The organism is Colwellia sp. E150_009 (assembly GCF_053543955.1).
Map to the genome: position 1 here is coordinate 1 of NZ_JBHFOM010000015.1, position 89045 is coordinate 89045.

General features: G+C 35.6%; 71 protein-coding genes. 23 read left to right on the top strand and 48 right to left on the bottom strand.

Translation table 11 applies throughout. The features are described from left to right. The first annotated feature begins 139 nt into the window (after positions 1–139). From ACE1OF_RS08700 to ACE1OF_RS08720, 5 genes are all read left to right on the top strand, one after another. Positions 140–1927, top strand: coding sequence for an ABCB family ABC transporter ATP-binding protein/permease (locus ACE1OF_RS08700; protein WP_448893913.1), 1788 nt, complete (start codon positions 140–142; stop codon positions 1925–1927). Between the two features lie 18 nt (positions 1928–1945). Further along, positions 1946–2521: a DUF1415 domain-containing protein gene (locus tag ACE1OF_RS08705; protein ID WP_448893914.1), complete on the top strand. Its 576-nt coding sequence runs from the start codon at positions 1946–1948 to the stop codon at positions 2519–2521. Positions 2522–2550: 29 nt separating this feature from the next. After that, positions 2551–3240 (top strand): LysE family translocator, encoded by a 690-nt coding sequence (locus ACE1OF_RS08710; RefSeq protein ID WP_448893916.1) that lies wholly within the window; start codon positions 2551–2553, stop codon positions 3238–3240. A 125-nt stretch (positions 3241–3365) separates the two neighbouring features. Next, entirely contained in the window at positions 3366–4199 is an 834-nt protein-coding gene (locus ACE1OF_RS08715; RefSeq protein ID WP_448893917.1) for a hypothetical protein, read from the top strand. A gap of 23 nt (positions 4200–4222) precedes the next feature. Beyond that, entirely contained in the window at positions 4223–5083 is an 861-nt protein-coding gene (locus ACE1OF_RS08720) for a glucosaminidase domain-containing protein (protein ID WP_448893919.1), read from the top strand. Between the two features lie 69 nt (positions 5084–5152). On the opposite strand, the gene ttcA is transcribed toward ACE1OF_RS08720, so the two are convergent. The 12 genes from ttcA to ACE1OF_RS08780 all read right to left on the bottom strand — a co-directional run bounded on the left by ttcA (position 5153) and on the right by ACE1OF_RS08780 (position 16606). After that, positions 5153–6064: a tRNA 2-thiocytidine(32) synthetase TtcA gene (gene ttcA / locus ACE1OF_RS08725; protein WP_448893920.1), complete on the bottom strand. Its 912-nt coding sequence runs from the start codon at positions 6062–6064 to the stop codon at positions 5153–5155. A gap of 184 nt (positions 6065–6248) precedes the next feature. After that, positions 6249–7187, bottom strand: coding sequence for a universal stress protein UspE (gene uspE / locus ACE1OF_RS08730; RefSeq protein WP_448893921.1), 939 nt, complete (start codon positions 7185–7187; stop codon positions 6249–6251). Between the two features lie 138 nt (positions 7188–7325). Further along, a complete protein-coding gene (gene fnr, locus ACE1OF_RS08735) occupies positions 7326–8045 on the bottom strand; it encodes a fumarate/nitrate reduction transcriptional regulator Fnr (protein ID WP_448893922.1) in 720 nt (239 codons plus the stop codon). 96 nt (positions 8046–8141) lie between these two features. Continuing rightward, positions 8142–8870, bottom strand: a complete 729-nt coding sequence (locus ACE1OF_RS08740) for a sulfite exporter TauE/SafE family protein (RefSeq protein ID WP_448893923.1) — start codon at positions 8868–8870, stop codon at positions 8142–8144. Then, on the bottom strand, positions 8867–9091 hold the full coding sequence (ccoS, locus tag ACE1OF_RS08745) for a cbb3-type cytochrome oxidase assembly protein CcoS (RefSeq protein WP_448893924.1): 225 nt from the start codon (positions 9089–9091) through the stop codon (positions 8867–8869). The genes ACE1OF_RS08740 and ccoS overlap by 4 nt, the downstream gene beginning before the upstream one ends. A 10-nt stretch (positions 9092–9101) precedes the next feature. Then, positions 9102–11582, bottom strand: coding sequence for a heavy metal translocating P-type ATPase (locus ACE1OF_RS08750; RefSeq protein WP_448893925.1), 2481 nt, complete (start codon positions 11580–11582; stop codon positions 9102–9104). A 3-nt stretch (positions 11583–11585) separates the two neighbouring features. Next, complete coding sequence (locus ACE1OF_RS08755) at positions 11586–12092, bottom strand: FixH family protein (RefSeq protein ID WP_448893926.1); 507 nt, start codon at positions 12090–12092, stop codon at positions 11586–11588. Between the two features lie 180 nt (positions 12093–12272). Further along, positions 12273–13244: a cytochrome-c oxidase, cbb3-type subunit III gene (ccoP, locus tag ACE1OF_RS08760; RefSeq protein ID WP_448893928.1), complete on the bottom strand. Its 972-nt coding sequence runs from the start codon at positions 13242–13244 to the stop codon at positions 12273–12275. Next, entirely contained in the window at positions 13237–13461 is a 225-nt protein-coding gene (locus tag ACE1OF_RS08765) for a cbb3-type cytochrome oxidase subunit 3 (RefSeq protein ID WP_448893929.1), read from the bottom strand. The genes ccoP and ACE1OF_RS08765 overlap by 8 nt, the downstream gene beginning before the upstream one ends. A gap of 10 nt (positions 13462–13471) precedes the next feature. After that, positions 13472–14116 (bottom strand): cytochrome-c oxidase, cbb3-type subunit II, encoded by a 645-nt coding sequence (gene ccoO / locus ACE1OF_RS08770; protein ID WP_448893931.1) that lies wholly within the window; start codon positions 14114–14116, stop codon positions 13472–13474. An 11-nt stretch (positions 14117–14127) separates the two neighbouring features. Next, a complete protein-coding gene (gene ccoN / locus ACE1OF_RS08775) occupies positions 14128–15552 on the bottom strand; it encodes a cytochrome-c oxidase, cbb3-type subunit I (protein ID WP_448893932.1) in 1425 nt (474 codons plus the stop codon). A gap of 394 nt (positions 15553–15946) precedes the next feature. Continuing rightward, positions 15947–16606, bottom strand: a complete 660-nt coding sequence (locus ACE1OF_RS08780) for a Crp/Fnr family transcriptional regulator (RefSeq protein WP_448893933.1) — start codon at positions 16604–16606, stop codon at positions 15947–15949. 227 nt (positions 16607–16833) lie between these two features. On the opposite strand from ACE1OF_RS08780, the gene ACE1OF_RS08785 reads away from it, so the two are divergent. Next, a complete protein-coding gene (locus ACE1OF_RS08785; protein ID WP_448893934.1) occupies positions 16834–17325 on the top strand; it encodes a hypothetical protein in 492 nt (163 codons plus the stop codon). A gap of 84 nt (positions 17326–17409) precedes the next feature. On the opposite strand, the gene ACE1OF_RS08790 is transcribed toward ACE1OF_RS08785, so the two are convergent. Beyond that, positions 17410–19056 (bottom strand): LysM peptidoglycan-binding domain-containing protein, encoded by a 1647-nt coding sequence (locus ACE1OF_RS08790; RefSeq protein WP_448893935.1) that lies wholly within the window; start codon positions 19054–19056, stop codon positions 17410–17412. 102 nt (positions 19057–19158) lie between these two features. After that, on the bottom strand, positions 19159–20001 hold the full coding sequence (gloB, locus tag ACE1OF_RS08795) for a hydroxyacylglutathione hydrolase (RefSeq protein ID WP_448893936.1): 843 nt from the start codon (positions 19999–20001) through the stop codon (positions 19159–19161). An 87-nt stretch (positions 20002–20088) separates the two neighbouring features. Between gloB and ACE1OF_RS08800 the strand changes: the two genes are divergently transcribed. The 5 genes from ACE1OF_RS08800 to ACE1OF_RS08820 all read left to right on the top strand — a co-directional run bounded on the left by ACE1OF_RS08800 (position 20089) and on the right by ACE1OF_RS08820 (position 24088). Further along, positions 20089–20877 carry a class I SAM-dependent methyltransferase gene (locus ACE1OF_RS08800; RefSeq protein WP_448893937.1) on the top strand — a complete coding sequence of 263 codons (789 nt, stop codon included), beginning with the start codon at positions 20089–20091 and terminating at the stop codon, positions 20875–20877. A gap of 35 nt (positions 20878–20912) precedes the next feature. Beyond that, on the top strand, positions 20913–21671 hold the full coding sequence (locus tag ACE1OF_RS08805) for a Nif3-like dinuclear metal center hexameric protein (protein ID WP_448893938.1): 759 nt from the start codon (positions 20913–20915) through the stop codon (positions 21669–21671). A gap of 169 nt (positions 21672–21840) precedes the next feature. After that, positions 21841–22506 carry a hexitol phosphatase HxpB gene (hxpB, locus tag ACE1OF_RS08810; RefSeq protein ID WP_448893939.1) on the top strand — a complete coding sequence of 222 codons (666 nt, stop codon included), beginning with the start codon at positions 21841–21843 and terminating at the stop codon, positions 22504–22506. A 450-nt stretch (positions 22507–22956) separates the two neighbouring features. Continuing rightward, the gene (locus tag ACE1OF_RS08815) at positions 22957–23613 is read left to right on the top strand and encodes a LysE family translocator (RefSeq protein WP_448893940.1); all 657 of its coding nucleotides are present in this window, start codon (positions 22957–22959) and stop codon (positions 23611–23613) included. 31 nt (positions 23614–23644) lie between these two features. Beyond that, positions 23645–24088 (top strand): hypothetical protein, encoded by a 444-nt coding sequence (locus tag ACE1OF_RS08820; RefSeq protein ID WP_448893941.1) that lies wholly within the window; start codon positions 23645–23647, stop codon positions 24086–24088. A gap of 25 nt (positions 24089–24113) precedes the next feature. Here the strand turns inward: ACE1OF_RS08820 and ACE1OF_RS08825 are convergent, their stop codons facing one another. The 7 genes from ACE1OF_RS08825 to pip all read right to left on the bottom strand — a co-directional run bounded on the left by ACE1OF_RS08825 (position 24114) and on the right by pip (position 30268). Continuing rightward, on the bottom strand, positions 24114–25571 hold the full coding sequence (locus ACE1OF_RS08825; RefSeq protein ID WP_448893942.1) for an insulinase family protein: 1458 nt from the start codon (positions 25569–25571) through the stop codon (positions 24114–24116). Positions 25572–25605: 34 nt separating this feature from the next. Beyond that, positions 25606–26784 carry a pyrroloquinoline quinone biosynthesis protein PqqE gene (pqqE, locus tag ACE1OF_RS08830; RefSeq protein ID WP_448893943.1) on the bottom strand — a complete coding sequence of 393 codons (1179 nt, stop codon included), beginning with the start codon at positions 26782–26784 and terminating at the stop codon, positions 25606–25608. Beyond that, positions 26777–27070, bottom strand: coding sequence for a pyrroloquinoline quinone biosynthesis peptide chaperone PqqD (pqqD, locus tag ACE1OF_RS08835; RefSeq protein ID WP_448893944.1), 294 nt, complete (start codon positions 27068–27070; stop codon positions 26777–26779). The genes pqqE and pqqD overlap by 8 nt, the downstream gene beginning before the upstream one ends. Further along, positions 27070–27843, bottom strand: a complete 774-nt coding sequence (gene pqqC, locus ACE1OF_RS08840; protein WP_448894003.1) for a pyrroloquinoline-quinone synthase PqqC — start codon at positions 27841–27843, stop codon at positions 27070–27072. The genes pqqD and pqqC overlap by 1 nt, the downstream gene beginning before the upstream one ends. 17 nt (positions 27844–27860) lie before the next feature. After that, a complete protein-coding gene (pqqB, locus tag ACE1OF_RS08845; protein ID WP_448893945.1) occupies positions 27861–28778 on the bottom strand; it encodes a pyrroloquinoline quinone biosynthesis protein PqqB in 918 nt (305 codons plus the stop codon). A 131-nt stretch (positions 28779–28909) separates the two neighbouring features. Then, a complete protein-coding gene (gene pqqA / locus ACE1OF_RS08850) occupies positions 28910–28981 on the bottom strand; it encodes a pyrroloquinoline quinone precursor peptide PqqA (protein WP_081154332.1) in 72 nt (23 codons plus the stop codon). Positions 28982–29263: 282 nt separating this feature from the next. Next, on the bottom strand, positions 29264–30268 hold the full coding sequence (pip, locus tag ACE1OF_RS08855; RefSeq protein WP_448893946.1) for a prolyl aminopeptidase: 1005 nt from the start codon (positions 30266–30268) through the stop codon (positions 29264–29266). A 424-nt stretch (positions 30269–30692) separates the two neighbouring features. Here pip and ACE1OF_RS08860 point away from each other — a divergent pair, with 424 nt between their 5' ends. Further along, positions 30693–31229, top strand: coding sequence for a peroxiredoxin family protein (locus ACE1OF_RS08860; RefSeq protein ID WP_448893947.1), 537 nt, complete (start codon positions 30693–30695; stop codon positions 31227–31229). Positions 31230–31248: 19 nt separating this feature from the next. On the opposite strand, the gene ACE1OF_RS08865 is transcribed toward ACE1OF_RS08860, so the two are convergent. The 5 genes from ACE1OF_RS08865 to ACE1OF_RS08885 form a co-directional block, all read right to left on the bottom strand. Then, entirely contained in the window at positions 31249–31851 is a 603-nt protein-coding gene (locus tag ACE1OF_RS08865; RefSeq protein WP_448893948.1) for a DUF938 domain-containing protein, read from the bottom strand. A 24-nt stretch (positions 31852–31875) separates the two neighbouring features. Beyond that, positions 31876–32985, bottom strand: a complete 1110-nt coding sequence (locus tag ACE1OF_RS08870) for a GNAT family N-acetyltransferase (protein WP_448893949.1) — start codon at positions 32983–32985, stop codon at positions 31876–31878. Between the two features lie 338 nt (positions 32986–33323). Beyond that, entirely contained in the window at positions 33324–34280 is a 957-nt protein-coding gene (locus ACE1OF_RS08875) for a carbohydrate kinase family protein (RefSeq protein ID WP_448893950.1), read from the bottom strand. Between the two features lie 83 nt (positions 34281–34363). Continuing rightward, positions 34364–36787: a TonB-dependent receptor domain-containing protein gene (locus ACE1OF_RS08880; protein WP_448893952.1), complete on the bottom strand. Its 2424-nt coding sequence runs from the start codon at positions 36785–36787 to the stop codon at positions 34364–34366. A 268-nt stretch (positions 36788–37055) separates the two neighbouring features. Continuing rightward, a complete protein-coding gene (locus ACE1OF_RS08885) occupies positions 37056–38444 on the bottom strand; it encodes an MFS transporter (protein ID WP_448893953.1) in 1389 nt (462 codons plus the stop codon). A gap of 220 nt (positions 38445–38664) precedes the next feature. On the opposite strand from ACE1OF_RS08885, the gene gtfA reads away from it, so the two are divergent. Next, a complete protein-coding gene (gene gtfA / locus ACE1OF_RS08890; protein ID WP_448893955.1) occupies positions 38665–40167 on the top strand; it encodes a sucrose phosphorylase in 1503 nt (500 codons plus the stop codon). 30 nt (positions 40168–40197) lie between these two features. Then, positions 40198–41229, top strand: coding sequence for a LacI family DNA-binding transcriptional regulator (locus ACE1OF_RS08895; protein ID WP_448893956.1), 1032 nt, complete (start codon positions 40198–40200; stop codon positions 41227–41229). A gap of 328 nt (positions 41230–41557) precedes the next feature. On the opposite strand, the gene ACE1OF_RS08900 is transcribed toward ACE1OF_RS08895, so the two are convergent. Together ACE1OF_RS08900 and ACE1OF_RS08905 are read right to left on the bottom strand one after the other, a co-directional pair. Then, complete coding sequence (locus tag ACE1OF_RS08900; RefSeq protein WP_448893957.1) at positions 41558–42796, bottom strand: oligosaccharide MFS transporter; 1239 nt, start codon at positions 42794–42796, stop codon at positions 41558–41560. 17 nt (positions 42797–42813) lie between these two features. Beyond that, entirely contained in the window at positions 42814–43827 is a 1014-nt protein-coding gene (locus ACE1OF_RS08905; protein ID WP_448893958.1) for a LacI family DNA-binding transcriptional regulator, read from the bottom strand. 197 nt (positions 43828–44024) lie between these two features. On the opposite strand from ACE1OF_RS08905, the gene ACE1OF_RS08910 reads away from it, so the two are divergent. Next, entirely contained in the window at positions 44025–45446 is a 1422-nt protein-coding gene (locus tag ACE1OF_RS08910) for a glycoside hydrolase family 32 protein (protein ID WP_448893960.1), read from the top strand. Positions 45447–45559: 113 nt separating this feature from the next. On the opposite strand, the gene ACE1OF_RS08915 is transcribed toward ACE1OF_RS08910, so the two are convergent. The 3 genes from ACE1OF_RS08915 to ACE1OF_RS08925 all read right to left on the bottom strand — a co-directional run bounded on the left by ACE1OF_RS08915 (position 45560) and on the right by ACE1OF_RS08925 (position 52029). Next, complete coding sequence (locus ACE1OF_RS08915; protein WP_448893962.1) at positions 45560–47938, bottom strand: GH32 C-terminal domain-containing protein; 2379 nt, start codon at positions 47936–47938, stop codon at positions 45560–45562. A gap of 143 nt (positions 47939–48081) precedes the next feature. Further along, positions 48082–50823, bottom strand: a complete 2742-nt coding sequence (locus ACE1OF_RS08920; protein WP_448893964.1) for a TonB-dependent receptor domain-containing protein — start codon at positions 50821–50823, stop codon at positions 48082–48084. Between the two features lie 213 nt (positions 50824–51036). Beyond that, positions 51037–52029 carry a LacI family DNA-binding transcriptional regulator gene (locus tag ACE1OF_RS08925; protein ID WP_448893965.1) on the bottom strand — a complete coding sequence of 331 codons (993 nt, stop codon included), beginning with the start codon at positions 52027–52029 and terminating at the stop codon, positions 51037–51039. 197 nt (positions 52030–52226) lie between these two features. Between ACE1OF_RS08925 and pgi the strand changes: the two genes are divergently transcribed. Continuing rightward, entirely contained in the window at positions 52227–53885 is a 1659-nt protein-coding gene (gene pgi / locus ACE1OF_RS08930; RefSeq protein WP_448893967.1) for a glucose-6-phosphate isomerase, read from the top strand. 172 nt (positions 53886–54057) lie between these two features. Here the strand turns inward: pgi and ACE1OF_RS08935 are convergent, their stop codons facing one another. From ACE1OF_RS08935 to ACE1OF_RS08960, 6 genes are all read right to left on the bottom strand, one after another. Next, positions 54058–58167 (bottom strand): cobaltochelatase subunit CobN, encoded by a 4110-nt coding sequence (locus ACE1OF_RS08935; RefSeq protein WP_448893969.1) that lies wholly within the window; start codon positions 58165–58167, stop codon positions 54058–54060. A 60-nt stretch (positions 58168–58227) separates the two neighbouring features. Next, a complete protein-coding gene (locus ACE1OF_RS08940; protein ID WP_448893970.1) occupies positions 58228–58533 on the bottom strand; it encodes a DUF2149 domain-containing protein in 306 nt (101 codons plus the stop codon). Then, positions 58520–59116, bottom strand: a complete 597-nt coding sequence (locus tag ACE1OF_RS08945; protein WP_448893972.1) for a MotA/TolQ/ExbB proton channel family protein — start codon at positions 59114–59116, stop codon at positions 58520–58522. Before ACE1OF_RS08945 ends, ACE1OF_RS08940 begins: the two co-directional genes overlap by 14 nt. Before the next feature lie 120 nt (positions 59117–59236). Further along, positions 59237–60346 carry an HmuY family protein gene (locus ACE1OF_RS08950; RefSeq protein ID WP_448893974.1) on the bottom strand — a complete coding sequence of 370 codons (1110 nt, stop codon included), beginning with the start codon at positions 60344–60346 and terminating at the stop codon, positions 59237–59239. Positions 60347–60408: 62 nt separating this feature from the next. Beyond that, on the bottom strand, positions 60409–62442 hold the full coding sequence (locus ACE1OF_RS08955) for a TonB-dependent receptor plug domain-containing protein (RefSeq protein WP_448893976.1): 2034 nt from the start codon (positions 62440–62442) through the stop codon (positions 60409–60411). Between the two features lie 220 nt (positions 62443–62662). Next, a complete protein-coding gene (locus tag ACE1OF_RS08960) occupies positions 62663–63679 on the bottom strand; it encodes a helix-turn-helix domain-containing protein (protein WP_448893978.1) in 1017 nt (338 codons plus the stop codon). Positions 63680–63920: 241 nt separating this feature from the next. Between ACE1OF_RS08960 and ACE1OF_RS08965 the strand changes: the two genes are divergently transcribed. The 4 genes from ACE1OF_RS08965 to ACE1OF_RS08980 all read left to right on the top strand — a co-directional run bounded on the left by ACE1OF_RS08965 (position 63921) and on the right by ACE1OF_RS08980 (position 69903). Beyond that, positions 63921–66212 (top strand): TonB-dependent receptor, encoded by a 2292-nt coding sequence (locus ACE1OF_RS08965; RefSeq protein WP_448893980.1) that lies wholly within the window; start codon positions 63921–63923, stop codon positions 66210–66212. Positions 66213–66271: 59 nt separating this feature from the next. Then, complete coding sequence (locus ACE1OF_RS08970; protein WP_448893981.1) at positions 66272–67495, top strand: S28 family serine protease; 1224 nt, start codon at positions 66272–66274, stop codon at positions 67493–67495. 85 nt (positions 67496–67580) lie between these two features. Next, positions 67581–69242: an amidohydrolase family protein gene (locus tag ACE1OF_RS08975; RefSeq protein WP_448893983.1), complete on the top strand. Its 1662-nt coding sequence runs from the start codon at positions 67581–67583 to the stop codon at positions 69240–69242. A gap of 10 nt (positions 69243–69252) precedes the next feature. Beyond that, positions 69253–69903 carry a peptidylprolyl isomerase gene (locus ACE1OF_RS08980; protein ID WP_448893985.1) on the top strand — a complete coding sequence of 217 codons (651 nt, stop codon included), beginning with the start codon at positions 69253–69255 and terminating at the stop codon, positions 69901–69903. Positions 69904–70283: 380 nt separating this feature from the next. On the opposite strand, the gene lipA is transcribed toward ACE1OF_RS08980, so the two are convergent. Both lipA and ACE1OF_RS08990 read right to left on the bottom strand, forming a co-directional pair. Further along, positions 70284–71294: a lipoyl synthase gene (gene lipA / locus ACE1OF_RS08985; protein WP_448893986.1), complete on the bottom strand. Its 1011-nt coding sequence runs from the start codon at positions 71292–71294 to the stop codon at positions 70284–70286. 107 nt (positions 71295–71401) lie between these two features. Next, entirely contained in the window at positions 71402–73552 is a 2151-nt protein-coding gene (locus ACE1OF_RS08990) for a TonB-dependent receptor (protein WP_448893987.1), read from the bottom strand. A gap of 1112 nt (positions 73553–74664) precedes the next feature. Here ACE1OF_RS08990 and ACE1OF_RS08995 point away from each other — a divergent pair. Beyond that, positions 74665–75837, top strand: a complete 1173-nt coding sequence (locus tag ACE1OF_RS08995; RefSeq protein WP_448893989.1) for a porin — start codon at positions 74665–74667, stop codon at positions 75835–75837. A 131-nt stretch (positions 75838–75968) separates the two neighbouring features. Here ACE1OF_RS08995 and ACE1OF_RS09000 read toward each other — a convergent pair whose 3' ends face one another. The 8 genes from ACE1OF_RS09000 to ACE1OF_RS09035 all read right to left on the bottom strand — a co-directional run bounded on the left by ACE1OF_RS09000 (position 75969) and on the right by ACE1OF_RS09035 (position 83972). Further along, a complete protein-coding gene (locus ACE1OF_RS09000) occupies positions 75969–77933 on the bottom strand; it encodes a sigma-54-dependent Fis family transcriptional regulator (RefSeq protein ID WP_448893990.1) in 1965 nt (654 codons plus the stop codon). 96 nt (positions 77934–78029) lie between these two features. After that, a complete protein-coding gene (locus ACE1OF_RS09005; RefSeq protein WP_448893992.1) occupies positions 78030–78755 on the bottom strand; it encodes a lipoyl protein ligase domain-containing protein in 726 nt (241 codons plus the stop codon). After that, positions 78748–79443 (bottom strand): 2-oxo acid dehydrogenase subunit E2, encoded by a 696-nt coding sequence (locus tag ACE1OF_RS09010; protein WP_448893993.1) that lies wholly within the window; start codon positions 79441–79443, stop codon positions 78748–78750. The genes ACE1OF_RS09005 and ACE1OF_RS09010 overlap by 8 nt, the downstream gene beginning before the upstream one ends. Next, the gene (locus ACE1OF_RS09015) at positions 79444–79677 is read right to left on the bottom strand and encodes a lipoyl domain-containing protein (protein ID WP_448893994.1); all 234 of its coding nucleotides are present in this window, start codon (positions 79675–79677) and stop codon (positions 79444–79446) included. Then, entirely contained in the window at positions 79678–80694 is a 1017-nt protein-coding gene (locus ACE1OF_RS09020; RefSeq protein WP_448893995.1) for an alpha-ketoacid dehydrogenase subunit beta, read from the bottom strand. 27 nt (positions 80695–80721) lie between these two features. Further along, the gene (locus ACE1OF_RS09025; RefSeq protein WP_448893996.1) at positions 80722–81708 is read right to left on the bottom strand and encodes a thiamine pyrophosphate-dependent dehydrogenase E1 component subunit alpha; all 987 of its coding nucleotides are present in this window, start codon (positions 81706–81708) and stop codon (positions 80722–80724) included. A gap of 89 nt (positions 81709–81797) precedes the next feature. Beyond that, the gene (locus tag ACE1OF_RS09030) at positions 81798–83387 is read right to left on the bottom strand and encodes a GMC family oxidoreductase (RefSeq protein ID WP_448893997.1); all 1590 of its coding nucleotides are present in this window, start codon (positions 83385–83387) and stop codon (positions 81798–81800) included. 54 nt (positions 83388–83441) lie between these two features. Then, positions 83442–83972, bottom strand: coding sequence for a transcriptional initiation protein Tat (locus tag ACE1OF_RS09035; protein ID WP_448893998.1), 531 nt, complete (start codon positions 83970–83972; stop codon positions 83442–83444). Positions 83973–84589: 617 nt separating this feature from the next. On the opposite strand from ACE1OF_RS09035, the gene ACE1OF_RS09040 reads away from it, so the two are divergent. Continuing rightward, a complete protein-coding gene (locus tag ACE1OF_RS09040) occupies positions 84590–86593 on the top strand; it encodes an outer membrane protein assembly factor BamB family protein (protein WP_448893999.1) in 2004 nt (667 codons plus the stop codon). A gap of 57 nt (positions 86594–86650) precedes the next feature. After that, positions 86651–87013 carry a c-type cytochrome gene (locus ACE1OF_RS09045; protein WP_448894000.1) on the top strand — a complete coding sequence of 121 codons (363 nt, stop codon included), beginning with the start codon at positions 86651–86653 and terminating at the stop codon, positions 87011–87013. A 1009-nt stretch (positions 87014–88022) separates the two neighbouring features. Here the strand turns inward: ACE1OF_RS09045 and ACE1OF_RS09050 are convergent. Beyond that, positions 88023–88607 (bottom strand): VOC family protein, encoded by a 585-nt coding sequence (locus ACE1OF_RS09050; protein ID WP_448894001.1) that lies wholly within the window; start codon positions 88605–88607, stop codon positions 88023–88025. Positions 88608–89045: the final 438 nt, after the last annotated feature.

Sequence of the window (89045 nt, forward strand, 5' to 3'; positions counted from 1 at the left end):
TTCAATCAATGCCTTGCCTACATGGATGTAGGTACTTAGGTTATGTTTGGAACGTATAACCTGTGCCTCTAAGCCTTTTAATTCTCGCTGAGTGGGAAAGAACTTAATCAACTTGGTATTATTTATAAATAAGGTAAATATGCGTCGTTCAAGTTATTCTGAACAAGAAGTTTCCACTATTAATTGGCAAGCGTTTAAATTAATTTTACCTTATCTTTTTGAGTTTAAAAAACGTATCACGTTTGCTTTTTTCTGTTTGATACTCACTAAAATAGCCAGTGTATACTTACCTTTCATTTTAAAAGATATTGTTGATACCTTAGATGCGAAAGCGCCTGAGAATTTGAATACGTTTGTAGTACCTTTTGGTTTAGTACTCGCTTATGGTGCTGTACGTTTATCTATTGTGGTGTTTGCAGAAATTCGTGATACGTTATTCGGTCGGGTAACTGAGCGAGCAATACGTCGTATTGGCTTAAAAGTATTTCGTCATTTACATCAATTAGATCTTGATTTTCACTTAAACCGACAAACAGGTGGTTTATCTCGTGATATAGACCGAGGCACTTCGGGCATTAGTTTTTTAATGCGCTTTATGGTGTTTAATATTGTTCCCACATTATTTGAAATTGTAATGGTTGTTACGATTTTATTTGTAAACTATGGTATTTGGTTTGCCTTAATTACCTTAGGATCAATTCTTACCTATATAGCCTATTCTGTCTACGCTACCGACTTAAGAACACGTTATGTTCGCGAAGCCAATCGAGCGGATTCTTCAAGTAATACTCGGGCGATTGATAGCTTACTTAATTACGAAACAGTTAAATATTTTACTAATGAAGATTATGAAGCACAGGCATACGACAAACAACTGAGTATGTGGGAACAAGCCAAAATTAAAAATCGTTTATCATTATTTGCATTAAATGGCGGACAAGCACTTATTATTGCCATAGCAATGACCTCAATGTTAGCACTTGCAGCTGTTAATGTTAGTGAAGGCAAGATGACATTAGGTGATTTTGTATTAATCAATGCCTTTATGATGCAGTTATTTATGCCACTTAACTTTTTAGGTTTTGTTTATCGTGAAATCAAAGGCTCATTGGCAAACATCGAAAATTTATTTGGTTTATTAGATAAAACACCTACAGTGCAAGATATTGATAACGCCACTGAGTTATCAATAAGCCAAGCGAGTATTAGTTTTAACAATGTACACTTTTCGTATAATAAAAAACGTCCTATCATCAAGGGGGTTTCTTTTAAGGTCAATGGTGGGAAAAAGGTTGCGGTTGTTGGTGAAAGTGGTTCAGGTAAATCAACGTTAGTTAAATTATTATTTCGTTTTTATGATGTTAGTTCAGGTGCTATTAGTATCGATGCTCAAGATATAAATCATGTTACGCAAAACTCACTGCGACAGCACATAGGCATTGTGCCACAAGACACAGTTCTCTTTAACGATACTTTGTTTGCTAATGTTAATTATGGCAACCCAGAAGCAAATGCTCAACAAGTGATGAAAGCTATTGAACTTGCGCACCTAACAAAGTTTGTTAATAGTCTTCCAGAAGGTGTTGAAACAATGGTAGGCGAACGTGGATTAAAATTGTCTGGTGGTGAGAAACAACGGGTTGCTATCGCGAGAACAATATTAAAAAACCCCCATATTCTTGTGTTTGATGAAGCAACTTCTTCGTTAGATAGTCATTCTGAGCAAGCCATTTTAGCCGCAATTAATGAGGTAGCAAAAACCCGCACGAGTTTGGTCATTGCACACCGATTATCTACTATTACAGATAGCGATAGTATTATTGTGATGAATGACGGTGAAATAGTTGAGCAAGGTAATCATAAAGAATTATTAGCCTTGCAAGGAAAATACAGTAAAATGTGGCAATTACAGCAATCAACAAACTAATATGTGAAGCATAGCTTAATGACTAGTAGTAAAAATAAAACTGAAACTAATGCAATTTTAGCCATAAAACAATGGCTTGAAGAAGTGATTATTGATCTTAATTTTTGCCCTTTTGCAAAAAAAGAATTTGTAAATAACACTATTTATTATCATGAATCTACAGAGGATCAAGTAAAACCAGCATTACATGAATTAATTGGACAATGTCGCTACTTACAAGCTCATAATGAACTTGAAACCACGTTGATCATATACCGAGATGGATTCAGAGGGTTTGAACGTTATTTAGATTTAGTTGAATATGGTAATGATTTACTCGTTAACTCTGGCTTCGAAGGTATTTTTCAACTTGCTAGTATGCATCCTGAGTACTGTTTTGATGGCGAAGATTATGACGATAGTAGTAACTTTACTAATCGATCTCCTTATCCTGTTATACATATTATTCGTGAGGCAAGTATGGCAAAGGTATTATCTGTGTATAATGAACCCGAAAAAATTCCAGAAAACAATATTGCGTTAGCAAATAAAAAAGGTACGCTTTTTTTTCAACAAATACTGACCAATATTCACCATAAATACCCATTACAATAATCCCCTTTACATTAATAATAGAATCATTCATGTCATATTTAGAACAATTTTTTCTTATTGCAGTAGTGCATTTACTTGCTGTAGCCAGCCCCGGGCCTGATTTTGCTATTATATTGAAACAAAGTATTCGTTATGATCGCCGTACTGCAATATTTACCAGCTTTGGTATAGCAACGGGGATTTTATTGCACGTTACCTACTCTTTAGTTGGGGTGGGGTTGATTATTGCAAGTGATGAAAGGTTATTTACTGCGTTAAAATATATAGCCGCAAGTTATTTTTGCTATATAGCTTGGCACGGTTTACGTGCGAAAAAACCTAATGATACTGAAGCGTTGCAAACTTTGAGTGGTGAAGAAAATAAGAACCGTGATGACTACCGAGTGTTAACCACCGTAGCGAATAAAGAAACACTTCCTTCAGCGAAAAGAGCATTTTTTACGGGATTTTTAATTAATGGATTAAACGTAAAGGCAACATTGTTTTTTGTTAGTTTGTACTCTGTCGTCATTGCACCTGACACACCTTTTGTAATAAAGCTGAGTTATGGATTGTATATGACAGTAGCAACAGGGGGTTGGTTTGTTTGTTTATCATACTTACTAACGCATCCTCGCATTAGATATTTTTTACAAATTAAAGGTTATCTTCTTGATAGAATAATGGGGGGCGTTTTATTAGCCTTAGCTGTTCAGTTAGTGCTTAGTGACTTGAATTAGACCATAGTCGTCAACACTTAATTTTATATTCGGGTATAATGCCGTTTTTATTTTATTCTTCTCGCTAGATTTACTTTTAACTAATTATTTTGATCAATTAGTAAAAACTTATAAGGATTACTGTTTTGCCAGAAAAAATAACGATCGTACAAGTTGGTGGTAATATTGAAAGTGCGCTTAAGGGCGACTACCAAATTGATGTTAAAACTATCTTAACTGAAGCGTGGGAACAAACATTAAAGTCTAGGTTAGCTATTAATTTAGGTTTGTTATTTTCTTTGTTGCTTGGCATGTTAGTTTCTTTTATTGTCAGTAATTACCTTGGTGGTATTGAAGTTGTTATTGCTGATCCAAAAGCTAGTATGATACTAAACCTTATTGTTACTGTAGCGGTATGGCCTTTTGTTGGTGGTATTGAAATGATGGGAGTTCAGCATGCTATTGGTATGCAAACACATGCCAAAATGATATTTTCTTTTTTATCTCGGGCGAGCTGGGTAGTATTATGCGCATTATTTACCTCAATATTAATTAGCATTGGTTTTCAATTGTTTGTGCTGCCAGGCATCTTTTTAGCCGTAACGTTATCATTAACCATACCTCTTGTTATTGAAAAAAAAATGACGCCTATGAAAGCGATCATCTTATCTATTCAAACATTACGATTTAAGTTTTTTGCTATTCTTTATTTGTACTTCATTTTACTGCTATCACTTGTTGTTTTATTTATGCCATTGGCTTTTTTACTTGAATCGAGTTTTGCTCCGTTAGGCGTGATGATTTTGTTAATTGGCGTGTCGTTTCTTGCCCCTTTATTTTATAATGTCAAAGGTATTTTATATCGTGAAATTTTTGGTATTAGTTTAGCTACCAATAAGCCTATTGACATTACTTTGTTAACAAATAGCGCAAAATCAGATAAAAATTCATCAGACAGTGATGATACCTTTTCTGCATAAACCGACTTATTTATGGAATTCTTATGAAAAACTCAATACTAATTAAGGTTGAATTGTTTTTGTTCGCTATTTTTTTGATTGCCCCTTTTACTTTTTTGAAACCCACGGTAATGAATAAAACGATTGAATCAACACCAATTGAAATAAAAGCCAAAACACAAGCCCAAGTAACTGCGGATGAAAAATCTGAAAAAATAATTAAAAAAACAGTTGAAAAACCTTTACATAATGTGGAATTGCCAGATTTTGCTGCAATAGATGACATAAAAACCAAAAAGAAAAAGTTTTTTAACTTTATAAAACCTGTTGTGGTTAAACAAAATAGAAAACTATTAGAAACTAGAGCAAAGCTTAATACTTGGATTGAAAAAGTATCACTAGAATTACCTTTATCTGAACAAGAACATCAAGAATTAAACCGTTTAGCAAAGCAATATCAAGTAAATAAAAATGCGTCAACATTAACAAAATTAAATGCTCTGTTATCACGTGTTGACATTATTCCTATTCCATTAGTTTTGGTTCAGGCAGCAAATGAGTCGGCTTGGGGAACCTCTCGGTTCTCTCGTATCGGCCTGAACTTTTTTGGTATTTGGTGCTATCAACAAGGATGTGGCATGGTGCCAAGTGGAAGAAGCACTGGTGAAATACATGAAGTGGCTGCTTTTCAGAGTCTAGAAGAAGCGGTTGTACGGTATTATAAAAACATTAATACTAACAATGCATATAATGTGTTTAGAACCATACGGGCTGAATTACGGTCACAAGAACAAAATCTTAACCCTACAGTACTTGCAACAGGCCTATTACCGTATTCTGAACGTGGTGTAGATTACGTCATTGATATCACTAATATGCTAAGACATAATCAACAGTACTTTTAGCTATAAGGATAGTTGGGGAGTATGAAGTGAAATCAATATATAAGTTATTGTATTATAAAATGTATGGTATTATTTCACTTCAATCACATTTAACTCATTATTATGCTTAGTTGTATTACTAAAATTGTTATCTATTTCAGCTTCATCAAATGCTAGATCACCACCATTGATTACACCTGATGTACTATCAATATTTTTGAAATTGAATAAATTACCGTCACAAAGGTGAGAAGGTACAATGTTTCGCATGGCTGTGAACATTGACTCTATTCTGCCTGGTGATTGCTCGTTCCAGTCGTTTAACATGCGTTTAATATTTTGTCGTTGCATATTGGGTTGAGAGCCACATAAGTTACACGGAATAATTGGAAACTGCTTTAGCTCGCCGTATTGAATTAATTCGCTTTCTTTGCAAAATGCTAAAGGGCGAATAACAACATGCTCACTATTGTCTGAAACCAATTTGGCTGGCATAGCTTTCATTTTTCCACCATAGAACATATTTAGCATCAAGGTTTCAATCATGTCATCACGATGATGTCCTAAGGCAATTTTAGTTGCGCCTAAGTTTTTGGCTGTTTTATAAAGTACAGCACGGCGCAGTCTTGAGCATAAACTACAGGTGGTTTTTCCTTCAGGAATTTTATCTTTTACTATGGTGTAGGTATCTTCTTCTATTACATGGTACTCAATACCTAAGCTGTCTAAGTATTGAGGCAGAATATGTTCAGGGAAACCAGGTTGTTTTTGATCTAAATTTACCGCGATTAATTCAAAATTAATTGGCGCGGATTCTTTTAATTTCATTAGAATACTAAGTAAGGCATAACTGTCCTTACCGCCTGATAAACACACCATGATTTTATCGCCATCTTCAATCATATTGTATTCAGCTATGGCTTGACCAACATTATGACGTAGGCGTTTTTCTAATTTTGATAGTTGAGATTTTTGCACGGCTGTTAAGCGGGTAGAGTTCATGTTGCAGATTCTTTAGTACGCAGAATGTAAAGTGATAGATTTTACGCCATCGATTTTGCGGCGCATTATTTTTCGAGGTATTATAGGACTTTTATACTTTTAAAGCTAGTTGATACTATAGGGGATATTGTCATAAGGGGCCTGTAGTCAGCCCCTTGCTATGATATGTTTTTTTGGATAATAATTATTCTAGCGGTGAAACATAGCCATCAGGTTTTAGTGCTAATACATCACAGTCAAGTTGATCAATAACGTGTTCAGCGGTGTTACCTATTAAAGCTGCTGATATACCTGTTCTACCTATGGTGCCCAATATTACTAGCTCAGCATCAATTTTTGTTGCTACGTGCTCGATGACTGTTTCGGGCAAACCTTCTTCAACATGTGTGTTATCAATACTAATATCAAACTTATTTGCATGAGTGATCATAGCTTGTTCGTGATGCTTAAGCATGGTGTCGTTATATTCAGTTGAATTAAACTCAGGTATTTCAATAGCAATATTAACAGGCGTACCAGGAAATGAATTAACTAAATGGACATTACCTTTTATAAGTTGTGCTAATTGTTTGGCTTCTTGTGTTATTTTTAGATTGAGTGAGTGGTGTTCTGCTTCATCACTGCCAACATTAACTGCAGCGAGAATATTACCATTGCTTGGCCATTCATGCTCTTTTACAAGTAGTACTGGGCAGGGGCATTTTCGTAATATGTGCCAATCAGTAGGTGTAAATACAACGGATTTTAGTTTGTCATGTTGATGAGTGCCTTTAATTACAAGATCGTATTTTTCTTGAATAACACGCTCAACAATGGCTTCAAAGGGGCGGTTATGCCAAACAACTTGGCTCGTTATTTTAATCTCAGGATTTAAATCACTAATGATGTCAGTAAGCCAAAGTTCTTTATCTTTGATTACTGATTGGCGCATTACATCACGTTCATCACTTGAGAGAATTGTGGTCATTTCATAAGAGAAGTCGAAAATACTTAAAAAGGCCGTAACATTAACCTTATTACCACTCGCGTCGATGCTGATGGCTAAATCAATTGCTCTTTTTAATGCTTTTTGATCGTTAGTTGTTGGGTCAATAACAACCAAAATGTTTTGATAGGTATTCATGATAACTCTCACCTTTGCTATAAATTAAGTAAAGCCTACCTATGTTTATAGCAAAAATGAAGAATTAATGCTTGTTTTAAATCAATTTTTTTAATATTTTAATAGTAGCTTAACTATAAGTTTATCGCTAAAAGTATTTTATAGCTCAGAGCAATCTATTAATTCATCAATGTCGAGTATGGTAATAAGCTTACCATCAACTTTTATTAAACCATTTTTATGGAAGCGGTTTAATAAACGACTGATTGTTTCAACGGTTAAACCAATATAATTGCCAATATCACTGCGTGTCATGGTTAAACGGAATTCAGAAGAGGATAGACCTCTAGCATGATACCTGTCACTTAAACTAACTAAAAAAGTAGCAACTCGTTGTTCAGCATTTTTTCTGTTTAATAAAGTTAGCATTTCTTGATCAGTGCGAATTTCATTACTCATTAAACGCAAAACTTGTTTTTTAAGTTTAGGCATAGTGTTTGATAACTTGTCTAAACTATTATACGGAATTTCACAGATCATTGATGTTTCTAGTGCTTGGGCAAAACTTTTATGTTCTGAATCAGCAATTCCATCAAAGCCGAGTAAATCACCTGCTAAATGAAAACCTGTGATTTGTTCTTCACCTTGCTCATTTACAGTGAAGGTTTTAAATGTACCGGAACGTATAGCATAAAGTGCGTGCATTTCTTGACCATCAGTAAACACTTTATCACCTTTATGAAATGGACGTTTACGATCAATTATTTCATCAAGGCTATCTAGCTCTTGATTATTTAGCGTGAAAGGGAGACAAAGTTCACTAATGCTACAGTTTTGACACTTAATATGCTGTGTACCAGGGCAACTATTCTTTGGCATAGATTACTCATTAATATTAGAGAAATAGATTGTTTTTAAATACCCTTACTACAGCATAAGGGTATTTGCTCTAATTCCTTGGACTAGACTATGGTATTAGAACATTTGTTGATATGCAACAATAAAACTGTAAATACCGTAGGATATTAGAATTAATGCCATTGTTTGTCTTACAAGTGGCTTGATTAGGTGCTTTTTCATACTAGTCATGCCAATAGAAAGGGTTAACAGGGCAGGTAATGTTCCTAGACCAAAAAAAAGCATAATGCTTGCCCCTGAAACTATACTACCACTTGCTAAAGCCCAAGTCAGCGTTGAATAAACTAACCCACAAGGTAACCAGCCCCAAATAACACCTAGTGATAAAGCTTTGGCAGGTGAATTGACTGGAATGGCCTTACTGGCTAATGGGGAGATATATTGCCATAAGTACTTCCCTAACGCTTCAATGCGGTTTAGCCACATTAGCCATTGTCCGAGGTATAAACCAAGTAAGATCATGAAAACTGCAGAAATTATGCGTAAGGCGGCAAGAGGGGCTCCAAGATTTTTTGCTGCAATAGAGCCAGTAAAGCCAACAATGGCACCGATAAATGCGTAAGAAGTAATTCGGCCTAAATTATAACAAATAACTAAAATGGTTTTGTTGTAAGCTTTACAGGGATTTTCTTGATTATTAACGGGAATTTGTTGATTTTCATATTTATGTGGGACTGGTGTTGGTAGAGCAGAGGTAAGCATAGAAGTAATGCCGCCACACATCGCAATACAATGACCAGAGCCAAGTAAACCAATCACAAAAGCGGAGAGCAAATCAAGATTCATTTATCTATTCGCTGATTATTAACTGTTTCTTGCTGTTTATCGGTGTTATGTGTAACTTGCGACTTATTGTTGCTTTCATCTTTAGCATCATCAAACAGAATACTCATGCCTTGTTTCTCTAAATCTTCAAACTGTTCAGTTTTTACAGCCCAAAAAAAGAGATAAATACCAAGAGCAGTGAGTAATACGGCAATTGGAATTAATATATAAATAATACTCATATCTTTACTCTTAGTGTGGTTTAGTATTGAAAGCTGATGCACTGTTTTTTAGTAATCGTAATGAATTACTTATGACTAAAATTGAACTGACAGACATGCCAATAACAGCCATATAAGGAGTAATAAAACCACATACCGCTAAGGGGAGTACAATGGCATTATAACCAAAAGCCCATAAGTAATTTTGAAAAATAACACGTTTGGTTTTTATTGAAACATGGTTCAATATATTAATACTTGATAACTTATTATTTAACAAAATTACATCAGCACCGCTTTTGGCTATATCTGTACCACAACCCATTGCCATAGACACATGAGCCGCGCCAAATACAGGTGAGTCATTCACGCCATCGCCTATCATCGCTATATTGATATTTTTATCTTCTTGATTTTTAATAATAGCCATTTTATCAGTTGCACTTAAATTTCCATAGCATTGAGATATTGATAATTTTTGGCCTATTTTATCACACGCATCTTGATTATCACCAGAAAGCATTAGTGTTTTATGGTTCATATTAAGACAATCAATTACTGGTTTAGCATCGTCTCTTATTTTATCTTTCAGATAAAATGCCGCAATAAGTTTGTTATCAGAAACTAATACGCAAGACGCATTGATTAAGTCTTGGTGTTCTTGCTTTGATGTTGATAATAACCAGCTTGCTTTACCTATTTTGTAAGACGTTCCGTTGACCTCTCCACTCACACCTTGCCCAGATAAAACCTCAATGTTATTTGCTTTTATGTTGTAATCTCTGTGTTCTACAAACGGTTTTGCAAGCGGGTGCTCTGAGTGTGACTCAAGTGCAGCGGCTATTGCTAAGATATCTTTTTCTAAATATTGAGTATTCTTAATGATAATTTTATCAATGGTAAATTCGCCCGTGGTTAGCGTTCCAGTTTTATCAAAAGCAAAGTAATCAATATTAGGCATTGTTTCCATAACGTGGGCTGATTTAATCATAATACCATCACGATTTAATCGAGTGGTAGCACAAGTTAATGCGGTAGGTGTTGCTAACGATAAGGCGCAAGGGCAAGTGGCGACTAACACAGATAAAGTAATCCAAAAAGCCTCTTCGGGTAAATGTTGCTGCCAATATAAAGCAGTGCCTATTGCGGTAAGTAAAATAATTGCCACAAAATATTGTGCCACTTTGTCAGAAAAACGCGCTAATTTAGGTTTATGTGCTTGAGACTGTTCACTTAAACGAATTAATTGACTCAAAAAAGATTGGTTACTGGGCTGTTTTACTTCTATGGTTAGGTTACCGTCACTATTAATAGTGCCAGCAAAAACTTGGTCATTAACTGTTTTGGTAACAGGTAATTGTTCTCCAGATAACATAGCTTCATTTACTTGACTATTACCACTGATGATAATGCCATCAGCAGGAATAACTTCGCCTGGCTTTATGAGCACTACATCACCTTTAATTAACTGCTTAGCAGCTACAAGCTCTTCAATATATTTATTGGTGTCTTCAAAATTTGTTATTGATAATTCATCAATGTTATTTGCTTTACCGATTCTGATTGCTGTCATAGGCATAAGTTTTAACAAATTGGCAGAGACTTGTGCAGCATAAGACCGAGCTCGGAATTCTAAAAATTTGCCAATTAACAATAAAAAGGTAAACATTGAAACTGATTCAAAATAAACCTCGCCTTGCTGAGTTATGGTTGCCCATGCACTTGCACAAAAAGCTAATATGATCGCAATAGACACAGGTACATCCATTGACAAACGTTTCATTTTTAGCGCATTTATTGCACCAGTATAAAAAGGAAAAGCACCATAAGATACAATAGGAACAGCTAAAAGAAAGCTAACCCAACGCATGTATATTTTATTGTGCTCAGCCATGTCAGAAAATGCACCAAAATACAAACCCACAGCTATCATCATGATTTGCATCATTAAAATTCCACTTATACCTAAGCGTTTAATGAAAATTTTACTTGTGGCTTTGTTTCGTTGTTCAATCTCATTGGCTTTAAAGGGCAATGCCTGATAACCAATATGCTCAATGGCATCAAGAATATCACTGAGTTGTAAAATGCTGTCTTGCCAAACTATAGTGGCTCGTTGAGTTGTGGCATTAACGCTGATCTTGATAATACCCTCAAGTTTGGTTAACTGCATTTCAATTAACCATGCGCAAGCTGCGCAACTGATACCTTCAATGGTTAAAATAGCTTCTTTTGAATCTTTATTTTGATAAATAAACTCACTTTGTAGTATTTCTTTATCAAGTAATTTATTTTTTTGTTGCTGTTGAAACTTAAGTTCTTCAGGAATTAAATTTGCACCTTTTTGAGCTGGTTCGGTTCTAAATTGATAATATTGCGTGAGATCATTATCAACAATAGTTTGGGCAACTGCTTGGCAACCAATACAGCACATAGGCTGTTTTACTTTGTTAATGGTAACGTAAAGATTAATGCCTTTTGGAATAGGCTCATCACAATGAAAACAAGACATAGCTTACTGTGCTTTTGTTGGATCTGGAATTATATCAATAAAGTCATTTTGAGGAAGGCTAATGGTGTCTTGAATTTTCCAACTAGTATCAGAGATGTTATTAAATGGGGAAATGGTTACTTTCCATTTACCAGATATTTGTTTATCAAAATTATGCCTAAAATATCCATTACCATCCGGTGTTAAGGATAAATTAAAATCTTCGTTTTCTAAGGTTGGATGAAAAAAACTAATGTTAAGCATAGGAAAGTTTTTTTCAATGCCTGTAGGTTTTACAACAAGCTCATTATTAGATAATTGTAAGGCAAAACGTACGCCTAACTTCTGTGCTCGTTTTACTTTGGCGACTTGTAAATTAATCGCTTTACCTGTTTTATAATAATCACCAACAACTAATGAATCTGGTTCACTATTTGCAATTATGTAAGTAGAAATCCCTGCAACAACCGCAGTAAAAGGAAGAATAAAAACTAACCAAGCCCACGGTTCACGATACCAAGATGTATTCATAGTGTTTAACAATATTCAGCAGTATAAATTGTGCTACATTATAACTTTTTTTTATTTGTTGGGCTAGTTTTCTTTAGGATATTTAAACAATAAAAAACCCTATTTAACAATGTGTTAAATAGAGTTTTGAAATATTAACTTACAAATTCAAGGATAACTAAGTATATTGTTTTTTGCTACTTAATCTAGCGAAAGAGAATAAATATAAGCACTAACTAAGTGTACTTTTTCCTCGCCTAGAATATCTTTCCAAGGAGGCATTATCCCAGCACGGCCATTACGAATAGACTCTTCAATTGCTCGTTGAGAACCACCGTATAACCATGTGTTATCTGATAAGTTTGGTGCACCCATTGGTAAGCCTAATGCTAAACTACCTTGACCTTCAGGTCCGTGACAACCAGCACAAATTCCAAATTTAGCTTTACCTGCATTGGCAAGATCAGCATTAACAGAACGTCCACTTAAACTAATAACATAAGCAGCAACTTCTTTAACGCCTTCTTCACCACCAAGAGCACCAGCCCAAGCCATCATACCTACCGCTTTACGGCCATGCATTATGGTTTCTTTAATTTTTTCTGGTGTTCCGCCATATAACCAATCTTTATCTGCTAGGTTAGGAAATCCTGTCGTACCGTGCGCGTCTGATCCATGACACTGTGAACAGTTTTGAATAAATAAACGTTGGCCTACTTTTAGTGCTTCACTGTCTGTTGCTAAATCTTCGATAGTACGAGCAGCGTAAGCTTCAAAGATAGGTCCGTATTTCTCATCTGCTTGAGCAACTTCACGGTCATACTGAACTAATACACCAGAATCAGCGGCTAAATACTCTGCTGTTTTCGCTTTTGATTCAGCTAGGTTCATAATCCCTTGGTTTGAACTCTTCCAGCCTAATAAACCGGTCCAGTTACCTAAGCCGTACATAGCAATATAGCCAAAAGCCCAAATAATAGTTAATAAGAAAAACGTGCTCCACCACTTAGGTAAAGGGTGGTTTAATTCTTCAATTCCATCAAAAGAGTGACCTAATGATTCACCTTCTTTTACACCTGCAAAGTTCTTTAAGCACCAACGTAGTAATAAATACATACCTACTAATGTGCCAAGGGTAAGAACCCAAACCCATATATTCCAGAAGCTAGACATTATTATTAGTCTCCTGTTTGCTATCTGTATCAAGGTGGCTGTTTTTATTTTGCTTTGTCGTTTGTTCTTTTAAGACTCCGTCGTCTTCTTCAAAAATAGAGTTAGCCACTTCATCAAATGAAGACTTACGTTTTTTTGAATAAGACCAAACTACAATAATAATAAATAAAGCCAATATTAGGAGGGCAAAAAACCCTCTAAGCGTTCCGTAATCCATAATAATCAGCTTACTTCAATGCATGCCCAAGTGATTGCAAATAAGCAACCAAGGCTTCCATTTCAGTTTTACCTTTTACTGCTTCAGCAGCGCCATCGATTTCAGCCTGAGAATAGAGTGGTATAGCTTTACCATTTTCATCTTTGTGGCTGCGATTACGCGTTAACCAATTAAAGGTTTCAAGCTTTTTACTTGTCAGCTCACCATCAAGGGTATTTGTATTTAACCACTTGAAAGAAGGCATATTTGATTCTGGCACTACCGAACGAGGATCAATTAAATGAGCAATATGCCAATCATCACTATAACGTCCACCAACACGTGCTAGATCAGGGCCTGTACGCTTAGATCCCCATAAAAATGGATGTTCCCAAACATGTTCACCAGCAACACTGTAATGGCCATAGCGTTCAGTTTCAGCTCTAAACGGACGAATCATTTGACTATGACAGTTACTACAGCCTTCACGAATATAAATATCGCGACCTTCCATTTGTAGGGCAGTGTAAGGTTTTAAATTGTCAACAGGCGTTGTCATTTCTTTTTGGAAAAACAATGGTGTGATTTCTACTAAGCCACCAACACTAATCGCTAATACTGCAAAAAGGAAAAACAAACCGACATTCTTTTCTACTTTTTCATGTTTATTTTGCATGGTTGTTCTCCTTAAACTGCTTCAATAGGCTTAAGACTTCCATCTTTAGCGCCAATAGTTTTAAACATGTTGTAAGCCATTAAAATAAAGCCTGATACAACGAGAACACCACCTAAGAAGCGAATAAAATAGAATGGGTATGATGCTGTTAAGCTTTCTACAAAGCTATAAGTTAGCGTACCGTCAGTATTTACTGCGCGCCACATTAACCCTTGCATTACGCCTGAAATCCACATAGCTACAATATAAAGTACGATACCAGTTGTATGCATCCAAAAGTGAACATTGATCAAACGAATGCTAAACATACGACCTTGGTTAAATAACACGGGAATTAAGTGGTATAAAGCACCAATTGAAACCATAGCAACCCAACCTAAAGCACCTGAATGCACATGGCCAACAGTCCAGTCAGTGTAATGAGATAAAGCATTTACTGATTTAATGGCCATCATAGGCCCTTCAAAGGTAGACATACCGTAGAAAGAAAGTGAAACAATTAAGAAACGTAGAATAGGATCGGTACGTAGCTTATGCCAAGCTCCAGAAAGCGTCATAATACCGTTAATCATCCCACCCCAAGAAGGGAGGAATAATACAACTGACATCACCATACCCACTGATTGAGCCCAATCAGGTAATGCAGTGTAATGTAAATGATGAGGGCCAGCCCATATATATAATGAGATTAATGCCCAAAAATGTACTATAGATAAACGATAAGAATACACAGGGCGTTCTGCTTGTTTAGGAACAAAGTAGTACATCATTCCTAAGAAACCAGCAGTGAGTAAGAAACCAACGGCATTATGTCCGTACCACCATTGCATCATGGCATCAATGGCACCAGGATAGATAGAGTAAGATTTCATCAGAGAAATAGGAACTACCATTGAGTTACCAAGGTGTAATACCGCAACAGTTACTATAAAACCACCAAAGAACCAATTGGCCACATAGATATGTGATGTTTTACGTTTAACTAGGGTACCAAAAAAAACAATGGCATAAGAAACCCATACGATAGTGATAAGTATATCGATTGGCCACTCTAATTCTGCGTATTCTTTTGTTGAGGTATAACCCAAAGGCAAAGATATAGCCGCAGATAAAATAACCGCTTGCCAACCCCAAAAAGTAAAAGCAGCTAATTTGCCACCAAATAATCGAGTTTGACAAGTACGTTGCACAACGTAATAAGATGTAGCAAATAGAGCACTTGTTCCAAAAGCGAAGATTACCGCATTGGTATGAAGTGGACGAAGACGGGAGTAGGTTAACCAAGGTGTATCAAAGTTTAACGCTGGCCAAATTAATTGTGCCGCGATAAGTACACCTACCAGTGTACCTACGATCCCCCAGATTACAGTCATTACAGTAAATTGACGAACAACATTGAGGTTGTAGTCTACTGCTGACGTATTACTTTGAGTCATGTTTTGTATTCCGCAGTGTTATTATTAATGAGAATAGCTTTATTGACTTATAACCATCAAAAATACTTTTTAAGGGTATTTTTAGATTAAAAAACAAAAAAGCGAACGATATTTATACTATTTTTGTACGGTTTTTTTTTAGCTGACAAATGGCGTTGATATATGTCACAAAATGCAGCTAAATGCATTGTATGCAAGGTAATTTTACCCCTTGCGGGTGATATAAATCAACCGAATCGATTAGTTAAATTTGTTCTAGGTCAAACTTTACTTTATTAACCATAAAAGTTGTATGGATATTTGGTTGGTAATTGAAGTTTGAATTCAAAGTATAGCTTTGAGAATAAGAGAGCAAATTTTAAAAAATACACTACCTAATAAGATAGACTACTTTTTAATTAACAGCTAGTTTACAAAGCTTTTCTCGTTCAAGTAGATGAATTTTCTTACTTTCTACTTTTATCAATGCTTCTTTTTGAAATTTAGAAAAGACTCGACTTAGGGTTTCTCTTCGTAGCCCTAAAAAGTTAGCAACGTCATTTCGACTGATGGGTAAGTCTATGCAATCGCTCTCGCCAGTATAACTGGCATTTCTTTCGATAATATTTAATAAAAATGATGCAAGTAAACTATCGGCTGACTTTTTACCAATATAGGCTTGAAAGTTTTTTTGTCTGACATAACTTTGTCTACTGAGTAATTCAATAAAGTTTTGTTTAATTTCAGGAATTAATTTACCGCAAGAAGTGACTTGATCTACAGAAACTTTACATACAGAACTTTCACCCACCGCAATAGCTGTGTAATTATATTCTTTTAGATACAAGGCATCTTCACCAACGAGTTCTCCAGGAAAACGTAAACCGATAATATTTTCTTCATCATCATCAGTTTTTTGGCTTAATTTATAAGCACCAGACGTAACAGCGTAAATATCACTAAGTGGTTCGAATTGTTGAAAGAGCGTTTTTTTAACAATTCTTTTATGAAGATAACTATCAGATATATCAATCGATTGATTTACCGTTGTAACCGGCTGGCATATTGTATTCATGGAACAGTCGTCACATTGAACATAATTGGTTTGACTATTTTTTGACTTTGGTAGACTAGGCACAGTTATCACTTCTTTGGTAGCATAGAGAGCATAAATATACACAAGTTAACTCAAAATACACTGTTCAGTTTGTTGATTCAGTTATATTGATGATTGTGTATTCACTCGTATAGTTTAAGGGAGTCAAGTAGTAATAACAATTACTTGCACTTATAAAATTTAAAATGATTAAAGTTTTTATTGTAATATTGTTGTTTTTCAATTTGTTATCATGTGGACCAGTTTCAAAAGCAACTAAGGTAAATAAGGCTGATAAGCTGCTATCCTTTGTTTGTTTAACAAGTCAAAGTGAATGTGAGGTTAATACAAAACACGGTAGATTTACCATTCAATTTTCAGGAGAACCGTCACAAGCGTATATAAAAACTGAATTACCTTTTTATGTAAAATTGAAATTTGATGCAAAGAATGCAAGCGATCAATTGAAAAGTATTTCAAGTTATCTTGAAGGAAAGAATATGTTTATGGGTAAAATACCTGTTTTTTTTGAAAATGAGGCAAAGCAAGAACATAACTTGATGATGGCAGAAAGTTTACTTGCAAGCTGCTCTGAAGAGATAATGACGTGGTTATTCTGGTTTAATATAGAAATACTTGTTGATGGTGTTGTTCAGCAGCAAGACTTTTTAATTGAATTTGACAGTGAACGTTTATAAAGCATAGCGAGTAGTTAGCAACGCACGGTGAAATGTGTTTGTTATTTCACCGTGCGTTAATATATTGTAAATATTGAATGTAGCTTATATATTGTTCATTATGTCGACAGATATTTTTAATTTCTGGCCTGGCTGTAAGTAGTTGTTTCGGCTTAAACTATTCCAGCGTTCAATATCACCAATACTCACGTTGAATTTATTTGCTATGCGGGCAAACGAATCACCACTGCGTACTTTATAGGTAATATTTCGCATAATGGCTTGTTCTATACCTGCGTTTATTCTTGCGGTTTCAGTACGCTTTGTTGATACAGATTGTTTTTGCCAAATCACTAGTTTTTGTCCAAGCTTTAATGTGTCTCGAGGGGCAAATCCATTCCATTTAGCGATATTTCTCCCTGTGACTTTGTAACGTTGACCTATATCCCAAAGGTTATCTCCTGATACAACAGTATGGATTAGTTTAACTCCTTGATATGCTTTTTGTTGTTTTTTAGCAATGCGTTGCTCTTGAGAAAGTATATAACTGTCGAGTGATTTTGCCGCAACAGGAATAAGTAAATGTTTTCCCGCTCTTATTTGGTTGCCTTTAATACCATTTACTTGGCGAATTAAATCAATACCAGTATGAAATTTATTAGCAATATATCCTAAATTATCGCCTTTTCTGATTTTATATCGCTGCCATGCTAAGCGTTCATTTTTATCCAATTTTGCTAGGTTTTTTTCAAAATTTTCTACTTTATGTTTAGGTAAAACTAAGCGATGCGGACCTGCAGGGTCGGTTGACCAACGGTTGAAGCCAGGGTTTAGACGTTGTAGTTCAGTTAATGATAAGCCAGCCAAACTGGCGGCTTTGGCTAAATCAAGTTGGGAGTGAATATCAACTAAGCTTATTACTTCATTATTCGCTATTTCATAAATACTTAAGTTGAATTGCTCTGGACGTTTAATAATATCAGCAAGGGCGAGTAATTTTGGCACATAAGCTCTAGTTTCTCTTGGCAAATCTAACGCCCAAAAATCTGTGTTTTTACCTTGTATTTTGTTCTTTTTAACGGCGCGTTTTACGCGGCCCTCACCTGAATTATATGCAGCAAGTGCAAGTAGCCAATCGCCATCAAAAAACTTGTGCAAATACTTCATATATTTTATTGCACCCTGTGTTGAGGCTATAACATCGCGGCGACCGTCATACCACCAGTTTTGCTTCATGCCAAAACGTGTACCCGTATCAGGCACAAACTGCCACATACCAGACGCTCTGCCATGAGAATAAGCAAAAGGATCAAATGCGCTTTCAACTATAGGTAGTAAAGCTAGCTCAACGGGTACATTATTTTTTTCTAATTCTTCAACAATGTAATATAAAAAAGGTTCGGCACGTTTAGCGACTCTGTCAAGATAGTTAGGGTGTTTTACAAACCAATCACGTTGCACTGTAATTCGTTTGTTTTCGGGCACATCAAAAGTTAGGTTTGCTCGAATTCGTTGCCAAACATCATTATTGTTTTGTGTTGCTGTTTCCTTTGACGACATTGAAAAAGCAACATCATCCACGGGGTGTATCACATTAATATTTTCATCAATGAGTAATGCTTGGTTAATATCTGCAGAAGATGCTAAATATTCTACTTGAGTGTTGTGCTCTTTAACGTCACTATTTTGTGATGTTGAAGTACTTTGACAGCCAGCGAGTAGGATAAAAGCTGGGAATAAAAAATATTTCATGAATTACCAATGATAAATAGTCAGGGTAAATAATCTTAAGGTACGCTTTATTATCATAATGAATGCGCCAAGGATTATACTAAGAACTTTAAGGTTATCATGTTAAAATTGGTCTTTCCAGCGTCTAATCGTGGTAAATGTGTCAAGACTATTAGCTTGTGTACTACTATTAAATGCAACAGCACTGTTTTGTATTGTGGGTAGATGGCTTCTTAAAAAGGGGTTAATCATTTTTTCCACTTTAATAGAGGTAGGAATAGTGGCTTGGTTTGCTTCACGTAGTTTATTCACTTTTTCATTATAATTAATTAAATCTTTATTATTAGGTTCTACAACCAATGCAAAATTTAGGTTGGCTTGGGTGTATTCATGAGCACAATAAACTTTTGTATGTTCAGGTAAGTTTTTTAGTTTGGTTAACGAAGTTAGCATTTGCTTTGCGGTTCCTTCAAAAAGTCGACCGCACCCGCCAGAAAAGAGAGTGTCTCCACAAAACAATAATGGGTTGTTCTCATCATCTTTAAAATAAGCAATATGTCCTAAAGTATGACCAGGCAGATCAATAACCCTGAAAGCTATGCCTAAACTAGGCAAGTTTACGCAATCATTTTCAACTAACTTACTGTCACAATAAGGAATTTTTTCATTTGCTGGCCCATAGATAGTGATTGGCCATTGCTTTTGTTTACAATAAGCTAATAGTTGTTTTATACCACCAGTATGATCTGCATGATGATGAGTAATTAATATTGTGTTAAGTATTTTTTGATGAGTTTCCAAATAGTGAATACATACCTCAGCATCGCCAGGGTCGACTATCGCCACTTGTGTGTTATTCTCAATAGACCAAATATAATTATCAGTAAAAGCGTTTAAGGCCCTAACGTTCAAATCAGTTACATTTTCTGGAGGAACGGTTGCATTGTTTATTTTAATTTCGCTCATCTAAAATTTCCAACTTGCTTCTTGCTTAAGATATAGAGTTAATTATACTGAGTTTATCAGTAATACCAATTGAAATAACTTAGCTATATGAAGCCAGCCTTAGCATTTAGACAACCCAATTACCCTCAATCATGGCAAGACTTACCTAATGGCAATATTATTTTGTCGGCAATTGATGAGGTGTTAAAACCTTGGTGGCAACGATTTTTTGGTTATCACTTACTTAAAATTGGTGCATTAAGTCATGAAATATCGTGTCAATCAAGTCCAATAAAGCACCAAGTAAGTTGTTTTAACCCTTTAATCGCTGACTCTGTAACCGACTATAAAGCTAACATTGTAGGTGAGCTAGATGATTTACCACTGCTTGAACACAGCGTGGATGTTTGTTTATTAAGCCATGTTTTAGAGTTTTCACTTGATCCCCATCACGTGATTCGAGAGGCAAACCGGGCGCTTATCCCCAATGGCTACCTTATTATTACAGGATTTAATCCTTTGTCTTTGGCTGGGCTCAACAGGGTGATACCTTATAGAAAAAAACAAAGCCCATGGAATGAACACTTTTTTTCGCCTATGCGCGTTAAAGATTGGCTGCATTTAATGGGGTTTGAAATTTTGACTGATGAACGTTGTTTACATAGCAGTTTAACAGGTAAAATGAATAAAAAAGGAAGCACAAGTTTTTGGCATAAGTTTGCCAGTAACTATTTAACTAGTTTTGGTTCCGTGTATATTATTATTGCTAAAAAAAGGGTATTACCATTAACCCCGATAAAACCTAAATGGCAAATTAGAGCACGATTTAATCCCGTTAAAGTGCCTACAATGAACGTTCATTCAAGTACTAAAAATAGAAATAAAACGGCTTTGTAAAGTAATCTCTATAAACAATTAAAAAGATTAAAACAATGAATAGAAACAAGCTTGAACAATATTTAAATAATTTATTATCTCCAGCACGAATTAAAGATTACGCCCCGAATGGACTACAAATACAAGGTAAAAATGAAATAACAAAAATAGTGACAGGTGTTACGGCGTCACAAGCATTAATTAATCGAGCGATTGATGAAAAAGCTGATGCATTATTAGTGCACCATGGTTATTTTTGGAAAAACGAGTCTTATGTTATTCGTGGCATGAAACATACACGCATTAAGTCTTTGCTTGAGCATAACATTAACTTATTTGCTTATCATTTACCTCTTGATATTCACCCAATATTAGGTAATAACGCACAATTAGCTAAATTGTTAAATATAGAAATAACAGGGCCACTTGAATTAGGGAATGAATTAAGTGTGGCAATACAAGGTAAACTAGCTAGCCCGAGTTCAGGTGAACAATTGTCACAGATAATTAGTGAAAAACTTAACCGAACTTGTTTACATATTGCCCCTCCGTCTAATAAAAAAATTAAAACGGTTGCTTGGTGTACTGGCGGAGGTCAAGATTATATTGAATTAGCGGCAGAACTTGGTATAGACGCCTTTATTTCAGGTGAAGTGTCTGAAAAAACGACGCATATTGCCCATGAAATGGACATTCATTTCTTTGCAGCAGGTCATCATGCTACCGAACGTTATGGCGTTAAAGCTTTGGGCGAATACATAGCAAAAGAGCAGGGTATTGAGGTTGTGTTTGTGGATATAGATAACCCAGTTTAAAACCTGTTGGCGGATTTTAAGTATGCAATACCTAAAAACTTAGCAAGAAAAATAACAGTCAAAACCTAGTAAAGATAAGTCTCAATGATTAATTCAAGTGACTTTTATTATGGTAAAGCAACAAAAAACTATGTGTCGCATAAATACTAAAGGGGTAAATGGAATCAATATGATGCAAGCCGTAATTTTTGACATGGATGGGACATTGATCAATTCAGAGCCGATGTGGAAAGAAGCTGAAAAACAAGTTTTTTCATCTGTTGGAGTTGAAGTGACTAAAGAACTTTCGTCTAAAACAGCCTCAATGACTACACGAGAAGTAACTGAATTTTGGTATGATCTTTTTCCTTGGTCAGGTAAAAGTTTAGAGCAAGTTGAAAGTGAAGTTGTAGATCATGTTGCAAAACTTATTTCTACCAAAGGTACACCAATGGAAGGAGTTAAGGATGTTTTAGATTTTTTTTATGAAAAAAAATTTAAAATAGGTTTATCAACTAATGCTCCTTCTAGATTAATTCCTATAGTTTTAGAAAAACTTGATATTGCTCATTATTTTCATGCTATTTCTTCTTCGGAGGATGAAATTAATGGAAAGCCTGATCCCGCAGTATATTTATCTACAGCAAAAAAGCTAAAAGTTGAACCTTCAAAGTGCATTGCATTTGAAGATTCTATTTCAGGAGTTATTTCAGCGATTAAAGCAAATATGAAAACGATTGTCGTTCCACCCGCTTTCGAATTTTCCGATAAAAAATATGAAATGTCTTATATTAAACTTAGACGCTTATCAGAATTTTCTGATCTACATTTAGATAAAATAAAAAATACTAGGTAACAGTGTAGGGCAAGAGTATTATAAATTGAACTTTTAAGTAACATTGTGATCAGATCGGGAAACTTATCAGGTTATTTAGAATGGATGTCCGATGATTTCTTTTCGTTTGCTTAAGCACATCTTTGTTCTAAATCGGGTGACCAATAATCACGCGATGACCTCGCTGCATTAGGGCAATACTCCTATTTTTCTTGGCTATCGTTGTTAGTTGTAACCCTCAGTTCGTGTGATACTATAGTGATACGTTTTTCCCGTTAGCAAGTTACTAGATTGAGCTGTTAATTTGGCCACTCGAGTAGAAGTTTTGTTGTATAAGTAATTTAAAAAATAATGAACAATAGGTTTACTCTCTACCGTCATTTATTTTAACTAACAATTTTTATTATCTTAATAGGGTGATAAAGTAGAATTTTTCTATACACTTCAAGTATTTATTAAAAGGTGATTCATATGGACGTAAACTTACTTGGTATTTTTGTTACCGTTGCAATAGCTCATTTTTTTGCTTTGCTAAGCCCCGGGCCTGATTTTGTCCTTGTGGTAAAAAGTGCGATTAAAAACAAAGGTAAAAATGCTATTGGTGTGGCACTAGGTATTGCATCAGCTAATGCGGTGTATATTGGCTTATGTTTAATTGGTGTAGGTTCAATTTTGGCCGCTTCTGTGCCTGTAATGATTGCGTTAAAAATTATCGGTGGATTCTTCTTGATTTATCTTGCTGTACAAGCTTTACGTGCTCGTAAAAGTTCATATGATAATCTAGATATTGTAGAGTCTCAAAATAATATAGTTAGTAAATCGACCTTTTTAAAGGAGTTTATTACAGGATTTATGTCTGGAATATTAAATCCCAAAAATTTACTCTTTTACCTAAGTCTTTTCACGGTAGTACTTACTCCAGAGGTAGGCTTTGCTTTTAAATTAGGCTTGGGAATTTGGATGACCATTATTGTATTCTTATGGGATTTATCAATTATTTTTTTGCTTTCAACTCGAAAAATACGAACTAAATTTACTAAAGCGGCTTATTATATTGATAAGGTTACGGGGGCAATATTAGGACTTATTGGTTTTGCCATAGTAAAATCAGCATTGGTAAAACAGTAAAAATCAACATATAAACAAGGATGTAATTTCAATGAAGTATTTAATATTATTATCAATTTTAGTTTTATCTGCATGTACAGCAGTACCAAAACTAGCTTCAAGTTCAGTATCAACTGATGTTATGCAATTAATTGAACAAACAGAAGAAAATGCGCCTAGAGGTGTAAAGGGGACCTTTCAATTTTCAATAAAAGCCGCAGCTATAGAGAAGGGGATTGTTTATTTAAACACTGAGTTAGATTACAGAGATAGAAGAAGTATTACGGTAGCACTTCACCCTAAAACTATTACAGCATTTAGAAAAAAGTATGGTGCCTCACCTGAAGTATTCTTCATTAATAAAAATATTGAAGTTATTGGGGAAGCTAAACAAGTTAAAATTTGGTTTTTGTCTAATGGTAAGAAAACTGATAAGTATTATTTTCAAACTCATATTAGAGTTAATTCAACAAAACAAATTAAAGTGTTGAATTGAACATTCCCAACAAATCTGTCTATGGCTATTTTAAGTTTTTATTGATTAGGGTTTGTAAGTAAACAGATATATCGGAAACAGTTATATTCATTACGTGGCTATTATTAACTTGGTAAGCTTGGCGGTATTTAATTTTAGCTAGTGCTAAACTCATGCTAATAAAACTATCATCTTGGCTTAATCTTAATAAACAATGAGGAAGTGCTTTTAGCTGGTAATTAGGATCCACATTAAAAGCACTATATATAACGAAATAAGACGATTTTTCAATTGTTAATGCTTGAGTTGCATAGCAAAGACCTTGACAGCGAGGTGCTAAGAAATATGGGGATGCACTAATAATGTAGCTAGTAATATTAGCGATTACTTCATCAGTAGCCTTTATATTTGTTAGCCATAACGCATTACGCTGGTCAGTTGCATACCCATGACTAATATTATTAGATATATTACTAGTTAAGGATGCCTTAGCTTGTTGACATAATGTGGTAAATAAGTTGGGAAGTGATGGTGGCTCTGTTGATATTTTGAGATAAAGCGTATTTGTATCTATGTTCTTCGCTAGCTTTGTAGACAAGTTTATTAAAGCAGGAATTAAATCACGTTGAGTATTTACTAGTAAACTCTCTTTGTTGGTAGTTAATTGTTTTTTAATATGCTTAATTTTTTTACAGTAAGGGTTTTCTAACCAAAAATAATAAACACGAATAAGTTTGTTGATTGCTGAAGAATACTTCTTTTGATGGGGGTCATTATTTTCACTTTCTTGAATCCTCCTGGACGTATGATTTTTTGCGTTATTTGGTTCTCTATTTAGTGACTGTTTTTTTTGTGTCTCTATTTCTATTTTCACCTGTGTAGGTAGTTCAGTTTGCTTGGGTAATAAGTCAATTAAGTGTGCTATTTGTTCAACATTAGCATTGGCGGTTACTAATATGATATTACTTGCTCGATAATAATGTTGATGAAAAGCTATTAAGTCGTTAAGTGATAATTTACCAATTGATGTGCTAATACCACCGTAACTAAATTGATTAGCATCACTTTTGTGTGTACTCTGATTTTTTTCATTATTCGCTTGTTCTTTACCAATTAATTCTTGATAAATAACACCTTTATTATCCCCGTCGTGAATTTCACAACGTAAATCTTCAGTATCAAAAATAGGATCAAATAAGCCATTAAGTAAGTAATTAACAGCCAGCATAAACGTATGATAACATTGACTTTGACAATGAAAATAAGTTTTATTAGCAAATGTTGATGCATTAATTTTAGCGTCTGTGAGTGATGTTAGTTGAAATAAAGTTTCTGGTTGTGGAAAAGCAGTGCTGCGACGAAAAACCATATGTTCAACGCCATGAGCGACACCACTGTTATCAAATATAGGTGTGTTAACCACAAAAAGGGCACTAAAACCTCCATCATCAACAAGATTAATGTGTTTTAAACCATTTTCATGGCAATAAATATTTTCTGTCATTTGCTCTGTGTTATCAATGCTGAAGCCGACATTATTATACTTTTATACGTGCGATATTTAACTGTGTATTTTTAGCATGCTGTATCGCTTTTTGATTAACTCGCTTAATTATTGGTTTTGAGGGTTGAATTGCACTTTCAATAGCTTGCTGAATTAAATGGTGATCTTCAGATTTGCTGCAAACAGGATCCGTTTTATGCATGTCGCCAGTCATCATAAAGGCCTGACAGCGACAACCACCAAAATCTTTTTCTTTTTCATCACAACTTTTACACGGTTGTGGCATCCAATGATCACCGCGAAAATAATCAAAAGAAAAATCTTGTTGCCATATATTGGCAATAGATTTGTCTTTCACATTGGGGAAAGTCAGTGGTAACATCTTTGCGCTATGACAAGGTAAAGCCGAGCCATCTGGTGTTACCGTTAAAAAGGTTGATCCCCAGCCATTCATACACGCTTTGGGGCGGGTTTCAAAATAATCTGGTGTAACAAAAATAAAATTCGGTCCTTTGCCTTGTTGTTGCTCTCTAAATTCATTAACAAGGCGCTCCGCCTCAACTAACTGTTCTCGTGACGGCAATAAATGATCACGATTTTCATAGGCCCAACCATAATATTGTGCGGTTGCTAACTCAACATAATCGGCTTCTAGCTCACAACTTAGGCGCATAATATCTGTAATTTGTTCAAGGTTTTGTTTGGACAAAACAAAGTTAAGTACCATAGGATAACCTTGCGCTTTAACTGATTTAGCCATATTATATTTTTGTTGGTACGCATCCCCTCTACCTGCAATGGCATCATTTAATTCAGGATCAGCGCCCTGAAAGCTTATTTGAATATGATCTAATCCCGCTTTTTTTAATTTACCTAAACGCTTTTCGGTGAGACCAATGCCCGAGGTTATTAAGTTAGTATAAAAACCGAGCTCTCTGGAGTATTTCACCAGTTCTTCTAAATCTTTACGTAACAAAGGCTCTCCACCAGAAAAACCTAGCTGTACTGCCCCTAACTCTCTTGCTTGACTAAATACTTTGTACCACTGTTGTGTCGTTAACTCATGTTTTGTTTCAGTTAATTGTAGCGGGTTTGAACAATAAGGGCAGTGTAACGGACAGTCGTAAGTTAATTCTGCGAGTAACCAAAGCGGTGGCCCAACAATAGCGGGTGGATTTTGTTTTTTTTTGTCGATCACTGATGGATTAGTCATGATAAATCCACTTTTTTTCAATAGCGTTAGCGATAAATTCATTTACATCTGGCGCCAAATCAGCAGCGTCAGGAAATTTACTATGCAGTGTGTCAATAATTTTTTGTACGCTTTGTTTACCATCAATAAGTTGCATAATTTCACCTGCACCACCATTGAGTTTAACCATACCTTCTGGAAATAATAATACAAAGCAATCTTGCGCTTTTTCCCATTGAAAGCGAAACAAAGGGTTAAGTGAGGGTATCATTGTGGGGCTAATTTTTTTTGAAGTTATTGCTGTCATCACTTGAATACTCCTTTATGGTAAATAGGATTATTAACAACGCTTTGACCTAATATCGTCTGATAAGGAGCTCTACCTTGTTGATAAGCTAGGGTCATTGAATCTAACATGCTCCATAAAATATCTAGCTTAAACTGCAAAATATTTAACGCTTCTTCTTGTGCTTGCTGGCTAGTAAAATGATTTAATGTTATTTCTAAACCATGATTTACATCACGACGCGCTTGAGACAAACGCATTTGAAAGTAACTCAATCCTTCAGGCTTTATCCACGGATAATTTTGTGGCCAACTATCAAGACGACTTTGGTGTATTTCAGGTGCAAACATTTCGGTTAACGATGAACAAGCTGCTTGCTGCCAGTTAGCTCTGCGAGCAAAGTTAACATAAGCGTCTACCGCAAAACGGACACCAGGAAGTACAAACTTTTCATCTAATAAATCTTGTCTATCTAAACCGACCGCTTCACCTAAACGTAACCAAGCTTCAATACCACCTAATGTTTCATCACCAACACAACCATCGTGATCTAAAATACGTTGAACCCATAAACGCCTAGTCTCCATATCACGACAATTAGCCATTATGGCAGCGTCTTTAATTGGTATATTCAGTTGGTAATAAAAGCGATTTGCAACCCAACCTTGAATTTCTTCTTTACTACATTCACCTTGATGCATTGCAATGTGGAAAGGGTGATGGATATGGTATAGCTGACCTTTGTCTTTAAGTTTTTGTTCAAACTGTTCTCTAGTCCAAGCTTGCATAAAAATGCATCCTATAATTGATATTAAATTGTTATTTCCATGCCATCGGTGGCAATCTCTACACCATTGTCTAAAACAAATTGATGTTGAGGAGACTCTTCATTTAAAATAGGGTTAGTGTTATTGATGTGTATGAGAATTTTTCTATCAATCGTAAATTTATTCAATAGCGCGACTGTACCATAGTCACCATTGACTGGCATATGCCCCATTTCTGAGCCTAATTTAGTGCCAACACCTTGAGTAATCATTTCATCGTCTAACCATAAGGTACCGTCAATAAGTACACAACTTGCTTCAGATAATATGCGTTCTACTTCTAGCGTGCTTTCAACAATGCCTGGTAAATAAAATAAATACTTACCCGTACTTTTATCTATTATTTTTAAACCGATATTATTACCTGCGACTACTTTATCGCGATAACGTGAATAGGGAGGGGCATTAGATTCAATAATAACAGGGACAAATCCGATACCATCAACTCCCTTCACGCTAAATTCTTGTCGTTGTTCGGTATCAATTTTGTTAAAGTTCAGTCCGCCGTGCCAGTGTTCTAGCAAATTGAATAAGGGAAAAACCGTTGATAAATCTTCATAGACAACGTCACTGCAATACACATCAAGCGGCAGTCCTTCACGTAGGGTTAATAGCCCTGTGGTGTGATCTATCTGGCTGTCAGTTAAAATTGCCGCACGAATATTAGTACCGCGACTCTCTTGCTCGGGCCAAAGTTGTGCCGATTTATTTATTTGTTCACGAATATCGGGAGAGGCATTGATTAATACCCAGTCTTTTCCATTTGAGCTAACGGCAATAGATGATTGAGTACGTGCTGTTGCTTTAATAGTACCGTCACGTAAACCTTTACAGTTTGCACAGTGACAATTCCATTGAGGAAATCCACCACCTGCAGCTGAGCCTAGAACTAAAATCTTCATATGTGCCTCGAGATCAAGACAAAGGGAAAGTAGGAAATTAATGAGCTGTAACTAATTACCTCAGTATTTAAAAATTTGTAATAACTGAGGTAATTTATTCTTATTAATTTATTCTGATTTTTTTTCAAAAATTAACGATTACTGATGTATAACGTTACTTCAAATCCTAAACGCATTTCTTCAAAGTTTGGTTTGATCCACATAAGGTATTCCTCGCTGATTAATAGTAGTGATTCTAGTATTACTTATTTTTTAACAAGTACCCTTTTACTATATTTAAATCTTATTTATTAAACATTATACTTTAGGTGGAAATAGAGGGGTCTTCAGGCCCCCTTAGCAATAAGACTATTAGGGAAACTCAATTTTTAGGTATTTAGAGGCTACTTATTAAATGATGCGGCGAGCACTAGAAAAACACTGATTACTAAAAATATCTCCTGTAAATAATATAACTTATTGATATGGCTGTTTAATATTGTTTACTAACGTTTTGCAAAAGCGTTTGTTGCCTTTATTAACGCATCAGTAATTTTAGGTTCATCGGCAACATGTCCGGCCATCTCAATAATTAATAATTGGGCTTCAGGCCAATGTTTTTTTAATTGCCATGCTTGTTCAAGAGGACACACCATATCGTAGCGACCATGAATGATTGTTGTTGGTATATGTCGAATATTATAGATACACTCAAGCAGAGGTGTTGTTGCTATAAAGCATTCATTCATTGAATAATGGAGCTGAATAATAGCAGGGATTTTGTCTTGTACCGTTGTTGCTAACTGTTTCACATTGGTTTGCGCTAAGTTAAACTCTTCTATGCTAACTAGCTCCTGCCAATAGATAAGACTTGCTTCCCAGTATTGTAATTTATTAAATATAGTGTTTGATAACTTAGTATCACCACTAGTAAGTTGTTGATAGACTTCAGCTAGGGGCTGAGCTTGTTGTAAACAAGGTAAATCGGCAACTAGGTGACTCCAAGCTTCAGGAAAAATTTTTGCTGCGCCATTTTCGCTATAAACCCAATCAATATCTTGTTTACGGGCAAGAAATACTCCACGTAATAATAAGCCAGATACCTGCTCAGGAAATTGATGTGCATAACATAAAGCTAATGTTGCCCCCCAAGACCCTCCAAAGACTAACCACTTGTCAATACCAATATGTTGTCGTATTAACTCCATATCGTCAATAATGTGTGCGGTTGTATTTTGCGCTAAAGAGCCATAAGGACGAGAACGTCCGCAGCCTCGTTGATCAAATAAAATGATATGATACAGCGCAGGATCAAAATAACACCGGTGCTTTGGTTGACAACCTGAACCAGGACCACCATGCAAAAACACCACAGGAATTCCTAAGGGATTTCCACATTGTTCAATGTAAATTTGATGTTTTCCCGCAGGTTCTTCACTTGCAGTGGCATCATTCGTCACGTTTAAATGATAATGATTAAAAGGCTCTATGGCTGGATAGAGTGATAACATTTATTTATACCTACTATTAGCTATTTATCTTTGTTAATTAAACTTTGAGATAAAAGGTTTTATAAAATTAAAAAGGTATCTTGTACAAAGATAAATTGCATATACGTCAACTATTTTGATTTATCTTGAGCCATGAATTGAACTAATTTTAATAAATTTTAGCACAAAGGTTGGTATGTATTTCTGTAACCCAAGCAGTACATGATAATCAAAGTCCTTAAAGAGAGACATACCCATGGCTAGTGTATTTTAATCCTAGATTATAACAGGGTTAAGCGATATTTATCGTTTAGCTCTACCATTTTTACCTTCTCACTAGTTTTATGTCTATAGTACTTATTTGCGTTGTTTTAGGTAAATTGGTTCAAATAATGTATATTGAATCAAGACAATAAATATTTTTAGTTATTTAAAGGTAACTCAAATGAAAAAAATGACTACATTGGCATGTACTCTATTTGCAGTATTTAGCTGTTTTAGTGTATTGGCAACAGATTTGAAAATAGGTGAGCAAGCGCCAAACTTTAATTTACAAGCTACCACAGGCGATTATTATCAATTAAGCGATTACAAAGGTAAGCAAGTAGTTATTTTAGCTTGGTATCCTATGGCTAATACCCGTGGTTGCACATTTGAGTGTAAATCACTGGTAGAGAAAGGACACTTGATCAGAAAGTATAATGCAAGCTATTTTATGGCCAGTGTTGACCCCCTTGATGACAACCGAGATTTTGCCAAAAAAACAGGCGCAGATTTTCCGATGCTTAGTGATCCCACCAAAGAAACAGCGAAAGCATACGATGTGTTGAACTTTATGGGTGTTGCAAGCCGAGTGACTTTTTATATTTCAAAAGAAGGGAAAATATTGAAAATAGATGATGACATTAACCCGAAAACGGCAGCTGAAGATATTGCTAATAATTTAAAAGCGTTGAATGCTGAATTAGCACTAGCAAAATAGATCAGCAGAATATTTATACTTATTTTTTTGTAAATACCAGAAGACGGTTATTGGCTGGCATAGCGTAATCGTCAACTAAATAAAGCCTAGCGTCGTTGGCGAGTGATATAATGTCTTCGATATTACGAATCCCACTGTTTACATCTCTTTCTTTAAGCCACACATCAAAATTAGCATTGCTTTCGCTAGTAAATTTTCCATGATAGTTAAACGGGCCATATATACAAATTGTTGCCGATGAGGGTAAATTATCTTTTATCGCTTGAAAAAATTTAATCACTAATGGCCAGCTAATAATATGCAGCGTATTGGCTGTGTATAAACCATCAAGGGGCAAATTCTTTTGAGAAATATGCCATGGTTTATTTAAATCAATAACAATAGGCCTGAGTACATTAGGGCAGTTTGCTTCATCTAACCATAAGTTAATACCTTGATGGTTTTCTAATAAATCACTGGTTTGCCATATTAGGTTTGGTAGGTGCTGACCAAAATAACTGGCGTGCTGGCCAGTGCCTGACCCTATTTCCAATACCTGTTTTTTGTTAGCAAAAATGTTGGCTAAATAGCTTAAAATTGGACGTTTATTATTTTCACATGCTTGCGAGAAAGGTTTATTCATTTTTTTTTCTTATGGTGATAGGCGTTACTTTTTGAAAGGTAATAACTGCTGACATTGTTGTTGATACGTTAACATATGCATTTGCTCTTGTTGACAAAAATTTTTAATCGCTTCTTTAAAATCAGGGTGTTTGATCCAATGATATGAATGTGTTAAAACGGGTTCGAAGCCTCGTTTTATTTTATGTTCACCTTGAGTGCCGGGATTAAATGTACTTATCTTATTGTTAATACAGAACTCTATGCCTTGATAATAGCAAAGCTCGAAGTGTAAATTGCTATACGCTTTAGTGCAGCCCCAGTAACGACCATAAAGGTGAGAGCTGTTGTACAAAAACAAAGCACAGGCAACATCTTCTTGTTCATCACTGGCAATGATTAATAAAATATTTTCTGACATGGTATTAAAAATTTGTTTAAAAAAATCAAAGTTCAAATGGGGTTGATGACCTCGTTTTAAATAAGTAAGTTGGTAGGTTAAATAAAAAAAATCTATGTCTTTAAGAGTTACTTCATCTCCTTTTAATTGGCGAATTTTTATTCCTTGTTGGCTGATTGATAGTCTTTCTTTTCGGGTGTTTTTCCGTTTACGTGAGGTAAAAGTGTCAAGAAAATCGTTGAATGATTGGTAACCACGATTAAACCAGTGAAATTGTACTGTATTGCGCTGGTAAACATCGTTAGGTAAAGCCGCTTTGACTTCATTGCAGTACAAAATATGCCAGCTATTAATATCTTTTTGTTGGCAATGTTTAATTAAGTGGGAAAATAAATCATCAATATGCAGTGTTGAAGAAAACACTTTATCGCTACTAACTGGTGTAAACGGAATAGTCGCCACTAGTTTAGGATAGTAATTAATATTATAGCGCTGAAAAGCATCGGCCCAATCCCAATCAAAGACATACTCGCCCCAAGAATGATTTTTTAAATACAACGGCATAAATGCGATTATTTCTTCATTAACTGATGCTACTAAATGATGCGGTTCCCATCCTTGCTGAATACTCACAGACTGACTTGCTTCAAGGGCGCTAAAAAAATCATAAAGAAGGAAAGGGCAAGTTGATTGGTTTAAGTTGTGCCATTGCGCAACAGGTATCTGCTCAATACTATGTAAATAATCAATTTTCATGTGGGCATTCAATCGTTATTTTCCCGATATAATGATGGTTTAACAATCATTATATCGTAAGTTATACCATTAGTTTCATTAATTAGGTGACCTACTTTATACGTAGGAAAAACAGCCAAATACAAGGTGCTTATTTTAATAACTAGTTGTTCTACTTATTAAATAAATAACGCAGTAGTTGGTTGTTTTAACCAGTAGAAATGATCACATAGTTAGTGAGATTGGTATTATCTACTTTATTTAAAGAGATCAATAAAATAAACGCATTGTGCAATTTGCACAATGCTGAAGTTGAATAAGTACATATATTGTATTTTTTAATAATTTTTTAACGTGAATTACAAGTCAGTTATGTAAGGTAGTGCTGTAAAGGCTCCTTTTTTCTGACAAGTAAAAGCACCGCATTTAGCCCCAAATAAAACAGCCGTAGTTACATGGTGAGGTTGTTCAATAGCATCAAATAATGTTGCTGGCTGTATATTATCATTAATTGATTGAGTTAATGAAAACAGAAAGCCTGAAATGAAACTATCGCCTGCGCCTGTTGTATCAAGTGCTGATACTTTAGGAACATTAAGCTTTTCGGAAAAGTGGGTGCTGGTTACGTTAACTGCATTTTCTCCATCTGTAATAATGATGAGCTTGGCTCCTAGTGATAATAAATAATTTACATAATCTTCAATAGTTACTTTTTTAATATTAGCTAAATATTTAGCTTCATCTTTACTTAACTTTACTACATCACTTTTTTGTATGCAGGCTTCAACATACTCAGGTAGTAATGCTAAGTTATGCCAGAGTTGTTGGCGTAAATTAACATCAAAACTGACTAAAGCATTGTTACTTTTTGCATTTTGTATGGCGTAGAGTGTATCAAGATACATTGATTCATTTGTGAGTGTGTTTGAACAATAATGAAAAATACCAACATTTTGCCAATCGATGTTATCTATTTGTGTTTTTCCGTAATAGGTGTCAGCTGTATTATGGCGATAAAAGTTGAATGTTCGCTCACCATATTGGTCTAAGCTGACTAGCACTAACGCAGTATTAGCATCAGGTATTCTTTTGACAAAAGTAGTATTAACCCCTTCATGTTCTAGTTGTTGTATTAGCATATTACCAAAATTATCTTTGCTAATTCCCCCTGCAAAATAGCCTATTCCACCTAATTTTGCATAGGCAACTGCAACATTTGCAGGCGCACCTCCTGCTAATGGAATGTAACTAGGATTGTTATTAGTTGTTGGTAAAAAATCTACCAACACTTCACCATAACTGAGTAAAGAAATCATAAATATACCTTTTAAAAAAAGCCCATATAAAATGGGCTTGTTTATTACTTACCTTACTTTCTGTAAAGTTTTAAATTTAATGCTTAAAAATCGTATTTAAGCGTTAAACTTGTGGAACGTCCTTGTATTGAGCGTGCACGAATAATTGTTTTATTAGTTGCGGCTGTAGCTTCTTCTGCTTCGGTGATGCCCACTGTTTCAAATAAGTTATTAACATTTAAAGATACACTGAATGAGTCTGAAAGATTATATTGAGCAAATGCATTCACTTGTGCGTAGGCATCTAACATCAGTGCATCAGGATCGGTTTGGTCAAAGTTATCTTGCGCAAATGAATCTGTGGTACCGATTACGTTCAGTCCAACAGAGCCTTGGTCAAAGTTATAGCGACCAGTTATTGAGTAAACAATATCTGCTTGTCTTCTTGGTGTATTACCAACAACAGAAGGGTTAAGTGCATCTTTTGTTATTTCAGAATCAGTCCACGTTAAGTTAGCTCGTACATCAAAATCACCAATATAGTAAGTTGATTCTATTTCAATACCCTTTGACTCATATTCACGGTCAAAAAATCTTTGACTGGTTGCTTCAAAGTTTTGTTCTTGAGTTTGCGCAAAGAACGCAGTCGCAAATACAGATAGTTCATCTTGACGGAATTTAACACCAAGCTCTAACTGGTCAACTTCATCATAGATATCCTCATCCTTTGCAACACCAGCACCATCAATTTTACCAAAGGCTAAACGATCAGCATTAGCAGTAGCGCCTTTACTGATACGACCAAAGGCAGCTAAATCGTCATTAATTTTAACGTTAGCGCCCAAAGAATATGAAACGTAGCTCCAATCATAATTTACATTGTTAGCAGCAGCATTGTTTACATTTGAAACACTTGATTCTATTTGATGTATAGTACCGTCACCGTTCATGTCAACAGTTGATTGAGCTGCACCTGAGAAAGAACCCGTTGCAGTACCGCTATCAAAGCGAACACTACCGTCAATATTTATGTTATCAAAACTTGTACTAAACGATGCGTATGGAGCTGTGATTGAATAGGCTAAGTCATAATTACGTGTGCAACAATTACCCCACGCAGGAACACCATAAGCAATAACACCATTATCAGAAAATGCTGTGCCATCAGCGGCAGTTACATCAACAAGTGCCGCATCTTGACCCTTAACCTCGTAAAGGTAAGAGTTCCAAAGCCAAGATTGTTCGATATTTTGTGTAGAATTGTACATACCGAATGTATAACTAGTATCATTTATCGTTTTAGTTACTTTGAAGTCGTTAACCATAAAATCTAAGTCAGTCATTTCAACATCAAATGAATGAATACGCATGAGGTTGGCAGCTGTATAAGCATTACCGGCTTCTGGGCCATTTGCGTAAGTTAATGTAGCACCTGCACCCGCTATACTTTCCGCAAGGCCTTGGCTACTTTGAATACTTTCAGGAAATGGACCCGTGAAGCTACCTTTTGTGCGAGAAATCCTCATTCTGTTTTCAACAGACCAGTCATTGCCTAAATCAAACACGGCTTCAAAACCAAGCGCATCAACTTTCGGGCTCATACCATTTCGCATGTCAGAAAGACGTCCGTTACCAGCACCATCCGTTGTAATCATCGAGGTGTGGTATGGCGTATGTGGAGTTCCAGTAGATGCGTCAAACCCTGCTACTGAAGAACCATCGGCATGTACAGGCATAGGTAAATAAGCAGTTGTCGTATCATCTAGGTGTTTAAAATATAGTCTAACATATCCATCGCTAAATTCTTTGGTGATATTTGCTTTTATTTGACCTCCTTTATTACCCGTATAACCTGTATCACGTACACCTTCACCTTGGCGGTAGAAGCCGCCAACATGAAAATAGGTAGAGTCATTAATTTCACCGCCAAATTGAAAATCTGTGCGAGTAGAGTCGTAATCTAAGCCAATGGTTGTTGCAATACTTCCTTCATCACCTTCACCTGTTTTGCTTACAATATTAATTATGCCGCCTGGTGCGTTTGTAGCAAGAGTTGATGCAGAACCACCACGAATGGCATCAATAGAGTCCATTGTTGAATCAATACGCAAGAAAATATCGGTGTTACCAAAAGCAATATCACCAAATTGTAGTATGGGTAAGCCATCTTCTTGAATCTGCATGAATTTTGCACCACCAGCTGCTACAGGAAGTCCACGTACTGCAAGGTTAGCGTTACCGTCACCTCCTGATGCTTCTGCTCGAACACCTGGGATATTTCTAAATGCTTCTGCACTACTTCGTGGTGTGGCTATTTCAATTTGATCTGCTGATATGCTACTTACAGAGACACTTGATTCCATCACTGTTGTTCCACGCCCCACCGAGCCAGTAACAACAATTTTTTCAAAATCAATTCCTTTGGCTTTTATTTCTTCTGTCTTATTAGTTTCTGCTGCACTTAAGCTCGAACAGACAGCTATGGCTAATGTACTTAATATTAATTTTTTATATGTAACTTTGTTCATGTTCTCACCCCATGTTTTTAAAGTATATGTTTATAATCTGAAAAAGCTCTCGTTATATTTTTAACTTAATCGATTAAGTTTAATGGTAGTTTGAATTATGGTGATCTTGCAAGTGTTTTTTATATTTCATTTGATTTTTTTACTAATAGTTTGATAAATAGAATAATTTAGTTTTAACGTTCTGTTGTTTGAAGTGGTTGTTACAGTAAACTGTATAGGTATAACGTCAACGGATGTTATGCCGAGACGTTAATCAATAGACTTGTTATTAATGATGCTCAGGTTGTGTGCGGCGTTTAGCTAGTTCATGTTCAATCTGTTTTAATTGATTACTATCTATCTTATAGAAAAGAATTAATACAGCCCCAAGTAGGAAGAAAATAGCAGGTAAAATGTTAAACATATAACGTATACCTTCGATTGATTCTGGCGTTTGGTGTTGATTAGCAATAAAACCAAATGCGGCAAGGATAAAGCCAGGCAATGCTCCGCCAACAGCTGAACCAAATTTCAATGAAAACATTGATGCTGATACAGTTAAACCTGCGCTATTGTTACCAGTTTTCCATTCACCGTACTCCACGCAATCAGTATACATGGTGAATAACAATGTAATTGCAATACCGAAAGTGGTTATGCCTAAAGTATGAATTATGATTGTTAGTGCAAGATTATCGGACGAAATAGTAAAACCGAAGAATAATAATATTGCATGGAATAAATTGATGGTAAACATTAATCTATGCTTCTCAAAGCGTGCTACCAATATGGGGGTAACCAGTGCGCCACAGAGTTGACCTAACAAGCCGCATGAAATAATAAGCGTGGTTTGATCCATCCACAATAAAATATTTGTGCCATCATCCCCCATATAATATTTGGTGTAATAAGTAATTGATGCAAAACGAGCAACCAAACCAATTACAACGAAAATACCCGTACATACCAGTATCAACCATGACTTATTGGCTAATAAATTAGCCATATCTTCCTTAATACTTACCTTATGCTTTTTAGGCATTATTCTTTCTTTTGTTACTGCAAATGTATACCAAAACACAATAACTGAAAGTACAGCAAATAAAATGATAGTTAGGCGAAAACCGAGTAGCTCATCACCACCGCCTAAAAACTCAACTAAAGGCTTAGCTGAAGCACCAACAACCAATGAACCAATTGAAGCAAAAATAAACCTAAATTGAGCTGCTTTGGTACGTTCACCTGATTCTGGATGAATAACCGCCATTAAACCAGAATAAGGAACATTAATCGCTGTATAAGCTAGCATCACTAATGAATATGAAACATAAGCAAAAATTAGTTTGCCTGTGTTACCAAATTCAGGACCTAAAAATAATAGATAGCCGAGCAATGCATAAGGAATGGCCATCCAAAGTAAATAAGGGCGATACTTACCCCACTTAGTGAATGTGCGATCGGTTAGTAAACCCATGGCAGGATCACTAATGGCATCAATAAATTTGGTTACTAATAACATAGTTGCAGCTGCCGCTGCAGAAATACCGTATACATCAGTGTAATAATAAAGAAGAAACAGCGCAAAGAACCCCATATAAAAGTTAGATGCCATATCTCCCATTCCATAACCAACTTTTTCTTTAAAAGATAACGGTGCAGTATTAGATGTTATTGTCATTTTTATGATCCCCTTGTTAGATTCTAAATGATACAGAAAAAATTAGTTTGGACTTTGTAATATTTATAGTGACTAATTTCAGTACAATTTATTTTTTATTATGAGTAGGTAATACCGAGAGTAACTTAAAAATTTGAAATTATTCTTGCTTAAAGTTACATAGTATATAAAGATAGAGCTTAATCGATTAAGATGCAACTTTAAATTTAATGGTAGACTTATGAAAAACAATGTTCAGCTAATCACCTACATCGATAGGATAACAGGGGCAGATACCCAGGCCTTAAATAAACTTTTAAATAACCAACTTGCCGATTTGTTTTCAGGTGTTCATTTATTGCCGTTTTATTATCCTATTGATGGCAGTGATGCGGGCTTTGATCCTATAGATCATACTCAAGTTGATGGTCGATTAGGCAATTGGAGTGATATAAAAGCATTAGGGGAAGGGCATGAGTTGATGGCTGATCTTATTGTTAACCATATGTCTGCTAAGTCTAATGAATTCAAAGATGTATTAGCTAACGGTAAGAATTCTGCTTTTTGGGATTTATTTTTAACCAAAGATAAAGTGTTTCCTTATGGTTTAACAGAAGAAGATAGAAAGAAAATTTATCGTCCAAGACCAGGTAGTTGCTTTACTAATTTTGCATTACCAAATAATGAAACTGTCGACTTTTGGACAACATTCACAGATAACCAAATTGATATTGATATTACCTCAACAATAGGACAAGACTACTTAAACCGTATTTTAAAAACATTTGCAGACAATAATATTAAAATGATCCGCTTAGATGCGGCAGGTTACGCACTTAAAAAGGCAGGAACAAGTTGTTTTATGCTTGATAAAACATTTGAATTTATTGATGAATTAAGTAAAAAAGCTAATAACTTAGGCATTGAAACCCTTGTAGAAATTCATGCTTACTATAAAACTCAAATAGATATTGCAAAGCGAGTTGACCGAGTTTATGATTTTGCCTTACCCCCTTTAATATTGCATAGCCTTTTTAGTAAAGATTTTACAGCACTCACTAAATGGTTAGAAATATCACCAAAAAATTGTATTACAGTATTAGATACACATGATGGTATTGGCATTATTGATGTTGGTCCAATGAATGGTAAACCTGGATTACTCACTGAAAGTGATATTGATGATTTAGTGAATAAAATTCATGAAAATAGTGCGGGTGAAAGCCAAAAAGCAACGGGTGCTGCAGCAAGTAACGTTGATTTATATCAGGTAAACTGTACCTATTATGATGCACTTGGGCAAAATGATTTTGAATATTTACTTGCTAGAGCCATTCAGTTCTTTTCTCCAGGTGTACCACAAGTTTATTATGCGGGTTTGTTAGGTGAAAAAAATGCCATGGCATTATTGTCAAAAACTAATATTGGCCGCGATATTAACCGCCCATATCTTGATAGTGAAGATATTAAGCAAGCATTACAAAAACCGTTTACTAAGGCAATGATTAGTCTTATTCAATTACGTAATCGATGTGACGCATTTAATGGGGAATTTACCATTAAAAATCAAGGGGCAATTTTGGAAATGAACTGGAAAAACAATGAGCAATGTGCAACGCTTACTGTTGACTTAGTTGATAGGAATGCTCAAATAGAGATTACAGAAAATAATGACTTATATACAGTTAGTCTACATAATCTATTAGATTCTTTTCCTATTGATATGAAATATAACTGTGTTTAATTTCGGTTTAGCTGAACAAATAAGGTAACCATGACGAAAAAGAAAGTGTGGACACTGAAAAGCATTGCTAATGAAATTGGTGTGTCGAATGCGACGGTTTCAAATGCATTCAATCGACCAGACCAACTCTCTAAACAACGTAGAGAAGAAATTCTCGCATCATGCGCAAAACTAGGTTACTCAGGTCCTAATAAAGCTGCACAATCGTTAAGAAACGGTAAGTTTAATATTGTTGCGTTGGTGCTACCAGACAGCGTTGAATACATGATAACAGACCCTGTTGCTAATGATTTTGTTAAAGGTGTTTCTTCAGTTCTCGAAAAGAACAAAGTTAACTTGTTATTATTTTCAGGTATTTCAGACAATATTAATTCTGTTGCTGACTTTGTTGATGGTTTTATTTGTTATGGTAGTCCAAGAAACCCTGAGCTTATTGAACAATTACGAACCACTGCTAAAAAAGTTGTAACAGCCGATTTTGATATTCATCGTAAGGCCTCAGTAGGTATAGATAATGAAAGGGCTGCTTACGAAATTGCGAAATTGGCTATCAAATCAAAAGATGATGATGTAGCAATCCTTGGTTTAAGATTGATCGATTCAAATTTAACTTGTCGTGTATATGAATTACCGTCATCAAATTTTGATTGTTCTATTTCGCATCAGCGTTTGAATGGTTATAAAAAAGCAATAGCAGAGTTGAACGTTAATTTAAGGTCGGATCGGATATGGAATATTCCTAAGAGTAATCATCATTATGCGTTGATTGCTGCCAGAGAAGCGCTTACTTCAACACCTCGGCCAAATGTTTTACTTTGTATGAGTGATCTTATTGCATTAGCTGCGATTAATGAAATTCATTCAATGGATTTAAAAATCCCTGAAGATATTAGCGTAGTAGGATTTGATGGTATTGAAGAAGCTTTACGATCGTCACCACCGTTAACGACGGTACATCAAAACAGTGAAGAAAAAGGAATAAAAGCAGCAGAGCTTTTTATTGATAGAGCAACGGACTCGATAAAAATTCCTTTTCATATTGAACATGGTAGTAGTTGCTGATCATATCAATATTTTTACTAAGACAAGTTTAAATTATTTTAAGTTGATGTTAAAAATCACTAAAAAGGTGAGCGTTATGCTCACCTTTTTAGTTTCTTAGCCTTACAAGCTCCTGTAGGGATAATACTTAATATAAAAGTCAAATGCTGAGTTGCCACATTGTTGGTTTTTCTAAGGATGCTATATAGATGTAGTTTATTTAAATACTACAGGAGAAGATTTTCCTACATTAGTTTTTTTAATCAATATCTCACCTCTAAATCTTTAAATTATTGCTGAGCCGAAAATAACTTAATGGGTTTAGTATTACCATTAATGTGTAATAATTTTATGTATTAGGCTGTAATGATGTTTGTTTAGTATGATTGAAATTACCTAGTGAAAAGTAAGAAATCACCACAAAAACACTGACAATAATTCCCAATATTTTATATGTTTCAGGAAAACCAATAGTGTCGTACATTGCACCCACAATAATGGAAAGAGCACTAGCTATTACTTGCGACATAAATTGAAAGCCTACAATATATATGGTTGCTGAATACTTGTTGTCGAATGTGATTGATATGTACTTAAAAATTGCGACAAGCATAATAGGCAACTCTGCTGCATGAAGTAGTTTCATTATTGAAATAGTAACGGTGTCGTCGGCAAAGCCCGAACCTACTATTCTAATGGCCATAATTATCCCGCTTAGCAGTAAACCATTTTTAGCACCTATTTTGTTTACTATAAATGGAGCTAAAAACATTCCTGCGGCTTCAAGAAACACTTGCAACGAGTTTAAATACCCGTACATGGCATTTCCTTCTTCTTTTGTTGGAAAAAGAGACGAAAAGTAAACAGGAAATTGTTGATCATAAACACCGTAAACACATGATACACCCATGATAAAAGTTGCAAATCCCCAAAACTCTTTTAGGGTAAGAATTTTTATAGCATCTTTAAAGTTTACTTCGTTATCTTTTGGTGTTGGTAAGTTATTGTTATTAGTGGTGTTTACTTTTAATAATGCGATAGAAAGTAAGAATATACAAGCAGATATACTGGCTAAAATAAAATTATATTGCGGGTTTATATTAAATAAAACACCAGCAAACAATGTTGCCGCCGCCCAGCCTAGAGACCCCCACATTCTTGCTTTTCCATATTCAAAACCTGAAGTTCTACTGACTCTTTCCACGTAGGTTTCTACTGCGCCAACACCAGCTGAAAATGCGGCACTAAAAAATATTGCCCCTAATACTGCTCCCAAATAAAAGTTGCTGATGAGTAATGGGCCATAGACAAAAATAAAGAAGGGACCAGACAAAAATAGCAATACACCAACAGTAATTAATAACCCTTTACCTAAGCCTAATTTATCTTGAATATATCCATAACAAGGCATTACCGCTAACGCAGCTAATGCACTAATACTGAATATAATGCCTGTTTGTTCACCCGTAAGCCCTATTGTTTGGCTTAACCAAATAGGAAACAATGAAAAACCAAAAGACCATGTTAGGAAAAATGAAAAAAGAGAGCAGCTTAAAAGCCAGTATTTATTATTAGTAGAAGTATTCATTTTCCCTCGATTATGTATTAAGTTTTTTTATTTAAAACGGATAGTCGCTCAACAAATTTGCCACTAACCTGATGTACTTTTGCTGAATGTTCTTTGGATATTGCTAATGTCGCTGCTAATTGGCCCATGCTGAAATAGGGTAGTGTAACCGTACTTAATTGTGGTACTAAATTTTCGGCGATCATTTGATAGTTATCGTATCCAACAATTGAAATTTGCTCAGGTATTTTGTATCCCATCACACCTCTAATAAGCATAAATACGCGCATTGCCATTTTATCGTTACCACACATAATTGCGGTTGGTGGATTAGGTAAAGCTAATAATTCTCTCAAAACAATTTCTAAATCAACAAACTCATCATTTTCATTTTTAAAAACTCCTCGACGAATTAAATGATTATCTACGGGAATTTTATAGTGCTTATGCGCTGCTTTATAACCTCGCAAACGTAAATTTGTTGCTACCATTTCTTCAAAAAGTGTTAGTGAAGCAATCCTTTTATGTCCTTTTTCGATCAAGTGAGAAGTCGCATCGAATGCACCTTTTTCATCATCAGGCAAAATAGTAGGATGAATAGTTTCCTTCTCAAAACAGTTAACTAAAATAAGAGGACATTGTTTGAATGCTTGCGTTATTTTTACTTCTTTGTGATATACAGTAGCGAGAATAATCGCTTGCGATCTTTGTCTTCTAAAGTCATCAACAAGCTTGGAAAAATTATCCATGCTGCCACCTGTTTCACCAATCATTAATAATAACCCTTGTTTTTCACAAACGTCTTGTATCCCAGCAACAATGCCATATGAATAGGGGGTTGTGGTTAAGTTATCAGTAATTAGGCTAACAATACCAGCTCCAACTCCTTTTAAAGCTTGGGCGGCTGCAGAAGGATAATATTCCAATTCCTTCATTGCTTTATTTACTTTCTCTACCGTTTTAGGACTGACTCCTTTATAACCATTTAAAATGCGAGAGACTGTCTTAACTGAAACGCCTGCATGTGCTGCTACATCTTTGATTGAATTCATATCTTTCTTAATTTTTATGTGATGTTTATGCAAGTATATCAAGGTAAATAATTCTTTCAGTGATTATTTATATTAAGCCGTTTGTACAAATATCTATTGACATAGACTAGCAAATACAACTTGTAATGTCCAACGTTAGACATAAGTAAGTTTTTAAGGTAAATTACCTCATAAATAATTTACCTTTCTGGAGATATATGAAAATCGTAGACAATATAATTACCAAGCAATGGCGTCCATTTCTTCATTTTACGCCTGAAAAGCATTGGTTAAATGATCCAAACGGGATGGTGTATTTTAACGGCATATATCATTTGTTTTATCAGTACAATCCTGTTGGAGATAAGCATGCGAATATGCATTGGGGTCATGCTAAATCAACAGATTTAGTTAATTGGCAGCATCATGGTATTGGTTTATATGCGACGCCTGACGGACTGGGGTATGTTTTTTCAGGCGGAGCTGTTGTGGATATTAATAATAGTAGCGGCTTAGGTAATGGAAAGTTACCCCCCTTAGTCGCCACATTTACGCACCACTCAAAAGATGAAGTACAAGTTCAGAGTTTAGCGTATAGCCAAGATGGCGGTGATACTTGGTTAGAATATGCTAATAACCCTGTGATCACTAACCCAAATTTAAAAGATTTTCGGGATCCTAAGGTTATTTGGGATGAACAAAGAAACCAGTGGATTATGGTATTAGCTGTAGGACAAGAAATTTATTTTTATCATTCAAAAAATCTTATTGATTGGAACTTGTTGCATACTTTTGGTGATGCGCACGGTGCGCACGGAGGTGTTTGGGAGTGCCCTGATTTATTTCCATTAACCACACAATGCGGTATCACCAAATGGGTCTTATTGGTAAGTTTAAACCCTGGCGGTCCAAATAAAGGTTCTGCAACACAGTATTTTATTGGTGATTTTGATGGTAAGCAGTTTACTTCTGACCACAAAGAAACTCGTTGGTTAGATTATGGCCCTGATAATTATGCTGGTGTTACTTGGGATGGCTTACAAGCAACAAGCAACAAGCGTATATTTATCGCTTGGATGTCTAATTGGGACTATGCTAACGACTTACCTACACACCCATGGAGGGGAGGAATGACTTTACCAAGAGAGCTAACATTGGTAAATTTTTCAGATGGTTTATTGTTAGCCAATTTGCCGATTAATGATATTTTAAATTTAAGAACTGAATTTAATTTGAATGCAGCTAATGAGTTAAGTGATGTAAATGTTTTACCTAATTTATGTGCATATGAAATAGTGTGGAAGTTTGATAAATCACTTGGCGATAGCAGTATTACATTTATAAATACATTGAATGAAAAGTTAGTATTAAGTTATGTTGCAAGTAGTAATGATATTTTACTTGATAGAACTGAGTCTGGCTGGAATGATAAAGGTTTTGGTAGAGTGGCTAAGGCACCATTAAAGATGACTAATGAAAAAGATATTGAGTTGTCTATCATTATTGACCAGTCAACAGTGGAAGTTTTTGCCGAAAAAGGCTTAACAACTTTAACTTCAAATATTTTTCCACAAATTCCATACAGTGAAATCGAAGTGAATAGTCATAGTAAACTTAAATGCTTTACGTTAAAAAAGTAATAAATTAAACAACTAAGTGGTCAAGTAAGTTAATTACTTAGTTGTTTATAATAAAGTGTGGTTGCTTAAATTTTAGCTTATACAAATTAACATGAAAGTTTCATTAATTTAAATTAGTTTAGTGCTTCGCTATTTTCGATCACATTGCCAATTTCTGGTTGTTTTTGAATTAAATGATTAACGGCCATGTCTGTACGGAAACGTTTAACTTTGCTGGCTGAATTTAATTGATAAACATCAACTTGAGAGAACTTAGTACTGGCTCCCTTTGAGTATAAGTACAAACCAGTACTATCGGTTCTACTTGGGTAAATACGATTTGCAAAAACTGCGCTATCATTAATGAATACAGAAATCACAGAGTGGTCGATAAAAACATGAAATTTTTCAGGTTTACCAAAGGCTTTCTCATCATAAATACCATGATAAATATCATTTTCTTCGAAGCCTGATGTTAAGGTAGATTTTGATTTATCAATAACCATATTTTCACCATCATAATATATTTTGGTTAACTCTTCTTTGTTGGGTGATGTGGCTATATAAAAACCATATTCACTTGCTTGAGTATTACTATCGAGAGTTAATATTATTTCGGTTTGGTTACCACTTGCGGATAGTTTATGTTCACCATAAACTAAAATATTGCTTAATGTCGATGAGTCAGTAGTTTTACGCAATGAGGTTAGCGCTTGTGTAGGTTGTTGTCCTATAGTTTGCCCATCGTCTAATAAACGCAGAATGCGAGGTAAACTATAAGTGTGGGCCCAGCCAGTGTCATTTTGAAACTGTGCATTAGTTCGTTCATCAACAATCCCAATGGCCACAAGTTCCTTATTGGTATTACGAACCAGTGTTGGAGATATATGTCCGTGAATCACATCTAAATTCTTAGGGGTAGTGTAGTCTGGTGTAAATTGACCTGTGATGCCCTTCGCTGATTTTGTCCATGTTCCTGTCCAGTAAACACTTCTTACGTAAGGTGCTTGGTTCTTTTTCATAGCACCGCCAATAGGGCTAACAATGAGCACATATTTTTTTTGTCCATTGAACTTACCCAAATATTCAAATACTGGCATTTCCCAAATTGCTGAACCAATATCCATGTCAGTAAAAGACACGGTAGAAAAACTCTTGGCGGCACGCTGCCATTTGCCTGAGTTGATGTCTGTTGTGGTGTAATACTCAATACCGCCATTATTGGCCATAGCACTACCAATGATCATATGCCAGCTATTATTTTCCTGCCATAAATAAGGATCTCTAAAATCAGAAATAGCACCAGCGTTTGGACTGTTTTTATCAATAATACCACCGTGTTGTGTCCACTTTTCTAGTAAAATATCAGTACTGGTTGCCCATGCAATACCTGGGTTATAACGACCATTAAAATTAACGGTAGTATAAAAGGCATGAGCTTTACCACGGTTATCAACCACAACATCACCAGACCAAATACCTTTAGACCCTAGGCCAGTTTTACTGCTACTATTTAGACGAGGATAAAAAGCATCTTTTAAGTGTTGCCAATTAATTAAGTCATCACTAATCATATTTCCCCAGTGCATCATCCATTTATAGGGGCCATTTGCGGTACGTTGATAAAACATATGATAATTACCGTTATATGCGACTAACCCGTGGGGTTCATTAGTCCAATTAGCGGGTGGCATAGCATGATATTGTGGGCGTAAATGATCATCAGCAAAACGATTTTTGGGGACGGCTATTGATTCCTGCCATGGAGTATCTTTATGGTTGTTATAAACGGTTAACAAGTCATTTAAACTCTTAGCACTACTATCGATCTTAGTTTCGTCGTAGGCTGCATTAATAGCGTTCACTTCAAATATACCCTGTGAAATCTGAGGTTTATATGCTCTTCCAATAATAAAGGGAGCATCAGGGGCAAATTGAATATCACCCGCAACTGTCATTTTCTCACTAACAACTTTGCCATTTATTAATAAACATACTAATCCATTATTAACGGTGAAAGCAACATGTGTCCAGTTATAAAGTGGAAAATTCTGTGGCGCATTAATACGAAAATTTTGTTTATTAATATTAATATCTAACCACCATTGGCCGTATGTATTTATGCCGAGGTTGAAGCCGTTATTACTGGTTTTTTGATGAAGTAAAGAAGACTCTTGAAGGTTTGTTTCCTCAGTTGAAGGAAAGCTTTCTAATGCGATCCAAGTTTCTAAGGTCATGGCATTTAAGTTAGCTGAATTGAATGTACCAGCTAGCCAAGTTGAATAACCGTTTGTACGAAATGCATTGCCTGTTACTCCTGGTACACGTTCTGGTGGTAAGGTGGTGTGATGAACGGAAAAAATTGCCTTATTAACCGTATCTATCGTGTTGATAGCGCCATTTTTTTCATTATAAGTTAGATGAAGTAAGGGGGCTGCATTTACTGGAAGTTCACTTAAAATGGTTAAAAGTAAACTGATTTTTAACCAATGAAGTTTGCGTTTTATAAACATTTTATACTCTTTATTTTAGTATTTTAGTATTTTAGTATTTTAGTATTGCCTTTATAAGTTGATAAGTGGTCACAAAATATAAAAAAAGCCGCTAAGAAAAATACATAGCGGCTAAGTAGGGTGAGACCTATCTAAAAAGTGTTTTAAAAGCTGTAAGTTATTGAGGCTTTCATTGCGCGACCTAAAAGAGGTCTTGCTACACCATGATAACTTCCGTCTGAGAATGATAATCCACTTTCAACCGAAGTACCTTCGGTAAAAGAGTCTGCATCATTTAGGTTGCTAATATGAAATTGAAGCTCTAAGTCATCTGATACTGAATAAATAGCACCAAGGTTAATTTGTGTATAAGCAGGGTAAATAGTTACATTAGTATTGCTATCAGATGAGAATCTTTCACTGTAGTACATTGCTTGGCCGTATACTGTTAAGGGCATAGAACTAAAATCATATGATGGTCTGATATTCACTAACCATTGAGATTGTCTTCTTGGACGTCGGCTATCTCCTGTAGAAATGTCATAAATTCGAGAGTCATTGATATTGTCATTATTTGTGTCAATTTCTGAAATACCATTTCGAATTGGATTGTCTTGGCTTTGTTCAGGATCTTGCCAAACAATACTACCTTGTAAGGTAAAACCTTCTAAATAAGTAGGCGAATATGAACCTTCTATTTCAACACCAACGGTTTCTAAACTTGTTCTATAACTATCCCTAATTTTAGCGCAGTTTGCAGGGGCGGGTATTGTAGCGCAACTAAGGTTTCCATCACCTGAGGTACTTAAATCATCAAGTGTTGGTCCTAAAGTCTCCTTGGCTGCAAAGTCGATATAAAAAGTGCTAACAGCTAAGGTTAGATTATCATCACTGAATCTAAATCCACCTTCAATTTGTGATATTTCTTCAACTAAGTCGCCACGAGATATTTCACCCGTTGAAGGGTTAGTTGCTGGACCACCAAAAATGTAATCTTCAAAACCAGGTAAACGGAAAGATTCAGAAATGCTTAAATACACTGAATATTCATTTGTTAGTTTATAATTTCCGCCAAGCGACCAACCAAAACCATCATACTCTTCAGAAGCAAATTTAGGTGTGCCATCAGGTACATTAACAAAGTTGTCGGATAATGTGTCATTAGTTGAACCTACAACAACATCAGCAGGTGTGAAATCATTTGAAGTATTACCTGCATCAAATGAGTTCGTTGTAACTCTATCAACAGAAAGTTCTTGCCACCTGAAACCTACATCAATTTGTAAGTCATCATCTAACAGTGAAATATGGTCAAGTACATATAATGCATTTGTACGCATAGTTGAATCAGCGCCCAAACCAAATAATGCAGGCTGGTCAACACCACCACTAGTGATAGATGGGCCGACTTGTTGTTCATTGTCATCGACGGCGTAAAGATCAACAAGCCTAGCATTTTCACTTATATCGCTCCAAGCACTGGCAAACACAGATGTAACTTCATAAGTATAATGACTTGTATACAGTCCTAGAGTGAAATCATGGTAGCTGTTACTTAATTCTAGTGATTTAGTTATTTGAAAGTCTACTGTGTTGCTAGTAGCATCAACTTTACCGTAAACGGGGATGTTATGAGCTAAAATACTTGGTGCTTCTACAGCACTCGATAAGTCAGTGCCCGTGACTGTGTCATTATAATAAGCCTTTACACCAGTTGCGTTAGCGTATGAATCTTCTAAAATTCCACCAAGGCTCTGTATTCGACTAAATTGCTCTGATGTTAATGCTGATGTTTCTTTAGATGGATCGTTAAACAAGGCATTAAACCCATTAGTGCCAGAGGTTGATCTAACTGAGGCTTTAAAGCTCCAATCATTACTAAAATCTTGTATAAATTCAGTAGTGAAAATATTGAATTTAGGATTAATTCCGTCAGTTATGTCTAAATTAAGTTGACTGCCATCATTATTAAATAGGTTGTAATTACTTGTTTGATAGGACATTGGCGTACCATCACCAAAGTCAATACCTAAACTGTTTACATTACTAGGATCTACTTCAAAGGGATCATCAGCTGTACCTGGACCTCTTGTATTATCAATAGAATAAGGAATGTTTTGATAAAAATTTGTTTTATCATTAATGGTATGTGCATAGACTGTAAATTGAGTTGTGCCGTCATCACTTATGTATTGTAAATTACCTCGTAATTGTCCACCGTTATTGCCTGTATAACCAGGGTCTCTTTTACCGTCAGCTACCCGATAAACGCCACCGAGAGCGTAGGTTAAGTTGTCATTTATAGGACCTGCAATAAAGAAATCATTTCTAACGTGTCCCCAGTCACCTATTTCAAACTTATAAGCGCCTTCAAAGTCTTGTGTGCCTGTTCTAGTAACGTAGTTAACAGCAGCGCCAAGTGCATTTGAATATAAAATACCACCAGGACCACCTTTGACTGCTTCAACAGCAACAGTCATTAAATCGGTTTTTATGAACACATCATTATTCATAAAAGGAGCTTCGGGTTCTTCAAAAGCAGGTAAACCATCAATAAGGTTAGGTACATAGCGGTAGCCACCTGCTTGAGGTAGTCCTCTGACTAATACATTGTTATGAGATTCTCCAGCAGTTCCCCCTTCTGGGAAAAAACCTGGAATATTTCCGAGTAATTCAGCTGTGCCATCGGGACTTATTTTTTTCATATCATCAAGACTAATTGTGTTGATAGAAAAAGTAGCGTCCATTTTTGTTGTATCTTTAGCTACACCCGTAACAATGATGACTTCTGTATTTCTTTTTTCTATTGCTTGTTCAACATCTTTATTTGCTTGTTCTTGTGCATAAACAGCACTAGAACCTGATAATAAAGACATGATAGCTAAATAATGTATGGTTTTATTCATCCTTATCCCCTGATTTATTTGTATTTTATAATTTTTAAACAATAGATAGTATAGTTTTAAATCCCAAATGTCTAACGATGGACATTCTAGGGTAAAAAAAATACTGCTCTATCAATATTGAATTTTATTTTGTTAGAATCGCTTGTCTAACGTTGGTCATTTATCCATTTATCGTGAATAAAGTCAAGCATTATTTTAAGTGAAATTTGTCTCTTAAAATGACTCCCTTTCAATTAATTTGAATTTTTCTTTTTGACACGTTAGCGATTGTTCTCCTGTTAAGAGGTAATTCATTGCCCATTTACCCATTTCGTAATGGGGTAATGCCATTGTTGATAGCATAGGGCGTAATAAGGAAGGGATTGGCTCCCAATTATCAAAACTTGCAATACCTATATCTTCTTTTACTTTCAGGCCCATAGCTTGGAGAGTGAAATATACTTCAGCGGCCATAGGATCATGCCCGCAAATGATAGCATCAGGTTTAAAAGTGTTAATTATTCGCTTAGTTGCTTCTCTTGTTATTGACTTGTCACCATCAATTGTTTCTATCACGACAGATTCTATATATAAATTATCCATTGGTATTTTGTTATTTTTGAAGGCGTTTATCACGCCTTGTTTTCTACCTTGAGCAGCTAGAATATTTTTTTTCAAATTTAAAAGGGCAATACGTTTATAACCTTTGGATATTAGTTGGTTAGTCAACACTTCAGCCGCATTGATTTCATCAGGTATCACGGAGGGTAAGTCATTATTAACTGAACTACAGTTTACTAATATTGTTGGAATATTAATGAGTTCTGATGGGGGATCTATTTTTCGATGAAACATTGAAGCATAAATTATACCCTCTACACGGTGTTCAAAAAGGTGTTCCACCGCTTTTTCACTTGCATAACGCTTTTCATTGACGTTAAGCACCATTAATTCTTTATTGTGTTTCCAGGCTAAGTCTTGTGCTCCGCGTATAATATCGAATGTGTAAGGTGTACTAAGTAATTCATCAGCAATCAACCCAAATATGCCAGATTGTTTTTTTCTTGTTAAACTGGCTGCTCTATTTGGCCGATAGCCAAGAATTTTTATAGATTGCTCTATTTTTTCTTGATTGGCTTTTTTAACCGTAGGGTCTTTGTTAACAACTCTTGACACGGTTTTAAAAGAAACCCCTGCGTGTGCCGCAACTTGTTTAATTGTTACCACTTGATTACCCTCATTTATCTTAAATTTAAATTTTTGTTCTTCATATTGTTATTATTTTCTGAACATACATTTATACACTAAATGTATAGGTAAAACTAAACATCTTATGAATGTTAAGTAGAAATTTCTTGTAGTATTAAAAGCAATATAGTTTAATTAAAGACAACGTTGTTTTTTTTGGTTGGGATATCGCTTGTATGTTATTAAACACACCTGAGTGGAAGTCACTCGTTAATCATTATAATAAAAATGTTCATATTCAAATGCGAGATTTATTTTCGCTTGAAAAAGAGCGTTTTAAAAATCTTTCACTTTCAGCGGTTGGTATAACACTTGATTATTCTAAAAACCGTATCACTGATGAAACGATGTACTTGCTGATGAATTTAGCGAAATCATCTGATTTAGTAAATAAACGCGATAGTATGTTTAATGGGTCATCGATAAATACTACTGAAAATCGTCCTGTTTTGCATACAGCATTAAGAAATTTTTCAAATAACCCCGTGTATGTTGATGGTCATGATGTGATGCCACAAATACAAGAAACACTTGTTAAAATTGAAAACTTTGTCAAGGATGTATCGTTAGGTCATAAAGTTGGTTATACAGGCAAAGCTTTTACTGACATAGTTAGTATAGGTATTGGTGGTTCCTTTCTTGGCCCTAAAATAATGTCGGAAGCATTGAAACCTTTTCATCAGCCTCAATTAAAAGTGCATTTTATTGCGAATGTTGATGGTTGTCACATTCAAAATATTTTAGATAAAGTTAATCCTGAAACTACACTTTTTATTACTTCTTCAAAAACATTAACAACACAAGAAACACTGCGAAATACACTTACTGCTAGAGATTGGTTTGTTAATACAGCAACATCAAAAAGTATTAAATATCATTTTGCTTGTGTTTCTTCTAATGTAGAGGCTGCTCAAAAACTAGGGATAGACAAAGAGAATATTTTTCCAATGTGGGACTGGGTTGGTGGTCGTTATTCAGTATGGTCTGCCATTGGCTTACCTTTGGCGTTAGCCATAGGCTTTGATAATTATCAAGATTTTTTAAAAGGTGCGTTTGAAATGGATGAGCACTTTACAAAAGCACCATTAGAAAACAACATACCTGTTATTCTTGCATTATTGGGTATTTGGTATCGAAATTTTTATGGTGCTCAATCACAAGTATTATTACCTTATTATCATTATTTACGGGGTTTACCTGCATATATTCAACAACTAGATATGGAGAGTAACGGTAAGTCAGTTTCAATTACAAACGAGCCGTTAGCTTATGATACTGGTCCTATTATTTGGGGGAGTGAAGGTACTAATGGGCAACACTCGTTTCATCAATTAATTCATCAAAGTAAAACACCCATCCCCGTTGATTTTTTAATGCCATTAATTCCCCATTATGATGTTGAAAACCATCATGATATGTTGGCCTCTAATTGTTTTGGCCAAAGTCAGGCTTTAATGGCAGGGCAAACTTTACAAGAAGTTAAGTCAGCAATGATCAAAGCTAAGTGTGATATGACGGAAATAGAAAACTTGTCAACCCATAAAGTTATGGAAGGTAATAAACCAAGTAATACTATTTTATTTGAAAAATTAACGCCTAAGGTACTTGGTAGTTTAATTTCGATGTATGAGCATAAAGTATTTGTTCAGGGCGTGATATGGAATATTAATTCTTTTGATCAGTGGGGAGTGGAATTAGGAAAATCACTTGGTAACAAGGTGTTGAGTAAAATAACTGATTCTTCTGAGGAGTTAAATATGGATGATTCAACCAATGAATTAATTAAACTGTACAGAAATCGCTTTAATTGTAATAGTTCTCATGAACGGTCATAAATTAAATTCCTTCATTATAATATAGTTAATGACACTGTAAAAATATGAGGAGTTCATCTATGTACCCGCAAGCAATAAAGCGCTTGCGGATACATGAGTTATTTATTTTATAGTGTATTAAATACTACAATTAAATAACAAAGGAGATGCTATTTTATTTGTGACCCGTTATCTATTTTTTGAAATGCTGTCGCATAGCACCTAAAAGCATAATTATCAGCATTATTGATATCGCTTGCCAAATAAAGTAATTAGATTCAGTTGTTTGTTTTTTACTTTGTTTTTCAAGTTTTTGGCCTTCAACCTGTTTATTTTCCTTATTTTGTTCAGCTTTAATTATTTGTTGCTGGTTTTGCTCCTTTTGTTTATTTGTTTGCTTGGCCATATCTTTGAGTGTGGGTTGTTGTAATAGGGCGGCTAAACCAAAACCTGTCGCAAGTTCGTTAACATTTTCACGTAATGCATCGTTTTGTACAATTAAATCGTAGCGATTTACTATGTCAATATACCTTTCAACTAGTTGCTTTAAGCGCTGAGGATCTGCTTGCCAATAGTCTTTACGTTCAGCTTCTAGCATTCTTGTCATTATACGGGCAACGGCCGCTGGGTTGATGTTTTCAAACCACTTATCTAATTCAATATTAAGTTTGTCGTTAACATAAATATCGAAGTATTCATCCCATTGATCATTTCTAACTAGGTTAGGATCTACCACTTGCCAACCAAAAAAGTTGTCCATTTTTGATGCCAATGACACAGCACCAGCGTAGCCTTCTTTTTGCATTTCTTTTATCCAACGAGGATGAAACATGCGCGTTCTAAGTTCTTTTGCCATAAATAAAGCGGCATCTTCTGGTTTAGCGTTGGTAGCATTGCGTAAATTTGAAATCATCATATCAGGACTTTTCCCATCAATATTACGTACAGCTAAACTAATACCACCAAAGTACTCAAACGGATCATCTGAACTTAACATGCCGAATAAGTTTGATGAACGTGAGAATGAGGCTATATCTGTACCTGATAATTGTTTCGCGTAAAGTTGAATGTCTTTTCCTTGTGAATCTTTTGCTTTTTCTCCCCAACGTGCGCTGTCGCTACCAAAGAAAAATCCCATTTTACCTAAATAATTATCTGATATTTTCTTATCAGTCTCCCAGGTATCACTTGCCCACGCTGGGCCATCAACACCCGAGCCATAGTCACCTGAAGCATTAGAAAATACGCGAATAGTTGACAAATACTGGGCTTCGTCAGCGTCAATGCCTTGTTCTGTTAATTCGTTTTGAATACGTTGGCTATTTAAGGCCACATGATTTTCAAATTTATTATCCCATATTGAGTCGCTGTCTTTTTTTAATTCAGCGACTTGTTTAACGGCGTTTGCTAGCAATTGAATGACACCTGGAAAAGCATCGCGATATAAGCCAGTAGCAGACAATATAACGTCTATGCGGGGGCGTTTTAATTCGCTGTAAGGAATAATGTCTGTACCGATTATGCGTCCACTAGCGCTCCATTTTGGCGTAACTCCCATGGCATACAATACCTGTGATTCTAATACACCGTAATGGCGCATGGTTTCTATTGACCATAATGAAAATGCCATTTTGTCAGGAAATTTACCATTTTTTTTCTGATAGTTATGAATCATTTCATCTACTAATTCTTTACCTTGTTCAAACGCTGCCTTGGTAGGTACTTTTGATGGGTCAAAGCCATACAAGTTGTAGCCAGTAGATAATGATTCAGGGTGACGAATAGGATCGCCACCTGTTTTAACGGGAATATATTTATTTGCTAAAAAATCACTCATGGCTTCTAATTCATGAATGCCAGTCATTGCGTGGTAAAGGTTTTTACCACGTTTAACAAAGGTTGATAATTCTTCACTAAGTGCTTTTGGGGCAATAGGTTGAGAGTGTTTGTGATCGTTCTGGTTAGTCTTTGAATTAACAATATAGTCTTTTACAAAATTAAAACCAGCTAATTGGGTAATGTCTACTTCATCTTGTATATCATTTGTTTTTTCATGGTGACTTTCATCTGAATTGTCTAAATGATTATAGTATTTATGTTCAAATTTACTGGCGTGCTGAGTAAACTCCTTTCCTAACATTTGAATTAAGGTAGTTATTAGTAATTCTTGTTCGGCAAGTTGACCAAAAGTATGTAAGCCTAATGGTTGATTGGCACTAGCGAGCGCTTCTAAATGATTATGCAGGTCGTCAAAAAAAGTATCGTAGTCTTTATCTATTTTGTCTTTTTCCCAAGCAATATCTTTGCAAATATTGCTGCTGAAACATAATTCTACAACTTTCTTAGCTGTTTTTTGTTTTACCCCGCCTTGATCTAATGATTTATATTGATGCATTAAATCATGTAAATCACTCATGTCACCGTGCAAACCCGCGGCAGCAAAAGGAGGTGTCATGTGCGAAATAACGGTTGCGCGTCCACGGCGTTTAGTTTGCATGGCTTCACCCACATCATCAACAATAAACGGATACACAACAGGTGTATCCCATACCGCTAGATTACCTTGATCATAAATAGATAAACCACGCTCTTTACCTCCTAAATACTCTTGTGAACCATGTGTTCCTAAATGCACTATCGCATCACTTTGCCAGTATTCACGGGCGTAAAAATAAGCCGCTAAATAAAAATGATTCATAGGCACAGTTCCTTGATGGTAAACAGCCGTTTCATCATTTTTTTTGTCGGTGCGCGGTGGTTGACGCATTATGAGTATATTACCATCGCGAATGCGCGGTAGAATGAAATAATATTCCCCGTCTTGCTCTACAGCCATAAAGTGATCTTTAGGATCTCCCCAATAATCACTAATGGGGGTTGATACTTCTGCAGGTAGACTGTTAAACCAAGCAAGATATCGCTTCATTGGCATTAGTTCAGCTAGATCATCATTAAGTAATTGGGTTAATTGATAATCGCGATAGAAGGGGTCTAAAATACGGTTAACATTGTTGGTAATGTATTCTTGAGTTTGTTGGCCTGTCACGTAACCTTTTTTAGCCAAATGTTGTTTAATAGACGTTAAACTTGCAGGCACATTCATAAAAGAAGCCCCAACATCTTGATCGCCCCAAATAAATACAGTTAGTTTTTTATTTTGATTAGCTTTATATTTTAGTTTGGCTAGGTTTATTGCTTTATTGACTAAATGCGTTAATTGATAGTCGATAACTTTAGCTGTTTGTGTTTTAGTATCCATAGCCGCAACGACCATAGGGTCAACCACACCGGCACTTTCTGGTAATACTAAGGTAAATGCCATCATACCAGCAGAAACACCTTGTTTGTCTTCTTCCCACGCTTTTTGATCGCCAGAATAATAAGTCATGGCTTGTATAATAGGCACGCCAAATGTTTCAAATTCAACTCTACGTTTATTTGCCCAATGGATATTTCTAAAGCTAATAATTAAGTCAATTTCACTGGTTTGTTTTTTACCGCTTGCTATCTCATCTTCTAGCAATAATAAATGTTGATAATTTCCACTTGTTCGGTTCAATTCAAAGAAAAAAGGCACGACATAGACGCCTTTTTCTTCTAGTTGTTTAATAGTGGCATCAATTACTTGTGTTTGTTCGCTTTCAATTAGGGCTCTTTGTAACAATAGGGCAATGCGTGGTTGATCTTTTTTAGGGGCTGACCAACGTTGGTAGGCATTTAAGTTATCGCTGATTAGGTTAGGTTGATTAGGATGATAAATACCTTGTAGGGGGAAAATAATTGGCGCTTGAGCAATATCTTGCTTGTTTCGCTTAAGAATATCAACGGCAAGGTAGGTTAATAAATTTGTTAAGTTTTTTCGCCCTGCATTGTTCCAATAATCGGAAATGATTTGCAATTGTGGAACGCTAAAACCTTGATGAGCTTTAGGGTTTTCTAACCAACTTATACTGATGAATTTTGTTTGGTTCGTTTGGTTGACCAAGGGTAAAAATTTAGCAAAAGTTTTTGACGATTCGTTAACTGATACCGCGTCAAACACAATAATATCTTGCTGATTAAAGAGTGTTTTTGCTAGCGTTAGGTCGCCCATACTACGTGCTGACTTGTAAGTGATTTCCCAATGATTATTGGTATTTTTATTGGCTATTTCATTTAATAAGGTTACTTTTGCTTTATTTGAGTGCGCAGAACCTACAAAGAGTAACTTTGTAGTTGAACTTTCATTAGCTTGTGTAATACAACTAATACATAAGCTTGTTAATAAAATAAACAAGCTCGTTATTTTTTGAATAATTTTCATTGTTTGCTCTAAATATAATTATTATTGAATTTAAAGGGGGATAGCATTACTTTACGAATACTATTCACTAACATAGATGATAGAACCATCTGCCATTTCGTAAGCCGTTCCAGCTTTTTTACCTGTACCAGCACCTGTTTTTCCTTGGCTTTTAAACGATTCAATTTTATTGCCTTTTTTTACAATAATTTCCATATTATCTTTGCCTGAATTTTTGATAACAGTGACATCTTCAGATAAAAAAGGATTTAAAGGGTTTTGTGCAATAGCAATTAATAGAGCAGCAATTAATACTAAAAATACATCCACTAAGTTAACTACAGATAAAGCTGGATTTATTCCCTCGTCTTCGTCAAGCAGCCTCATTTTTTTTATCCTCTATTGGCGTTGTTGAATGTAATGATGATAGAGAGGTATGATGTAATAGCGGCGTTAACGCTACTAGTTCTTGTGCTAACCATCGTTTTTTAACTGAGGCGATCCAAAAGGTAATAGATGCGATAACTAAGCCGAAAATAACAGAAGAAAATGCCACGATTAAATTTTCACTAATTCCTTGAATGTTGCCGTCAGCTAAACTTTTTAATGCTGGCCCCATAGGAACCATAGTGGCGATTAAACCTAGCATAGGCGCTAAACGGCTTACATTTCTTACACCTTCAAGATCACAAAGTGCAGCAACATCAAGTTGATCTTTACTGATGTTAGGTTGTTTATTTGCTAATTTCGATAAGGTATAACCTGCCAAAGAAAGTTGCTTGTTTTCACCTAATTTACTTGATATTAATTGTAGAAAATTTACTTTATTTTGTTTGCGTTGAATACTTTGGGTAAAAAATTGCCCTGTAGCGAATAATGCATATACAAAAAGTAAACTAATAAGTAATAGTACCGGAGCCATAAAAAAATCTGACAACTGATACATGGTTTGTTCTATGTAGCTGATCATAAAAATTACCTAACAGTGATAACATTTTTAATTGTGTTATCACTTGGATTAAATACAACATGAGTCACTTAATTTTTAATCGTTAGTCACTCATTAAAATTATGGTTATTTGAACAATATTTAAAGTGCTTCAACACGCAATGAATAGTTACCTGAATTACCGTCAGTATCGTAATAGCTGGTTAATTGCAGTTTAAAAACACCATTTACATTTTTTAGTAAATATACGCCGTACTGAGACCAAAGCTTATGACCGCCTTCAAGGTTGTACTGATACCAAGGGTTTTCTTTGAAAGCGACAACGGAGTATTCATTTGGTTGAAAACTATAATAGGGAATATTTGACTCAGGTATGCCGTTGTAACTGTTAGTAAAATCTTGTATGGCTGTGGCGTCATCTGCGAGGGTTAATGTAAAATCTGCCGCGGTGTCTGTTTCACTAGCTAAACAAGGTATTTTTATATCCCAAGCATCGCCATTGGTTACGATAGCATTAACATCAAAATCGATATAAATTGCATCATCGTTACTACACTCTAATGTAGCATCAATCACGAGTTCAGTTGTTTGTGTGTCAAATTCAGTTGCGCCTGTTAATTGGTTTGCGTAGCTAATTGTTAAGTTAGTCATACCATAGCCAACTTGTGTTAATTCAGTTACTCTAAATTTAGTAACGGTTGTGTCTGAATAAGCGATAAAGTAATGATCATCTGCTGCTGTTATTTGATGAGTTTCTGAATCATAATTGTAAAAGCCGTCTAGAATACTTTCTACTACATCTGTTTTGAATGCGTCATCAGTAGGTATGTTGTCGTTAGTAATGGCTATAAAATCAGCTAAATTATCTTCAGCGGTAGCGTTAATAAACTTGTCAACAACAGGGTCACCATTTTCATCATAAAAGTCACTGTTATTATTGGTAAAGTAAAGGCTAACAGGGTGTTCACTATCATTTGTATTTAGGTAAACACTGCTACCTTTAAAAGCAATATCCCATGTAGTGTCAGTAGCTGCTTGTTCTTCTGTCAATTCGACGAGTGATAATGTATCAACATCAAAATAGGCAAATGTTCTCTCTTGTACTGTGCCTGTGCTAAATGGTCCATAAATTAGGCCTACTTCAGGTGTTGGATCTGGAGTGGTGTTTTCTGTACTGTCTGAGCTACTTCCACACGCAGTTAACCCTAAAGCGACGAACATGCCAGTGATTAAGTTAAGTTTTCTATTCATTTTTTTCTCCAAGGGTTCATGTTTTAAAATAATGAGTGTTTAATTCTTTGATTGTTAACGTATTAAAATTGATATTTGATGCCTAATGACAAGTTTCTGTTTGATACAGGTCGAGAGTCAAAAGCATTTAAACTACTGGCGTTAGCGGCTTTATGCTCGTTAAAAATATTGTCAATACCAAAACTCCAAGAAAGTTGTTGGTTAATATTTTGGTTTATATTTATATTGGCGCTGAGCCAGTGATTATTTATTACGTTGGTATAAGTACTGTCGTACGCTTCACCTGATTGATAAACAACAAAAAACAAAACATCTATTTCATGTTGGTAATTATGATACCCAAGGTTAGTTTTTATTTGATGATAAGGCCGTTCAGCTAAACGTTGTCCTTCTTCATCGCGTGCATCAAGGTAACTGTAATTTAATTGCCCAGACCATTCGTTAAACGTAAGGTCTATACTGAAATCGATACCTTGAATTGTGGCTTGAGAAACATTTTGATACACAGAAACATCTAATTTTGTTTCCGCTGATTTTTCAGGATGGTAAACCGCTTCAATAAAGTTTTTGGTTTTAGAAAAATGCGCGTTAAATTCTGTTTTTAACTGTGCCTTGTTTAATAATTCTGAACTTTTAAAGACTTCAGTGCTATAGCTTAATGTTGTATTTATTGTATTTGATTCTTCTGGTTTAAGATCAGACGATCCCAATACCATGTAACCTAAGTTACTATGATCAAATAAATAAAAACGTTCTTTAAGGCTAGGAACTCGATAGCCTTGACCAAAACCATTACGCCATTGCCATTGACTTTCTTTATCACCAAAATTATTCATGCTGCTTATTCTAAACGCAGAATGAAAACCAAAATCAGAGTCATATTGAGTTCGCAATCCTGCAAGCACTTGGTATGTAGATTGAATCCAGTTTGCTTGAGCAAATGCATCAATACTGTGGCGAGACTCATCATCAATTTCAACAGTTTGTGTGTCAGGCTTTATTTGATTGAGGTTATCGAAATGGATCACACCACCTGAGACTATTTCTAGGTTGTCGGTTGAATAAACGTATTGTCCGTTAATCTCAGCTAAGTCAATCTCCGTATCTCGAATACCGCTTGTTTGGCCACTCACTTCTTGGTGATTAATATAACGACCATTGAGTTGCCAACTACCTTGTTGAATTTTATGTTGTTCGTCATTAAATACATTGGTATTTAATGACAGGTCGAATTGATTTTGTTCTACTTCTGAAAGGTATTTAATGATTGAATCTTGCCCTGGTACTCTTGCTGTTGGGCGTGATTTGTCTTCCGTTAAATACTGATATTTAATTTCTGCATTAACTTCATCATTACCAAATAGATTAAATGATTTTGTTTTACTTGATAGATTAATGAATGATTTCTTCATGCCATTGGCATCTTGGCTTATTGTTGCTGGATCATAGTCAAACCCTGTATTGTCAATATGTAACAAGCTTACTTTATAATCCCAGTCTTTCACCGTAAGGTTAGCATTAACTCTAGTAGTGTATGAAATTGGGTCATCTTCTAAAGCATCAGTGTATTGGCTTGCTTGCAAACTGATTTTGAGTTTGTTTTCATCAACCTCTTTGGTAATGATGTTAATTACACCACCCATTGCTGAGCTGCCGTACATTACCGATGCCGCACCGCGTAGTACTTCTATTTGTTCAATATCATTTGCATTAATTTGATCTAAATCTGCCGCTGAACCAGCAGGTGAAATTAATGGTTGGCTATTAACTAGTACCAGTACATGGTCACCATCAAAACCTTGCATTTGTATGTTGTAGCCATCTTTTACATTACGAGTAACGACTAACCCAGGAATATAATTAAGTGCGTTAGCTAATGTTCCCTGAGTTAATATTTGGATTGTTTCTTGATCTATAACTTGAATTGACACGGGAGAATTAGAGAGTAACTTTGGGGTTCGAGTGCCAGATATAACTATATGTTCAAGATGGTTTTCATCAACTGTTTTATAATCATCTGAAAAACTAAAAACGCTAAAACATAAACAAAAGAGTGGAAATGGTTTTTTTATAAGAGCAGAGGAATAAATATTCATTAATTAAATCTAAGTGAGAATTATTATTATTGGTAAATAGGTTATCATTAGATTTATTTTCACGCAAATAAAAATGATTTGTATTATTGTTTATGATTTAATTAAAATATCATTTTTTATGCGGTTTAAAAGTGATGGAGATATACGGTATTAAAGTTATTTAGTGACTAGTCGCCAAGACAATTGAAAATATAAGTAACCATAACCGTTCTATTTTAGGTTACTTAGGTCGTTCTTCATTAGGAGGATAATTGAAGAAACGTTTGTAGGCTCTTCCAAAACTAGATTGATCATCATAGCCAATTTCTAACGCCACTTCTAATACAGTATATTTACCCGTTTTCAATAATTGCTGAGCTTTATTCATGCGTTTTTGAAATACATAGTCAGATATTGTCATTCCGTAACTTGCCTTAAATGTACTTGTCATTGAACTACGACTTATTGCTAACTGTTTAGCTAGTTGCTCTAAACATGGTGGCGAACTAGATTGCTCTTCTAAAATTTGTAGTAGCTTTTTCATTACATTCGATTTTTGACGAGACAGTTGGTTATTCTCTTGAAAAGTTAACTCTGGTGAAAACATACTTAATATTGTATGGCAAAGTAATTCTGTCATTTTTGCTTGCAAGTATTGGTTTAACAATGCGCCAGTGAAAGGGGGAGAGAGCATTTCACTTACTATCACTTTAATTTGGCTTGTCATTGGGATTATGGCTGTAATATCTTGTTCTAAATTTAACATTGATTTGAAATTTAGTGGCAATTGTTCCATATCTAAATCAAAGGTTTGCTTAAGGTAGTCAGGGGTTATCCAAAAACCAATACTTTTGATGTACTCACCTTTTTTATAAAACCGAGTTTGTTGCCCATTGTTGCAATGGCTTGATATATAAATCTTTGGCATACCGTTAGCATTAATACTTTTTTGGCCCAATTGCATGTCTGAGCCGCCAATCAGTAAATACTCTAAACTTAATGTTTTTTTTAAGGGGGATATTGTTGTAAGGTCTTGTTTTATTTTTAAATCTCGTAAACCAACAGCAAATTCATCGTTGAAATACCAAAAATTATAATTACCTTCAATCCAGTCTTCTTGATTGGGAGAAAGTAAATCGTAAACAGAAACTATCGAAGCGGCGTCTAAATTCTGATGGCACCGACTAAATAACTCTTCTGGAGAGAAAGAAAATATATGTTCGTCATCTATTTCGGTCAGTGTGGTTGATTCTGCCATCAGTTTATTCACTTCTATTTATTTGTAATTCATCTTAATACAGGCGTGTGAATGCCGCAATCTATCGCCTGTCTATATTCAATATTTGGTGTTTGTGTAGAAAATCATGGCATTTCAGCAGGGAGTGCGGCGTTTAAACAACGTAGTCTAGTTTGATAAATGGGCATAGAGACATAGTCATAGTTTCTGAATAAAGTCTGTTAATAATAAAAATAACTATCAACAAGATCGAGGGTGAAGAATGAATATATCAACAATAAGTAGAGTTTCCTCTATTTCCTTATTGGCAAGTGCAATTTGTATGTCAACGCAAATATCCGCACAAGATAAAAATAAATTAACCAACAATGGCGATATAGAAGTCATAATGGTTTCTGCACAAAAACGTTTGCAAAGTGTACAAGAAGTCCCCATTTCTATGTCAGCTTTTAGTGGAGATATGATTAAACAAATTGGTGCTACTGATTTTAAAGGCCTTACTGATGTTACCCCAGGTTTTAGTGTTGTTGGGGGAAGTGATGCATTTCCACGATCTTATATTCGTGGTGTTGGCTCGAATGATACAGGTGTTGGTGTAGATCCTAGTGTTGGTATTTATATTGATGGTATATATGCGTCCAGAAATGGGGGCGCACTTACCGATTTGATGGATATTGAAAGAATAGAAATTTTAAAAGGCCCACAAGGTACGTTATTTGGTCGTAACTCTATTGGTGGGGCTATTAGCATAGTAACGGCAAAACCTACCGAGGATTTATCTGGCGAAATAGCGTTAGAGCTTGGTAACTATAACTCTCAAGTTGTAAAGGGGTTAATTAATATACCTTTAATCGATGATTCATTATACGTGCGTGCGTCGGGTGTTGTACGCAAACGAGATGGGTGGCAAGAAAACAAGTTAAGTTCAGTGAAAGGGAACTCTAGAGATCGTGCATCGGGTCGCCTTAAATTTACTTGGTATCCTCATGATGATATTGAAGTAAACCAGTCTAATGGTTGGAGTCGTTTCGATGAGGTGTCTACTAATTTAGAGAATTATTCATCTGTTTATCCTATTGATGAATTAGCTCAAGTACATGATGATAAAAAAATGGTTAATGGAGGTTTAGATTTTTGGGGAAATTCAAATAATGATCAAGCCCCTTTAGTACCAATATTAGACCGTCGGGTACGCGACCATTCTTTATCAGTTGATTGGTTTGTGAATGATGATATCACTTTTACTTCGCTTTCAGCTTATAGAACTTTTACTACTTTTAATACTTCTGATTATGACGGTACGGAATATTATTTTGGTGAAAATGAAGGTTCTAAAGAACATAACGAAACAATAAGCCAAGAATTTCGATTATCTGGAGCAAGTGATAGTTTGGATTGGTTTATTGGCACGAGTTATTCACACGAACGAAATAAAATGGACTTTTTAATTGGATTATTTGATTTTGGTCCATTAATAGGTAGTAACCTTAATAATGGTGCACCTTTTCTTGAAGATAGCCAAGTTCGTACTGTTACTGATAGTTTTGCCGTTTACGGTGATGCTACTTGGCATGTTAACGATAAATTAAATCTCACCGTAGGAGCTCGTTATTCGAGTGATGATAAAAGTATTCATTACAATAATCCCATTCAAACACAAGGTGCAGTTAATTTGGGAGGGTTAGGTTTTGTTATGCCAATAGCATCACAGTTTGTTGATGAAAATGGTATTCCTAATCCAGCTTATCAACACTTAGATGATGATTGGGATGATTTTTCTCCGCGTTTTGTTGTGGATTATAAATTATCTGATGACGCCATGATTTACGGTAGTGTGACGATGGGATATAAGTCAGGAGGTTTTAATACTTATCCTTCGCCAGCAACGGATTCTGGCTTTATTGTTACGCCAGATGCTACAGCCAGTGTTGATCCTGAATTAGCGACAAGTTATGAATTAGGGTTAAAATCTACATGGCTAGATGATGATTTAACCTTGAATGCATCATTGTTTGTATTGGATTATGAAGATTTACAAGTAAGAGAAATTGTAGGCACTGTTGTGCAATTAGCCAATGCGGGTAAAGCAACAAATCAAGGATTAGAATTTGACATGAATTATCAAGTCACTTCTGATTTAGCCGTAGTTCTCAATGGTACTTGGATGGACGCCGAATATGATGAATACATCAGTGGTGGTGTAGACTTAGCGGGCACACCTTTATTGTACTCCCCAAACTTTGAGGGAAGTGTAGCGTTAGATTATTTTAAAGAAATTGAAGGGGCTGGTGAGCTGCGTGGCTTTATCAGCATGGCTTACAAAGGTGATCATCAGATTCATGAAACATTAGAGCAAGAGGCATATACGACCGTAAGTGCTAGGTTATCATTATTAACGCAAAGTGATTGGGAATTTGCTATTTTTGGTAGTAATTTAACTGATAAAGTGTTTTTAAACTCTTACACAGGTCAAATGAATACATTTGGTCTTGTTGCGGTTACTCGTAATGAACCGCGTACCTTCGGTGTATCAGCAACATATAGCTTTTATTAAATCCCCCTTAGTTCAGGCTGGATAATTTATTATTCAGCCTTTTTCTTAGAGTAATCATTATGTTATTTACCCCATACCTAATTGCGTGTATTGCTGTCTTTATTTTACCAGCGCTAAGCTTTGCTTCTGAGCTTAATGTATCTATTGAAGAACGCAGCTTTACTCAACCAGTAAACCCATTGAATCCCAATGGCCAGCAATTTCAACAACAATTTTTTGTTTTAACACCGATAGGTGTGAAAAATGATGCCACAGTTTATTTTATTTTGGGAAACGAAACTGATTCAACAAAGGATAAATTGACTAAAATATTTAAAGCTTATGGTAGTCCCACCGATATGATTTTTATTTTATCAGAGCATAGAGGATATGGACAAAGTTTAACTAATACCCCTCAAACTGTGCCTGAATATGTCAGAGTAGAGCATGCATTGTCTGATTATCATCGTTTAATTACAGCATTGCAGAAAACATATACAGGAAAGTGGATTGCTGGTGGGTATAGTTATAGTGGCGCATTAGTGATCAACTTTGCACATAAGTATCCAAGAGTTGTTAATGCTATTTTGGCTTCAAGCGCACCAATTAACTGGCCTTTTATAATTCCCCAATATAGTAACAAAGTACGAGAAAATTTAGGTGATGAGTTTGTAGAACGTATTCATCAACATATCAGTAATATTGACATCATTACACCATATGACGAAGGGTGGCAAAACCGTGAGCGATATGTTGTGTTAACTTCATTGTTAACACAACGGGCCGAAATGCAGGATATTAAAACGTATATTTCTATTTTGAGTTACTTACCAACCAGCATGTTTTCTTGGTTTATTGAGAAATTACTGCCACTGGAAGCGGATGATTGGATTAAAAAGCGCACCCCTAAAAAACTGTTAGTTGAGCAGGCTAAAGAAGGACGATTTAATTGGTACACATGGAAATATCAGCAATGCACTCAGCTAGGTACATTTTTTAGTGGTAAACCGTTTAATTATCGTTTTGAAGAGCATGTTGCCGATTGTAAAGCCACTTTTGGCACTATGCCAGAATACTTGACCGCTAAGCCTTGGAATATCGCGAGTATGATTTCTGAAATTGTTATTCCACAAGTCGTTGTGTCTGGGGGAAAAGACCCATGGATAGAGCTGGGTGTTAATCCTGAACATACATATCGCAATATTGATTTCTTTTATGTATCTGAAGGATTTCACTGCCCCGATCTAGACGATGTGCAATTAGGGCGAACTATTTTGGCTAGATTACGAAGTCATATAAATTAAAAAAATCAACAATATCAATTTATTAGTGGTCAATTCTTATCGTTGATTGGCCTCTAATAATCGAGTACTAATTTTAGGAGAATTTATGAAGTATGTAAGAAAAACACAATGTTTGATTTCATTATTATTTTGTATCCATGCAAGTGTATCTGCTACAGAAGGTTTAAATTCTTCTGCAGCGGTTGAAGCTGGAGAAGAGATAATTTCACAAGTAATTGGCTTAGGTTTTCCAGCCCCAAAGCCTGCATTACCAAGTGGTAAAGAGAAAAAAGGCCCTTATAAAAGGCTTGTTATTGAAAATGCTAACATAATTGATGGCACTGGTGCGCCAACTCAGGGGCCTGTGACTATTGTTATTGAGAATAATGTCATTAAGGAAATTAATGGTGGTGGTACAGGTTCAGTTCATTTAAAGGGTAAAGCTTACGGAAAAGATACACGTGTTATAGATGCAAAAGGTAAATATGTTCTCCCTGGGCTGATAGATGTTCACTCTCATCTGGGAACCCCAAGTCATGCTTTTGGTGGTGCTTTGACTGACCCAAATTATGTTTTTAAATTACTTCTTGCTCATGGTATTACCACAGTGCGAGATGTTGGCTCATTTATGGGACTTGATTACACTCTTTCACATAAGAAACGCAGTGAACAAGGCGAAATTTCAGCTCCACGAATTAAAGCATATGCCTTGTTTCCAGAGAAAATGGTATCGACCGAAGCTGCTAGAAAATGGGTTAAATCTGTTAATAAACGTGGTGCCGATGGTGTGAAATTTATCGGGGCGGCACCTGATATTATTAAGGCTGCACTTGATGAAACCAATCAATTAAATATGGGATCAGCTTTTCATCTTTCACAGGTTTCCGTCACTCGAACAGATGCATTAGATGCAGCAAGAATGGGAGTAAAAAGCATAGAACATTGGTATGGTTTACCTGAAGCTATGTTTGAAAATAAGCGTATTCAAAATTATCCTCATGACTATAACTATAATAATGAACAAGATAGATTTAGCCAAGCAGGACGTTTATGGCAACAAACAGCGACACCTGATTCAACCATATGGAAAAACACCATTTCTGAGCTGATTAATTTAGATATTACGTTAAATCCTACTTTTACTATTTATGAAGCAGCGCGTGATTTAGGTAGAGCACAAAATGCTGAGTGGCATAAAGAATATACTATGCCGTACATTAATCGAGCGTTTGCACCAAACCCTAAAATTCACGGCTCATTTTTCTTTGATTGGAAAACATCTGATGAAATAGCATGGAAAGCAAATTATAAAACATGGATGACATTTGTTAATGACTACAAAAATGCAGGTGGTAGCGTTGCTGTTGGGTCTGATGCTGGTTTTATTTATGGGTTATATGGCTTTAACTATGTTAGAGAATTAGAGTTACTCCAAGAAGCAGGCTTTCATCCACTGGAGGTATTGCAATCTGCAACAATAAATGGTGCAAAACTAATGGGATTAGAAAAAGAGATTGGTAGCATTGAATTAGGAAAAAAAGCAGATTTGGTCATTGTGAATGAAAACCCCTTAGATAACTTTAAAGTACTCTACGGAACAGGACATGCATTCTACAACTTTACAACCAATAAAATGGATAGAACAAAAGGAATAGAATTTACTATTAAAGATGGCATTGTGTACGATGCTCATCAATTGCTTGAAGATGTAAAAGAAATGGTAAGAAAGCAGAAGTTATATGAATCTGAAAAGTTTAAAAATAAATAAGGGATTAGGTATGAAATTTTTTTTAAGTGCGCCATTATTTTTTACTTGGTTATTAGCCTTTTCCGCATTGGCAACTGACAAGCATCAAAAACCTGTGGTTATATTTGAAACCACGATGGGTAATATCGTTATTGAGGTTAACAACAAACAAGCTCCTAAAAGTGCAAAGTATTTTCTATCATTAATTGAGCAAGGAAAGTTTAATGGAACCAGTTTTTATCGTTCAGGGTCAGTCGCAGGGGAACCCCCTCAATTTATAGAAGGAGGTCTAGTGGACAAGTTCATTTTAAAAGGTGACTTAACGTCAGTGAAAAATTCTGGTTTACCTATTTTAGATGACTTTGAAACAACATCCTATTCTAAACTAAAACATCAAGTAGCTACGGTTTCAATGGCACGCGATATATTAGATACGGGTCATGCAATTCCTGATATTTTTATCTGTTTGGATGACATTCCTTCTTTTGATCAAAATGGTAGACAAAAACCTGATAGTCGTGGTTTTCCAGCATTTGCAAAAGTTATTAAAGGCATGGATGTAGTACAAAAAATTTCTAACAAAGAGCGAAAAGGTGAAACTCATATTAAATTTTTGCAAGGACAAATTTTAACGACCCCTGTCATTATTTTACGAGCTTATCGTATTAATATTGCTCAATAACCTAATTGATTTCTGTATTTTATAACAATAGATTCATTGATTTTTATGTTTGTCATATACACCTAGTAGTATAAATACTAGGTGAAGTGAATTTAACCTAACAAGTAAGAGCGTTACTTAAAAGAGATTTATTCCCTAAATAAGGCTAAAGCTTAGTAGTGCGATTATCAAGGGAAACTGTTGGTCTAATTCCTGAGCGGTCTGGTATAGTATATTTTGATTTGGCATTTTATAGATTGGATTATAATAAATATCAGGAGTGGGCAAAGAAAATACCGAATGACAAAAATAGAGGGTAGTTAATAGGCAGGTTTTGAAGTGAAATGTCCCCAGTAATTGAACATATTAATCAATGGGGGTATTCTGGTACCTGTATTTCCTTATTTTACTTCTTCCCCAGCGGCTTGCTTGTCGGCATGGTATGAAGAACGTACAAGTGGCCCACAGGCTGCGTGCTCAAAGCCTATTTTTACAGCTTCTTCTTGGAACATGTTAAATTCATCGGGGTGCACATAACGTTCTACTGGAAGATGATCTTTACTCGGCTGTAAGTATTGGCCTATTGTTAGCATAGTAACGCCATGACTGCGTAAATCGCGCATTACTTGCAATATTTCTTCATTGGTTTCACCTAACCCAACCATTAATCCCGATTTAGTGGTAACGTTTGGATTGGCTTCACCAAATTTTTTTAATAAGTCTAAAGACCATTGGTAGTTAGCCCCAGGTCGTGCTTTTGTGTATAAACGAGGTGCGGTTTCTAAATTATGGTTAAATACGTGAGGAGGGTGCTGATTGAGTATCTCTAATGCTTTATCCATGCGGCCACGAAAGTCAGGCACTAAAATTTCAATTTTTGTATTAGGCGCTTGTTCATTGATTTCTTTTACGCAATTAGCAAACTGTTGTGCGCCGCCATCACGTAAATCATCACGATCTACAGAAGTAATGACAACATATTTTAGTGCCATATCTTTTAAGCTTCGCGCTAGTTGTGTTGGCTCATCTTCGTTTACGGCTAAAGGGCGCCCATGGCCTACGTCACAAAATGGACAACGACGTGTACAAATATCACCTAATATCATAAAGGTAGCTGTGCCGTGATTAAAACATTCAGACAGGTTGGGGCACGATGCTTCTTCACAAACCGAATGTAAGTTATGTTTACGCAAGTTAGCTTTGATTTTATCGACACGCTCACTACTACGAGGTAGCTTTACACGCAACCATGCAGGTTTACGTAGCATGTTTTCAGGAATTGAAGTGACAACTTTTATAGGTATGTGAGCTAATTTTTCAGCATCACGCAGTTTTGTACCAGGGGTAACTTTAGTTGATCTTATCGTCGTTTCTGTGGAGGTTTTTTTTATAGTTACGTCATTATTTAGCATTCTTTTTCTCTTCATGGTAAAGCTTAAGTAATGTTACTGAGGTGAGTAATTTATTGGTAATAAAAGCAACACAAATAAATATGTTATACACTTGAAACATAAACAAGCTAAAAATCCCAAGAAATTCCCAAGTGCACAGCGCGAGGTTGACCACCAAAGAAACGGTACGTGTCAAAAGCAAAATCCGCGCGGCTGGCATATTTTTCATCTGTAAGGTTTTCAATTCGTGAAAATAAACGCAGATGATTAGTTAATTGTACCGAAGCTCTTAATTGTAATAAGTCGTGGCCAGCATAATTATGTTCATTGGCAGGGTCTAAATAATACGCACTGATATGTAACCACTCTAGTTCAAACTTAGTGTTATCAGTTGGTTGCCAGGCAACACGCACATTAGCTAGATGTTTTGGTGACGTATCTACTTTATTGCCTTTAATAACACCACTGCTTGTTTGGTCAAATTCATATTCATGGTGACCATAACTATAGTTAATGCCAAGGGTGAATTGTTCAGTTAAAGCATAATCCATCATCAATTCAAGACCATGATGTGAAGTTTCACCATTAGTTACATTTAAACCATCTGCATCTCGAAAAAAGAAATTTTCTTTATCCATAGAATAGAGAACAGCTTCATAAGTTAGTTTGTTAGTCACTCCTCGAAAACCAAGTTCGATACTGTCGAGTAGCTCTGATTTAATTTCTCCTATTTCTTGTTGCTTTTGTAGTCTATACATATCGGTAGTTTGTGGTGCTCTAAACCCTTGAGACCAACCACCGAAAATTGCCATGTTGTTATGAATACTATAATTAAAGGCTATTTTAGTACTGGAATCATTAAAACTATCATTACTATCACTAGGGCGTTTAAATAAACAGTCAATCAACTCACCTTTGTTATCTACACATGAACTTCCGTCTGACTTTGTTGTACCATCAGCAAGTAAATTATTGTATTTGTATTTTGTTTTATCAAAACGAACACTTGCTGTGAATTTTAGCTGATGAGTTAATTGCCAATCGGCTTGAAGGTAGGGGGCAATCGTTAAAGCATCAACTTTGTAGTCAAAATGAAGGCCTTGTTGGCGTGCTTTTCCCCAGCTATAACTATCTGGTTTTTGTTGGGTTTGTGTTAACGCTCCTTCTGTCCATTCAAGGTCTACGCCCATTATTAATGCAATATTCTTTTCTAAGTTCCACCGATAACTATTAATCATACCAAAACTATAGTGGCTATTTTCTTCAATGGCTTTTGACGGTAGATAATGTTGGCTAAATTCCATTTCATTAATTCTAAAATATGGTGTAATAGTAAAGCTTTTTACATCATCTAACTTGTGTTGCCAATGCGTTGCTATACGTACTGATGACCATTTGCGATAAGCATCATTATCGCAATTTTTTTCCATGGTATTACGATCTTTATAAAGGTTTTTATCTGAATATGTTGAGTTGTAGCAATGTGAACCATTATCTCCAGAAGAAATAAATCCAGCTGTTTTTTGATCAAGTACAAAACCTGAAATCGTCGTTTTTAATTGATTATTTCCATTTAAATAGTCGTAACGTAATCCAAGCTTCAAAGATGTAAAGTCACTATTATCACGATAGCCATCATCATTTACGACTTGAATTGTAGCGTTTACACCTTGATTTTGTGATTCATTTCCCATTGTGCCTTGAAATTGATACTTATTGTTTGGACCTGTAAGTAATGCGGCTTCTCCACCATTATGTGGCTCCTTGGTTAATACGTTGATCACGCCATGAACAGCATTTGAACCATAAACCGCACTTGCAGGACCTCTAACAATTTCAACTTCTTGTGCTTGTGCAATATTTAATTCTGATAAACCATTATTATTTGCAAAGCCAGCTGATCGGGTAGGAATGCCATCTTCTAAGAATAAAAAAGCGCCCGCAGCACCAGGGCCAGTTAAAACAGGAGATCGTAGAGAGGGTAAAGACTCCATACCATTATTCGTTTGGATGTGAACGCCTGTTGCTCTATTTAAAATATCACTTGGATGTACAGAGCTAACTGAAACAATATCTTCACTTGATATACGGTCAATATTGCTTGCTAAAGTAAGTAGGTTTGAATGCTGACGACTACCAGTTACAACAATAATTTCTGTTAGATTATCAGCGTCATTTGTTTTATAAATATCAGTTTTTTTAGTTGCTGCAAACAAAGAGCAACTTATTATTGAAAAACTGACCATAGTAAGAGCTGAAACGGAAAATTGTTGTAACATAGTGGTTTCCTTTTTTATTTTTGATTTTAGATAACCTGGATAAATCTAGCACGAACTCTTTTTAAAATTCAGTAACTTAAGATCTTAATTAATACAAACAGAATCACTAAAAAATGGATAATTATCACCATAATTTAATGGTATGAATGAACCAATATAGCTAGCGTTCCATAATTTACTTCAGAACAACTTTGTGAGCAGTGTAAGTAAGCACTAATAACAAAACATTGTTCTAAAATAGAAAGTATTTTAGCGGAAATATCTGATTTTTAGTTTTGTTCCCTCACATGAATATTTTTTGATACTTTCTGTTTATAGCCTATGCAATAGCATATATTGCGCCAGTTTGTGTTTATTTAGGTTTAATCTTTTAACTTATTGATTTGTATTGAAATATTTTTTATATTGGGATTTAACTTTTTCAATTTATAAACTATGATTTTAGTTTTTCTTTGATCAATTTAATAATCGACACAGTTGTCTCAATGCATTAGATGCCATGTTTAAACTGGGATTTTAAATTATTATTTGGAAATTTTGATTGTTGCTGTTGCTAGATTGCTGCTGTTGCTAAGGAAGGTAAAAATAAAATTATAACGGATAGAGTAAGGTTAACTTCATAATATATGCCAACTTGATTATATTTTTACTCTCTTTCATCAATGTCAGATTGACGACACCTTAGATTACAGTTGAATTCTAGTTGATAATTTTTTAATGAGTAAGGACAAAATTACTATTTTTGAAACATATGTATCAAAAGAATAAAAAAATTTAAAACAAAGAAAATTCATGCAAAATACACCAACTTTTTCCTCCAAAAATTTAGTTTTTAAATTAAATAAAAAATATTAACTTATTGTATTGTAAGTTAATGTTTTGTTTTTTCTATGCGCTTCATGCTTTGTGTAATCTATGATTTATTTATTTGGCATGATACCTGCTCAATTACATTTTGCATGATACATGCTGCAATATTTCAGACCGATGTACCAATATGTAAACAAATACTTGCCAACAACTTGGATGGTAATCAATTAGATGACGGAACTCTAAATAAGGATACATAGACCTGAAATTACAATAAATATAAATTCATTTGGGGAAATAATATGAACAATAAAATTTTAAAAACATTAGGTGCTACAGCTTTACTATCTAGCTTTGCAGGAACAGCAGCTGCTGACGTAGTTATAGCAGAAACAGAAACAACAAAAATATCGATGTTCGGTATTTTAGATGTTGGTTTACTTTACCAGTCTAACCCTTCAATTGAAGGTGAAGAAAACCTTACTATGGAAACGAGTGGCTTGCGTCAGAGTGTTTTTGGCTTTAAAGGAAATCGCCAACTAGATGGCTCTACAAGTGCCTTTTTTAATCTAGAAGCACACTTCGATGTGGATTCAGGTATGCTTCATGGTTCAGGTGATGCTGCAGGGGAAGCTGATGATAGTTCAGGCACCTTGCTTTTCCGACGCCAAGCAAATATTGGTCTTACTGGTGACTGGGGAACCGTGATTGCAGGTCGCCAATATGGTCCTGCTTTACTTGCTCACCTTGGTACAGAGCCTCGTGTTTTCAAAGAACAATTTTCTAATTTATACTCTTGGGCTTATAGCCAATTATTTTCAACTGTAAACCCTAGTGATAGTGAAGCAGGCCGTAATACAAATAATGACGTTGGTATATTTTTTAAGAATGCTATTCAATACCGTAATAACATTAGTGGTATTGATTTTGGCATACTGTACTCGTTTGGCGGTCAAGAAGGTTCTAGTAAAAATGGCGACGTAATTGCTGTTGGTGCATCATACGGAACTGGTCCTGTAACACTTTCTGGTTCATACCAAATTATGAGTGATCAAGATACGGGTGAAGATGTAGTGGAAAGCTTTGGTATTGGTGCTGCATATAAAATTGGCGCTATTGACTTGAAAGTTAATTTTTTGAATACAGAAAACCATGATTCACTTGGAAATGAAATTCTTGACGTTGATGCACTTGGGCTTGGTGTAGATTATAAGTGGAGTGAAAAAAATACCATGACTGTTGCTTACTACATCAACGAAGATAATGCGGCGGCTGATGATGCAACCACTAAATCATTTGTCGTTAGTAATGAGTTCACTTTGGGGGATTCAACAACGTTATATACTGCTATAGCGTATGTAGATGCAGATGAGATGAGCACTATCTCACAGTATGCAACATCTATTGTTGCAGCTCCAGCTCCCGTTGGTGAAAAAACTACATTAGTTAATGTAGGTGTAAATTTCGCTTTCTAATTAATATTTATGTAGATGTGAATTATATGGTTTACATAAAAAACCGATGCTTTGGGATGGCATCGGTTTTTTGTGTTTACCTAACAACGTTAAATGCCCCGTTCACTTGAATGAAAGTGGAGTTAGCCTGACTAAAGAGAACTATCTGTATTATTGGGGGAAACAATATTGTACTTTTTCATTTTCCGATAGAGTGTTGCTCTGCTTGTTTCTAGTTTTTTAGCTGCTTCTGTTGCATTCCAATTACTGTTCCGTAAGGTCTGTAGTATTTTCTGTCCTTGTACCGATATAATTTCGGCATGCTGTGAGTGGCTTCCCTCATTTTCATTAAAAATAAAAGGGGGGCAGTCGAATACGTATTCAGGTAAATGCTCAATAGTGACTATTTTATCGTCGCATAAAGTACAGGCATAGTTAATAACGTTTTTAAGCTCCCGAATATTGCCAGGCCAAGAATATTCACTGAGTACTTGCATAGCTTCTTTGGAAAAGCCAATGTCTGCTTTGTCTGAAACAATACGTGAGACTAAATAAGGGAGATCTTGACGATCTCGCAATGGGGGCAGGTTAACTGTTGCACCATTTAGGCGATGATATAAATCAGCTCTGAAATTAGATTGCTCTGATTCAATCTTTGGAGTTATATCTTGATGAGTGGCACTAATAAGTCGGAAGTCTACAGGAATGGGATGATCGGAGCCGATGGGAGTAACCATTTTTTCAGCTAGCACTCTTAATAACCTAGTTTGTAGACTTACAGGCATATCACCTATTTCATCTAAAAATAATGTGCCTTTGTCTGCGGCTAGAATCAGCCCAGATTTACCTTTACAGCTAGCACCAGTGAAGCTTCCTGCTTTATAACCAAACAATTCACTTTCAATTAATGTGTCAGGTAGCGCGGCACAATTAACTGCTACAAATGGTCCTTTACGACGGTTACTACTTAGGTGTATAGCATTAGCTAATACTTCTTTGCCTGTGCCAGTTTCACCTTGAACTAAAATATTGATATCAGTTGGTGCAAATTTACTGATAAGAAGTTTTACGCTGTGCATCATAGGATCTGAGCCAGAAAGCTTATCGATCTCTGCAGCGATAGGTTTCATTTTGTCTAGCTTATATGCTCTAATTTGGTTTAGTACCATACTTTTGATTTTGGTACGTGGTGGCTGAATACAACAGAAAAATGGAATACTTGTGTTTTTTGACTTGATAACAAAATGTTCAGGAGATGACTTAGCAGGATCTGCACCCAGTTGAAACAACGAAGTAATGTCAAATCCAGTCAGTAACTGTGATGTTATGTCATTAATGCCTAGTTCTCTAGCCATAATTTTACGTGCATTTTGGTTTGCACCAATTACCACATTATAACTATCTAATGCAATTAAATTCGGACAATATGTATTTAGTGAACTAACGCTGGTATCAAATTTTAAAATTGATGCGTTACTATAGTGATTTAAAAAATTAGCGGCTTCAATAAGTCCAGCATGCATCTGTACTAATTTAAGCAATAAATGTTGGCTCGCTTTTTCTTTTGGTGAGTAAAGTGCTGAGACATCAAGAATAGCCAATAGCTCACCATTATGATCTAAAATAGGTGATGCGGAGCACGTTAATGATGTGTTAACTATGTCAAAATGATCTTGTTGGTGTATCGTTAATGGCACAAGTTCGTTGATAATTGTACCAACCGCGCAGGTTCCTGCATGGCGTTCGTTCCAGTCAGATCCTAAATATAGACCAGCGTTTCTCATGTCTTTGGTTAGACGGTTATTACCAATATAATCAACGGTAACTCCATTTTTATCACAAAGTAAAACAACATAACCTAAGGCTTCTACTTGTGAATATAGCGTTTCCATTCCTTCTCTGGCTGTAGTGATGAATTCTTGTAAAGGTGAAGTGTGGTTTTGCAATTCTGAATGAGTAAGTACACGTGAACCTTGTCGCCCCAATGGATCAAGCTTAAAGGTTTGAATACAACGTTTCCATGAATTTGTAATTAAGTCTGTTTCTGAATTTAACTCATTATCATCAATTGCTCTATAAACATTAGATAAATGTTCATCGACGACGGAAGTTCTCATTTTTTTCCCCAAATATATTATGCATCCTTGCTTTTTATTATTATGCATCCTTTCTTTTATTATTGTATTAATCCTTACTACGTACGTTTTAGTAGGTTATATCTTAGTCAAATACTTATCAATCATACTTTGTATCGACAAATAAAGGTCAGCTGCTAGTTTACTATTATTCATGTTAATTTCATCGTTATGCTCAGTTAGCGATGTCATTGCCTCTCGGGTAAAAACCTCAGAATGTCCTGATTGCTGATAACATTCATTTACAGCATCTACTAAAGAGTCAATATTTGGATTAATTAGAATAAAGGCATGGGCTAGCACACCCACTTGCTTTTTATTGTTTACGCTACTCGTTCGGCTAATTCTTTGTGCTGTACCAATAAACTTTCTATCATTGATAGATAAATTATAGACGCCATTACAATATGCGCCAGTAATCTCACCTGTTTCTGCTTTGACCCCATAATTAGATAGCCATAACTCTAAAATAGCTATCAGTAACTGATAGCTATTTGATGTTGATAGTTCTAATTTGTCAGGCCATGGATAGACCATGCTTAAATTAATTACACCTGGTGCTTGAGGAACGGGAGATCCCCCCGTTTTTCGCTGCTCAATTTTCCAACCAAGTTTTTCCATATGGTCAGTTAATTGTGGTGTAGTTCGCCATTTACCAGATGCAGGAAGCACCATCACTTTTTCTATAGGCTCCCAAATTAAAAAACGAGGCGTTTGATCGATAAGCACTTCACGTAAAGCTTGTTCTTCCCATGCTAACGCTTGAGTTGCAGACATCGACATTAACACCATCGAATCAGTCAAGGATGATCTCCTCTATATGAGCACAGATATCAGATAAAAAATTAGCAGCAGGAGAACCATCTATGGCCCGATGATCAATCGTTAAAGAAATCCCCATTATTTTAACCGCTTCAAATTCACCTTTGGCGTTAGGTTTCACGTGTTCGTTGGTTGTGCCTAACCCGATAATAGCAATTTGAGGAGTATTTAAAATTGGTGTAAAATGTTTAACTCTTGTTAAGCCTAAATTTGTAATGGTTATTGTACCCCCCATATAATCATTAGGTTTAAGTTCATTGTTTTGAGCCTTTTTAGTTGAAATTTGCCGCGCTTTTTGCAGTTCCTTGGCTGTAAAATTTTGAGCTGAAAAAATAGTAGGCGTTACTAAAATATTATCATCTAAACTTAATGCAAAAGATAAGTTGATGTCTCTATGATAGATAATTTTATTATCTTCAACCCTAGCATTTAAATCCATATGCTTTTTCAGTGCCGTAATCACTACAAAATGCAACAAGTCTTGTATTGATATATTTTCTCCTTGCTCAGATAGTTGTCGTTTTAAATGCAATAAAGGTGAAATATTAGCTTCTGCATGTAACGTAAGTTGCGCACTAGTTTGCAAACTTTGTTGCATTTTTTTTGCGATTGCGCCTCGAACACCACGCAAAGGCACTGTATAGGTTGAATCGGTGATAGCTTGTTCCATTTAAGATACCTCTGCTATTATGCTTCCTTTATTTACCACATCATCTTCTTGGCAGGTAATAGATATAGTTCCGTCATAGGTTGAGTGAATTTCATATGAAATTTTTTCGACCATGACTTCAGCTAATAGTTGACCTGTTGATACTTCACTGTTGTTATCTACTAGCCAAGCTGTTAAAACGGCTTCTTCATCTTCTTCCCATAAGTCCATTGGTATTGTAATTGCTTTAGTCATTTATTTGCTCTCCATCATTTTTGAACAGGTATTAATTATATTTTCGGTGGACGGTAATGCCCATTCTTCCATTGGTCTACTAAATGGAATTGGAATATCTGGGAAAGTGATCCTACATGGTGGTGTTTTTAGCATATGATGATCATGTTCAGTTACCGAGGCGATGATCTCTCCACTAACACCAAAGCTATGATAATCTTCATCAACAACCAATAATCGACCAGTCTTTTTAACAGATGATATGATATGATCGCGATCTAACGGAACCAATGAACGCAGGTCAATAACCTCCACATTGATGTTGTCTTTTTCAAGTTCTTGCGCTGCTTTTAAAGCATGATGTACGCCGATTCCAATGCTCACGATTGTTATATCTTGACCTTCAACTACTGTTTTTGCTTTGCCAATTTCCAGTTCATAATTTTCTTCAGGTACTTGGCTGATAGCAGCGGGTTCTGTTCCTAACCAGCCCATACCTTGTAAACCTTTATGAAATAGATAAATAACAGGACTATTGTCGCGAATAGCAGCAGTCATTAAACCTTTTGCATCATAAGCGTTACTTGGCGCAACAACTTTCATTCCTGGTAAATGTGCAAACGTTCCGTATAGACATTGAGAATGCTGACCCGCATCACTGTAACCACCACCAGTTGATGCCATTATCACCATTGGTACTGTTGAATGGCCACCTGAAAAGTAAATGTTTTTTGCCATAGAGTTATAGATAGCATCAAAACAAACACCAAAAAAATCAACAAACATTAATTCAACAACTGGACGCATTCCATCCATAGCAGCACCGACGCCAGCACCTATAAATGCAGTTTCTGAAATTGGAGTATCTCTCACACGTTCTTCACCAAATTCTTTCAGTAAACCACGAGTATTTCCAAAAACGCCGCCCAGTTGTGCAATATCCTCTCCCATTACAAATACGTTAGGATCTGCGCGCATTTCTTGAGCTAATGACTCAGCCATTGCACGCGCTATAGTTAGTTTTTTCGTTGCAGACATTATTAAGTCTCCTTTGTGTAATTATGGTTAAGCGAAAACATGCAACATGGCTTCTTCTGGTTCTGGGTATTCACTCTCACGAGCAAAAGTAATTGCTTTTTCTATTAATTGCTGTGTTTCTTGAACCAAAGATAAGTCTTCGTCGTACGTAATGATGTTTTCGCTAAGTAATTTCTGACGATAAGTAGGCAAGGGATCTTCTTGAATTAGCTGCTCTTTTTCACCTTCAGGACGATATGCTTCAGCATCTCCCATGAAGTGACCAGCCAAACGTGAAGTTTGTATCTCAATTAGCGTTGGTCCTCCCCCATTTCGTGCACGATCAATTGCCTCTTTTGTGGCACTGAATATTTTGTCTGGACAATTGTGCTCAATATGAATACCTGGCATGTTGTATGCCGCAGCACGGTCACTATTTTTAGTCACTGAAGTAGAGGCTGATTTAGCGACTGATATACCCCAATCATTATCTTCTATTATAAATATTACGGGCAAATTCCATACGGAAGCTAAATTCAGGGATTCATGAAAAGCACCTTGATTTGCTGCCCCCTCACCAATATAAGAAATGGCTATACCTGATTTATTTTGCATTTTTCTTGACAGAGCTGCGCCTACTGCAGGCCCCATTCCTTGAGCAATAATACCTGAGCAAGAGAAATTAACATCACTATCAAACAAGTGCATATGACCACCACGGCCACCACTTAGCCCTGTTTTTTTGCCAAATATTTCAGCCATCATCTTGTCAAGGTTAACCCCTTTGGCAACCGCTATATGATGAGGCCTGTGGGTTGCTGTTATGATATCTTCAGCATTTAGATGGGCGCATACTCCAACGGCACATGGCTCTTGACCATTAGACAAATGCATTTCTCCAGGAATAGGTCCATTAGCCATATTAAAAACTGGCTTTTTTCCTTCCATATAAATCGCTTCTATCCGTTCTTCCATGTAACGACTAATTAGCATATTTCGGTACATCCAGATACGCTGTGAATTTGTGGGTAACATATTTTTCTCCTAAAATAAAAATGTGATGATTTTGTCCTTTAAAATTAAAGGCATGGGAAGTAAATTCAAAAGCACCACTAAACTTTTAACTACAGAACGTCGGTTTTCATCAATTTTTCAATGTATTCAGCTTGTCGAATTGCCAATGCGACGATAGTAAGTGTTGGGTTAACAGAAGCACTAGTGACAAACTGACTGCCGTCTGAAATAAATAGATTAGGCACATCGTGCGATTGCCCCCATTTGTTTACCACCCCATCGCTTGGTTTTTCGCTCATGCGGTTTGTACCCATATTGTGACTATTTGGGTATGCAGGTAGATTATGTAACTTAATTGCACCAACTGATTTATATAGCTTGGCTGTTTGGGCATAGGCATGATTTCTCATGACAATGTCATTGTTATGATCTGTTTTTGTTATGACGGGAACAGGTAGTCCATGCTGATCTTTTTCTGTTGGATGTAAAGTAATACGATTACTTTCAACAGGCAAATCCTCACCACAAATCCAAACGCCTGCCATATTCTTGTAGTTTTCTAATGCCTCAGATATTTCTCTCCCCCAACCACTAGTGCCAGGTTTCAAAAATGCCGATAAGAAACCTAAGCCTAGGGTTAAAACTTCTAATGAATAGCCTGCTACAAAACCGCGTTCAGGGTTATTATCGCGTTCACTTGTTATTAAGCTGGGTACTGAAGTACCGCGATGCATATTGACAGGTTTGGGGAATACACCGTAAACGCCACCAGTTGTGTGTCCCATGTAGTTCCGACCAACTTGTCCAGAGGAGTTGGCTAAACCATTTGGAAACTTTTCAGAAGCTGAGTTAAGTAAAAGGCGAGGGGATTCTATAGAATTACCTGCAACACAAACAATTCGTGCTTTTTGTAGTTTTTTATTACCATTTTCATCAACGTAATGCACACCAATGGCTTTACCACTATCGTCATGTTCTATTTTTAACACCATAGAGTTGGGTCTAATTTCACATAAACCAGTTGATTCAGCTTTTGGAATTTCGGTATACATTGTTGACCACTTAGCACCTATTCGACACCCTTGCATACAAAATCCAATTTGTTGGCAGGCTGGGCGACCGTCTCTGGCTACAGAGTTTATTGCCATGGGAGCATTGGAAAAGGTCATTCCTGTTCGCTCTGCCGCTATTCTGTGTAATTTTGTGTGGCTGCTTTCAGGTAAATCTGGTGTTCCAGTTGCTTTTGTACCTGTAACGCCCATTTTGTCTTCTGCTTTGTCGTAATAGGGTTCAAGTTCTTCATAAGTAATTGGCCAGTCAGCAACATTGGCGCCTTCTATGGCTCCGTTGGTAGATTTCATTTTAAATTCGTGTGGTTTAAAACGTAGTGATACGCCAGCCCAGTGAATTGATGAGCCGCCAACGCCTTTGCAAATCCAGGCAGGTAAGTTAGTATGGTTTTTAGCATGGTGCCAACCTCCAGCTGAAATACGCTTATCAAGCCACGATAGCTTCATAAACATTTCCCACTCACTATTTTTTATATCTTCAAGTGTAAATCGTTTGCCTGCTTCCAATACTACTGATTTAACACCCTTTTGTGCGAGTTCATTGGCAACAGTACCGCCACCAGCACCCGAACCAATAATAACTACAACATCATTATCGTCTAAATCGAATTTTGCTACATTTGTCATCATTTCTTCCCCAAATTTATTTAATATTTTTTTTATAAATGGTTAATTTTTATTAAATTAGTCGTTAAGCCAGTCAAGTTCGTTTAATCCTCGGTTTATGTAGCCTCCTTTTTCCCAAGACGAGCCTTGATAGCCAAATAAATGGAAGAGCTCTTTGTTGTCATAAAGCCCAAACATTAATGCTGTTCTAACTTTTATAAAAAATGGGCTGTCTTCAATTGAGCGTAAAATTCGAATTCGGTCAGGTTCATAACCCACTTTGGCAAATGGTTGTCCGAGTTTTTCAACGCTTAATTGGTCTAGCATTACAATCCCTTCACCAATTAATTTTTTTTCTTGATTTGCGAGATCATCGACAATCTTCTGATAATATTTATTTTCTACAATGTCGTGTGGATAAATGTCTTTAGCCATAACTAGCATTGTATGACTGACATAATCTGATTCAGGCATAGTGATAGTTTTAACTGTATTATCGGACGATGTGGAACAGCCAACTAATGTTGAAGCTATGACGGTTCCTGCAACACCACTGCCAATTTTATTTAAGAAATTTCGACGTGAGATAAAGTTATTTTTATTTTTCATAGTTGCGCTCTCTGTTTAAAGATAAATGTATCAAAGCAACTACTATGCCAATTAAAATATTTTATTATATTTCATGGTGTTATATGTATTTTTGTGTTGTTTTATTGAGTTTTATTTGGTTGGTAACAGCTAGTGAGACAGGTGTTTCAACTGAATGATATGAAAAATAGAAAGAAGAACTTTATTCTATGAATACAGTTATTATATTTTGATTTTGTCTTTGTGGTTTTGGCTTTTATTGCTGATATATGAAGGTACGCATTTACGAAAAATAGAAGTAATGTTTATTTTTACTTGTGAGTTTAAGGTTATATTCTCAAATATTTTAAATTCCTTATGGTTGAAGCACCTGTATCACCTTACAAAATTTGATTTTTCAAGAAGGTTTTTTTTAATATATTTTCATGTAATCTGTTGTAATTAAAGTGTAATTTTTTATTGGTACGGCTTTTGCTTTTTCCAGTTCAAATTAAATTGGATTTATATTTTTTCTAGATTTAAAACTAGATAAAAATTTATGTAATCCTTTAATTTACACGTCTAATTAACATACAGCCACGTAATGGCGGCTAATAACAAAATAGACAATTATTATATGATAAATATGGGGAAAAATAATGACGCTAAGAATAAAATCAGCGAAACATGCTTGCAAGGGGCTTAGATTATTGGTTCTACCAATTGCTATAAGTATCGCGGCATCAGGCGGTGTAGCTAACGCCGCAAAACAATCTAATTGGACAGAATACAATGGAGATAAATCTGGCTCTAAATATTCAGAAGCTCCATTAGTGACAACCAAAAGCGTTAAGAATATGTCTGTAGCTTGGGAGTGGTCTATGCCAGACAATCAGCTATGGAAAGATAATCCAGATTTGAGAACATGGATGAATCAAAGTACGCCTTTAGCAATTGATGGCATTTTATATTCAAGTTCACCTATGAGCTTTGTATCAGCTATTGACGGGGTGACAGGTAAAACCTTATGGACTTTTGATCCAAAAGCTTACACCTTTGGTTCACCACCGAATTTAGGTTTTATCAGCCGAGGATTGACTTATTGGTCTGAAGGCAATGACAAACGTATTATTGTTGGTACTGCTGATGGATACTTAATGGCATTAAATGCAAAAACAGGTAAACCTATAACTACATGGGGTAATAATGGCAGAGTTGATATTACTAAGGGATTATTGAGACCTGTAGATCGTGCAAATGTAACTATTACATCACCACCTATTGTTTGTGGTAATCAAATCATTCCAAGCTTAGCTGTTTTAGATTCTTTTGCTGTAGGTCGACCGCCAATGAAAGAACATCCCCCAGGTGATATACAAGCTTTTGATATAAAAACAGGCAAGCGATCATGGGTTTTTCATAATCCTCCTCAACAAGGTGAACAGGGAAATGAGTCTTGGGAAGATGATGCTTGGAAGAAAACTGGCGGCATGAATATGTGGGCACGTCCTAGTTGTGATGAGGATAGTGGCCTAGTTTATCTTCCGTTTTCAACACCAACTAATGACTTTTATGGTGGTGAGCGTAAAGGTGATGGCCTGTTTGGTGATTCGCTCGTAGCTTTGGATGTGAACTCGGGTAATATTTCTTGGTATTATCAAATAACACATCATGCGCTATGGGACTACGACCTGCCCACTGCACCTAATTTGATGGATTTAACCGTTAACGGTAAAAAAATTAAAGCAGCGGTTCAGGTTACTAAACAAGGCTTCGTCTATGCGTTTGATCGTTTAAACGGTAAACCAATCTGGCCAATTGAAGAGCGCAGTGTACCTCAATCTAACGTACCAGGTGAGAAAACTTCTCCAACGCAACCGTTTCCAACAAAACCCGCGCCATTTGTTCAGCAGGGGGTAACAAAAGATGATCTTATCGATTTAACACCTGAATTGAAGAAAGGAGCGCTAAAAATTCTTAAACGGTATAACTATGGCGAATTATTTACACCACCTACAACAACGAAAGGAGGTACATTACAAGTACCTGGCGTACTTGGGGGAGCTAGTTGGGTTGGTGCAGCTCATAACCCCAAAAGCAATGTTTTATATGTTAATTCATTTACAATTCCTTTTGCTATTAAATTGAAGAAAGAAAAATCTGCCGCGTATGAATACACGGGTACTTGGGGGGGCGTAGGTGGACCTAAAGGCTTACCATTATTCAAGCCACCATTCTCTACTATGACGGCAATAGATATGAATACAGGTGAACATTTATGGCGTATTCCAGCAGGTAAAGGCCCTGTTGATAACCCTGAAATTAAGCATTTAAATCTTGATCGGGTTGGTGTGCCTCGTCAAAGTCATTTTACTTTAACAAAGAATGTTCTATTTGTAGCTCCTGAAGGAACATATAGTGTTCTAGGCTTATCTACTCGGGGTAATGCTTTAGTTGCTCAAGCATCGGAAGAAGAAGCTGAACCTTATATGTATGCTCATGATGCTAAGACAGGTAAGTTGATTTCTGAAATAGAACTTCCTGGTGGTGTTTTTGGGGCATTGATGTCTTATAGTGTAAATGGAAAACATTATGTAGTGATGCCTATCGGTGGTGCAGGAACAAACGCTAAGCTTGTCGCTGTACAAGTAGGCGGTAAATAAAACGATTTGGGTTGAACATAGTTCAACCCTTTTATTTTTACATTACATGAGATTATTATGAAAAAAGCAGCTTTTTTATTAGTCATATCACTTTTTGGTGTTATCAATTCATCTCTCGCTGGCGGTGTACCTCAATCTGCTGGTGAAGAGCCAGTTAAAACAATACCTGATTTAGCTGACATTGAGCGTATTGCTGAAGGTAAAGAGATTTTTCATTCTACCTGTGCCGATTATTGCCATGGTCATGAGCCTGCAGTATTTATAGGAAGAGGCGATGAGTTAATGCCTAACTATATTTATGACACTATTTTTAAAGGCGGGCAAGGTGCAACACCAATGCCTCCTTGGGGAGAAGTTTTTGATGAACAAGAAATATGGTCACTTGTTGCGTATATAAAATACCTAGGAACCGCTGAGTAATTATAAATTACTCAGCGGTGGTTAGTTCATTAAGCCATAATTACATAAAATATCCTTATTTTATTTATTTGAACTTATTTATTTGAATGTAGGATTTGTTGGACTTTTGATATAATATTTGTAGCTTTATAATGAAAACTTAATGTCAGTAGTAATTAGTGTGATCTGATAGATTAATAGGGCACATGCAACTTACTGTGATTAAAAAAGTTGATTTATAAAATGCAAAGAGATCATAACTTAATAGAGAAAGTTCAGCATATCTTAATTTAAAAACAATTATATTAATGGTTTTGAACGTGTTAAAACCCAGTAAATTTGAAGAGTAAGGGTACATATCAATACATTCTGTGTTATTAATTGAAGGTGTACAGTCTTTTTAATTAATATGGTTATAATAAAACTATTGCATATATAAACTGCATATTTAAATAATTGACCCACTTCAATTCCTGCATTAAAAACAAATAAATTGCTTATGTTCGTCTAAGCACCTTCTTACTCAAGTTCATTACAACAAATCAAAAGTCAAAGCCGTGAATAACACTAATGATTAATATGGGACTAGTGTCTAAGTGTTATGCTTTTTAAAATAATAATGCTTGTGCTGTAAAACAAATAGTTAGGGCTACTAATAGCTCTATTTCAGTGGTGAATATTGGTGGTGGTATAGAGATACTATTACTATAGAATAAGCTGAACAAATGGCCTATAGTAAGTGAAAATAGCTTTTATTTCATTAAATCAAGTGCTTGTGATACTTTGTATAGAGAATAGTTTGTTCTCTATATCTTTCCAACGATTATGTTGAAGAATAAATGAAAGGAGCATTTTTATGCGATAACACGGACGAACTGTAGATGATGAGAAAGAACGCCCTCCAAGTATTTTTATCACCGGTTTTAACTATTTTCATTAATTGAAAAATATAGTCATTGATGGTACGAGGTTTAACGTTTTTAATTAACAGCACTACCTAATAAACGGTAGTGCTATCTTTATACTTTGCTTAGTAACGAGGATCCCACATTCTGCTTCCCATTTCTTTCTCATATCCTTGACCGAAAGGATAGCTAACAATTTCTAATTGCATACCCCAAGGTGTTAAAAAGTAAACCCATGTTAAGCCAGCCATACCTGTATCAGTGAATGTATGAGGTTTACCGAGCACTTTAATCCCTTTATCTTTAAGAAATTTAACAGCTTCATCCATATCATCAACATAAAAAGCGAGGTGATGACCGCCGATGTCACTATTACGAGGCGGTGTTTTTCTTTGGTCTGGTGACGTGTACTCGAAAATTTCTAATGCAGGTCCGTTTCCACAGCGCATTAAATGAGCAGTTTTAATAACAGCTTTTTTGTGCACGTTTAAGTTTTCAGTCATCCAGTTATCATCGAATGGTCCGAAAGGTCCTATATTATAAAAAGATTCACAGCCTAAAATGTCTTTAAAAAAAGCGGTTGCTTCTTTAACATCTGGTACAGTAAAACCTACATGCTGTGAACCTCTCATCCCTGGCATGCTATCGGCAGCTTGAGAAAATTGACAAGTAAACGTTAATATTAACGCTATTAGTATTTTTTTTTTCATTATTATGTTCTCCGTTAGATAAGAAATGTACTTAAGTACTTTAAGCGTATAGCATTTTTTATACCAACCGAGGCTGTATATGCTTTTCCTCAAATAAATGTGGTAGTAAAATCAATTTTGTTACAGCTGTCTCACAATGTGAAGGTAACCTCTAAATTCCCATAGTAGGCTGGTAACGGTAGCAAGTTTGACTGATCGAAAAAGTTTGGTAAATAGCTTATACCATTAGTTTCATTAATTAAGTGACCTATTTTATACGTAGAAAAAATTGCCAAATACAAGGTAGTTGGTCGTAAAGAGTAGAAGGTGCTTTTACTTTAGTTTCTGATTATATTTAATTAATACCATTTTTATTAAATTTGTGATCTAATTGATTTTATTTTTCATACCTAATATCACAACTTATGAGTCCCTTTGATCACATCGACTTTAAATCCC

What these genes read in the sequence shown, in the direction of transcription:
- ACE1OF_RS08700 (WP_448893913.1), top strand. Translation starts at nt 140, where the DNA reads ATGCGTCGTTCAAGTTATTCTGAACAAGAAGTTTCCACTATTAATTGG.
- ACE1OF_RS08705 (WP_448893914.1), top strand. Translation starts at nt 1,946, where the DNA reads ATGACTAGTAGTAAAAATAAAACTGAAACTAATGCAATTTTAGCCATA.
- ACE1OF_RS08710 (WP_448893916.1), top strand. Translation starts at nt 2,551, where the DNA reads ATGTCATATTTAGAACAATTTTTTCTTATTGCAGTAGTGCATTTACTT.
- ACE1OF_RS08720 (WP_448893919.1), top strand. Translation starts at nt 4,223, where the DNA reads ATGAAAAACTCAATACTAATTAAGGTTGAATTGTTTTTGTTCGCTATT.
- ttcA (WP_448893920.1), bottom strand. Translation starts at nt 6,064, where the DNA reads ATGAACTCTACCCGCTTAACAGCCGTGCAAAAATCTCAACTATCAAAA.
- uspE (WP_448893921.1), bottom strand. Translation starts at nt 7,187, where the DNA reads ATGAATACCTATCAAAACATTTTGGTTGTTATTGACCCAACAACTAAC.
- fnr (WP_448893922.1), bottom strand. Translation starts at nt 8,045, where the DNA reads ATGCCAAAGAATAGTTGCCCTGGTACACAGCATATTAAGTGTCAAAAC.
- ACE1OF_RS08740 (WP_448893923.1), bottom strand. Translation starts at nt 8,870, where the DNA reads ATGAATCTTGATTTGCTCTCCGCTTTTGTGATTGGTTTACTTGGCTCT.
- ccoS (WP_448893924.1), bottom strand. Translation starts at nt 9,091, where the DNA reads ATGAGTATTATTTATATATTAATTCCAATTGCCGTATTACTCACTGCT.
- ACE1OF_RS08750 (WP_448893925.1), bottom strand. Translation starts at nt 11,582, where the DNA reads ATGTCTTGTTTTCATTGTGATGAGCCTATTCCAAAAGGCATTAATCTT.
- ACE1OF_RS08755 (WP_448893926.1), bottom strand. Translation starts at nt 12,092, where the DNA reads ATGAATACATCTTGGTATCGTGAACCGTGGGCTTGGTTAGTTTTTATT.
- ccoP (WP_448893928.1), bottom strand. Translation starts at nt 13,244, where the DNA reads ATGTCTAGCTTCTGGAATATATGGGTTTGGGTTCTTACCCTTGGCACA.
- ACE1OF_RS08765 (WP_448893929.1), bottom strand. Translation starts at nt 13,461, where the DNA reads ATGGATTACGGAACGCTTAGAGGGTTTTTTGCCCTCCTAATATTGGCT.
- ccoO (WP_448893931.1), bottom strand. Translation starts at nt 14,116, where the DNA reads ATGCAAAATAAACATGAAAAAGTAGAAAAGAATGTCGGTTTGTTTTTC.
- ccoN (WP_448893932.1), bottom strand. Translation starts at nt 15,552, where the DNA reads ATGACTCAAAGTAATACGTCAGCAGTAGACTACAACCTCAATGTTGTT.
- ACE1OF_RS08780 (WP_448893933.1), bottom strand. Translation starts at nt 16,606, where the DNA reads ATGAATACAATATGCCAGCCGGTTACAACGGTAAATCAATCGATTGAT.
- ACE1OF_RS08785 (WP_448893934.1), top strand. Translation starts at nt 16,834, where the DNA reads ATGATTAAAGTTTTTATTGTAATATTGTTGTTTTTCAATTTGTTATCA.
- ACE1OF_RS08790 (WP_448893935.1), bottom strand. Translation starts at nt 19,056, where the DNA reads ATGAAATATTTTTTATTCCCAGCTTTTATCCTACTCGCTGGCTGTCAA.
- gloB (WP_448893936.1), bottom strand. Translation starts at nt 20,001, where the DNA reads ATGAGCGAAATTAAAATAAACAATGCAACCGTTCCTCCAGAAAATGTA.
- ACE1OF_RS08800 (WP_448893937.1), top strand. Translation starts at nt 20,089, where the DNA reads ATGAAGCCAGCCTTAGCATTTAGACAACCCAATTACCCTCAATCATGG.
- ACE1OF_RS08805 (WP_448893938.1), top strand. Translation starts at nt 20,913, where the DNA reads ATGAATAGAAACAAGCTTGAACAATATTTAAATAATTTATTATCTCCA.
- hxpB (WP_448893939.1), top strand. Translation starts at nt 21,841, where the DNA reads ATGATGCAAGCCGTAATTTTTGACATGGATGGGACATTGATCAATTCA.
- ACE1OF_RS08815 (WP_448893940.1), top strand. Translation starts at nt 22,957, where the DNA reads ATGGACGTAAACTTACTTGGTATTTTTGTTACCGTTGCAATAGCTCAT.
- ACE1OF_RS08820 (WP_448893941.1), top strand. Translation starts at nt 23,645, where the DNA reads ATGAAGTATTTAATATTATTATCAATTTTAGTTTTATCTGCATGTACA.
- ACE1OF_RS08825 (WP_448893942.1), bottom strand. Translation starts at nt 25,571, where the DNA reads ATGACAGAAAATATTTATTGCCATGAAAATGGTTTAAAACACATTAAT.
- pqqE (WP_448893943.1), bottom strand. Translation starts at nt 26,784, where the DNA reads ATGACTAATCCATCAGTGATCGACAAAAAAAAACAAAATCCACCCGCT.
- pqqD (WP_448893944.1), bottom strand. Translation starts at nt 27,070, where the DNA reads ATGACAGCAATAACTTCAAAAAAAATTAGCCCCACAATGATACCCTCA.
- pqqB (WP_448893945.1), bottom strand. Translation starts at nt 28,778, where the DNA reads ATGAAGATTTTAGTTCTAGGCTCAGCTGCAGGTGGTGGATTTCCTCAA.
- pip (WP_448893946.1), bottom strand. Translation starts at nt 30,268, where the DNA reads ATGTTATCACTCTATCCAGCCATAGAGCCTTTTAATCATTATCATTTA.
- ACE1OF_RS08860 (WP_448893947.1), top strand. Translation starts at nt 30,693, where the DNA reads ATGAAAAAAATGACTACATTGGCATGTACTCTATTTGCAGTATTTAGC.
- ACE1OF_RS08865 (WP_448893948.1), bottom strand. Translation starts at nt 31,851, where the DNA reads ATGAATAAACCTTTCTCGCAAGCATGTGAAAATAATAAACGTCCAATT.
- ACE1OF_RS08870 (WP_448893949.1), bottom strand. Translation starts at nt 32,985, where the DNA reads ATGAAAATTGATTATTTACATAGTATTGAGCAGATACCTGTTGCGCAA.
- ACE1OF_RS08875 (WP_448893950.1), bottom strand. Translation starts at nt 34,280, where the DNA reads ATGATTTCTTTACTCAGTTATGGTGAAGTGTTGGTAGATTTTTTACCA.
- ACE1OF_RS08880 (WP_448893952.1), bottom strand. Translation starts at nt 36,787, where the DNA reads ATGAACAAAGTTACATATAAAAAATTAATATTAAGTACATTAGCCATA.
- ACE1OF_RS08885 (WP_448893953.1), bottom strand. Translation starts at nt 38,444, where the DNA reads ATGACAATAACATCTAATACTGCACCGTTATCTTTTAAAGAAAAAGTT.
- gtfA (WP_448893955.1), top strand. Translation starts at nt 38,665, where the DNA reads ATGAAAAACAATGTTCAGCTAATCACCTACATCGATAGGATAACAGGG.
- ACE1OF_RS08895 (WP_448893956.1), top strand. Translation starts at nt 40,198, where the DNA reads ATGACGAAAAAGAAAGTGTGGACACTGAAAAGCATTGCTAATGAAATT.
- ACE1OF_RS08900 (WP_448893957.1), bottom strand. Translation starts at nt 42,796, where the DNA reads ATGAATACTTCTACTAATAATAAATACTGGCTTTTAAGCTGCTCTCTT.
- ACE1OF_RS08905 (WP_448893958.1), bottom strand. Translation starts at nt 43,827, where the DNA reads ATGAATTCAATCAAAGATGTAGCAGCACATGCAGGCGTTTCAGTTAAG.
- ACE1OF_RS08910 (WP_448893960.1), top strand. Translation starts at nt 44,025, where the DNA reads ATGAAAATCGTAGACAATATAATTACCAAGCAATGGCGTCCATTTCTT.
- ACE1OF_RS08915 (WP_448893962.1), bottom strand. Translation starts at nt 47,938, where the DNA reads ATGTTTATAAAACGCAAACTTCATTGGTTAAAAATCAGTTTACTTTTA.
- ACE1OF_RS08920 (WP_448893964.1), bottom strand. Translation starts at nt 50,823, where the DNA reads ATGAATAAAACCATACATTATTTAGCTATCATGTCTTTATTATCAGGT.
- pgi (WP_448893967.1), top strand. Translation starts at nt 52,227, where the DNA reads ATGTTATTAAACACACCTGAGTGGAAGTCACTCGTTAATCATTATAAT.
- ACE1OF_RS08935 (WP_448893969.1), bottom strand. Translation starts at nt 58,167, where the DNA reads ATGAAAATTATTCAAAAAATAACGAGCTTGTTTATTTTATTAACAAGC.
- ACE1OF_RS08940 (WP_448893970.1), bottom strand. Translation starts at nt 58,533, where the DNA reads ATGAGGCTGCTTGACGAAGACGAGGGAATAAATCCAGCTTTATCTGTA.
- ACE1OF_RS08945 (WP_448893972.1), bottom strand. Translation starts at nt 59,116, where the DNA reads ATGATCAGCTACATAGAACAAACCATGTATCAGTTGTCAGATTTTTTT.
- ACE1OF_RS08950 (WP_448893974.1), bottom strand. Translation starts at nt 60,346, where the DNA reads ATGAATAGAAAACTTAACTTAATCACTGGCATGTTCGTCGCTTTAGGG.
- ACE1OF_RS08955 (WP_448893976.1), bottom strand. Translation starts at nt 62,442, where the DNA reads ATGAATATTTATTCCTCTGCTCTTATAAAAAAACCATTTCCACTCTTT.
- ACE1OF_RS08960 (WP_448893978.1), bottom strand. Translation starts at nt 63,679, where the DNA reads ATGGCAGAATCAACCACACTGACCGAAATAGATGACGAACATATATTT.
- ACE1OF_RS08965 (WP_448893980.1), top strand. Translation starts at nt 63,921, where the DNA reads ATGAATATATCAACAATAAGTAGAGTTTCCTCTATTTCCTTATTGGCA.
- ACE1OF_RS08970 (WP_448893981.1), top strand. Translation starts at nt 66,272, where the DNA reads ATGTTATTTACCCCATACCTAATTGCGTGTATTGCTGTCTTTATTTTA.
- ACE1OF_RS08975 (WP_448893983.1), top strand. Translation starts at nt 67,581, where the DNA reads ATGAAGTATGTAAGAAAAACACAATGTTTGATTTCATTATTATTTTGT.
- ACE1OF_RS08980 (WP_448893985.1), top strand. Translation starts at nt 69,253, where the DNA reads ATGAAATTTTTTTTAAGTGCGCCATTATTTTTTACTTGGTTATTAGCC.
- lipA (WP_448893986.1), bottom strand. Translation starts at nt 71,294, where the DNA reads ATGCTAAATAATGACGTAACTATAAAAAAAACCTCCACAGAAACGACG.
- ACE1OF_RS08990 (WP_448893987.1), bottom strand. Translation starts at nt 73,552, where the DNA reads ATGTTACAACAATTTTCCGTTTCAGCTCTTACTATGGTCAGTTTTTCA.
- ACE1OF_RS08995 (WP_448893989.1), top strand. Translation starts at nt 74,665, where the DNA reads ATGAACAATAAAATTTTAAAAACATTAGGTGCTACAGCTTTACTATCT.
- ACE1OF_RS09000 (WP_448893990.1), bottom strand. Translation starts at nt 77,933, where the DNA reads ATGAGAACTTCCGTCGTCGATGAACATTTATCTAATGTTTATAGAGCA.
- ACE1OF_RS09010 (WP_448893993.1), bottom strand. Translation starts at nt 79,443, where the DNA reads ATGGAACAAGCTATCACCGATTCAACCTATACAGTGCCTTTGCGTGGT.
- ACE1OF_RS09015 (WP_448893994.1), bottom strand. Translation starts at nt 79,677, where the DNA reads ATGACTAAAGCAATTACAATACCAATGGACTTATGGGAAGAAGATGAA.
- ACE1OF_RS09020 (WP_448893995.1), bottom strand. Translation starts at nt 80,694, where the DNA reads ATGTCTGCAACGAAAAAACTAACTATAGCGCGTGCAATGGCTGAGTCA.
- ACE1OF_RS09025 (WP_448893996.1), bottom strand. Translation starts at nt 81,708, where the DNA reads ATGTTACCCACAAATTCACAGCGTATCTGGATGTACCGAAATATGCTA.
- ACE1OF_RS09030 (WP_448893997.1), bottom strand. Translation starts at nt 83,387, where the DNA reads ATGATGACAAATGTAGCAAAATTCGATTTAGACGATAATGATGTTGTA.
- ACE1OF_RS09035 (WP_448893998.1), bottom strand. Translation starts at nt 83,972, where the DNA reads ATGAAAAATAAAAATAACTTTATCTCACGTCGAAATTTCTTAAATAAA.
- ACE1OF_RS09040 (WP_448893999.1), top strand. Translation starts at nt 84,590, where the DNA reads ATGACGCTAAGAATAAAATCAGCGAAACATGCTTGCAAGGGGCTTAGA.
- ACE1OF_RS09045 (WP_448894000.1), top strand. Translation starts at nt 86,651, where the DNA reads ATGAAAAAAGCAGCTTTTTTATTAGTCATATCACTTTTTGGTGTTATC.
- ACE1OF_RS09050 (WP_448894001.1), bottom strand. Translation starts at nt 88,607, where the DNA reads ATGAAAAAAAAAATACTAATAGCGTTAATATTAACGTTTACTTGTCAA.